The sequence below is a fragment of the Hydrogenophaga borbori genome, from assembly GCF_003417535.1.
GTDB lineage: Bacteria > Pseudomonadota > Gammaproteobacteria > Burkholderiales > Burkholderiaceae_C > Hydrogenophaga > Hydrogenophaga borbori.
Genome location: NZ_QVLS01000001.1, coordinates 445,059 through 555,603, shown reverse-complemented (window position 1 = coordinate 555,603; position 110,545 = coordinate 445,059). Strand labels below are relative to the sequence as shown.

Genomic DNA, 110,545 nt, shown 5'->3' with positions numbered 1-110,545 from the left:
CCATGATCGATCGATTGCCCTTTGCAACGATCGACGATGCATAGATTGATGTTCCCCTGTCGTTGCAAAAGACAAGGCCCTCCATTTCAGCACCCGGTATCGCGTCGACCACAAGCACGAGCGCGATGCCACGAAAGCGCCTCTGCTGATCAGGGCCTTGACCTGCGTCGCTGCCAAACTGAGCGCGCCGTCGCGATAGCGCACTTGCCTGTCTTCCGATCCCGGGGCAGGTGCTCCCGTCTGAATGCTGTTGCTTTTGTCGTGGAGAACCGGGTCGGGATGACGGTCGATGGGGGGCATGCATCGTCACCCCTGCCGCTTGGGCTTGCTCAACCATCCAGACCAGCGCTGCCCTGGCCAACTGGCTGTCGTTCTCCCCGAAGCCACCCCCAATGTCGGCGTGCGCACCGAGGAACCCGCGCTCGATGCGCGTGCGAGCAGCCGCACAAGAGCGAGCACGCCCAGCCGGCGTCTGGCGCGGCGGCACGCGGCCTCGGGCTCTGCGCCCTGGTGGTGTCTGTGCATGCCCCGTCCCCCGATGCGATCCGAAACGCCCGTGCCGTCGGCACGAGCGCGCGATCACATCAGGCGGCGGCACGGGGCGTCGGCGCTGCGGACGGCGTGCCTCGGCCGGTCTTCGTGGTTGGGACAAGGAGCGCCAGGGCGGCTCAGCCGCCGGGCTGGCGTTTTGCCCGCGCGCGGGCCAGCGCGGCCTCGATCACCGCGCGCTTGCGATCGAGCACCTCGGGGTCGGTGATGGCCGAGGCCGCGGGCAGGTCGGCGAGCTTGGCCTCGGCCTTGGCTTCCAGCCGGGCCTCGTGCTCCCGCGTCTCGCGGGCCAGGCGCTCGCGCCGCGCGTCGTAGCGCGCCTTGGCCAGGGTTGCCTGCGCGGCCGACCAGCCGGCCCAGCCGGTGCGCTCGCCGCTCACGTTCTCCAGCGAAATGCAGTCCACCGGGCAGACGGGAATGCACAGCTCGCAGCCGGTGCACCAGGGCTCCACCACGGTGTGCATGCGCTTGTTCGCGCCCGCGATGGCGTCAGTGGGGCAGGCCTTGATGCACAAGGTGCAGCCGATGCACCAGTCTTCGTCGATCACGGCCACGGTCACCGGCCCCTCGATGCCGTGCTGGCGGCTCAGGGGCAGGGCGGGGCGGCCGGTGATGGCGGCGAGGCGATCGACGCCTTCGGCGCCGCCGGGCGGGCACTGGTTGATGCCGGCCTCGCCGTCGGCCACGGCCTGGGCGTAGCTGGCGCAGTCGGGGTAGCCGCAGCGCTGGCACTGCGTCTGCGGCAGGGCATCGTCGATGCGCCGGGCGAGTGGATTCATGCCGTGTCGGGCGGCCGGGGGCCGCCGGGCCTCAGACCGTGGCCGGCTTGCGGCGCGCGGGGGATGTCGGCGCCGCCTTGGCGGCCGGCTTCGCGCGGGCTTTGGCGGCGGGTTTGGCAGCGCCGGTCTTGGCCGCGGCCTTCGGCGCGGCACGCACACCGGCGGCCACCGCCTGGGGCGGCTGGTGCGCCGCGATGAAGGCCTTGACCACCGGGTAGACCATCTCGCGCCAGCGCCGGCCGCTGAAGATGCCGTAGTGGCCAGCGCCCTTGGCCTCGTAGTGCAGGTGGTGCGCTTGGGGGATGCCGGCGCACAGCCCGTGGGCGGCGGCGGTCTGGCCGGCGCCCGAAATGTCGTCGAGCTCGCCCTCGATGGTCAGCAGGCCGCCCTCGCGGATGTCCTGCGGGCGCACGCGCTCCAGCTCGCCCCGTTCGTTGCGCACGTCCCAGGTGCCCTTGACGAGCTCGAAGTCCTGGAACACGGTCCTGATGGTTTCGAGGTAGTAGTCGGCGTCCATGTCGAGCACGGCGTTGTACTCGTCGTAGAACTTGCGGTGCGCCTCGGCGCTGTCGTTGTCGCCTTTCACCAGGTCCTGGAAGTAGTCGTAGTGGCTGGAGGCGTGGCGGTCCGGGTTCATGGCCACGAAGCCGCTGTGCTGCAGGAAGCCCGGGTACACGCGCCGGCCGGCGCCGGGGAACTTCTCCGGCACACGGTAGATGACGTTGTTCTCGAACCACTCGTAGCTGCGCTGCATGGCCAGGTTGTTCACCGCCGTGGGCGATTTGCGGGCGTCGATCGGGCCGCCCATCATGGTCATGGACAGGGGCACCTTTTCACCCCGGCTGGCCATCAGCGACACCGCGGCCAGCACCGGCACCGTGGGCTGGCACACGCTCATCACGTGGCAGTTGCCGTAGATGCCCTGCACGTGACCGATGAACTCCTGCACGTAGTTGATGTAGTCGTCCAGGTGGAACTCGCCCTCGGCCAGCGGTACCAGGCGGGCGTTCTTCCAGTCGGTGATGTAGACCTTGTGGTCCTTGAGCAGGGTGCGAACCGTGTCGCGCAGCAGGGTGGCGTAGTGGCCCGACAGCGGCGCCACCACCAGCACCACCGGCTGCACCTTGAGGGCGGTCAGGGTGTTGGGGTCGTCCGTGAAGCGCTTGAAGCGGCGCAGCTCGCAGAAGGGCTTGTCGATGTCCACCCGCTCATGGATGGCCACGTTCACGCCGTTCACGTCCACCGTCCGGATGCCGAACTCGGGTTTCTCGTAGTCCTTGCCCAGACGGTGCAGCAGGTCGTAGCCGGCCGAGATGCGCTGGGCCAGGGGCAGCTGCGCGAAAGGCAGCTGCGGGTTGCTGAACATCCGCGAGGCGACTTCGGCCAGGTCGGTGAAGGGCTCCATGAATGAGCGCTGGGTTTCGTAGATCTGGTACAGCATGGCTCATGCCTTCGTGAAATGTTGCAGTGCAATGTAGCAGGATGCGGATGGCCTTGTTCTGGGGAGAACACGGGGGCAAAGACCCCAACTGTCGCCTTTGTGCACCAGGCTGGCCGACAATTCCGTCCATGAACGCCCCCCATCGCCTGCCCGTGCTCTTCGTCGGTCACGGCAGCCCCATGAACACCATCGAGGACAACCACTGGCGCCGCACCTGGCAGGCGCTGGGGCCTCAGCTGCGCGAGCGCATCCCCGGCGTTCGCCTGATCCTGTGCGTCTCGGCCCATTGGCTGACCCATGGCTGGTGGCTCACCGGCATGGACCGGCCGCGCACCATCCACGATTTCGGGGGGTTCCCCCAGGCGCTGTTCGACCAGCAGTACCCCGCACCCGGCGCGCCCGGCCTGGCGCGCGAAATCGCACAGTCGCTGCAGCTGCCCGAGGGGCAGGGCACGGTCGGTGTCGACGAAGGGGAGTGGGGGCTGGACCATGGGGCCTGGTCGGTGCTCAAGCCCATGTTTCCGCAGGCCGACATCCCCGTGGTTCAGCTCAGCATGGACTATGGCCGACCGCCGGCCGAGCACCTGGCCATCGGCCGCCAATTGAAGGACTGGCGCTCGCGCGGCGTCTTCGTCGTGGCCAGCGGCAACATCGTGCACAACCTGCGCGTCATGCGCCGCGACGTGCCCGACAACCAGGCCTACGACTGGGCGGTGGACTTTGACACCCACATCGCGGGCCTGATCCAGGCGGGAGACGCCCCCGGCCTGGCGGCGTTCCAGTCGCAGGGCGAGATGGCCCAGCTGTCGCAGCCCACCTGGGACCACTACCTGCCGCTGCTTTACGCGGCCGGCGCGGTCGACCCGGACGAGCCCATTGAGTTCTTCAACGAGGGCTTCCAGGCCGCCGCGATCTCGATGAGATCGGTCATCTGGGGGTAAGCCCCGGCGCGCTTGCCTGACAGGGGCGGCGCCTGCGGCCCGGCGAAGGCGCTTGCGGGGCGCCCCCTGGCCAGGCTGCGCTCAGAGCACCGCGGCGATGGACTGGCAGACGTGCCCGATGTTTTTGCCGTTGAGCGCGGCCACGCACATGCGGCCGGTGTCGGTGCCGTAGACGCCGAACTCGTTGCGCAGGCGCACCATCTGGTCCTTGGTCAGGCCGGAGTAGCTGAACATGCCGATCTGGTCGGTGATGAAGCCCATGTCCTGCTTCACGCCGGCGGCCTTCAGCCCGTCCACCAGTTGCTGGCGCATGGCCTTGATGCGCACGCGCATCTCGCCCAGCTCTTTCTCCCACAGCGCACGCAGCTCGGGGTTGGTGAGTACGGCCGCCACCACCGCGCCGCCATGGATGGGCGGGTTGGAGTAGTTGGTGCGGACCATGATCTTGAGCTGCGAGAGCACGCGGTCGGCTTCGGCCTTGTCCGCGCACAGCACCGACAGGGCGCCCACGCGCTCGCCGTACAGGCTGAAGCTCTTGGAAAACGAGGTGGAGACGAAGAACACCAGGCCGGCGGCCACGAACTTGGCGATCACCGCACCGTCCTCGGCGATGCCGTGGCCAAAGCCCTGGTAGGCCATGTCCAGGAAGGGCGTGAGGCCGCGCGCCTTGACGACCTCGATCACGCGGTCCCATTGCGCGGGCGTGATGTCGTAGCCGGTGGGGTTGTGGCAGCAGGCGTGCAGCACGGCGATGGTGCCGGGCGCGGCGGCCTGCAGGCTGGCCAGCATGCCGTCGAAGTCCACGCCGCGCTTGGCCGCGTCGTAGTAGGTGTACGTGCCGACCTCGAAGCCGGCCTGGGTGAAGAGGGCGCGGTGGTTTTCCCAGCTCGGGTCGCTGATCAGCACCTTGGCCGAGGGGCTCAGGCGCTTGAGGAAGTCGGCGCCGATCTTGAGGCCGCCGGTGCCGCCCAGGGCCTGCACGGTGGCCACGCGGCCGCTTTTGACGGGTTCGCTGTCGGCCCCGAACACCAAGCCCTTGACCGCGTTGTCGTAGGCGGCGATGCCGTCGATGGGCAGGTAGCCGCGCGCCGCAGGCTTGTCCATCATGGCCTTCTCGGCCGCCTGCACGCATTGCAGCAGCGGCAGCTTGCCGTTCTCGTCGAAATACACGCCCACCCCAAGGTTCACCTTGTTGGGGTTGCTGTCGGCGGCGAATTGCTCGTTCAGACCCAGGATCGGGTCGCGGGGGGCCATTTCAACGGCGGAGAAGAGGCTCATGAGGGGGCTGGGGAAGAGGTGGAAGACCCGGAATTCTAGAGCGCAGGCCACCGCACGGCCGGGGGTATCGGAGCTTCGTCAGGTGTCGACCTTTGACTGCGGTTCCGTCGCCATGATGTACTGCGCGTGCAGTACTGCATGGAGTCCCACGTTTGAATGAGCTTCCCGAGGCGTGAAGGTGGTTCACCATAGGGTGCTGGGGTATATTCGCCGACTGTTTACTTTTATTAACACTTGTCCCTTCTTTGGAGGCCGTGAGCATGCAAAAACATACGTCCATCCGCTTCCGCGTGGCCATGTTGGCGGCTGCGGCCATCCTGGCTGGTTGCGCCAGCGGCGGTTCGTATCCGCCCGCGCCGCCCACCGCATCCGCCGCCGCGTCCTACAACTACCTCGTCGGCCCGGGCGACACCCTGTCCATCAGCGTGTGGCGCAACCCGGAGCTGTCGGCCGTGGTGCCCGTGCGGCCGGACGGCAAGGTCTCTGCCCCGCTCGTCGACGAACTCCTTGCCCAGGGCAAGACCTCCCAGGAAATCGCCCGCGACGTCGAGAAGGCGCTCGGCAAGTACGTGCGCGATCCGGTCGTGACCGTGATCGTCACCAACTTCGTGGGCTCGCACAGCGAGCAAGTCCGCGTGGTGGGTGAGGCCGTCAAGCCCCAGGCCCTGCCGTTCCGCCACAAGATGACGGTGATGGACGTGCTGATCGCCTCCGGCGGCCTGACCGAATTCGCCAGCGGCAACAAGGCCACCATCGTGCGCGCCGCCGAGGGCAACAAGCGCTACAGCGTGCGCCTGGACGACCTGGTCAAGCGCGGCGACATCTCGGCCAACGTCGAGATGCTGCCGGGCGATGTGCTGATCATTCCCCAAGGCTGGTTCTGACCAGGCCCTTCCGTTTGATCACCGTCGCCCGACGGTGATCGCGCTTGCCCCGATCGTCCCGCAATCCGCATGCATGAACTGATCCACCAACTCACCAACGCGCTGCGCGGCATGTGGCTGTACCGCCGCACCGGTGTGGCCGTGGCATGGGCCGTGGCCCTCCTGGGCGCCGCCGCCGTGATGTTCATCCCCGACCGCTTCGAGGCATCGGCCCGGGTGTACGTCGACACGCAATCCATCCTGCGTCCGCTGATGGCGGGCCTGACGATCCAGCCCGACGTCGAACAGCAGGTGGCGATGCTGGGCCGCACACTCATCAGCCGGCCCACCATCGAGAAGCTGGTGCAGTCCGAGGACCTGGGCGTGCCCCTGGCCGGCAAGGCCGAGCGGGACGCGCTGGTCGGCCGCATCATGGGCAACATCCAGCTCAAGTCCACCGGCCGCGACAACCTGTACACCATCTCGTACCGCGACCAGAACCCCCAGCTGGCGCTGCGCGTGGTGGACGCGCTGATGAAGACCTTCATCGCCTCGCGCACGGGGGCATACACGGCCGATGCGCAGAACGCGCGCAAGTTCATCGAGGAGCAGATCCGCAACTACGAGTCCAAGCTCACCGACGCCGAGACACGGCTGAAGGACTTTCGTCTGCGCCATATCGACATGCAGACCCAGGGTGGGGTGGACATGGCCGGCCGCATGGCCGAAATCAGCACCACGTTGAGCCAGGCGCGGCTGGAGTTGCGCGAGGCCGAAAGCGCCCGCGAAGCGGCCCGTGCCCAGCTCGAGCAGGCGCGCGCCGCGGCCCGCAACGCCGCCGCCACCTTGCCCGCCCAGACCTTTGCCACGCCCGAGATCGACGCCCGCATCGACGTGCTGCGCCGCAACCTCGACGGCCTGCTGCAGCGCTTCACCGAGCAGCACCCCGACGTGCAGAACACCCGCAAGCTGATCGCCGAGCTCGAGCAGCAAAAGGCGCGCGAGGTCGAGGCCCTGCGCAAGCGCGCCCAGCAGGCCGAGGCCGCCGGCCGGCCCATGCCCGACATGAACCCCGCGATGCAGGAGATGTCGCGCACGGTGGCCGCCACCGAAGTGCAGGTCGCCTCGCTGCGCGCCCGCGTGGCCGAGTACGAAGGCCGCGCCGCCCGCATCCGCGAACAAGCCAAGGTGGCGCCGCAGGTCGAGGCCGAGCTGGCCCAGCTCAACCGCGACTACGACGTGCACCGCAAGAACTACGAGGACCTGGTCGCGCGGCGCGAGACCGTGGCCCTGAGCAACGAGCTGCAAAGCGACGCGCACGTGGCGCAGTTCCGCGTGGTGGAGCCGCCTCAGGTGTCGCGTCGCCCGGTGGCCCCCAACCGCGTGGTGCTGCTGCCGGGCGTGCTGCTGCTTTCGCTGGTGGCTGGGGCGGCGGTGGCGTTCATGGTGAGCAACCTGCGGCCGGTGTACTTCGATGCCGCCGGCCTGCGCAGCGCGGTCGACCTGCCCCTGCTGGGCGTGGTCACCCAGGTGCGAAACGAGGTGATCCGCCACCGCCAGGGGCGCAGCTTGCTGCGGGTGATCGTCGCGATCGTCGCGCTGGTGCTGCTGTTCGCGCTGGGCATGGTGGCGCTGTCCATTCACCAATCATCCGTTTGAATGGGGCCTGAAGCGATGGCAAGTCTGATCGAAAAAGCGGCGCAACGGCTGGAGCAGCTTCGCCAGGCCGGGGCCGACATACCCGACACCCCCGAGGCCCCGCCGGCTGCCGCGGCGCGCCCGCCCGTGGCCATGCCGAGGCCCACGCAGTCCCTGCGTCCGCAGAGCAGCTCCAAGGTCGTGCAGCTCGACCTGGACGCCCTGACGGAAGCGGGCTTCGTCACCCCCAAGGCCCAGCGCTCCCTCACGGCCGAGCAGTTCCGCGTCATCAAGCGCCCGCTGCTGGCCAACGCCATGGGCAAGGGCGCCGCGCCCGTGACCCACGGCAACCGCATCATGATCACCAGTGCGCTGGCGGGCGAGGGAAAGACCTTCACCGCCATCAACCTGGCGGTGAGCATTGCCATGGAGCTTGACCACACGGTGCTGCTGGTCGACGCCGACGTCTCGCGCCCCTCGGTCATGAAGACCCTGGGTCTGCCGTCCGGCCGGGGCCTGATGGACCTGCTGGTGGGCAACGAGACCGAGATGTCCGAGGTGCTGCTGCGCACCAACATCGACAAGCTCACGCTGCTGCCCAGCGGCACGCCGCACGCGCGCGCCACCGAACTGCTGGCCAGCGACGCCATGAGCACGCTGGTGGAGGAGATGGGGCACCGCTACCCCGAGCGCATCATCATTTTCGATTCGCCGCCGCTGCTGATGACCACCGAGTCGCGTGTATTGGCCACGCACATGGGCCAGATCGTGATGGTGGTGCAGGCCGGCCAGACGCAGCGCGCCCAGGTGCGCCACGCGCTGGAGGCGATCGAGAACTGCCCGATCAAGCTCATGGTGCTCAACCAGGTCCGCGAGGAAGAGCGCAACTCCTACGGCTATGGCTACGGCTACGGCACGGAAGCGCCGGCCGAGGCGAACACCACGGCCTGAGGGCCAGCGAGGCAGACCATGCGCCCGATAGCGACCCCCTCGATCCCGCGCCCCCGGTGCCGCCTGCCACTGAGCGCCGTGGCCCTGGCCACCCTGGCGCTGGCGGGAGCGGCGCGCGCGCAGGTGCCGATGGAAGTGCCGGGCGCCGCCACCCAGGTGCAGGAGTCGATCACGCCGCAGGGGCCGCCGCCGCGCGTGTGGATCGAACCGCGCGTGTTCGCCCGCCAGTGGTACACCGACAACTACCTGCTCAGCGGCACCGACCGCCAGTCCGAATGGACCACCGAGCTGGGCGCCTCGGTGCTGGCCGTGTTCAATCTGCCGCGCCTGACCGGCAGCGTGGACTACTCGCTCAGCGGCCTGTACCAGGCGCAAGGCGTGGGGCAGGAGGACCACCTGCAGGGCCTGGACGCCAACCTGCTGCTCGACGCCTGGAACAACACCGCCTTCGTCGAATTCAACGGCAACGTCGGCCGCAGCCGCGTGTCGGCCTTCGATGTGCAGCCGGTGGGCGATTTCGAGCGCCCGAACCTGGCGGAGACCAAGCAGTTCCGCATCTCGCCCTACCTGCGCGGCAGCTTCAACGACGCTGTCGACTACGAGCTGCGCTACAGCCGCTTCACGTCGCGCACCCAGGCCGACAACCGATCCGACATCGACGAGAACACCGTTTCGGGCCGCCTGGCCAGCAGCGAGGGCGTGGCCCGCCTGGGCTGGGCGCTGGACGCCTCGCGCAGCAACCTCGACTACAGCCTGGGTCGCAAGGTCACGCTGCAGCAGGTGATCGGCCAACTGAACTACGCGGTGACCCCGACGCTGCTGGTCTACGTGCAGGGCGGCCGCGAATCCAACAACGTGCTCACGGCCGACACCGAGTCCTACTCCACCTGGGGCGGCGGCTTCAACTGGCGGCCGACGCAGAACGCGCGCATCGCCATGGGCGCGAACAAGCGCTTCTTCGGTCACGACCACAACCTGCAGGCCGAGTACCAGATGCGCCGCGCGGTGGTGCGTTTCACGGACTCGCGCGACATCTCCACCAGCCAGCTGGGACTGGGCGACGGCAGCACCACCCTGTCGGGCCTTCTCGACGCCCTGTACGGCGGCAGCATCCCCGACCCGGTGCAGCGCGCGCAGCGCGTGCAGAGCGAGCTGGAGCGCCTGGGCCTGCCGGGCAACACCACCAACTTCCCCGGCTACCTCACGTCCTTCGTCACCGAGCAGCGCATCCAGGAACTCGCCTTCGTGCTGATGCTCAACCGCGGCGCCCTCACGGCCGCGATCCAGCGCACGCGCTCGAACCAGCTCAACAACAGCCTGGTCACCGGTGACGACTTCAACTTCGCCAGCGAGATCCTGCAAAAGGGCTGGAGCGTGGCCTACGCGCACCGTCTTTCGCCGCGCTCGGCGGCCAGCGTCACCTTCCAGCGCCAGGAAAACGTGGGTGTGGGCACCACGCTGTTCAACCGCCTCGATTCGATCACCCTGGCGCTGACCACGCGCCTGAGCGCCCGCACCACCGGTGTCGTGATGCTGCGCCGCTCGTCTTTCGACGCCACCACCCCTTACCGGGAAACGGCCATCCAGGCCATGGTTTCCCATCGGTTCTGATCCATGTACGAAGCCTTCTACGGGCTCAAGAGCAAGCCTTTCCAGCTCAACCCGGACCCGCGTTTCTATTTTTCGGGCAAGCCGCACCGGCGGGCGCGCTCCTACCTGGTGTACGGCGTCATGCGCGGCGAAGGCTTCATCGTCATCACGGGCGAGGTGGGCGCGGGCAAGACCACCATCGTGCGCGACCTGCTCGACAGCCTGGAGAACGGCTCGGTCGTGGCCGCCCAGCTCGTCAGCACACAGCTGGGCGCCGAGGACGCGCTCAAGCTCGTGTGCGCTGCGTTCGGCGTGTCCGTCAAGGGCAACAGCAAGGCCGACATGCTCATGGCCCTGGAGGCCTACTTCATCACCCAGGTCTCGCAGGGCAAGCGCTGCCTGCTGATCGTCGACGAGGCACAGAACCTGCAGCCCCAGGCGGTGGAAGAGCTGCGCATGCTCTCCAACTTCCAGTTCGGCGACCAGGCGCTGCTGCAGACCTTCCTGATCGGCCAGCCCGAGTTCCGCGACATCCTGCAAAGCCCGCGCATGCTGCAGCTGCGCCAGCGCGTCACGGCGCGCTGCCACCTGGGCCCGCTGGACGAGGAGGACACGCGCGGCTACGTGGAGCACCGCCTCAAGTGCGCCGGCGCCACCGACAAGCCGACCTTCGACGAAGGCATCTTCGCGCTGCTGCACCAGGAGTCGGGAGGCATCCCGCGCCGCATCAACCTGCTGGTGGACCGGCTGCTGCTGCAGGGCTTCCTGGCCGAGACGCCGCACCTCACGCTGGAAGCCTTCCAGGACGTGGTGAACGAGGCCCGGGCCGAGACCGCCGCCTCGCCCACGCGCACCGAGCAAGACGCCAGCCGCTGGGGCCCGCTGGCCGAGATTCCCCCGCGCGGCATGCCGCCCACGCTCACCGACCAGGTCGAACCGCTGGACCTGGACATCGACCCCGGCATGGTCGAGGGCATGTCCGAGCAGCTCACGCAGGTGGCGGCCGAGCAGCTCAGCGCGCGCCTGTTGCGCATCGAGCGCAGCGTGCTGCGCCAGGAGCGCATCAGCCTGGAAATCCTCAGCTCGCTGCGGCGCATCGTCGCGGGCGCCCGCAAGGGTCGCAACGGAAACGGTCCGCAGGGCGGCGCGCCCAGCGACGCGCCGCCGGGCTGACCCCTTTCAGGGAGAGCACCTCATGTTGATGAAAACCGATCGCCTGAATGCCCTCACCATCGACGTCGAGGACTACTTCCAGGTCTCCGCCCTGGCGCCCTACATCCGGCGCAGCGACTGGGACAGCGTCGAGTGCCGCGTCGAACGCAACGTGGACCGCATCCTGCAGATGCTGGCCGACGAGGGCGCGCAGGCCACCTTCTTCACCCTCGGCTGGATCGCCGAGCGCTACCCGGCCATGGTGCGCCGCATCGTCGAGCAGGGCCACGAGCTTGCCAGCCACGGTTATGGCCACCAGCGCGTGAGCGACCTGGACGCCACCGACTTCCGCGAAGACGTGGTGCGCGCGCGGCGCGTGCTGGAAGACACCGGCGGCGTGGAGGTGCTGGGCTACCGTGCGCCGAGCTTCTCCATTGGCGAGGGCAACCTCTGGGCCCTGGACGTGCTGGCCGACACCGGGCACCGCTACAGCTCCAGCATCTACCCGGTGCGCCACGACCACTATGGCTCGCCCGACGCACCGCGCTTCGTGCACCCTGTGCGCGAGGGCCTGATCGAGGTGCCGCCCACCACGCTGCGGGTCTTCAGCCGCAACCTGCCGTCCAGCGGTGGCGGCTACTTCCGCCTGCTGCCCTACAGCCTGTCGCGCTGGATGATCGAATCGGTGAACCGGCGCGACGGCGAGTCCGCCATCTTCTATTTCCACCCCTGGGAGATCGACGCCGAGCAGCCGCGCGTGCCCGGCATCGACCTGAAGACGCGCTTTCGCCACTATGTGAATCTCGAGCGCAACGAGGCCAAGCTGCGCCGGCTCCTGAAGGACCTGCCCTGGGGCCGCATGGACCAGATCTTCCTCGGGCGCCGGCAGGCAGAGGTGGCGCTTGCCTGAGACCACGAACCTGAGCCTGCACCGCCTCGACGGCTCGCGCGCCGCGGATGCCGCGCGCTGGGACGCCTTCGTGACGGCCTGCCCCGAGGCCACCTTCTTCCACCGCGCGGGCTGGGAGCGCATCACGCGTGAGGTGCTGCGCCACGACACCCATTTCCTGTGGGCCGAATCGAACGGCCAGATCCGCGGCGTGCTGCCGCTGGCGCGCGTACATAGCCGCCTGTTCGGCCATTCGCTGAGCAGCCTGCCGTTCGCGGCCTATGGCGGCGTGGCCGCGCTGGACGACGAGGCCCGCGCCGCGCTGGAGGCCGAGGCCCAGGCCATCGCCCAGCGCCTGGGCGTGGACCATTTGGAGCTGCGCCACATGCAGCGCCGCCACCCCGACTGGCCCGCGCAGGACGCGCTGTACGTCACCTTCCGCAAGCCCATCGAACCCACCGAAGAGGCCAACATGCTGGCCATTCCGCGCAAGCAGCGCGCCATGGTGCGCAAGGGCATCAAGAACGGCCTGGTCTCGCACATCGACCCCGGCGTGGACCGCTTCTTCGCGCTCTACGCCAGCAACGTGCACCGCCATGGCACGCCGGCGCTGTCGCGGCGCTACTTCCAGGCCTTGCGCGACACCTTCGGCGACGACTGCGAGGTGCTCACCGTCACCGACGACCAGGGCAAGCCGCTGTCCAGCGTGCTGAGCTTCTATTTCCGCGACGAGGTGCTGCCCACCTTCGCGGGCGACGACACCGCCGCGCGCGACCTGGCCGGCAACGACTTCAAGTACTGGGAACTCATGCGCCGCGCCTGCGCGCGCGGCCTCAAGGTCTTCGACTACGGCCGCAGCAAGGTCGGCACCGGGCCGTTCTCGTTCAAGCGCAATTGGGGCTTCGAGCCCACGCCGCTGCACTACGAGTACCGGCTCTACAAGCGCGACAGCATCCCCCAGAACAACCCGGCCAACCCCAAGTACAAGCTGATGATCGAGACCTGGCGGCGCCTGCCGCTGCCGGTGGCCAACTGGCTGGGCCCGCACATCGTCAGGAATCTGGGATGAGGGCAGGGCGATGACACCGCTGCTCTACCTCGTCCACCGCATGCCTTACCCGCCCGACAAAGGCGACAAGGTGCGCTCGTACCACCTGCTGCGCCACCTGCAGCAGCGCCACCGCGTTTTCCTGGCCACCTTCATCGACGACCCCGCCGACGAGGCCCACCTGGACGCCCTGCGCGCCCTGTGCCCCGACCTGTACGTGGCGCGCCTGAACCCGCGCTGGCGCAAGCTCGCCAGCGCGCGCGCGCTGCTCACGGGCGAGGCCCAGTCGCTGGCCTATTACCGCCACGCCGGCCTGCGCCACTGGGTGCAAAAGGTGGCGGCCGAGCACCGGCCCGTGGCCAGCGTGGTGTTCTCGTCCACCATGGCGCCCTACGCCCAGGCGCTGCTGCCGCGGGTGCCCATGCTGGTGGACCTGGTGGACGTGGACTCGGCCAAGTGGACGCAGTACGCGCCCGCCCACCGCTGGCCCCTGTCCTGGGTGTACCGCCGCGAGGGCCGGCGCCTGCTCGCGCACGAACGCGACATGGCCCTGGCCGCGCGCCGCAGCTTTCTCGTCACGCCGCAGGAGGTGGAGCTTTTCGCCTCGCTCGCGCCCGAGTGCCGCGACCGCGTGGAAGCCGCCGGCAACGGCGTGGACGCCGAGCGCTTCCGGCCCGACCCCGCCCTGCCATCTCCCTTTGCCGCCGATGAGCGCGCCATCGTCTTCACCGGCGCCATGGACTACTGGCCCAACGTGGACGCCGTGGTCTGGTTCGCCAACGAGGTGCTGCCGCGCATCCGCGAGCGCGAGCCCCGGGCCAGCTTCTGGATCGTGGGCCGCAACCCCACGCCGGCCGTGCAGGCCCTCGCCAGCGACGCGGTTCACGTCACCGGCACCGTGCCCCAGGTGGAGCCCTACCTGCAGCACGCGGCCGCCGTGGTGGCGCCCCTGCGCGTGGCGCGCGGCATACAGAACAAGATCCTGGAGGCCATGGCCATGGGGCAGCCCGTGATCACGGTCCCGTCCTGCGCCGAGCCCATCGGCGCCACGGCCGAGCAGGGCCTGTGGCGCTGTGATGAAGCCGACTGCTTCGCGCAAGGCGTGCTCGCCTGGCTGGCCGATCCGGCGCGCCGCGAGCGCCTGGGCGCGGCGGCGCGCGAACACGTCGTCCAGAACTTCAGCTGGCAGGCCAACCTGGACCGCTTGGCGGCCTGGCTGCCCACCACGGAGAGCTCCTGATATGTGCGGCATCGCCGGCCTGTTCGACCCCGTGGGCCTGCGGCCCTTCGACCCGGCGCTGATGCGCCGCATCAACGACGTGCAATCGCACCGCGGCCCCGACAGCGACGGGCTGCACCTGGAGCCCGGCCTGGCCTTGGGCCACCGGCGCCTGTCGGTCATCGACCTGTCCACCGGCGACCAGCCGCTGTTCAGCGAGGACGGCAGCATCGCCATCGTCTTCAACGGCGAGATCTACAACTTCCAGCAGCTCGTGCCCGAGCTGCGCTCGCTCGGCCTGAAGTTCCGCACGCGCAGCGACACCGAGGTCATCGTCAACGCCTGGCGCGCCTGGGGCCCGGCCTGCGTGCAGCGCCTGCGCGGCATGTTCGCCTTCGCGCTGTGGGACCGCCACCAGCAGACCCTGTTCCTGGCGCGCGACCGCCTGGGCGTGAAGCCGCTGCACTACGCCTGGCTGCCCGACGGCAGCTTCGTCTTTGGCTCCGAACTCAAGACCATCACCTCGCACCCTGGCTTCCAGCGCCGCATCGACCCGCTGGCGGTGGAGGAGTACTTCTCGCTCGGCTACGTGGCCGACCCGCGCTGCATCTACCAGGGCGCGCACAAGCTGCCCTCGGCGCACACGCTCACGCTGCGCCGCGGTGGCGCGGCGCGCCCCGAGCCCCAGTCCTACTGGGACGTGCGCTTTACCACCGACAACCCCATCAGCGCCGCCGACGCCCAGGCCGAGCTGCGCGAGCGCCTGCGCGAGTCGGTGCGCCTGCGCATGATCGCCGACGTGCCGCTGGGCGCCTTCCTGTCGGGCGGCGTCGATTCGAGCGCCGTGGTCGCCACCATGGCCGGCCTGTCCGAATCGCCCGTGCACACCTGCGCCATCGGCTTCGACGACCCCCGCTTCAACGAGTCGGACTTCGCCAGGATGGTGGCCGATCGCTACCGCACCAACCACACGCTCGACGTGGTGGGCAGCGACGACTTCGGCCTCATCGACACCCTGGCCTGGCTCTACGACGAGCCCTTTGCCGACAGCTCCGCCATCCCGACCTACCGCGTCTGCCAGATGGCGCGCCGGCACGTGACCGTGGCCCTGTCGGGCGATGGCGGCGACGAGAGCTTCGGCGGCTACCGCCGCTACCGCCTGCACCTGGGCGAGGAGGCCGTGCGACGCCGCCTGCCGCTGGGCCTGCGCCGGCCGGTCTTCGGCCCCCTGGGCCAGATCTACCCCAAGGCCGACTGGGCGCCGCGCCCGCTGCGCGCCAAGACCACCTTCCAGGCCCTGGCCATGGACAGCGTGGAGGCCTACCACCACAGCATGTCCCACCTGCGCGCCGACCAGCGCAGCGCGCTCTTCAGCGAGGGCTTCAAGCGGGGCCTGGGCGGCTACAGCGCGTTGGACGTCTTCACCCAGCACGCCGACCAGGCGCAGACCGACGATCCGCTGGCCCTGATCCAGTACCTGGACTACAAGACCTGGCTGGTCGGCGACATCAACACCAAGGTGGACCGCGCGAGCATGGCGCACTCGCTGGAGGTGCGCGAACCGCTGATGGACCACGAGCTCATCGAGTGGCTGGCCACCTTGCCCAGCCACCTGAAGATCGATGGCAGCGAAGGCAAGGCCCTGCTCAAGCGCGCCATGGAACCCAAGCTGCCGCACGACGTGCTCTACCGGCCCAAGATGGGCTTCTCGGTGCCGCTGGCCGACTGGCTGCGCGGTCCGCTGGCCGGCCGCGTGAAAGAAGCCGTGCTGGGCGATCGCCTGCGCGACTCGGGCTATTTCCAGGAGCGCCAGCTCCAGCGCCTGGTGGACGAGCACCAGCGCGGCACCAGCGACCACGCCACGCCGCTGTGGATGCTGGTGATGTTCGAGGCCTTCCTGCGCCGGCACGAACTGAGCCCGGAGGACAAACCGTGAACGCCGCACGGCCGCCCGAAGGCGTTCGCACCGCAGCGCAAAGCGCGGAGGCGTGCCGATGAGCGCTGGGGCGCGCCGGCTGCGGGTGCTGCACGTGGTCTACCGATTCGACATCGGTGGGCTGGAAAACGTCATCGTGCAGCTCATCAACCGGCTGCCGGCCGAGCGCTTCGAGCACGTGGTGCTCTCGCTCACCACGGTGAGCGACTTCCGCCAGCGCGTGGAGCGCGAGGGCGTGCGCTTCATCGCGCTCGACAAGCCGCCGGGCCACGCGCTCAAGCAGTACCCCGCCATCTGGCGGCTGTTGCGCGAGATCCGCCCCGACGTGCTGCACAGCTGCAACCTGGCCCCGCTCGAGGTGGTGCCGGTGGCCTGGGCCGCGGGCGTGCCCTGGCGTGTGCACGTCGAGCATGGCTGGGACGCGCACGACCCCCAGGGCCTGAGCGCCAAGTACCGCTGGCTGCGCCGCGCCTACGCGCCCTTCGTGAGCCGCTTCGTGTCCGTCTCGGCCGATCTGGACCGCTACCTCGGCGAGGCCGTCGGCGTGCCGGCGGCCAAGCGCCACCTGATCGGTAACGGGGTGGACACGCGCCGCTTTTCGCCCGGCCCCGCGCCGGCCATCGAGGGCTGCCCCTTCGAGCCCGGCCGCCACTGGCTGGTGGGCACCGTGGGCCGGCTCATGACGGTGAAGAACCAGCCGCTGCTGGCGCGCGCCTTCGTGCGCTGGCTGCGCGAGCGGCCAGAGCTGGCCGCTCGCGCTCGGCTGGTCATCGTGGGGGAGGGCGGCCTGCGCGCCGAGGTCGAGCGCGTGCTCGACGAGGCCGGCCTGCGCGCCCTGGCCTGGCTGCCGGGCGCACGCAGCGACGTCGCCGCCATCCTGCGCGCCCTCGACGTGTTCGTGCTGCCCTCGCAGGCCGAAGGCACCTCGTGCACGCTGCAGGAGGCCATGGCCAGCGCCCGCCCCGTGCTCGCCACGGCCGTGGGCGGCACCCCCGACGTGTTCGAGGACGGCGTCAGCGGCCTGCTGGTGCCCTCGGACGACGAGGCCGCCATGGCCCGGGCCCTGAACCGGCTGCACGACGACGCTCCCTTTGCCCAGGGCCTGGCCCGCGCCGCGCGCGAGCGCGCCGAGCTGCACTACTCCATCGACCGCATGGTCGACGCCTACGCCGCGCTGTTCGCGCGCGCCGAGGCGCCGCGCCTGCAGGTCGCCTGAACCCGCCATGCGCATCCTGTACCACCACCGCACCGCCAGCAAAGACGGCCAGGCCGTGCACATCGAGGAAATGATCGAGGCCCTGCGCGGCCTCGGCCACGAGGTGCGCATCGTCGCGCCCGCCAGCGGCGGCGACGAGGGCCGCATGGGCGGTGGTGTGGGCTGGGTGCACCGCCTCAAGGCCGTGCTGCCGCGCGCGCTCTATGAGTTGATGGAAATCAGCTACAGCGCCGTGGCCTACCGCAAACTGGTGGCCGCCGCGCGCGAGTTCCAGCCCGACGTGATCTACGAACGCTACAACCTGTTCCTGCTGGCCGGCGTCATGGCCAAGCGCAAGCTCGGCCTGCCCCTGCTGCTCGAGGTCAACGCCCCGCTGGTGCACGAGCGCGAGCAGCACAGCGGCGGCCTGTCGCTGCGGCGCCTGGCGCGCTGGGCCGAGGGCATGGCCTGGCGCGGCGCCGATGCCGTGCTGCCGGTGACGGCCGTGCTGGCGGACCACGTGAAGGCCTACGGCGTGCCGGCCGAACGCATCCATGTGGTGCCCAATGGCATCAACCGCTCGCACTTCGCGCAGGCGCCGGGCCGCGACGAGGCCAAACGCCAGCTCGGGCTGCAGGGCCGCCTGGTGCTGGGCTTCACCGGCTTCGTGCGCGAGTGGCACGGCGTGGACCGCATCATCGACTGGATGGCCACGCCCGACGCGCCGCCCGAGGCCCACCTGCTGATGGTGGGCGATGGCCCGGTGCGCGGCGCGCTGGAGGCGCAGGCGGCGCGCCTGGGCCTGTCCGACCGGGTCACTTTCACCGGCGTGGTGCACCGCGACGCCGTGCCCGCGCACGTGGCGGCCTTCGACATCGCGCTGCAGCCGGCCGTCACGCCCTACGCCTCGCCGCTCAAGCTCATGGAGTACCTGGCGCTGGGCAAGGCGGTGGTGGCACCCGCCACGCCCAACCTCATGGAGGTGCTCACGCACGGGCTCAACGCACTGCTGTTCGAGGAACAGGGCCGCGGCGCGCTGGAAGCAGCGCTCACCCGCGTGTGCCGCGACGCGGAGCTGCGCGAGCGGCTGGGCGAGGGCTCCGCCAACACCATCGACCGGCTGGAGCTCACCTGGACCGGCAATGCGCGCCGCGCGGTGGCGCTGGCCCAGGCGGCCCAGGCGACACAAACCCGCGGGGCGGCCGCATGAAACCCATGAAGGTGCTGCTCTTCTCCTCGCTGTTCCCGAGCGGCGTGCGGCCCATCCACGGCATCTTCGTGGAGACGCGGTTGCGCGAGCTGGTGAAAAGCGGCGAGGTGCAGGCCAAGGTCGTGGCGCCCGTGCCCTGGTTCCCGTCCACCGCCAAGCGCTTTGGCGAGTACGCCCAGTTCGCTGCGACCCCCCGGCGCGAGGAGCGCAATGGCCTGGAGGTGTTCCACCCGCGCTACCTGCTGTTGCCCAAGGTGGGCATGAACCTCGCGCCCTGGGCCATGGCGCTGGCGGCGCTGCCGCTGCTCAGGCGCCTGCAGCGCGAGGGCTTCGATTTCGACCTCATCGACGCCCACTATTACTACCCCGACGGCGTCGCCGCCGGCCTGTTGGCGAAGTGGCTGGGCAAGCCCTTCGTGGTGACGGCGCGCGGCACCGACCTCAACCTCATCCCGCAATACGCCTACCCGCGCCGCCTGATCCTGGACACGGCGGCGCGCGCCAGCGGCTCCATCGGCGTCTGCCAGGCGCTCATGGACACGCTGCGCGACCTGGGGGGAGAGGCATCCAAGCTGCACACCCTGCGCAACGGCGTGGACCTGGAGCGCTTCGTGCCCGAGCCGCGCGCGGCGGCGCGCGAACGCCTGGGCCTGCCGGTGGACGGGCGCTACCTGCTCTCCGTCGGCCTGCTGATCGAGCGCAAGGGCCACCACATCGCCATCGAGGCGCTCACGCAGCTGCCGGACGTCACCCTGCTGATCGCCGGCTCCGGCCCGGACCGGTCGACGCTGGAGGCCCTGGCCGTGCGCCTGGGCGTGGCCGATCGCGTGCGCTTCGCGGGCGTGGTGCCGCAGGCCGAGCTGAAGTGGTGGTACGCCGCGGCCGACGTGCTCACGCTGTGCAGCAGCCGCGAAGGCTGGGCCAACGTCTTGCTCGAAGCCATGGCCTGCGGCACGCCCGTCATCGCCACCAACATCTGGGGCACGCCCGAGGTGGTGAGCACGCCGGACGCCGGCCGGCTCATGCGCGAGCGCGACGCCGCCTCGCTGGCCGAGGCCTGGCGCGCGCTCATGCTGACGCCGCCCGCGCGCGAGGCCGTGCGACGGCACGCGGAGCGCTTCTCGTGGGAGGACACCACCCGCGGGCAACTCGAGCTGTTCCGGTCGGTGATCGGGCGGGCCCCTCTCGCGGCGCGAGGTCAAGGGCATGAAGCGGCGTAGTTCATGGTGGCTCGTCAGCGCCGTGCTGGTCGCGGTGCTGGCGCTGCTCTACTGGCAGTCGCCGCGTGGCGGTGCCTTCTGGTGGAGCGACGCGGCGCGCCACGCGCTCAACAGTGCCTTCGTGGCCGACCTGCTGCGCGACCGGCCCTGGCAAGACCCGGTGGGCTACGCCTACCACTACTACGCGCAGTACCCGGCGCTCACCATCCTTTTCTATCCGCCACTGCTCTATGCGCTGACCGCGCCGTTCTACCTGCTGTTCGGCGTGTCGCACGAGGTCGCGCTGCTGGTGGTCTTCCTGCATTACTTCGCCTTTGGCCTGGGCTGCTGGCGGCTGGGGCGCAGCTGGCTGGCGCCGCTGCCGGCGCTGGCCTTCGCGCTGCTCATGGTGCTGCTGCCCGAGATCGCGCTCTGGGGCCGGCAGGTGATGACCGAGGTGCCAGCCTACGCCTTCCTGGTCTGGAGCGTGGTGGCATTCGTGGAGCACCGGCGCAGCGGGCGCATCGGCTGGCTCGGCCTGAGCGCGGCACTGCTGGTGCTGGCCATGAACACCAAGCTCACCGTCGGCTTCGTGGGCCTGGTCTACCTCGCCGTGTTGGCGCGCGACCAGGGCCTGGGCCTGTTGCGGCGGGGGCGGCACTGGGCGATCGCCGCGCTGACATTGGCCGCCCTGATGCCGGTGGTCGTGATGACCCTGAAATTCGGCCAGGCCAATCTGCAGTCCGTCGCCGGCGTGGCCGACGCCGTGGCACCGCGCTGGAGCGTGCAGGGCTGGCTGTGGTACCTGCAGCAACTGCCTTCGCAGATGGGCTGGCCTCTGCTGGCCGTGGCGCTGTGGGGCGTGTGGCGTGCCTGGCGCCAGCGTGCCGCGCTGCCCTGGTGGGGTTTGTGGCTGAGCTGGTTCGTGGTGGGCTATGTGTTCTTTTCCCTGATCGACCTCAAGGAAGCGCGCCACAGCGTGTTCCTGCTGCTGCCCCTGGCCTTCGTGGCCGTGTGGGCGGTTCAGGACGCCCTGCCGGTGCTCAGCGGCCAGGCGGCACTGCTGGCCCTGGTGCTGTCCACCGGTGCCATCACCTTCTGGTGGCGGCCCGTGCCGTACGTGGATGGCTATGCGCGCGTGGTCGACCAGATCGCGCGCCTGGCGCCGCGCCACAGCGTGGTGCTGTTCTCCGGCTACCGCGACGGCTCCTTCATCTTCAACCTGCGCGCGCGCGAGGACCGGCGCGACCTGAGCGTGCTGCGCGCCGACAAAATCCTGCTGCGCCTGTCCGTGCGGCGTGAGCTCGGTGTCGAGGAAAAATCCCTGAGCGAAGCGGAACTCGGCCAGCTGCTCAACGATCAAGGCGTGCACTACGTGGTGATGCAACCGGGGTTCTGGACCGACCTGGAGGCCATGCGCCGCTTCGAGCACCTGATGGCCAGCCCCCAGTTCGAGGAGGTCGCGCGCATCCCCACGCCCGCCAATCACCACGCGCACGAGACCGAGCTGGTGATCCTTCGCAACAAGGGGCCCGTCAATCCGAACCCGAGGCCGCTGAACATCGAACTCAAGATGATTGGCCGCACGATCCCCGCGAACTGAAGCGAACCGCCATGGAAGCCCTCATCTTCATGTTCGACGTGGCCTGCATGACCTACGTCTGCTGGCGCATCTACAAGGCCGACCCGAAGCGGCCCACACCCAACGACCTCGGCTACTTCCAGTACCGAGTGCATGAGCTGCATCCGCCGACCGATGCCGGCGATGGCAAGCGCCAGCGCAAGGGAAGCACGAGCGGCCGGCCTGGGGAGCGTCGCGGTGCGTGATCTGCTCTTTGCCCTGGCCATGCTGGCCCTGATCCCGCTGGCCTTCGTGCGCCCGTTCAATGCCTACATGCTGTGGGGCTGGACGTCCGCCATGATCCCCACGGGCTTCCTGTTCGGCTTCATGGCCAGTGCGCGCGTGAACTTCATCTTCGCCGGCATCACCTTGCTGCTGGTGGTGCTGCGCCGCGTGGACTGGAGCCAGTACCGATTCAACTGGGCCGTGGTCCTGTACCTGGTGTTCCTGCTGCATGCCACGGTCTCCTGGCTCACGGGCTACGCCGGCAACGACAACAACTTCAAGTACTTCGACCTGCTGATGAAGGGGCTGGTCTTCAGCATGCTCATGCCGATGTTCGTGCAGACGCGCATGCACTTTCACGCCATCCTGTTGGTGGTGGTGTTCGGCCTGGGCCTGCACGGCGTGATCGAGGGCCTGAAAACCGTGGTCTCGGGCGGCTCGCACAACATGTTCGGCCCGGCCGGCAGCATGCTGTACGACCGCAACCACCTGTCGACCGCGCTGGCGATGGTGCTGCCGATCGCCTATTACCTTTACCTGCACTCGGTGCACCGCTTCGCGCGCTGGGGTTTTCTGAGCGTGTTCGTGCTCATCGTTCTGGCCATCATGGGCGGCGGCTCGCGTGGCGGTTTCGTGGCGCTGGCGGTGGTGGCCTTCTGGCTCATCCTCACCTCGCGCCACCGCTGGCGCACGCTGTTCATTGTGCTGGCCATGGGCCTGCTGCTGTCGCAGTTCGTGCCCGACTCGGTGGTGGCCCGTCTGGAGACCATCGGCGAGGCCAAGGAGGACGACTCCTTCATGGGCCGCGTGCACGCGTGGAAGATCAGCTCGGCCCTGGCGCTGGAGCACCCCTTCTTCGGCGGCGGCTTCCACGCGGTGCAGGTGCAGTACGTGTGGGACCATTTCAAGACCGCCCCCAGCCTGCTCGACTTCCTCAACTTGCCCGAGCCCGAATTCGTGCGGGCCAAGGCCGCGCACAGCGTGTACTTCGAGGTCATGGGCGATCTGGGCTTCCTCGGGCTGTTCCTCTACCTCTTGATCTTCTCCCTGCCGCTGCTGAACCGCTTCTCCGTCAAGCGCATGGCCACGCGGCTGGGGCCCGACTACGTGTGGGCGCGCGACCTGGGCGACATGCTCATGCTGGCCGTCATGGCGTATCTGGTGGGCGGCGCCAGCGTGAGCGTGGCCTATCTGGAAATGGCCTACTTCATGGTCATGCTGATGGCGGTGCTGCAGGTGCATTTGCGCCAGCGCCTGAATGAGCACCAGCGCGAGCAGGCGCGCCTTGCGCGCGCGGCGCCCGACAGGGGGGTGGCGTGAGCGAGCCTGTGCAGCGCGATGCCGCGCCGATGGTCTCGGTGATCATGCCGGCGTGGAACGCCATGCGCTACATCCACGCCGCCATCGACAGCGTGCTCTCGCAGTCCTACCGCGACCTGGAGCTGATCGTCATCAACGACGGTTCCAGCGACGGCGACTACGCCGCGTTGGAACGCATCGACCCCCGCGTGCGCGTGATCGAAGGCCCGCGCGGCGGCGTCTCGCGCGCGCGCAACCTTGGCATGGAACAGGCGCGCGGGCGCTACCTCGCCTTCATCGACGCGGACGACCTCTGGGTGCCCGGCAAGCTGAAGGTGCAGGTGGACTACCTCGAAGCCCACCCCGAGGTCGGCATCGTGTTCGCCGAGATCCACCGCTGGCGGCCCGGCCCCGACGGCACCTGGCCCGACCCGTCCGAGCACTACCCCGACGAACAGGCCCTGGCGCGCACCAACCCCGAGTGGAGCGGCTGGATGTACACGCGCATCCTGATGGGCTGCACCCTGGGCATGATCACGCCGCTCATGCGGCGCGAGGTCTACCGCCAGGCCGGCGGTTTCGACGAAAGCATGGAGCGAGGCGAGGACTACGACTTCTGGTTGCGCTGCTCGCGCCATGCGCACATCCAGGGCTTCTCGTCGGTGATGGCGATCTACCGCATCCACCCGGCCAGCGCCATGCACCGGATGATCGAGCGCAACCACCTTGCGGAGCTGCTCGAGCGCGCCCGCGAGCGCTGGGGCCTGAGCGACCCCGACGGCCATCGCCTGCCAGCGCTGCACTACCGCTACCGCCTGGGCCGCGCGCATTTCGACCACGGTTACACCCACTACTGGTCGGGCGACCCGACCGTGGCGGCGCGCGAGTTCGCGCAATCGCTGCGCCGGGGTTGCCTGGTGGGCCGATCGGCCGCGTTCTGGGTGCTGAGCCAGGTCAAGCGCCTGCGAGGCTGAAACCTCGCCCGCCGCGAACCCGCGCCGCGCTCAGGCCCCGCGCTGGCGCCAGCGCACGAACAGCGTGCGCAGCTCCCCGTACAAGGGCAGGCCAAACAGCCGCAGCAGCACGGCCCAGCCGATCGCCGCCGGCAGGCCCAGCGCCAGCACGGTGGCCCAGGCGGGCAGGGGGGGCAAGGCCCACTTGAGCGCCAGCATGCTGCCGAGCAGCACCAGCGTGAGACCGACCACCCGGGCGGCCATGGCCAGCCAGCGCCCGGGGGCGATGCCCAGGTAGCGGTACTGGATCCACAGGCCCATGGGCACGGTCAGCACCTGCGCGACCACCATGGCCTCGGCGAAGCTCTGCAGCGAGCCGTTGAACAGCAGAAGGATGAACACCGCCTTCAGGCACAGCAGCAACACCATGGGCAGCCCAGCCACATAGGGCTTGCCGATGCCCATGAGCGCCGCCGGCACGAAGGAGAACAGCACGCCCAGGCCCGCCGACACGCACAGCCAGGGCACGGCCACGGCGCTGGGCAGCCACTTGGCGCCATAGAGCAGGAAGATCACCTCGTTGGCCAGCAGCGCCGTCATGGCCATGGCCGGCAGCAGCAGCGTGGCCAGGTAGGAGGTGACGCGGCAGACCTCGGCCGCGATGTCGCCCTGGCCGTGGTGCAGGCGGGCCATGTAGGGCAGGGCGAAGTAGTTCACCGCGGGCATCACGCCGCTGCTGGCGATGTTGATGGTGGAGTTGGCCTTGCTGAAGAAGCCCACGTTGGTGGGCGTGCTGAGCCGGCCCAGGGCGATGTCGGGAATGGCGTTGTCGATCGCCGTCATGGCCGAGGTGATCATGGCGCCGACGCCGAAGTTGGCCACGCGGCCCCAGTGCTTGAGACCGGGGATCCAGGGGGTTTTCGTGGTGGACAGCAGCCGCACCGCCGTGACGTGGGTGGCGATGTTGATCAGGTTGGCCCAGGCCATGGTCATGTGGCCGAAGCCTTGCAGCGCCAAAACCACGGAGACCACGAAGTAGACGCCGAGCGCGATCAGCCCGGCCTTGGCGGTGCGCACGACCTCCATGTTGCGCACCAGGATGGCGCCGGGCAGGGCGCCGAAGGGGATGAGCACGAAACCCATGGCCAGCACCTGCACCACGTGCTCCACCCGCGGTTCGTTGAAGAAGGCCGACCACAGCGGCGCGCTCAGGAACATGACCAGCGCCATCGTCCACGACGTGCACATCACCACGCCCAGGGCGGAGCGCAGGGTGTCTTCGCTCAGTTCCTTCTGCCGCTTGATGAAGGCCGTGACGCCGAAGTCGCGGAACAGGTGGGCCACGGCCACCAGCACGGCGCTCATGGAGTACACGCCGATGTCGTCCGGGTCGAGCAGGCGGGCCAGCACCATGCTCAGGATCAGCTGCCCGGCGACTTCCGCATTGCTGAAGATCAGCTGGAAACCGAATTTCTTGCGCGTGGAGTTCAAGGGCGGCCTTGGATGTGTGCGAAATCCGGCATTCTGAAGGAAGCCGGACGGCTGCCCCTTGGCACGGTCTGGGCCGGCGAGCAGAATGCCGCACAAACACGCGTCGCCAGAGGCGCGGATGCGATGGGGGCATAGCTTGAACGGGAATGCGGCCGGTGCGCCGCAGGAGGATTCGGCATGCTGCGCTGCTTTGATGAGGGCGTCGACGCTTCTTTGCTCGACCGGGGTTCTTTTGCCTGCGGCCACCGCTTGATGGGGCATCCCGCCCTGTCCATGGAAAACCTGGCCAAGGTCATTCCGCGCTTGCCTCAGGGGCAGGTGATGTTCGCCACCCGGCGCCTGGACACCGGGGACAACTTCGAGAAGACCTTCCGCCAGAAGCCGCTGGACCGCTCGATCGAGGAAACCATCGAAACCATCCGCGAGTCCGACGCCTACATCATGGTGAACTCGCCGCAGGCGGACCCCAGCTTCGCCGAGCTCTACCAGGACATGATCCACGACGTCGAGTCCCTCATGTGGGAACGCGGCGTGGGCGACAAGGCGATCTCGCCCAAGCTCTACCTGTTCATCGCCTCGCCCAACAGCGTGACGCCCTTCCACATCGACCGCTACTCCACCTTCCTGCTGCAGTTTCGCGGCAGCAAGTGGGTCACCGTGTCCGATCCCTGGGATGATCGCGTGGTGACCTCGCCCGACCGTGAAAACTACGTTTCCTACGTGAGCACCCAGCTGCCCTGGACGCCCGAGAAGGACGGCATCAGCACACGCTACTGGTTCGAGCCCGGGCAGGCGCTGCACATCCCCTTCGTGGCCGGCCACCACGTGCACAACGGCGCCGACGACGTGTCCATCTCCATGTCCATCATCTTCAACACGCCGCAGACCGTCGACTGGCGCGACGCGCTCAACTTCAACCAGCGCGCGCGCAAGGTGCTGCGGCACGTGGGCCTGGGGCCGGGCCCGGTGGGCGTGAACCCCGGGCGCGACGCCATGAAGGCCAAGGCGTGGCGCACCTGGGCCGGCTGGCGCGGATACTAGCTTTGGCCCCCCTCTCTCCCTCGCTCTCGATCTGGCTCGACCTCTGCCGCGTGGTGGCCGCGCTGGCGGTCTACGTGGGCCATTCGGTGGTGCTGGGGCTGGCGCCCGCGGCGCTCTCGCTGACCTGGCACCGCTCGGCCGACGACGCGGTGATCGCCTTCTTCGTCATCTCGGGCTTCGTCATCGCACACAGCACGCTGTCGCGCCACGGCAGCGCCGGGCACTATGCGCTCGCGCGGGTCTCGCGCATCTACTCGGTGGCCATTCCCGCGGTGCTGCTGGCGCTGCTGCTCGACCGCATCGGCCTGGGTCTGAACCCGGAGGGCTATGCCGGCTATGCCTGGCAGTACCCCAAGGCCGCGCTGGTGCCGCCCTACCACTGGCTGTTCCTGGGCGAGGGCTGGTTCGGCTCCTGGCAGCCCTTCAGCATGGAGCCGTACTGGTCGCTGGCCTACGAGGTCTGGTACTACGCGCTGTTCGGCGTGTTCGTCTACGCGCGCGGCTGGTGGCGCTGGCCCCTGCTGGTGCTGGTGCTGGGTTTCATGGGGCCGGCCGTGCTGATGCTCTTGCCGGTGTGGTGTCTGGGCGTGTTCCTCTGTCGCCACCTGGGCGCCCTGCGCCTGGGGCCCTGGCCGGCGCGCGCCTTGATGCTGGTCTGCGCCCTGGCGTACGCGGTCTTCTTGCTGTCGGGTGCCCGGCAGGCCACGGATGGGGCCTCGCGCGCCCTGTACGCCGCCATCGCGGCTGGGGCGCCGTGGCCCTTCGAGCCGGGCTCCACCGAGCACGTGCTGTCCGACTACGTCACGGGCCTGCTGTTCGCCGGCTTCGTGGTGGGCTGCGCGGGGGCCGGCTGGAACTTCCCAGACCGCGCCGGTCGTCTGATCCGTTGGCTGGCCGACCGCACCTTCAGCTTCTACCTCATCCACTTCAGCCTGTTGGTGCTGGCGCGAGCGGCGGGGGTGTCGGCCTCGGGCTGGGCGGGCTACGCCGCCCTGCTGGCCGGCGTGCTGCTGGCGACCTGGGCGCTGGGGCAGATCGGCGAGCAGCGGCGCGAGGCCTATCGCGCGGTGTTCCGGCGTGTGGCCGACACCCTGCGGCGCGGCCTGGGTGCGCTGCTGCCGCGCGCCCGGCCCTGAGGCCCGGACGGGCAGCGGCGGGGCGCGACAATACGCCCCATGTCCGAGGCGCATTCCGAACAACTGCTGGGTGAGGTCGCGGCGCTGCCCGCGCTGCCGGGGGTCTACCGCTACTTCGACGCCCAGGGCCAGCTGCTCTACGTGGGCAAGGCGCGCAACCTGAAGAAGCGCGTTTCCAGCTACTTCCAGAAGAACCACGACGGCACGCGAATCGGCCACATGGTGAGCCGCATCGTGCGGCTGGAGACCACCGTGGTGCGCAGCGAGGCCGAGGCCCTGCTGCTCGAGAACAACCTCATCAAGACGCTCAACCCGCGGTTCAACATCCTGTTCCGCGACGACAAGAGCTACCCCTACCTCAAGATCACCGGCACGCGCGAGGCGCTGCGCCCGCTCACCGGCCGCGCGCCCAGCGCCTCCACGCTGTTCCCGCGCATGGCCTACTACCGTGGCGCGGTGGACAAGCGCCACAGCTACTACGGCCCTTACCCCAGCGCCTGGGCGGTGAAGGAGTCCATCCAGCTGCTGCAAAAGGTCTTCAAGCTGCGCACCTGCGAAGACACGGTCTTTGCCAACCGCACGCGGCCCTGCCTGCTGTACCAGATCAAGCGCTGCAGCGGCCCCTGCGTGGACCTGATCCACCAGGCCGAGTACCTGAGCGACGTGGCCAACGCCGAGCGTTTCCTGCGCGGCGAAACGCAGCAGGTGCTGCAGACGCTGGAGCGGCGCATGCTGGCGCACAGCGAGAAGCTGGAGTTCGAGCAGGCGGCCGAGATCCGCAACCAGATGACGGCGCTCTCGCGCGTGCTGCACCAGCAGAGCATGGAGGTGGGCGGCGACCAGGACGTGGACATCCTGGCCGTGAAGGTGCTGGGCGGGCGCGCCTGCGTGAACCTGGCCATGGTGCGCGGCGGTCGCCACCTGGGCGACCGGCCGTACTTTCCAGCCCACCTGGACGATGCCAGCGCGATCGAGGAGCAGATGGCGCAGGCCGAAGCCGACGGGGCCGAGGCCGTCGGGCCGTCCGCCGCCGAGGCAGTGGAGCCCGGCGAGCGCGCCGCGCGGCGCGTGCTGGAGGCCTTCATCGCCCAGCACTACCTGGGCGCGCCCATGCCGCCGGTGCTGGTGACCAGCCAGCCCGTGGGCCGGCCGCTGCTGGACGCGCTGAGCGAGCAGACCGGCCAGAAGGTGCACGCGGTGCACCAGCCCCGCGAGCACCGCCGCGCCTGGTTGGAGATGGCGCAGAAGAACGCGGGCATCGCGCTGGCGCGGCTGCTGGCCGAGGAGGGCAGCCAGCAGGCCCGCACCCGCGCCCTGGCCGAGGCCCTGCAACTGCCGGATGACGATCTGGAGGCGCTGCGCATCGAGTGCTTCGACATTTCGCACACGGCGGGCGAATCCACGCAGGCCTCCTGCGTCGTGTTCGAGGGCCACAAGCTGCAGAACAGCCAGTACCGGCGCTACAACATCGATGGCATCACGCCCGGCGACGACTATGCCGCCATGCGCCAGGTGCTGACGCGCCGCTACGGCCGCATCGCGGAGGCGCTGAAGGCCGAGGCGGGCGAGGCGGCGCTGCCGCCGGGCACGGAGGTGGCCGTGGCCGCCGGGCCCGATGGCGAGGCCGAGCCGCTGCCCCCGGCGGTGGAGGACGCGCCGGCCGTCCCCTCAGCCCCCAAGGACTCGGGCAAGGACATGCCGGCCACCGGTCCGCGGCTGCCGGACATCGTGCTCATCGACGGCGGCAAGGGCCAGGTGGGCGTGGCGCGCGAGGTGTTCCAGCAGCTCGGGCTGGACCTGGGCAGCATCGTCGGGGTGGAAAAGGGCGAGGGCCGCAAGGTGGGCCTGGAGGAGCTGGTCTTCGCCGACGGCCGCGCCAAGGTCTACCTGGGGCACGACTCGGCGGCGCTGATGCTGATCGCGCAGATTCGCGACGAGGCGCACCGTTTCGCCATCACCGGCATGCGCGCGCAGCGCGCCAAGGTGCGGGTGGGGGCGAGCCAGCTCGAAGACATCCCGGGCGTGGGCCCCAAGAAGCGCGCGCGGCTGCTGCAGCGCTTCGGAGGGGTGCGCGGCGTCGCCTCGGCCAGCGTGGAGGACCTGGCCACGGTGGAAGGCATCTCGGCCGATCTGGCCGACGCGATCTACCGGGCCCTGCACTGATGAGGGGGCGCGCCGCGCGCCAGGCTCAGTGGTCCTGCGAGGGCGCGGACATCAGCCGGTCGGCCAGCGCGATGGCCAGGGCGCTGAACAGGAAGGCGATGTGGATGAGCGTTTGCCACATCAGCACCTTCACCTCGTAGTTGCCGGCGTTGATGAAGGTCTTGAGCAGGTGGATGGAGCTGATGCCGATGATGGCCGTGGCCAGCTTGACCTTCAGCACGCTGGCGTTCACATGGCTCAGCCACTCCGGCTGGTCGGGGTGGTCTTCCAGGTTCATGCGGCTGACGAAGGTCTCGTAGCCGCCCACGATCACCATGATCAGCAGGTTGGAGATCATCACCACGTCGATCAGCGCCAGCACCACCAGCATGATGATGGTCTCGTTCAGGCTGGTCGGCACCACGTCGCTTTTGTAGCCGATGCTGCTGACCAGCTTCTGCAGGGCGATCTCGCTGCCGAAGGCGGCTTCGATGAGGTGCACCAGTTCCACCCAGAAGTGGTAGACGTAGATGGCCTGCGCGGCGATCAGGCCGATGTACAGCGGCAGCTGCAGCCAGCGGCTGGCGAAGATCAGGTTGGGCAGGGGCCGGATCGGGCGGGCGGCTTTGAGGGGGTCGGTCATGGTGTGTCGGGGCCAAAAAAAGCGGCGCACCGAATGGGCAGCCGCAGGCGTCGGTTATTGTAGAAGCCTCGTCCCGTGTCAGTTGGCCGTAAGTGCCTTTGCGCACAGTGCCGCCGGCCCCGTTTTCCAGCACAACAGTCGAGGAGACACCCGCCATGTCATCGCCTTCGTCGTCGATCGAATCCGTCCTGGTCGAGAACCGGGTGTTCGAACCCAGCGCCGCCACCGTCGCCGCCGCCCGCGTCTCGGGCATGAAGGCCTATGAAGCCCTGTGCGCCGAGGCCGACAAGGACCCCGAGGCCTTCTGGGCCCGCCTGGCCAAGGAACACCTGGCTTGGCACAAGCCCTTCACCCAGACCCTGGACGCCAGCGACAAGCCCTTCTACAAGTGGTTCCAGGACGGAGAGCTCAACGCCTCCCACAACTGCCTGGATCGCCACATGGGCACGCCGGTGGAGAACAAGACGGCGATCGTCTTCGAGGCCGACGACGGCGCGGTGACCCGGGTCACCTACAAGGAGCTGCTGGCCAAGGTCTCGCAGTTCGCCAACGCGCTCAAGGCCCGGGGCGTCAAGACGGGCGACCGCGTCATCATCTACATGCCCATGACCATCGAGGGCGTGGTGGCCATGCAGGCCTGCGCGCGCATCGGCGCCACGCACAGCGTGGTGTTCGGCGGCTTCTCGGCCAAGGCCCTGCAGGAGCGCATCCAGGACGCCGGCGCAGTGGCCGTCGTCACCGCCAACTACCAGATGCGCGGCGGCAAGGAACTGCCGCTCAAGGCCATCGTCGACGAAGGCATCGCCATGGGCGGCTGCGAGTCAATCAAGACCGTCATCACCCTGCAGCGCACCCCCACGGCCTGCCACATGGTGGCGGGCCGCGACATCACCTGGGCCGAGGCCATCGCCGGCCAGGGGACCGACTGCCCGCCGGTGTTCGTCGGCGCCGAGCATCCGCTGTTCGTGCTCTACACCTCCGGCTCCACGGGCAAGCCCAAGGGCGTGCAGCACAGCACCGCGGGCTTCCTGCTGTGGGCGCGGCTTACCATGCTCTGGACCTTCGACCTGCGGCCCGAAGACCTGTTCTGGTGCACGGCCGACATCGGCTGGATCACCGGCCACACCTACGTGGCCTATGGCCCCCTGGCCGCCGGCGCCACGCAGCTGGTGTTCGAGGGCGTGCCCACCTACCCGCACGCGGGGCGCTTCTGGCAGATGATCGAGAAGCACAAGGTCAGCATCTTCTACACCGCGCCCACGGCGATCCGCTCGCTCATCAAGGCGGCCGAAGGCGACGAGAAGGTGCACCCGAAGAACTGGAACCTGGACAGCCTGCGCCTGCTGGGCTCGGTGGGCGAGCCGATCAACCCCGAGGCCTGGATGTGGTACTTCCGGAACGTCGGCCATGAGCGCTGCCCCATCGTGGACACCTTCTGGCAGACCGAGACCGGCGGCCACGTGATCACCCCGCTGCCGGGCGCCACGCCGCTGGTGCCAGGCTCCTGCACGCTGCCGCTGCCGGGCATCGACGCGGCCATCGTGGACGAGGCGGGCCACGACGTGCCCAACGGCGCGGGCGGCATTCTGGTCATCAAGAAGCCCTGGCCCTCGATGATCCGCACCATCTGGGGCGACCCCGAGCGCTTCAAGAAGAGCTACTTCCCGCCGGAGCTCAAGGGCTACTACCTGGCGGGTGACGGCGCGGTGCGCAGCGCCGACCGCGGCTACTTCCGCATCACGGGCCGCATCGACGACGTGCTCAACGTCTCGGGTCACCGCATGGGCACCATGGAGATCGAGTCGGCCCTGGTGGCCAAGACGGACATGGTGGCCGAGGCCGCCGTGGTCGGCCGCCCCGACGACCTGACCGGCGAGGCCATCGTGGCCTTCGTGGTGCTCAAGCGCGCCCGCCCCACGGGCGACGAGGCCAAGGCCATCGCCAAGGAACTGCGCGACTGGGTGGGCAAGGAGATCGGGCCGATCGCCAAGCCCAAGGACATCCGCTTCGGCGACAACCTGCCCAAGACGCGCAGCGGCAAGATCATGCGCCGCCTGCTGCGCGCGGTCGCCAAGGGCGAAGCGATCACGCAGGACATCTCCACGCTGGAGAACCCGGCGATCCTGGAGCAGCTGGCGCAGAACAACTGACACCCCACGCTGCGCCGCTGCGCGGGGCGCGGCCCCCCGAGGGGTGCGTTTCGCCGGCGGCGATACAGCCGGCGGCGTCAAAGCTGGTGGTACACGGCCTCGGCCAGCGCCATCAGCGCCTCGCGCGGCAGCGGGCCGCTGAGCGCGTAACCGAAGCCCTGGTCCACCCAGTAGAAGCCCGGCACCGGGCCGTCCGGCGCGAAGCGGAAGGCGGTTTCGCGGCCGGCGGGCGTGGCCGCCGAGGCCGGGTCCACCGCCCCCAGGTACAGGGTCACGCGCTGGCCCCCGGCGTTCTGGAACATGAACTGGGCGCGCGCGCCGGCCTCGCCGGGCAGCAGCCGTCCGCCCACCAGCGCGTAGCCCTGGGCCTGCAGGTCGGGCACCTTCAAAGGCCGGCCGGTGCGGCGGGAGAGCCACTGCACCAGGTGTTCCTGCTCGGCGGCGGCCACTTCCACGGGGTGGCGCTTCTCGGGCGAATAGACGGCGTGCGCCAGGGCCGCGTCGTGCGCGAAGGCGGGCAGGGCGGCGGCCGGGCCTCGCGCGGCCAGCCGGGTCTCGGCCGGTGCGCGCCACTGGCCGTGCGCCAGCCAGCCCGCGCCAAAGGCCAGCAGCACGCCGGCGGCCATGCCGCCCCAGCGCCACCAGCGCTCGCCGCGCTGGCGGGCCTCGCCCACGCGCTGGGCGGCGTCCAGCAGGGCGGGCGGCAGCGGTTCGTCGAGCAGGGCGCGGTGCAGGCCGCGGATCGCCTCGCGTTGCGCCCGCCAGGCGTCCAGGCGCGCGCGCGCGGCGGCGTCGTGCGCCAGGCGATGGTCGAGGGCGGCGCGCTCGGCCTCGCCGAGCTGGCCGTCGAGCAGGGCGTTGATCTCGGCGTCGCTCAGCGGGGGAGGGAAAGGGGGCTTGTCCATGGCGGCGGGGGCGGCGTCATTTCAGCCGCTTCAGGTGCGGGGAAGGCGGGGCGCTGGCCACGCCCCGGGCCGGCGCGTCCAGCAAGGCCTGCAGGCGCGCGCGGGCGCGCGACAGGCGCGACATGACCGTGCCGATGGGGGTGTCGGTGATGCGGGCCACCTGCTCGTAGCTCATGTCCTCCAGGCTCACCAGCAGCAGCACGGCGCGCTGCTCCTCGGGCAGTTGCAGCAGGCAGCGCTGCAGGTCCAGCGCCAGGTCTTGCGCGGCGTCGGGGGCGGCCAGCTCGTCTGCCGCCGCGTCCACGTCAACCGGCGTGAAGGCGGCGGAGCGCCTCAGCTGCTGTCGCACGCCGCTCACGTGCAGGTTGTGCATGAGCGTGAACAGCCAGGCCCGCAGGTCGGTGCCCACGGCCCACAGCCGCCACTTGCCGCAGGCGCGCTCCAGCGTGTCCTGCACCAGGTCGTCGGCGGCCCAGGCGTCGCCGGTGAGGGCCCGCGCGTAGCGGCGCAGCGCGGGAATCTGTGCGATCAGCTCGGGCGGGTTCATGGGCGACGGCGACCCGTGCTCGGGCGGCCTCAGGGCTTGGCGGCGCGCCAGACGTTGTTGAAACCGTCGCCGGTCTTGTCGCCCGGCTTGGTGTCGCGCACCCAGTAGTACAGGGGCTTGCCCTTGAAGGCCCATTGCTTGGCGCCGTCGTCGCGGGTGACGATGCTGTAGTCGCCCGCGGCCTTGTCGCTGGCGCCGGCCATGAAAGGCGGCCAGTTGGTGGCGCAGGGCCCGTTGCAGACCGATTTGCCGCTGCCCGCCGCGTCGCGGTCGAAGGTGTAGAGCGTCATCTGGTTGGGGCCGACGAGCACGCCGTCGGCCATCTTGGCCGGTGCGGCGGGGGCAAGCATCGAGGCGCAGCCGCCGAGCAGGGCGGTGGCCAGGGCAAGGGACATCAGCGATTTCATGGCGTGTTCTCCGGGTGGATGGTGGCGCAGGACGGGGCGTCCTGCACTGGAGTCAACGCCGGGCGGGGGCGGTTTATTCCCGCGCGCCGAAAAAATCAGCGCTTTTGCTCTTTCATCGCCCGCTCCACCTCACGTTTGCCCTCGCGGTCCTTGATGGTGTTGCGCTTGTCGTGCTCGCCCTTGCCCTTGCCCAGGGCGATCTCGCACTTCACGCGGCCGCCTTTCCAGTGCAGGTTCAGCGGCACCAGGGCGAAGCCCTTTTGTTCGACCTTGCCGATCAGGCGGTGGATCTGCGCCTTGTGCAGCAGCAGCTTCTTGGTGCGCGCGGACTCGGCGCTCACGTGCGTGCTGGCGGTGCGCAGGGGGTTGATCTGGCAGCCGATCAGGAAGAGCTCGCCGTCGCGGATGACCACGTAGCCGTCGGTGAGCTGCACCTTGCCTTCGCGCAGGGCTTTCACTTCCCAGCCCTGCAGCACCATGCCCGCCTCGAAGCGTTCCTCGATGGCGTAGTTGAATAGCGCCTTCTTGTTGTCGGCGATGCGGCTGTCGCTGGGCTGGTGTTGGCTGGTGGTGGACATGGGTGGGAGGTGGGGGCGAAAGCCCGGGCGGCAAGGGCGGGGGCGACACTAGAATCGCCGAGGCCCTGTCGCGGCGCCCGCGGGCGCGGTGCCCGCGCGGGACCGGCGATTGTATGAAAACCATTCACAAGTCCGTGCTGCTGTGGCACAGCGCCCATGAGATGTTCGCGCTGGTCACCGATGTGCAGCACTACCCCCAGTTCCTGCCCTGGTGCGACCGCGCCGACGTGATCGAGCGCACGCCCGAGGGCATGGTGGCCCGCGTGGGCATGTCCATTGGCGGCCTGCAGCAGGGCTTCACCACCCGCAACACCCATGTGCCGGACCGCGAGGTCCACATGGCGCTGGTCGATGGCCCCTTCTCCCAGCTCGACGGGGTCTGGAAGTTCCTGCCCCTGGGCGACGGCTCGCAGCGCGCCTGCAAGGTCGAGTTCACCCTGCGCTACGGCTTCTCCAGCGCCGCCCTGGCCGCGGTGGTGGGGCCGGTGTTCGACCGCATCGCGGGCAACCTGGTGGACGCCTTCGTCAAGCGCGCCGACCAGGTCTACGGCACCGCCTGAGCCATGCGCGTGACCCTGCTGTACGCCAGCGCGCCGCGCACGGTGCACCAGGCCGAGGTGGACCTGCCCGACGGCGCCAGCGCCCGGGACGCCTTGCGCGTGGCGGGCTGGCCCCTGCGGTTCCCCGAAACGGCCTCGCTGGGAGATGGCTTGAGTCTGGCCGTCTGGGGCCGCCGCTGCGAGCCCGACCAGCCCTTGCGCGAGGGCGACCGCCTGGAGCTGCTGCGCGCCTTGCGCGTGGACCCCAAGGTGGCGCGGCGCGAGCGCTTCGCGGGGCAGGGCGCGCGCGGTACCGGTCTGTTCTCGAAACGCCGGCCGAACAGCAAGGCCGGGTACTGAGACCGCTACTGCGGCAGCGGCCCGCAGTCGCTGGCGATGATCTGCTGCAGGCGCTGGGCCTCGCTGGCCCGGCGCGCGTCGTCCATGATCTCGCGCTCGCCCTTGGCGTTGGTGGTGGCCAGGCGCTGGCCCGAATCGAGCGTGGTCTTGGCGGTCTTGGCGCGCTGGCAGTTCTCGGCCCGGGCGCGCGCCAGTTTCTCGGCCTCCTGCTTTTTCTTCGCGGCCTCGGCGGCCTCCGCCTCCTTCTTGCGCGCCTCGAGTTCCTTGTCGACGCCCGGGGCCTGGGGCGCGGGCGGCGCGGCGGCATCGCCCGGGGAGGACGACGAGGCGGCGGCGGGCACCGGCGGGTGGGCCGGTGACGCGGACATGGGCCCGGCGGCGGCGGCGGGGCGCTTGAGGATGTTCTTGTCGGGCGTGCCGGCCGGCGGCGCGGTGTCGCTGTAGACCTTGCGGCCGGCGTTGTCGATCCATTGCCACTGGGCCAGGGCCGGCGCCGCCATCGCGGCGGTGAGTGCCAGGGCGGCCAGCGAGCGCAGGGCGAGGGGAGCGAAGGGGGTGTTCGGCATTCGGCCAGTGTATGTCCGGGGTGCCGCGCCCGGCCCCCCGCGGCCGCCGAAGCGATGCCCTCAGGCAACGGACGGCACCGGCCCGGCGCCGGACGGACGACCAGGGGGCCACGTTTACAATCCGCTTTTTGGAGTCTCCCTCATGCGCCTCCTCGGCAACGCGCTCACCTTCGACGACGTTTTGCTGGTGCCCGCGTACTCCCAGGTCCTGCCCAAGGACACCTCGCTGGCCACCCGTTTCTCCCGCAACATCCAGCTCAACCTGCCGCTCGTGTCCGCCGCCATGGACACCGTCACCGAGGCCCGCCTGGCGATCGCCATCGCCCAGGAAGGCGGCATGGGCATCATCCACAAGAACCTCACGGCCACCGAGCAGGCCGCCCAGGTCGCCAAGGTCAAGCGCTACGAAAGCGGCGTGCTGCGCGATCCGGTGGTGATTGCGCCCGACACCACGGTGCGCCAGGTGATGAAGCTCTCCGACGAACTGGGCGTCTCCGGCTTCCCCGTGGTGGACGCGGGCAAGGTGGTGGGCATCGTCACCGGGCGCGACCTGCGCTTCGAGACCCGCTACGAGCTGCCGGTGCGCGAGATCATGACCCCGCGCGAGCGCCTGATCACCGTGCCCGAGGGCACCACGCCGGAAGAGGCCAAGGCCCTGCTCAACAAGCACAAGCTCGAGCGCCTGCTGGTCGTCAACGAGGCCTTCGAGCTCAAGGGCCTGATCACGGTCAAGGACATCACCAAGCAGCTCAACTTCCCCAACGCCGCGCGCGACGCGGCCGGCCGCCTGCGCGTGGGCGCGGCGGTGGGCGTGGGCGAGGGCACCGAGGAGCGTGTCGAGGCCCTGGTCAGGGCCGGTGTCGACGCCATCGTGGTGGACACCGCGCACGGCCACAGCCGCGGCGTGATCGAGCGCGTGCGCTGGGTCAAACAGAACTACCCGCAGGTGGACGTGGTGGGCGGCAACATCGCCACCGGCGCGGCCGCGCTGGCGCTGGCCGAGGCCGGCGCCGACGCGGTCAAGGTCGGCATCGGCCCGGGCTCCATCTGCACCACCCGCATCGTGGCCGGCGTGGGTGTGCCGCAGATCATGGCCGTGGACAGCGTCGCCACCGCACTGCGCGGCAGCGGCATCCCGCTCATCGCCGACGGCGGCATCCGCTACAGCGGCGACATCGCCAAGGCCATCGCGGCCGGCGCCAGCACCGTGATGATGGGCGGCATGTTCGCCGGCACCGAAGAGGCGCCGGGCGAGGTCATCCTCTACCAGGGCCGCAGCTACAAGAGCTACCGCGGCATGGGCTCGATCGGCGCCATGCAGCAGGGCAGTGCCGACCGCTACTTCCAGGAAAGCAGCACGGGCAACCCCAACGCCGACAAGCTGGTGCCCGAGGGCATCGAAGGCCGCGTGCCCTACAAGGGCTCGGTGGTGTCCATCCTGTTCCAGCTCGCGGGCGGCGTGCGCGCCAGCATGGGCTACTGCGGCTGCGCCACCATCCAGGAGATGAAGGAGCGCGCCGAGTTCGTGCAGATCACGGCCGCCGGCATGCGCGAAAGCCACGTGCACGACGTGCAGATCACCAAGGAAGCGCCCAACTACCGAGCCGATTGATCCCCCGCGCCGCCGCCTGCGGCGTCACCCCCAAGGGGGCGGCACCTGCGGCCTGGCAAGGCCAGTTCCGCGGTGCCCTGGAAGGGGGAGCCTCCTGCTCAACGGGTCGTCTTTCGAGACGGCCCGTCTCTTTTTTTGACGTTCACCGACCACCATGCAGCACGACAAGATCCTCATCCTCGACTTCGGCTCCCAGGTCACCCAGCTCATCGCGCGCCGCATCCGCGAGGCGCACGTCTACTGCGAGGTGCACCCCTGCGACGTCAGCAGCGACTGGGTGCGCGGGTTCGCCGCCGACGGGCGCCTGAAGGGCGTGGTGCTCTCGGGCAGCCACGCCAGCGTGTACGAGGTGGACGACAAGGCGCCCGAGGCCGTCTACGAACTGGGTGTCCCGGTGCTGGGCATCTGCTACGGCATGCAGACCATGGCGCAGCAGCTGGGCGGCAAGGTCGAGGGCTCCCACACCCGCGAGTTCGGCTACGCCGAGGTGCGCGCGCGCGGCCACACCGCGCTGCTGAAGGACATCGCCGACTTCACCACGCCCGAAGGCCACGGCATGCTCAAGGTGTGGATGAGCCACGGCGACAAGGTGACCGAGCTGCCGCCCGGCTTCAAGCTCATGGCCAGCACGCCCAGCTGCCCCATCGCCGGCATGGCCGACGAGGCGCGCCGCTTCTATGGCGTGCAGTTCCACCCCGAGGTCACGCACACCGTGCAGGGCCGCGCCCTGCTCGAGCGCTTCGTGCTGGAGATCTGCGGCACCAGCCCCGACTGGGTGATGCGCGACCACATCGCCGAGGCGGTGGAGAAAATCCGCGAGCAGGTGGGCGACGAGGAGGTGATCCTGGGCCTGTCCGGCGGGGTGGATTCCTCCGTGGCGGCCGCGCTCATCCACCGCGCCATCGGCGACCAGCTCACCTGCGTCTTCGTCGACCACGGCCTGCTGCGCCTGAACGAGGGCGACATGGTGATGGAGATGTTCGCCGGCAAGCTGCACGCCAAGGTGGTGCGCGTGGACGCCAGCGAGCTTTTCCTCGGCGAACTGGCCGGCGTGAGCGACCCCGAGCAAAAGCGCAAGATCATCGGCCGCCTGTTCGTTGACGTCTTCAAGGCCGAGGCCGCCAAGCTCACCTCAAGCGGTGCTTCAACAAAAGGCGCCAAGTGGTTGGCACAAGGCACCATTTACCCGGATGTGATCGAGTCTGGTGGCGCCAAGAGCAAGAAGGCCGTCACCATCAAGAGCCACCACAACGTGGGCGGCCTGCCCGAACAGCTGGGCCTCAAACTGCTCGAGCCGCTGCGCGATTTGTTCAAGGACGAGGTGCGCGAACTCGGCGTGGCCCTGGGACTGCCGCACGACATGGTCTACCGCCACCCCTTCCCGGGGCCGGGCCTGGGCGTGCGCATCCTTGGTGAGGTGAAGAAGGACTACGCCGACCTGCTGCGACGCGCCGACGCCATCTTCATCGAGGAGCTGCGCTCCACGATCGAGCCGCATTCCGGCAAGAGCTGGTACGACCTGACCAGCCAGGCCTTCACGGTGTTCCTGCCGGTCAAGAGCGTGGGTGTCATGGGCGACGGCCGCACCTACGACTATGTGGTGGCCCTGCGCGCGGTGCAGACCAGCGACTTCATGACCGCCGACTGGGCCGAGCTGCCCTACAGCCTGCTCAAGCGCGTGTCGGGCCGCATCATCAACGAGGTGCGCGGCATCAACCGCGTGACCTACGACGTGAGCTCCAAGCCGCCGGCGACGATCGAGTGGGAGTGATCCGTCGCCAGTTGGTTTCTCATGAAAAACATGAGAAACCAAGGAAAGTCATTTGATTTCATTCAAATAACTTCCCTCGGACAACCGTCCCGCCACCCGGCGCCCTTCAGGCCTGGGTCCAGGCGTGGCGCACCAGCATCAGCCCGCTGATCACCAGCAGGCCGCAGATGAGCTGGCGAAGCCTCGGCGCCGGTACGTGGCGGGCCAGGCGGTTGCCCATCAGCACGCCGAGCAGGGCCAGGCCGATCAGGCCGGCCCAGCGCCACCACAGTGCACCGCTCGACAGGCGACCGACCCAGGCCATGCCCAGCAGAACCGTGGCGGCGCCGGCCACGATGATCACCGGGGTGCTGGCGCGCAGGGCGTGCACGTCCCGCAGCCGGCGGCTGAGCCAGGCCACGGCCAGGGGGCCCGCCGTGCCGAACAGCATTTCCACCAGCCCGATGCCGAAGCCCATGCCATGGGCCCAGGGTGCGGCCAGGGGCCGCGGCGCGGCCAGGCGCGGGCGCAGCGCGTTGATGCCCACGGTGGCCACGTAGAGGCCCAGCGCAAGCAAAGGCCAGCGGGCGTCCAGTACCCCGCTCAGCCACAGGCCGGCCAGGGTGCCGGCGGCCATGCCGGGCAGCAAACGGCGCAGTTCGCCGAAATCGACCTGGCGCAGGTTCAGGCCGCTGTGCAGCAGCGACGCGGGCACGTCCATCAGCAGCGTGAGCGCCACCACCTCGGGCAGGGGCCAGCGCCAGGCCAGCAGCGGCACGACGATCAGCGCCGAGCCGAAGCCCGTGATGCCCAGCACCACGTAGCCCAGCAAGACCACGGCGGCGGGGTAGACCAGTTCTGTCATGCGCGCCAGCTTAGCGCCAGCGTGGGTGGACGCGGTCGTCGGCGGCGGTGCGCCCCTCGCGCCAGGCCCGCCCGGTGGCCCAGGCCCGCGCGCGCCCGGGGGACTGGCCCGTGCGGCCTCACTCCGCCTTCAGCCCCAGCCGCTTGACCACCGGCTCCCAGCGCTTCATTTCGGCGGTCAGCACCTGTTGGGCCTGCGCGCTGGTGCTGCCCACGGCGGTCAGGTCGTAGTTCTTCAGGCGTTCGCGCACATCCGCCTGTTTCATGATCTCGGCCGCGTGCTTCTCGATCTCGGCCACCACCGCCGGCGGCGTGGCCTTGGCGGCCTGCAGCACCAGGCGGAAGCTCACGTCCAGGCCGGGCTGGTTGAGCGCCTTGGCCAGCGTGGGCACGTCCGGCGCCAGCGAGGAGGGCGCTTCGGACGACACCGCCAGCGCCACCAGGCGACCGCTCTTGACGTGCGGCAGCACCGTGGGCGTGGCCAGGAAGCCGCAGGCCACCTCGCCGCCCAACACGGCCTGCGTGGCCGGCGCCGGGCCCCGGTAGGGCACGTGTTCCATGCGCACCTTGGTCTGCTCCAGCAGCATTTCGCTGGCCAGGTGGCCGGGCACGCCGGGGCCGCCCGAGGCGTACATCAGGGAGGTGCCGCCCTTGGCCTTGGCGACCAGCTCGGCCACGCTGCGCACGCCCGCGGCGGTGTTGCAGACCAGCATCTGCGAGAAGCTGGCGACGACCGAAATGTTCACCAGGTCGCGCGCGGCGTTGAAGTCGCCGCTGGTGTAGACGAGCGGGTTGACCGTGAGCACCGTGTCCGGGCTCAGCACCAGGGTGGTCCCGTCGGGCTCGGCGCGCGCGGCGGCCGCGGCGGCGAGGTTGTTGCCGGCGCCAGGCCGGTTCTCCACCACCACCGGCTGGCCGATGCGCTTGCCCAGCTGGTCGGCGAAGGTGCGTGCCGTGATGTCGGACGGGCCGCCGGGCGGCGAGCCCACCAGCAGGCGGACCGGCTTGCCTGGCCAGCTTTGCGCATGGACGGCGCCAGCGGCCAGGGCAAAGAGCCCGGCATGGGCGAGCGCGCGAAGCAGGCGGGAAAAAGTCATCGGTCTGTCTCCTGATAGGGGTGGTTGGCATTGCCCCGGGCGTGCCTCACCATGGCACGCCTCGATGGGGCCTCTGCGGAGCTTAGGGGCGGCGATCGCATCCGTAAAATTGAAAATTGCTCGCCAAATATAAAAATTCCTATGGACCCAAGGCACCTGGTGCAGCTCGCCGCGATCCTGGAGAAGGGGTCCATCACCCAAGCCAGCCGCCACCTGCACCTGACCCAGCCCACGCTGACGCACAACATGCAGACGCTGGAGATGCAGGCCGGCGGGCGCTTGTTCGAGCGCAGCCGCTACGGGGTGCGCAGCACGCCGCTGGGCGAGATGCTGGCGCGCGAGGGCCGTGCCATCGCGCGCCGTTTGAAGGACGCGGCCGAGGTCACCGCCCGCCACCGGGGCGGCATCCGCCACCAGGTGCGCCTGGGCATCGGCCCGGTGATCGGCGCGGCGGTGATGGGCGAGCTGGCGCCGGTGCTGCTGCGGCAGTTCCCCGATCTGGCACTGGCGCTGCAGAACGACCGGCCCCATCTGTTGCTGGAGCAGCTCATCGACGGCGGGCACGACTTCGTGATCGCGCCGTCCTGGCTGGAGCACCCGCCGCCGGGCATCGTGCGCCAGCTGCTGGCCGACGACGAACTGGGCGTGTTCTGCGCGCGCCGGCACCCGCTGGCGGGCAAGGCCGAACTGGGCGCCGAGGACGTGGACGACCGCGCCTGGATCAGCCTGGGCACGGCCTCGCCCTTCGACCAGGACGTGCGCGGCAAGCTGGAGGCCGTGGGCGTGCAGCGCCTGCGCGTCGAGATCACCGTGCTGGGCGACGCCGCCATGCTGCTGGACATGCTGGCCCAGGGCCAGCACCTGGCGGTGTTGCCGCGCTTTCCGCTGCGCCGCCTGGCGGCGCGCTTCGGCCTGGTGGAACTGCCCATGTCCGGCCCGCCCACGCCGCGCCCCATCTACCTGTGGTGCCGCGCCGGCCTGCTGGAGGACGCGGTGATGGGCGAGGTCTCGGAGTTGATCGTGGAGACCGTGCGGGCGTGGGCGCGGTGAGCGCGGTCCGCCTCAGGCCGCCGATACCTGGGTGAAGATGCCGTGGGCCGCCTTTCGCAGAATCACCAGCAGGGCGTCCTTGCGGGCGTCGAATTCCCTGGAAGGCACCGCCAGCCCCAAGGAGGCGGTCATCCGCCAGTGGGCACTCAGGATCGGCACCGAGACGCCGACGATGCCGTTGGTGAACTCGTCCTTGGAATAGGCAACGCCTTCTTCGCGCGCCAGCCGGATCTGGCGCCGCAGTTCCTTGCTGGAGTGCAGTGACCGGCTGGTGATGGGCCGCAGTTGCACCCGCGCCAGATAGGACTCCACGTCCTCGCTGGCCATGTGCGCCAGAAACAGCTTGCCGGACGAGCTGGCGTACAGCGGCGCGCGCACCCCCTCGTGCATGGCATAGCCCTGGGCATCGGCGGCCGTGACCCCCAGCACCCGCTCGACGATGTCGCCGCGCAGGATGTTCAGCCCACACGAGTACCGGGCCTCGAGCGCCAGCGTCTCCATGTGCGGCCGGGCCTGCGCCACCAGGCGTTGGATGTGCAGCCCATGGCGGATCAGGTTCACCGCCGAGGCGCCCAGGCGGTAGGGGCCATTGGGGCCGAGCGATTGAACGTAGTCGCGGCTTTGCAGTGTCCTGAGCAGTTGGCTCAGGCTGCTCTTGGGGATCGCCGCGCGCGACGCCAGTTCGGCGTGGGTCAGCGAGCGGTCCGAATTGGCCAGGATCTCCAGCAGGTCCAGGGTCCTGTGCGCCGACTTCACCGCACCGCTGCCTGTCGGGGAACTCGGCGGATGGCGCGGCACGGCAACTCCCTAACTGGCGGAAAACCCATTCTGCCCGATGGTGCTGGCCAGGTGGTATGCCATCGTCATGTGCGGGCCGTGGTTGATGCCTGGGCCAGGGTAGGCGCCACCCATCATGTTCACGCGGTCTGCCCCGACCACATACAGACCGTTCACGGCGGTGCCATCCCGCGCGAGCACTCGGCCCTTCAGGTCGGCCCGCAATCCGTCAAACGTGCTCAGGTCGCCCACCAGCACCTTCAGGCCAAAGAAGGGCGGGCGTTCCAGGGGGGCGACGCAGGGATTGGGCTTCCAATCCGGGTCGCCCAGAAAGCGGTTGAAGGCGGTCGAACCACGCCCGAACTGGGGGTCCCTTCCGGCCGCCGCCTCTCGGTTGAAATGCTCGACGGTCTTGCCCAGCTCACCGCCGTCAATGCCGAGTCTCTCGCCCAGCTCCAACAAGGTGTTGGCCATGCACAGGTAGCCACTTCTCAGGTGCTGGCGAAACGGCAGCGGCGCCGGCTTGACGAAACCGAGGCCATAGCGCGCCAGCGCGCGGCTGTCACAGATGAGCCACATCGCGGGCTCGGAGCCGTCGGATGCCTCGCGCAGGGCCGCCGTGCACACGTCGTGGTAGGCGTTGGCCTCGTTGGTGAAGCGCCGGCCGCTGCGCAGCACCGCGATGACCCCGGGCTTGTAGCGATCGAGCAAATGGGGAAAGACCGCGGGTCCAGAGCGCCCCCAGGGCACGATGGACAGGGGCATCCAGGCGGCCGGTTGCGGCAGAGGCGCTGCCAGGCATCCCCCGGCGGACAAGGCCAGGCGGATACCGTCTCCCGTGACGGACGGTGGGGTGGCGGACAGGGGCTTTCGAGCGGCCAGCGCTTTCGGGAACCGCGAGGCCGTGAGCGCCTGGTCGTGCGAAAACCCGCCGCAGGCCAGCACCACCCCGCGCGGTGCCATCAGTCGAAAGGGTTTGCCTCGGAACGTTCCTGACACGCCTGTGATGCCGTGCCCGTCCCGGACCAGGTCCGTCACCTCGGCCTGGGTGAGCACCGGGATCCCGAGGTCGATGGCCGCCGCCTTGAACAAGGCGCCAGCCAAGGCGTTGCCACCGGTGACCTGCACCGCGCTGCCGTACCGCAGCAGATCGACGCCATGCGACACCAGGCGTCTGGCGACATACAAGAACGAGGCGAGCGATCGGGTGGCCTTGAAAAAGTGCTTCAGGTCGGCGTTCGATGAGTTGAACATCATTCCCATGAAGGTGATCGTCTTCAAGGGTGGACGCAAGCGGCGGCGCTCGTGTCGCAGCCGCCGGGTGTCGAACGGAGCGGCCACGAGGGCGCGCCCGAGCAGGCTGCCTCCCGGCGCCTCGGGGTGGTAGTCGGGGTACAGCGTCGAACAGAACCTCACATCGGTCTCGCGCTCGAGGAAGTCGACCATTTCCGGCCCCTTCTCCAGGAACAGCTCCACCGCGTCCGACGCATAACGATCGGCCATTTCGTGGCGAAGGTACTCGCGCACGGCCGCCGGCGAATCCTGCGGGTTCTGCTGGCGCCCCCTGGCCGTGAGCGGCACCCACAGCACACCGCCGGAAACCGCCGTGGTGCCGCCGACCAGGGCGTCCTTTTCCAGCACCACCACGCGCATTCCCCGGCGCTTGGCGACGATGGCCGCCGTGAGCCCCGCGGCGCCCGAGCCGACGACGACCAGATCGGCCACGGGGAGGTCCATGTTGTCGTTGCGCCGGGCCCCGCCGGCGCCGTCACGGCCTGGCGACATGTCATTCCAGCCGGATGTTCTTTTCCCGGATGACCTGGCCCCACAGGGCCGTGTCCCTTTCGATGACCGCTTGGAACGCCTCGGCCGAACCGCCCACCGAGGTCGCGCCCAGCTCCACGGCGCGGGCCGAAAACCGGCGGTCCTGAACGATCTGGTTCAGCGCCTCATTCAAGCGCTGGACGATCGGCCCGGGCGTGCCGGCCTTGGCCACCACCCCGAACCATGAGTAGAGCTCCAGGCCCGCGATGCCTTGTTCTGCGAATGTCGCCACGGCCGGAAACTGCGCCAGGCGTTCGGCGCGCGATACCGCCAGCGACTTCAGGCGGCCACTGGCGAGCAAGCCCTTGGATGACATCAGAATGTCGAAGTAGACAGACACCTCGCCGCTCAGCACGGCGGCAAGGGCGGGCGCCGATCCCTTGTAGGGCACGCCCACCATGGAGGTCCCCGTCTGGCGCTGGAAGATCTCGCCGAACAGGTGCGGGCCGGTGCCACTGCCGGCGGTGGCGTAGTTGATCGAGCCGGGCCGCTCGTTGACCCATCGCACCAGGTCCTGGATGCCATGGCCCCGGAAGCTGTCGGCGACAACCGCCATGTAGGGGCTTTTCAAGGCCATGCCGATGCCACGAAAGTCCTTCAGCACGTCAAAGGAAATGCGGGGGTACAGCCATTTGCCCGTGGTGACGGAATTCGACGCGAGCAACAGGGTATGCCCGTCGGCGGGCCGCGCCAGCACGGCTTCCGCGCCGATGATCCCGCTGGCGCCAGGCTTGTTGTCCACGACCACCGGCTGACCGAGCACCTCGGCCAGCCCCGTGGAAATCGCCCGGGCGGTGATGTCCGCCGCACCGCCCGGCGAAAAGGGCACGATCATCGTGATGGGCCTGGACGGATAGGTTTGCGCCCGGCCAACGCCGGTGGCGGCGAGGGCGGTGGCGGATATCAACAATTCGCGTCGGCTGAGCATGGTGGTCTCCTGTGGGGTAGGCAAATTCATTGGCTGGCGAATGTCTCGGTGGCGTGCGTGGCGCTGGCAAAGCCGCCGCGGGCCTGGATGACGCCGCGCACGGCGTCCGCGTTCGGGTCGGCGCCGCTCGCCGCTTCCAGGGCGGCCATGACGCCCGCCGCTTCGCCCAATGCCATGGCCGTGGCCATATGCCGCGCGCCACCGTTGGCCTGCCGGGTCGCGGAAATCGCCCTGCCCGTGACCACCAGGCCGGACATCGACGCCGGCATGAGGCAACGCATGGGAATTTCGAAGGGGCGGGCCGGCACATGGAGCGATATCCCGGTGCCGCCGGCTTCGTGGATATCCATCGGCCCGGCGCCCAGCGCGATCGAATCCGGGAAGTGCCTGAACGACAGGATGTCCTCCTGAGTGAGCGTGTAGCGGCCGGCCATCCGGCGCGTTTCGCGCACGCCGACGTGCCCGGCGATGGCGGCCAGCGTCGCCTGCTGGAAACCCGCCACATGCTCTTTGAGAAACGACAGGATGGAGCCGATCTGCTGCCGCCCTTCGACTTCGGCGCGGCTGAGATCGCCCGCCTGGGTCGCATCGATCCCGGAGACCCGGCTCATCAGGCAAATGGCGTCCGTGTTGCCCGGGGTGCTGCAAAAGGACAGGCTTTCCCAGAAGATCCGTCCTTCGCGAATGCCTTGCAGGGCCAATTCCCGTTTGCGTGCGCGTGGAATGGCGCGAAAGCTGGCCACATCGACATTCGACAGGCGAAACATCAACGTGCACGGCTGGACATTCGCGGCATCGGAGCATTCGGACGGCGCCATGGCCACGCCCGCGCCGAAGGCGACGGCGGCGTCGCCGGTGGCGTCAATCACCATGCGCGCGCGGATGGCGCTGCGCCCGGAAATGTCTTCGACTACCACGCCCGTGACGCGCCGATTCGCCACGATCGGGGCGACGACCCGGGTATGGAAACGCACCTGCAACGGCGTCGATGCCGCGAGGGCATCGGCGGCGATTTTCACGACTTCCGGGTTGAACGCGAAATGCACGATGGGGATCGGATGCTCGCTGGCTTCCGCCATGAGGTATTGCTTGAATCCCTCGCTGCCGCCGAGCGCCACCACCCGGTCGGCCAGTTCTTTGGCTATACCGCCCACCACGCGGGTATCGCGGTTGTAGAAGCCGATCCACTGGGCCACCATGCCGTAGGTCGCGGTGCCGCCGAGGCAATTGGCGTGTTCAAGCAACAGCGTGCGCGCGCCCAGGCGGCTGGCCGATACCGCGGCGATCAATCCGGAGGCCCCGCCGCCGGCCACGACCACATCGAATTCGTCGGTATAGGGCGTTGTCAATACTTCGTTCAAAACTGGCCGTTGCATGGTGGTCGCTGATCCAATGGCTTGCAATCGGTCCATGCTATGGGTGCCCTCGAAGGCCGGCCAGGCCTTGTTCACATCCATGAACAGTATTTGCCGGGGGGCGCGGTGATCCGTGGGGCCGCTGGCTGCGTACATCCGACAACTGCCCGCCGAACGCCATCCCCACCACCATGGACAAGAACCCCACCCATCCGCGCTGGCGCCTGCGGGCCGCCCTCGCGTGCGCGGCCGCCGCCCTGGCCGCCTGCGCCAGCCGCGGCGGCCCGCCCGCTGCGCGCATGCCCTCGATCCCGACCGCGGGCCAGGTCGATCTGGCCCGCTTCATGGGCGATTGGTACGTCATCGCGCACGTGCCCACCTGGCCCGAACGCGCGGCCTTCAACGCGGTGGAAACTTACGCCTTGCGCGAGGACGGCAGGATCGCCACCCGGTTTCGCTACCGCCACGGCGGTTTTGACGCACCCGTGAGCACCATGCACCCCGTGGGTACGGTGCGCCCCGGCACCGGCAACGCGGTGTGGGACATGCAGTTCCTGTGGCCGTTCCAGGCCGAATACGTCATCGCCGAGCTGTCCCCGGACGGGCAGCGCACGCTGATCGCCCGGTCCGATCGCGACTACGCCTGGTTGATGGCGCGCACGCCGCAGATCGCGCCGCAGGACCATGAACAGGCCATGGCCCGCCTGCAGGCGCTGGGCTATGACCTCAAGAAGGTGCGGCGCGTGCCGCAGCGCTGGCCGGAGTCGGGGCCCGACGCGGCGCCGCAGCCGCCCGCCCACGAAGCCCCAGCCAGGGAGCCGGCGCGCTAAGGCGTGCGGGTTGTGCCGGCCGACGGGGCGGGGGCCGCCACCCCGTCAAGCCGGCGCGCGCACAGGGCCAGCACGGGCAGCACCAGCGCCCACTGCAGCGACAGCAGGGCCATGGCGACCCCGGGCTCGAGCAACTGGGCCGCCCCCAGGCGCGCGCCCGACAGAAAGGCCAGTGGCCCGGCCACGGCGCCCAGCGCAGCGGCCAGCAGGGGGCGGCCATGCAGCCAACGCAAGGTCACATTGAGCGAGGTGGCGAAGACGGCCCAGAGCGCGCTCATCCAAGGGGGCGGCAGGGCGGCGCTCCACTGGCCGCTGGCGAAGGCCAGCACGCCCTGGTGCAGCACCAGGGTGTCGGCGAAGGTGCCCAGCCCGGCGGCCAGCAGCATGAGCACGGCCTCGGACCGCGGCCGCGGGGCCCGCCGCAGGTGCCACAGCAGCACGGCCAGCGCGGGCAGTGTCCCCCACGCGGGCACGCCATGGGCCGCCCCGAGCACGGCGGCGAACCAGGCGAGCTGCGTCCACAGGACATTGCTCCATTGCCAGCGGCGGTCGGGCGTGGGCTGTGGGGCGGACATGCCCTTTATACGGAGCAGGCCGCGGCTTGGATGGCCCGGCCGGCACCACGCGCTGGCGCCCCCCGGCCGATGCCGGCCCCAGAATGCCGCCCCATGCAAGCCCTGCTCGACGCCATCGCGACGATGGCCCTTCCCCTCGACGCCCAGCGCGTCTTCCATGGCCGGGGCGGCCTCCACCCCGGCTGCGAACACCTGGCGCTGGACGCCTTCCCGCCCGCGCTGCTGCTCACGTCCTTCCAAGCGCTCGACGAGGCCGCGCTGGCCGCCGTGGGCGAGGCCCTGGCCGCGCGCTGGCGCGAACTCACCGACGCCCCCCTGAGCTGGGTGTATCAGTGCCGCGGCCACGGCGCCACCACGCGCCTCATGGCCGGGTCCCTGCCCGAGCCGCACGTGGTCACCGAGGCCGGCGCGCGCTACCTCGTGCACCTGCTGCGCGGCCAGAACCACGGCCTGTTCCTGGACATGGCCGAGGGCCGGCGCTGGGTGCGCGAGCGCGTGCAAGGCGGCGACCGCGTGCTAAACCTGTTCGCCTACACCTGCGCCTTCTCGGTGGTCGCGCTGCAGGCCGGGGCCAGCGAGGTGGTCAACGTGGACATGGCCGCCGGCGCGCTGGCCACGGGCCGCGCCAACCACGGGCTGAACGGCTTGCAGGCCGGCGCCCGGTTCCTGGCCCACGACATCTTCAGCTCCTGGGGCAAGCTCACGCGCGGCGGGCCATACGACCTCGTCATCTGCGACCCGCCCAGTTTTCAGAAGGGCAGCTTCGTCGCCACCAAGGACTACGCCCGACTGGCCCGGCGCCTGCCGTCGCTGCTGGCTCCGGGCGGGCAAGCGCTGCTGTGCCTGAACGCGCCGGAGCTGGGCGTGGCGTTCCTGCGCGAGGCGGTGGAGTTGAATGCGCCGGGGCTGGCCTTCGTGGAGCGCGTGGCCAACCCGGCGGCGTTCCAGGACGTGTCGGCGCAGCGCAGCCTCAAGGTGCTGGCCTATCGGCGCGACGGAGTGGACGCCCGCCCATGAACTGGCCCGCCACCCTCGGCCTGCTGCGCTCCCTGCTGATCTACCGCGCCATTCCCTGGCGTGGCGCGCAGCTGCGGCGCTTCTACCGCCGCTTCGTGCCGGCGGGCGGCCTGGCCTTCGACGTCGGCGCGCACCTGGGCAACCGCGTGGCGGCGTTCCGCTCGCTGGGCGCGCGCGTGGTGGCGCTGGAGCCGCAGCCGGATTTCGCGCGGCGGCTGCGCCGGCGTTTCGCCGGCGACGGATCGGTGGCCGTGCTCGAACAGGCCCTGGGTCGCGCGGCGGGCCAGGCGCGGCTGATGGCCAGCCCGCGCACGCCCACGGTGGCCACGCTCTCGCCTCACTTCGTCGCACGGGCCGGCGCGGCGCCGTCGTTCCGGGGCGTGCGCTGGACGCCCGGGCCGCGGGTCGAGGTGGGCACCCTGGACGCGCTCATCGCGCGCTACGGCCTGCCGGACTTCGTGAAGATCGACGTGGAAGGCTTCGAACTGGAGGTGCTGCTGGGCCTGAGCCAGCCGCTGCCGGCCCTGTCCTTCGAGTTCGTGCCGGCGGTGCGCGAGGTGGCGCTGGGCTGCATCGATCGGCTGGAGGCCTTGGCCGGGGAGGGGGGCTACCGCTACGCGGTCTCCCTGGGCGAACGGCAGCGCCTGCTGCGGCCGGCAGGGGATGGGGCCGAGGCGATGCGCGACTGGCTGCGCAGGCTGCCGGCGAACGCCCGCTCGGGTGACGTGTACGCCTGGCGGGTGCGGTAGCGGGGCCGTCGCCCGCGGCCGGGGCGACGGGTGGCGGACCGGGGTCTCGACTAGGATGGCCGCCCTCGGCCAGAACTTACGGGCCCTGTTTGGCCAGGCCCGGCACCCCCGCATGAACCAACTCACCACCCGCCAAACCACGGTCACGCTCGACGACGGCTCGCGCCACGCGGCGCTGGAGCTGCTGATCGACGGCGAAAGCCTGATCGAGGCCGTGCGCCGGTACGAGCAGCCCATGGCCCAGGCCGAAGGGCACCCGGGCCTGGCGGCGGCCTACGTGTGGCCGGTGCCGCCCGCGCGGCAATGGGCCGCGCTGCGGCAAGGGGCGGCCGACGCCGACGACAAGCGGGCCCTGCTCGAATGCGCCTGTGGCGAACCGGGCTGCTGGCCGCTGCTGGCCACCGTCACCGTGGGGCCCGTCCGGGTCATCTGGTCGGGGTTCGAGCAACCGCACCGGCGCGCGGGCTCGGCCGCCGGGCACTGGGACTACGGCGGCTTCGGGCCGTTCGTGTTCGAGCGGGCGGCGTACGACGCGGCGCTGCAGGCGGCGGCGGGGGCCTGAGGCCCGGCTCAGCGCTTCGGCTCCCTCACCAGGCGAATCCCCACCAGCGTGTACCGCGTCTGCACGGTGTTCCAGTTGCGGAACCCGCAGCGCGCGTACAGCGGCCAGGTGTGCCAGGAGCCACCGCGCCGCACCTTGACGCTGCCATCGGCCGGGCCCTGGGGGTCGTCGGTGGGGGAGCGCGCGTAGTAGTCCTCGCCGTACCAGTCCGACACCCATTCCCACACATTGCCGTGCAGGTCGTACAGGCCGAAGGCGTTGGGGGCGTAGCGGCCCACGGGGGCGGTGAAGGCGTGGCCGTCGTGGCCGGGCAGGGCGCGCGCGCGCCAGGCGGGCCAGTTCGCGGCGGCGTCTGCGTCGAAGGTGTTGCCCACGCGGACCAGGCCCGCCGGGTCGTCGCCGTGCTGGTAGCGGCCCGTGCCGCCGGCGCGGCAGGCGTATTCCCATTCGGCCTCGGTGGGCAGGCGGTAGGTCCGGCCCTCCTGTTGCGTCAGCCAGCGGGCCAGGGCGGTGGCGTCGTTCCAGGTGACGTTGACCACGGGGTGGTCGTCGCCTTGCGCGAAGCCGGGGTTCTGCCAGGAGTAGCGCGGCGAACGGCCCTCGAAGGCGTCGCGCCGGGGGGTGGTGGCGGGGTCGTAGGCGGGGTTGTAGCCATACCCCCCGGTGCCGTCGGCGATGGATTCGGGCACATGGCCCGAGCGCTGGAGGAAGGCGCGGAACTGGCCCACCGTGACTTCGTGGCGGGCCATCTCGAAAGGCCGGGTGATGCGCACGCGGTGCACCGGCGCTTCGTCGGACAGGCCCTCGAAGCGGGACGGCTCCAGGCCGGGGTAGCTGGCCGCGAGCCTGGACGCCGGCTCGTCGCTGCCCATTGAGAACTCGCCCGCCGGCACCCGCACGAAGGCGATGCCCAGGGTGTCGCTGGCGGGCGGCGGCGCGGCGCAGGCGGCCAGCAGCAAGGGCAGGGCCGGCAAGGCCAGAGGGGGCATGCATCGGTGCGGCATGGCTTGTCCGTTTGGGTGGATTCAGTGGGGCTCGGCCCGGCCATCGAAGGCCAGCAGCAGCCAGCGCGTCAGGTCGTGCATCGCGCCCAGCGCCGGTCCCTGCGGCTGCAGGCCGGGCGTGAAGCCCAGGGCCTGGAACCGCCGGGCCAGCGTGGCGTCGCTGGTGATGAGGTGCACCGGCACGTCCCAAGGGGCGTCCCGCCCCGCCACGCCACCGGGCGGCTGGTGGTCGCCGACGACGATCAGCACCAGTCGCTGGCCGGCCGTGCGCTCGAGGTGGCGCGCCAGCCACCGGAACTGGTAGCGCAGGCCCTCGGGATAGCCCGCGCCGGCCGACACGCCCGCGGGGCCCGTGGGCGGGCCGCGCAGCGGATCGTCCAGCAGCGCCGGCAGCGGCTGGAACGGCGCGTGCGTGCTGACCGTGGGGAACACCGCGAACACCGGCCGGCGCGTGGCCGGCGGCGCGCTCAGCTCCTGTGCGTGCAGCAGCGCCATGGCCACCTGGTCGGGGATGCGCCAGTAGCCGATGTCCGGGCCGCGGTAGCCCAGGTGGGCGTCGTCGGCGAAGCGCTCGAAGCCGTAGAAGGCGCCCTCGGGCCAGGGGCGCTTGATGCCGGGCATCCAGCCCACCGTTCGGTAGCCGTGCCGCGCGAAGTGGCTCACCAGCGTCGGCCGCTGGCTGGTCATCAGCAGGTTGTGGCGTGCCGGGTCGGTGATGGCCAGGCCCGACAGCAGGCTGGCGTGCGACAGCCACGAGGCGCCGCCGAAGGTGGCCGCGCGCACGCGGGCCGACAGCACGCGCCGCCCGCTGGCGTCGATGGCGGCCTGCAGTCGCTCGCGCGCCGGCGCCAGCGCGCGCGACAGGGCCGCGTCGTCCAGTGCGACGGCGCCGTAGGACTCCGCGAACAGCAGCAGCACGTCGGCCGGGCCGCCCACGCCTTGCAGCGATTGCAGGTCGGTGTCGAAGGCCGGACCGGTGCCCAGCGCGGCCTCGCCGCCCCCAGGCCCCAGCACCTGGGCGAACAGCGTGGCCTGGTTCCACAGCGTGGGCGCGAGCGGCAGCGAGAAGAACCAGCGCGTGTCGCGCTGGCCGGGCGCATAGGCGGCGAAGCACAGGCTCAGCGCGGTGACCGACAGCAGGCTGCCGCGCCGCAGCGCCGGCCAGGCGCTCAGCGCCTGCGACAGCGCGCCGATGGCCCAGCGCGCCAGCGCCAGCAGCAGGGCCGCGCCCAGCGCCACGGCCAGCGCCGCGACGGCCAGCTGCCACGCCGGCCAGGACCGCGCCGCCAGCTCCACCAGATCGAGCGCGAACCGGCCGTCCCAGTAGAGGTTGACCGGCCGGCCCAACATGGCGGGCGCGGTCACGTCGGCGTAGCGCGCCGCCGCCAGGGCCATGGCGCCCAGCGCCAGCGCTTGGGTCGCGCGCGCCGTGGGGGCGCCGCGCCAGGCCACCCAGGCCGCCAGCAGCGCCAGGCCCAGGCAGAGCTCGAAGGACAGGCGCGGCATGAAACGCACGCCCAGGCCGGGCCAGCGGTTCTCGAAGGTCAGCAAGGTATTGAGCAGCACAAACGCCAGTGCGGCTCGGCCCGCGGTGGCGACCGTCATGGGGCTGCCTTCCCGCTTGCTTCACAATGGCCGGTTTTTTTTCCCGCCCCCAGACAGCAGAAAGGACCTGGATGCTTCAATTCAAGAACAAGACGATCGATACCGCCATTTTCGATATGGATGGGACCATGTTCGACACAGAGCGACTGAGGTTCCGCACCCTGTCGCAGGCCGCCGAAGAACTGTTCGGCAAGCCTTTCACCGAGGAGGTGCTCGTGGGCTCGCTGGGCCTGAGCGCCACCAAGGCTGAAGAACTTGCCAAACAGCACTATGGAGCGGCGTTTCCGTACGCCGACATCCGCCGCCGCGCCGACGAGCTGGAACTGCAGCATGTGCGCACGCACGGCGTGCCGGTCAAGCCCGGGCTGCTGCCGGTGCTGGAGCGCCTGCGCAAGTCGGGGCTGAAGATGGCGGTGGCCACCTCCAGCCGGCGCGCCATCGCCGAGGAATACCTCATCAACGCGAACATCTTCAAGTACTTCGACCTCTGCGTCTGCGGCGACGAGGTGAAGCAGGGCAAGCCGCACCCGGAGATCTTCCTGCGCGCCGCCGAGGCCCTGAACAGCCCGCCCGAGCGTTGCCTGATGTTGGAGGACTCCGAGAACGGCCTGCGCTCCGCGGCCGACGCCGGCGGCCTGGCCATCCTGGTCGAGGACATCAAGCCGCCGCGGCCGGAGGTGGCCGAGCGGGCCTTCGCGCGCTACGCCAGCCTGCGCGGCTTCCTGCAGGAGCTGGCGGCCTGCACGCCCAGGCTGCCCATGCCGGCCCTCACCGAGCCCTTCCCTCAGGCGGTCAACCAGCTCAAGGCCGGCATCCACGGCTTCGGCGCCATGGGCGGCGGCTACCTGGCGCAGGTGTTCTCGCACTGGGACGGCTACACCCGGCCGGGCGAGATCATCGCCTCCACCGGCAACGCGCTGCTGCGCGACGCCGTCAACGCCTTCGGCAAGTACAGCGTGCGCTACGGCAGCCTGGCCTTTGACCAGACCATCCAGCGCATGCGCCTGGTGGACGCGGCCGACGACGCCGCCGTCGCCGGCATGTACCGCGACTGCGAGATCGTGGCCCTGTGCCTGCCCGAACAGGCCATGGCGGCGCAGGCCCCGGTGATCGCCCGGGGCCTGGCGGAGCGCTTCGCCGCGCACGGCCGCTCGCTGACGGTGCTGGTGGTGCTGAACAAGGTGGGCGGTGCGCGCTTCGTGCAGGAGCAGGTGGCCGGCGCCCTGCGCGAGCGGCTGCCGGCGCGCCAGGCCGAGCAGGCGCTGGAACGCACGCACTTCTGCGAAACGGTGGTCACGCGCATCGTCTCCAAGCTGTCCGAGGAGGCGCTGCTGCGCCAGCTGCGCATCAAGCACGACCTGTACGAGAAGAACGTCGCCGCCGTGCGCGAGGCCGCGCTGGAGACGGCGGCGCCGGACTATGGCATCGGCGACGACCAGGCCGAGGCGATCTCGCCCATCGTCAGCACCCTGCGCGACGCCGGCGCCCCGGCCAGCGCCCTGGCGCCGCTGCACCTGATTCTGTTCAACAGCGAAACCGACATGCCGCTGTACGCGCAGCGGGGGGGCGAGCTGCTGGAGCACCTGCGCCAGATCGACACCGTGGACGACATCGGCGAGGTCCAGGCGCTCAAGAACCGGCTGTGGAACGGCACGCACGCCATCATTGCCTGGTACGCGGCCCTGCTGGGCTACCCCACCATCGGCCACGCCATGGGCGATGTGCGGGTGCAGGCCCTGATGGACCACCTGCTGGACGTGGAGCTCGCCCCCGCGCTCAGGGCCGCGTTTCCCGCGCTGGGGCCGCACCTGCCGGAATTCGTGCACACCTTCCGCCGCCGCTGCGCCCACGCCTTCAAGGACCCCTGCGCGCGCGTGGGCCGCGACCCGCTGCGCAAGCTGCAGCGCGACGAGCGGGTCTTCGGCAGCCTGGCCATGGCCCTGGCCCACGGCGTGCCGGCGTCGGGCCTGGCCTTCGGCGCGGCGCTGGCCGTGTGGTACGCGCTGCACCACCCCAATGCCCTGGAGGACGGCGAGTGCCGCACGATCCGCGAGATCCATGCGCGGGAAGGTTCGCTGCGCGGGGTGCTGTGCTGGCGGGGCGAGTACCACGGCCAGGCCTTCGCCGGGCTGGACGCCGGCCGCGACGCGGCCCTGCTGGACGCGGTGCAGGCCCACTTCAACCGCCTGCTGGCCGAGGGTGAGGCCTATCTCTCGGCGCCCGCCCTGGCCTGATCGCCCGGCGCGCGCGAACGCCCGACCGGCCGGTGGCGCGCGCCGCCGACCGGGCCGGGCCTTCACTGGCGCACCGCCTCGAACTCGATGATCAGCGGCACCTCGTCGCCCACCCAGCCGTTGGCCACCGCGTAGTTCATGCCGTAGGCGCTGCGCTTGAAGCTGCCGCGCGCCGACACGCCCATGGTGTAGGGCTTGCGGCCCGGCCCGCCCAGGGGCGACTCGGCGCTCTTGTTCCAGGTGGCCTGCAGGGTGAGCGGCAGGGCCTTGCCCAACAGCTCCAGTTGGCCGGCGATCTCGAACTGGCGCTCGCCGGTGCGCCTGGCGCCACTGGCGGTGAAGACCATGCGCGGGAATTCGCCGCTGTTGAGGAAGTCCGGGCCCTTGAGGTGCTCGTCGCGCTTGCGCTGGTTGGTGAACACGCTGGCGGTCTCCACCTCGATGCGCACGTCCGTCAGTGCCCCGCTGGCCTCGTCGAAGCGGTAGCTGCCGCGCGCGGAGCGGAACAGGCCCAGCACCTTGGCATAGCCGATGTGCTCGACCAGGAAGGCGATGGTGATGTGGTCGGGGTCGAGCTCGTAGCGGGCGGCCTGGGCCATTGCGGCGGTGGGCGGGAGCAGCAGCGCAGCGGCCAGGGCGGCGCCGGCGGCCAGCAGGCGGCGGCGCGGGCGGGGGACCAGAGGGGCGAGGGGGGCGGGGTTCATGCGCGGGTCTCCGGGGCGGCGGCGCGCTGGCGCGCCAGGTCGACGATGTCGGTGCTGAACGAGGCCGCGAGCAGCAGCAGGGCCGCCGCCGCCAGCGCCGAGGCCAGTGGCGCCGGCACGCTGGGCCCCAGGCAGACGATGAGCGCGGTGATCTGCGCCACGCACACCGCCTGGCGGCGCACGCTGGGCCGCAGCGGTCCGCCCAGCCAAGGCCAGCACGCGGCGGCGGCCACGAAGGCGTAGCGCATCAGGCCCGAGGCCAGCACCCAGGGCCCCGCCTGGCCGGCCTGCCAGACCAGGGCGCTGAGCGCCAGCAGGAAGGCCGCGTCGGTCTCCATGTCGAAGCGCGCGCCGAAGGGGCTGGCCAGGCCCTGGCGGCGGGCGAGGGCGCCGTCCAGCGCGTCCAGCAGCGCGACCGTGGTCGCCAGGGCGATCAGCGCCCAGCCACCGACCGGCTGGGCCGAGGGCGGGGCGGCGGGCACGGCCTCGCCCAGCAGCGCGGCCACCAGCGCCATGCCGGCCAGGCGGCCCAGCGTGACGCGGTTGGCCGCACCGAAGCGGCGGTGCGGGTGGCCGCCCAGGGCCAGGCCGCGCCACACCAGCGCGGCGCCCAGGGCGTAGGCCAGCAGGGCCTTGAGCGGGTAGTCCAGGCCCAGGCCACCCCACAGGCCCAGGCCACCGGCCGCCAGCAGCAACGCCAGCCCCGCGCCGGCCAGGGCGCGGGCGGCCTGCTGCCGCAGGGCCGGGTCCGGGGCCGGCGGGGCGAGGGTCGCGGCGGCGGGGTTCATGGCGTTGGCGCGAGGGGGCCTCTAAGATGGCTGGCGAACCCTGAGGTTCCTCGTCTTGGCCTGCGCGCGCAAGCCCTGTTTCCCCGCCCCCTGGCTCGATCCGGCCGAACCCGTCCGCCCGACCCCTTGAACCCCACCACCGTCCACACCGCCACAGCCCAGGCCTGCTGGATCACCGGGCCCTCGCGCGCCGAGATCCGCGCGCAGGCCCTGCCCGCCCTGAGCGAAGGCGAGGTGCGCGTGCGCGCCCTGCACAGCGGCGTGAGCCGGGGCACCGAGACCCTGGTGTTCCGCGGCGAGGTGCCCGCCAGCGAGGCCCGGCGCATGCGCGCGCCTTTCCAGGTCGGCGAGTTTCCGGCGCCGGTGAAGTACGGCTACGTGAGCGTGGGCGTGGTCGAGGCCGGCCCGGCGCACCTGCGGGGCCGCGCCGTGTTCTGCCTGCACCCTCACCAGACGCTCTACCAGGTGCCCGCCAGCGCCGTGGCGCCGCTGCCCGAGGGCGTGCCGCCCGCGCGCGCGGTGCTCGCGGCCAACCTGGAGACCGCCATCAACGCCCTGTGGGACGCCGCGCCGCGCGTGGGCGATCGCATCAGCGTGGTGGGTGGCGGCACCCTCGGCCTGCTGGTGGCCTGGCTGGCGGCGCGCCTGCCAGGCTGCGAGGTGCAGGTGGTGGACACCGCGCCCGCGCGCGCCGAGGTGGCGCGCGCGCTCGGCGCCGGCTTCGCCCTGCCCGGGGCCGCTCGGCCCGAGGCCGATCTGGTCATCCACGCCAGCGGCCAGCCCGACGGCCTGGCCACCGCCCTGGGCCTGGCCGGCTTCGAGGCCACGGTGCTGGAGCTGAGCTGGTACGGCACCCGCGCGGTGCCGCTGCCGCTGGGCCAGGGGTTTCACGCGCAGCGGCTCACGCTGCGCAGCTCCCAGGTGGGGCAGGTGGCCACCGCGCAGCGCGCGCGCTGGAACCACGCGCGCCGGCTGGGGCTGGCGCTGTCCCTGCTGACCGACCCGGTGCTGGACCGACTCATCACCCACCGGGCGCGCTTCGACGAGCTGCCCCAGGTGCTGACGCGCCTGGCCGGCGGCGACAGCGAGACCCTGTGCCAGCGCATCGACTACCCCGACTGACCCCCACCCCCGACCCCACCGCATGTTCACGCTCACCGTCCGAGACCATTTCATGATCGCGCACAGCTTCCGCGGCGCGGTCTTTGGCCCCGCGCAGGCCTTGCATGGCGCCACCTACGTGGTGGACCTGGCCCTGCGCCGCCCGGCGCTGGACCCGGATGGCCTGGTGGTCGACATCGGCCTGGCCACGCAGCTGCTGCGCGAAGAGCTGGCGCGGCTGAACTTCCGCAACCTCGACGAGGCGCCCGAGTTCGCCGGCCGCAACACCACCACCGAGTTCCTGGCGCACGCCCTGTTCGAGCGGCTGGCGGCGCGCATTGCCGCAGGCGCGCTGGGCCCGCACGCGGTGCCGGGCAGCGCCACGGGCGGGCTGACGGCGATGCGCGTGACGCTGAACGAATCGCATGTGGCCAGGGCCTCGTACGAGGCGGCGCTGCCCGCCGCCTGAGGGCCTCCGCGCATGCCCGCCGCGCGCCACTGCCGGCTGCTGATCCCGGGCGACTGGCGCACGCTCACCGGTGGCTACCGGTACGACCGGCGGCTGGTCGAGTCGCTGCGCGCGCGCGGCGCATCGGTCGAGTGGCTGCGCCTCGACGGCGCCTGGCCCCGGCCCGACGAGGCCAGCCTGGCCGAAGCGCGCCGCGCCATCGCCGCTCTGCCCGATGGCGAGTGCGTGGTGGCCGATGGCCTGGCCTTCGGCGCCCTGGGCGAGGTGGTGGCGCCGCACGCGCGGCGGCTGCGCTGGCTGGCGCTGGTGCACCACCCGCTGCACCTGGAAACCGGCCTGGACGCGGCCGCCGCCCAGGCGCTGCGCGAGCGCGAAAGCGCGGCCCTGCGGCACGCCCGCTGGGTGGTGGCGGTGAGCGGGCAGACCGCGCGGGACGTGGCCGAGCTGGGCGTGCCGCCGGACCGCATCACGGTGGTGGAACCGGGCAACGATGCCGTGGCCGTCCCGGGCGAGTCGGGCCATGCCGGCGCGCAAGGCGGCGGGCTGCAGTTGCTCTGCGTCGCCACGCTCACCCCGCGCAAGGCGCATGCCGTGCTGCTGGACGCGCTGTCCGGCCTGCTGGCGCTCGACTGGACCCTGCACTGCGTGGGCAGCGCCGCGCGCGACCCGGCGCTGGCCGCCGCGCTGCACGCGCGCACCGCGGGCGGCCCGCTGGCGGGGCGGGTGCACTGGCACGGCGAGCTGAGCGCCGAGGCGCTGCAGGCGCGCTACGCCAGCGCCGACCTGTTCGTGCTGGCCTCGCTGCACGAGGGCTTCGGCATGGTCGTCAACGAGGCCCTGGCGCACGGCCTGCCCATCGTGGCCAGCCGCGCGGGCGCGCTCGCGCACACCGTGCCGGCGGGGGCGGGCCTGCTGGTGCCGCCCGGCGACGCGGGCGCCTGGCGGGCCGCGCTGGCCACGGCCATGGCCGATCGGGCCCTGCGCCAACGCTGGGCCGAGGCCGCGCGACAGGCCGCGCGGGCCTTGCCGTCCTGGGACCAGCAGGCCGCGCGCTTCGAGTCCGTGCTCGACCGCGTGCAGGGGCTGGCGCCGTGAAAACCCGCGGCGCGCGTTTCGATGCCGGCTGGCTCGCGCTGCGCGAACCCTTCGACGCTGCCGCGCGCGACACGGCCGCCGCGCGGCTGCTGCCGCCCCTGCTCGCGCGCCGGCCCGCCACCGGCCCCTGGCGCGTGATCGACCTCGGCTGCGGCACGGGCGCCAACCTGCGCTGGCTGGCGCCGCGCCTGGGTGGGGCGCAGCAGTGGCTGGTGGTCGACCACGACGCCGCGCTGCTGCGGCAATGGGCGTCGTGGCCCGGTTTCGACACGATCGCCGGCGAGCGGCTGCGATGGCGGGGTGGCGGCGTGGAGGTCGTGCGCCGGCGTGCCGACCTCGCGCGCGATCTGCCCACGCTGCCCTGGCGCGCGGCCCACCTGGTCACGGCTTCGGCCCTGCTCGATCTGGTGGGGGCCGACTGGCTGGAGCAACTGGCCGCGCTGGCGTCGGCGGCCCGCGTGCCGCTGCTGCTGTCGCTCAGCGTGGACGGCCACCACCACTGGGGTCCGGCGGACGCGGACGATGGCGCCATCCAGCGCCTCTTCGCCGCCCACCAACAAGGCGACAAGGGCTTCGGCCCCGCGCTGGGCGCGCGGGCGGTGCCGCGGCTGGCCGCGTGCCTGCGCCAGAAGGGCTACCGCGTGCGGCTCGCACGCAGCGACTGGCGCATCGGGCGCGACGGCCTGGCCCTGCAGCGCGCGCTGATCGACGGCATGGCGCAAGCCGCCGCCGAGCAGGCCCCCTCGCAGGCGGCGCGGGTGGCGGCGTGGCGGCAGCGCCGCCTGGCGCTGGCGGCCACGGGACGCGTGCGCGTGGGGCACCTGGAGCTGCTGGCGGTGCCGGCGTAGCGCTCAGCCCAGCGCGGCGAGGTCCAGATCCCAGAGCATGTCGTCGCCCAGCACCACCAGGCGCGCGGGCGGGCGGGGGCATTCCGCCATCACCTCGCGCGCGGGCACGCGCAGGCCGCGTCGGCCGTCGCCCACCAGCACGGGCGCCACCGACAGGTGCAGCCGTTGCAGGGCGCCGGCCGCGAAGAAGCGCGACACCGTGACGCCGCCACCTTCCACGAAGAGCACGCGCAGGCCGCGTTCGGCCAGGGCGGCGAGCAGGCGCTGCGCGTCGTGGCCGCGCGCTTCGTCGGACCCCGTGCTCAGTCCGGCCACGGGCAGCACCTCGGCGCCGGGCGCGCCGCGGCCCAGGCGCTCGTGCGCCCGGGCCGCGTGGCGCGCGTCGCACAGCCACAGCGTGGGGGACTGGCCATCGCGCAGCGCGCGCGACGTGCCGTCGAGCCGGGCCTCGGGGTCCAGCAGCACGCGCACCGGGTTCGGACCGGGCACGCGGCGCGTGGTGAGCTGGGGGTTGTCGATGGCCACGGTGCCGGCGCCCACCAGCACCGCGTCGCAGAGCGCGCGCAGGCGGTGCAGGTGCACCAGGCTGTGCGCCCCGTTCACGTAGTAGGAGTCGCCCGTCGCCGTGGCCACGAAGCCGTCCAGGCTCTGGCCCATCTGGGCCACCACCCAGGGCGAGCCCCGGGCGGCGCGCGCGTCGAGCAAGGGTTTGTAAAGATCGAAAAGGGCGGCGGCGCGGGCGCTCACCGGGCCCCGGATGCACCAGCCGCCGTCCGCCCGCCAGGCCAGCGTGGCGCGCCGGGACGCCGGCACCGCGCGGCCCTCGCGCGCCGCCAGCACCTGCTCCCACAGGGCTGGCCAGTCGGCCGGCACGTCCGACAGCGCGGCCGAGCCGGGATCGTTGGGGGCTGGGGCGGGGCGCGCGGACCGGGGGCTGGACGGCATGCGGCCATCATCTCATCGGGATCGCCGAACGCCTACCCAGGGCCGGCCCCGATGGCGGCGCGGGCACCGTTCACCAGCGCGGCGTGTAGTAGGGGTCCTCGCCGGCCGCGCCGGCGCCCGCATCGCCCGGCCACATGGTCTGCCAGCCCAGCGCGGCCAGCACGGGAATGGCCGCCAGCAGCGCCACCACCAGCGGCCGCCAGCGCCAGTGCCGCGCGGCCCCGGCCCGGCGGGCCAGCCACCAGGGCGCCGTGAGCGCGAGCAGCAGCAGGGCCGGTACGCCCGCCGGCACCTGCCCGCTGAGCAGGTTGAGGCAGAGCAGGACCAGGGCGGAGCTGGCCAGGGGCATCAGTGCGGCGGCGCCCACGCGCACCCCCGCGCGTGGCCCGATCCAGGCCCACAGGCCCAGCACGGCGGTGGCGACGGCCGCCATCAGCGCCAGCTGCGCGAGCAACAGCGAGCCCGCCACGACCGCCATGCCCACCAGGCCCAGCAGCAGCACCGCCAAGGCCCCGGCCGAGCCGGCCGCCGCCGTGGGCTCAGCGCCCGGCGCTTCGGTGGACCAGGCCGACACGCCCAGCGCCAGCGCGCCGCCGCCGGCCGCCAGCAGCAGGCGCAGCGGCGCGCCCATTCCCAGCAGCCAGGCCGAGGCGGCCCCCCACACCAGCGCCGCCAGCAGCCAGGGCCGCAGCGGATGGTGGCGGGCGGCGGCGCGCGCGCTGGCCAGGGCCGGCACCATGGCCAGCAAGCTCGCCAGCACCACCCAGGGGAGCTTGTGCGCCTGGGTGGTGGCCGGCCAGTTCAGGCCGGGCCAGGCCGCCAGGGCCAGCACCAGGCCCAGCGCTGCGCCCAGCGAGACCCAGGGCCCGCGCGCCTGGCCCCACCCCGCGCGCAACGCGCCCAGGCAGGCCAGGCTCAGGAGGGCCGGCAGCAGCAGGCTCTGGAAGGCGGGGTGGTAAACGAAGCTGGCCATCGCGGTTGGGCGGGACCGGGGGTCGCCATCATCCCACCGGCCCGCGCAGGCGCAAGGCCGGGCCGATCGCCGCGAGCTTGGAAGCGGCTGAGGCATGGGGTGTGGACAATCTCCCCGGGCGTTTGGCTGAAGGCCGTTCTGTTTGTCAATTCTGATTGACAAATGAAGCGGCTCTGCCAAGCTCACCCGCCGAGCCCCGAGGAGCCCCATGCCCAAGACCCCGCCCACCACCCCGCACAAGCAGTTGCTGCGCCACCTGCTGATGGCCCGGTCCGACTGGATGGAAGCGCGCGTGGTGCAGGGGGCGCACCTGGAGGGCTACCCGCAGCTGACCACCGCCATGAACCGCCTGTTCGCGCAGTTGGGCGGGCGCCCGCTGGGGCTGTCGGAACTGGCGCGGCGACTGGGCGTGTCGCGCCAGGCGGTGCACAAGCTTGCGCTGGAGGCCGAGCGTCTGGGGCTGGTGGAGTTCGTGCCAAGCGAGGAGGACGGTCGCGTCAAGCTGCTGCGCTTCTCGCAGAAGGGCTGGCGCATGTCCGAGGAGGCGGCCGCCGCCTTCGTGCGCATGGAAGAAGAACTGGCCCGCCACATCGGCCAGGACAACGTGGAGGAGCTGCGCCGCATCCTGGCCTTGCCCTGGCCGGAACGGGCCGCGCCTGAAAGCGATTGACGGGCGACTAGGGAAAGCCCTGGCGCCGAAGCGACCAGGGCGGGTTGACGCGTCCGGTTGACGGTTTGAGAATCCATTACGTCAACCTAGGTTGACAAAATAAGCCCATCCAACCGGAGACAAACCCATGCCCCTTCACCGCCGCCACCTCCTCGGTGCCGCCGGCGCCGGCCTGCTGCTGGGCGCCACCCCCCTGGCCCGCGCGCAGGCCGCCGACACCGTGCGCATCTTCGTTGGCTTCCCCGCCGGCACCACGCCCGACACCCTGGCCCGCAAGGTGGGCGAGAAGCTGGTGCAGGCCGGCCATGCCAAGGCCGTGGTGGTGGAAAACCGCGCCGGCGCGGGCGGTCAGCTCGGCGTGACCGCGCTCAAGGGCGCGCCGGCCGACGGCAGCCAGCTGCTGCTCACGCCCATGTCCATGCTGGGTGTCTACCCCTTCACCTACAAGAAGCTGCCCTACGACCCGGCGGCCGACGTGACGCCGGTGAGCCTGGGCGCCCGCTTCGACTACGGCATCGCCGTGGGCCCTGGCGTGCCGGACAGCGTGAAGGACATCCCCGGCCTCATGGCCTGGTTCAAGGCGAACCCGGGCAAGGCCAACATCGGCTCGCCGGCCACCGGCTCCACGCTGCACTTCACCGCCGTGACGCTGGGTCGCGCGGCGGGCGTGGAGGTCACGCACGTGGGTTACCGGGGCTCCACGCCGGCGCTGCAGGACCTCATCGGCGGCAGCCTGCCCGCGCTGTGCTCGCCGCTGGGCACCTTCCTCAGCCACATGACGCCCAACAGCAAGCTGCGCCTGCTGGCCAGCTCGGGCGCCAGGCGCAGCCGCTTTTCGCCGCAGGTGCCCACGCTGGCGGAGCAGGGCTTCAAGGACCTGGTCTTCGACGAGTGGTATGGCTTCTACCTGCCCGCCAAGGCGCCCGACGAGGCGGTGCGCCGCCTCAACGCGGCACTGCACGAGGCGCTCAAGGCGCCCGAGGTGATCGAGACCCTGCACAGCGCGGGCATGGAGTCCAGCCCTTCGACGCCCTCGGAATTGGCCGCCGCGCTGCAACGCGACATCAAAATCTGGGGGCCGATCGTCAAGTCCATCGGGTTCACGGCGGACAGCTGAGCGGCACCACCCCTCACCACCCGGGCGCACCGCACGCCCGGGGCCAGCCTACGGAGACAAGACCCCCATGCTCAAACCCGGCCTGATGATGGACCGCCCGCTGCTGATCTCGGGCCTGTTGGAACACGCCGCCGCCCAGCACGCCACCCAAGAGGTGGTGTCGCGCGAGACGCACGGCCCCACGGTGCGCTTCGGCATCGCCCAGACCGCGCGGCGCGCGCGCCAGCTCGCCAACGCCTTGCGCGGGCTGGGCCTGCAGCCGGGGGACGCGGTCGCCTCCATCGCCTGGAACAACCACCGCCACCTGGAGGCCTACTTCGCCGTCTCGGGCAGCGGCATGGTGATGCACACCTGCAATCCGCGCCTGCACCCCGAGCAGCTGGTCTACATCCTCAACCACGCCGAGGACCGCGTGGTGCTGTTCGACAGCACCTTCGCGCCGCTGGTGCAGGCCATCGCGGCGAAGTGCCCGCGGGTGCTGGCCTGGGTCTGCCTGAGCGAGCGCGAGCGCTTGCCTGACACGCCGAGCCCGGCGGCGGCGACGCCGCTGGCCTACGAGGACCTGATCGCCGGCCAGCCCGACACCTTCGACTGGCCGGAGTTCGATGAAAAGACCGGCGCGGTGCTTTGCTATACCTCGGGCACCACCGGCAACCCCAAGGGCGTGCTGTATTCGCACCGCTCCATCGTGCTCAACGCCACCACGGCCTGCCTGCCCGACGTGCTGGGCCTGTCCACGCGCGAGAGTGTCCTGCCGGTGGTGCCCATGTTCCACATCAACGCCTGGTGCATTCCGTACGCTGCCATGGTGGCGGGCGCGCGCATCGTGCTGCCTGGCCCGCGCCTGGACGGCGCCAGCCTGTACGAACTGATGGAGGCCGAGAAGGTGACCATCAGCGCCGGCGTGCCCACCATCTGGATGGGCCTGCTGCAGCACGTGGAGCAGGGCGGCCTGCGCTTTTCCACCATGCGACGCACCTGCGTGGGCGGCTCGGCCATGCCGCGCGCGCTGATCGAGAAGTTCAACGATGTCTATGGCGTGGAAGTGCGCCACGGCTGGGGCATGACGGAAACGGCCGCCATCGCCACGCTCAGCAACCTGAGCGCCGCCGACTGGGAGCGCCCAGCCGAGGAGCGCCACGCCATCGTGGCGCGCCAGGGCAAGGTGGTCTCGGGCATCGAGATCAAGGTGGTGGACGAGCAGGGCGCGACGCTGCCGCGCGACGGCGCCTCCCAGGGTGAGCTGATGGTGCGCGGGCAGTGGATCGTGGAGCGCTACCACAAGGCCGATCGCACGGCCCTGGTGGACGGCTGGTTCCCCACCGGCGACATCGCCACCATCGCGCCCGACGGCGTGATGACCATCCGCGACCGCACCAAGGATGTGATCAAGAGCGGCGGCGAGTGGATCAGCTCCATCGACCTGGAAAACGCCGCCGCCGGCCACCCGGCGGTGGCGCAGGCCGCGGTCATCGGCATCAAGCACCCCAAGTGGGACGAACGCCCCCTGCTGCTGCTGGTGCGCAAGCCCGGCGCCGCGCTGGAGAAGCCCGAGATCCTGGCGTTCCTGGCCGAGCGCGTGGCCAAGTGGTGGGTGCCGGAGGACGTGGTTTTCCTCGACGCGCTGCCCGTGGGTGGCACGGGCAAGGTGCAGAAGAATGAGCTGCGCAAGCGCTACGGCGGCGTGTTCAGCGGCACCTGAACACGCTGATCACCGCCGCCAACTGGCCGTCTGCACCCGCAGGTTCTCGGCGGCGGCCTCCGCTCAGAAGCTGGCCCAGCGCTCCGGGTCCACGCGACGGGAGCGGCGGCGCAAGCGCAAGGCGCCGACCAGCGCCACCACGGCCAGGCCTTCGGCGCCCCACCAGGCCAGCCGGCCCGTGCGCCAGGCGGCGACGGCGAAGGCCAGGCACAGAAGCACACCGGCGAACAGGGTCAGCGACAGGGACTTGAACGGGTTCGGCATGGCGGGCTCCGGCAGCGGCGGGTGTTTGCGCCGATCATGGTTTCCCCCCGTGACAGCGGCAACACACCGGGCGGCGGTGCCGATTGCATATGAAACAATCCGCGGATGGACCGGGCCTGGGCCCGCCCCCCGCCCACCCACCCCATGTACCTTCCGCCCCAATTCGCCGCCAAGGACCCCGCGATCGCGCTCGAGCTGATGCGAGCGCACCCCTTCGCGCAGCTCATCTCCACCGACGACGAGGGCTTTCCCTTCGTCACGCCGCTGCCGCTGCACGTGGTGGAAGAGGGCGGCGGCCTCACCCTGCTCGGTCATGTGGCGAAGCCCAATCCGCAGGCCGAGCACCTGCGCGCCCGACCCCAGGCGCTGGTGGTGTTCAATGGCCCGCAGGCGTACCTCACGCCGCGCGTCTACCCCGACCTTCAGCGCGTGCCGACCTGGAATTACCTGACGGTGCAGGCGCGCGTGCAGGTGGGTTTCATCGAGTCCTTCGAGGACAAAGACCGCCTGCTCAAGCACCTCATCCACGACCACGACCCGGCCTACGCCGAGCAGTGGCGCGGCCTGCCCGAGGACTTCCAGCAAAACATGATGAAGGGCATCCACGCCATGGAACTGCGGGTGCTGGAACTTCGCTGCAAGGTCAAGCTCAACCAGCACCGCCGCGAATCCCACGCGGCGATGCTGCGCCTGTACGAGCAGGGCGGCGAGCAGGCGCAGGCCCTGGCGGGCTGGATGCGCCGGCTCAAGCTCGGCACCCCCGACACATGAACGACCGCTCCGCGATGTTTCGTCGGCTGGCCGTGTGCGCGCTCGGCGCCGCGCTGGCCCCGCTGGCCTGGGCACAAGGCGCCACGCCCGCCTCGCCAGCCGCCACGCCCGCCGGCTTCGCCACCACCAGCGCCGTCGAGCGGCTGGTGAACCTGCCGCCGCCGGCCAGTGCCGTGCCGGCCCCACGGGCCACGCCCAACCCCACCCCGTTCGACGTCACGGCAGCCGAGCTGCGCTGGCGCAGCAGCCTGCAGGCCTTTGCCGAACAGGACCGGCTGGCCCGCCCCCCGCCCGGTGGCGTGCTGTTCGTCGGCAGTTCCTCCATCCGCCTGTGGGACAAGCTGGAAGCGGCCTTTCAACAGCAGCCGGTGGTGATCAAGCGCGGCTTCGGCGGCTCGCGCCTGGCCGACTGCGTGGCCTTCGTCGACCGGCTGGTGCTGCCCTACCAGGCGCGCCAGGTGGTGCTCTACGCCGGCGAGAACGACCTGGACGAAGGCGCCACACCGGCCGAGGTGCTGCTGCGCTACGAGCGTTTCGTGCAGCAGGTGCTGCAGGCGGCGCCGAACACGCGCATCGCCTTCGTCTCGATCAAGCCCAGCCCGGCGCGCGAGGCGCTGCTGCCCGCGATCCAGACCACCAACCGGCTCGTCAAGGCCTACACCGAAGGCCACCCGCAGCTCGATTTCATCGACGTGTACAGCGCCATGCTGGACGAGACCGGGCGGCCGCGACCCGACCTGTTCGGCGCCGACCGACTGCACCTCAACGCCACGGGTTACGGCATCTGGCGCGAGCTCATCGCGGCGCGCCTGAAGCTCTGACACCGACCCGCGCCGGCGCACGCCGGTGGCGCGCCCGCTCCAAGGCGCGGCTCAACCCGGCCACCGCCCACAGGCGGGACCGGCTGGCGCGCGTCGGGTTCCCGGCCGCTCAGCGCAGCGCGCTGGCCAGGCGCGGGCGCAGGCGGCCGCCCTGGTCGCGCCACTGCGCCGCCAGGGCCACCGCGAACAGGCCGGCGAAGGCGGCGGCCAGCAGCAGGGCGTCGGTGCGCCAGGGGCGCAGGGTCTCGACCGAGCCGAAGAAGGCCAGGGTGAACAGCACGATCACCAGGTGGGCGCAGAACACCGGCAGCGACTGACGGCCCAGCAGCTCCAGCGGGCGCGGGCGGGGCAGCGCCCGCCACAGGGGTGCGCTGGCCAGCAGCAGGGCGACCAAGGCCGCGCCATTGAGCAGGCGCAGCGGACCCAGGGACCACTTGTCGAACAGCGCGGCCACCGCCGGCACGCCGGGCATCGGGTCCTGACCCACCATGTGGCGCCAGAGCAGGGTGCTGCCGGCCAGCAGCAGCGCCGGCCCCCACAGCCACCAGCGCATGCGCGGCCAGGGCCGGCGGCGCGAGCCCAGGCACAGGCCGCCCACCCACAGCAGCTGCCAGGCGAAGAGATGGAAGGCCCCCATGTCCTTGTAGGGCACGGGCCAGCCGGCCGACGCGGCCAGACCGTGCAGGGCCGCGCCCAGGCCCCATTGCTCGGCCAGCCACAGCAGCAGGCTGGCGCACAGCAGGCCGCGCCAACCGTGGCGCCGGCCATGCGCCAGCAGCCAGGGCGTGATCAGCATGAACAGGATGTAGAGCGGCAGCACGTCCAGCAGCGGCGGGTTGTGCAGCAGCACCAGGGCCGCGCCCACGGCGCTGGCGGGGGCGATGAAGAAGTACTCCAGCAGGCCGGTGACGCCACCCTGGTGGCGCACCACCCCCAGCCAGGCGATCAGGGTGAAGGCCAGCAGCAACAGGGCCAGCTGGCACAGGTACAGGCGACCCGCGCGCCGCCACAGGCCGGCGCGCAGTTCGGCGAAGCTCTGCCGCTCGGCGCGCGCCCCGTACACGCGCCCGGCCAGCAGCGCCGACAGAAAGACGAAGCCCTCCGCCGCCGAGACGAAGCCGAACGGCTGGCTCAGCACCGGCGAGAAACCGGTCGGCATGTGGGTGAGGGTCATGAGGACCAGCATGAGGCCGCGCAGCGCGTCGAGCTCCCACTGCCGGCCGCTCGCGCGGGGGGCGGTCATTTATTGGGGGTTTTCCCTGGGCAACCCAGGATCATGCCAGAGCGCGGGAGGCTCCAAGGAGCAGTCGGCGCGCTCGCCTACACTCGCCCGCATGACGCCGAGCCCGGACCGCGACGAAGCCTTCATGCGCCTGGCGCTCGACGAAGCCCGCGCCGCCGCCCAGGCCGGCGAGGTGCCGGTGGGCGCGGTCCTGGTGAAAGAGGGCCAGGTGATCGCCACCGGCCGCAATGCCCCCATCGCCACGCACGACCCGAGCGCGCACGCCGAGATGCTCGCCCTGCGCGAGGGCGCGCGGCGCCTGGCCAACTACCGGCTCGATGGCTGCACGCTCTACGTGACGCTGGAGCCCTGCGCCATGTGCAGCGGGGCCATGCTGCACGCGCGGCTGGACCGCGTGGTCTTTGGCGCGAGCGACCCCAAGACCGGCGCGGCCGGCTCCGTGATCGACCTGTTCGCCCAGACGCCACTGAACCACCAGACCCAGGTGCGGGGTGGCGTGCTGGCCGAGCAGGGCGCCGAGTTGCTGCGCACTTTCTTCAAGGAGCGGCGGATGAACCCCCACCCCCTGCGCGAGGACGCGCTGCGCACGCCCGATGCCGCGTTCGAGGACCTGCCCGGCTACCCCTGGGCGCCCCGGTACCTGAGCGACCTGCCCGCGCTGGAGGGGCTGCGCCTGCACTACCTCGACGAAGGCCCGCGCGATGCCCCGCTGACCTGGCTGTGCCTGCACGGCAACCCGGCCTGGAGCTACCTCTACCGCCACATGCTGCCGGTGTTCCTGGCGGCCGGCCACCGCGTGGTGGCGCCCGACCTCATCGGCTTCGGCAAGAGCGACAAGCCCAAGAAGGACGCGGCCCACCGCTTCACCTGGCACCGCCAGGTGCTGCTGGAATTCGTCGAGCGGCTGGACCTGCGCGACGTGGTGCTGGTCGTGCAGGACTGGGGCGGTCTGCTGGGCCTGACCCTGCCGCCGGCCGCACCGGGGCGCTACGGCGGCCTGCTGGTGATGAACACCACCCTGGCCACGGGCGACACGCCGCTGTCGCCCGGCTTCCTGGCCTGGCGCGAGATGTGCGCCAGCAAGCCCGATTTCTCGGTGAGCCGCCTGTTCGCGCGCGGCAACCCGCAGATGAGCGAAGCCGAGTGCGCCGCTTACGACGCGCCGTTCCCCGACAAGGGCCACCGCGCGGCGCTGCGCGCCTTCCCGCCCATGGTCCCCGAGTTCCCCGACAGCGACGGCGCCGCCGTCAGCCGCGAGGCGCGCCGCTTCTGGCGCGAGCAGTGGCAGGGGCGCAGCCTCATGGCCATCGGCCAGCAAGACCCGGTGCTCGGCGAGCCCGTCATGCGCGCGCTGCGCGAGCAGATCCGAGGCTGCCCCGAGCCCCTGCTGCTGCCCCAGGCCGGCCACTTCGTGCAAGAACACGGCGGGCCCATCGCGCGCGCGGCGCTCGCCCATTTCTCATCCCCGAACCCATGAGCCACATCTACATCTACTCTCCCGCCAGCGCCGTGCGCGACAAGGCCGCCTTCCGCCGTGGCGTGCAGCGCCTCAAGGCCCTGGGCCACGAGGTCGAGATCGACGCCGACGCCCTGCGCGCCCACATGCGTTTCGCGGGCGACGACGCCACGCGGCTGGCCGCCATCGGCCGCGCGGCGGCCAGCGGTGCCGACGTGGCCCTGATCTCGCGCGGGGGCTATGGGCTCACCCGCCTCCTGCCCGATCTGCCCTACAAGGCCCTCGCCAAGGCGATCGACAAGGGCACGCGCTTCGTCGGCCTGAGCGACTTCACCGCGCTGCAGCTGGCGCTGCTGGCCAAGACCGGTGCCACCACCTGGGCCGGCCCGGCGCTGGGCGAGGACTTCGGCCCGGAGGTCGAGCCCGACGAGATCATGCTGGCCTGTTTCGGCGACCTGCTCGATGGTTCGGCCGAGGGCTCGGGCTGGACGCTGCCGGCGGCCGACGCCCCGGCCCACGCCGCCAGGCCGAAGCGGCACGTGCGCGAGGCCACGCTGTGGGGCGGCAACCTGAGCGTGCTCTGTTCGCTGGTCGGCACGCCCTACCTGCCGGCCGTGAAAGGCGGGGTGCTGTTCCTGGAAGACGTGGGCGAGCACCCGTACCGCCTGGAGCGCCAGCTCACCCAACTGCTGCTGGCGGGCGTGCTGGACGCGCAGAAGGCCGTGCTGCTGGGGGCGTTCAACCGCTTCAAGCCGGTGCCGGGCTACGACCGGGGCTTCTCGCTCAAGACCGTGACGCAATGGCTGCGCTCGAAGACCAAGACGCCCATCTACACCGGGCTGCCGTTCGGCCACGTCCCCACCAAGGTGCTGCTGCCCGTGGGCCGCACGGTCGATCTGGTGGTGGAGGGACGCGACGCGCTGATCTTCTGGGGACATGAGCCGCACGACCATCACGGTCACGGGCATTGAACCCCGTGGGCACCACGGCACCGGCCTCACCGGGCCGTCGGTGCCGCTCCCTTGAGGGGGACACGCGGAACGCGGCGAGGGGGCTTACACCCGCCGGATGCGCGAGGCGTCGATCAGGGCCTTGGGCACCAGGCCCTGGAACACCGGCGAGAGGCTTTGCACGCGGTGCACCGCCAGCGCCTCGCCGTGCACGCGGCTGAGCACCGCCACCAGTTCGCCGCGCGCGTACCACAGGCTGTGCGCGTCGTGCATGAACTTCAGCCGGCGCTTGAGCGAAGGGTTCAGGCGAGCGCCTTCCTCACCCAGCACGGCCAGCATGGCCTCACGCACCGGCTCCAGCTCGTCTTCGTCGTCCGCGCGCGCGCTCGGCCCTAGCAGGGCCGAGATGCTGTTGCGGAGACTGGGCTTGAACCAACGCATGACCGTGAGAGTTCCATCACATGGGAGGGCTGGCCAGAATACGACCTGACGCATGTCGATGCAATCGTGCAAGTCTTGATACGGCAAAAAAAACAACAGCAAATCATGTGCTTAGCGCGGGAGTTTCATGAATTACCTCAATTTAGTAATTCTTTTGCACTCATTGTTGGCTGGCGGCCACAGGCCGGTCGGCCTTTCGGGGCGCACAAACGCCACTTGCATCGGTTGAGGATGTAACGGTCTGCGAGAACCGCCATGCTCTAATCGCCCGCAGGTTTTCCCAGCCCCATGCCCGAACTCACGATTGCCTTCGTCGACCTCACCGGTAGCACGTCCGTGTTCGAGACACTGGGCAACGACCGGGCCACCAAGGCGGTCACCAAGCTGACGCAGTGGATTGGCGCACGCGGCCAGGCGAACGGCGGCACCGTGGTCAAGATGCTGGGCGACGGGGTGCTGATGGCCTTCGCCGACAACCGCGCCGCGGTGGATTCCATGGTGCAGATCCAGCAGGAGCACGCCAAACGTGTGCAGCAGTGGCCGGCCCACCTCAAGCTGCTGATGCAGATCGGCCTGGCGCGCGGCTCGGTGGTGTGGGTGGACGGCGACTGCTTCGGCGACGCGGTGAACCTGGCCTCGCGCCTGAGCGACCTGGCCGGCCCGGAACAGATCTTCGCCAGCGACACCGTCATCCAGTCGCTCGGGCCGCGCTCGCTGGTGCGCAACCGCAGCCTGGGCGCCATGCGCATCAAGGGCAAGGTCGATACCTGCGAGGTGTTCCGCATCGAGTGGCAGGCGGACATGCAGTCCGAGTTCCTCACGGTGCCGGCCGACCTGCACGCCATCACGCCCAAGGACGACTCCGATTTCGCGGGCATCGAGCTCGCCTGGCTGGACGCCACGCGCACCTTCAATTCCAGCGACCTGCCGCTGCGCATCGGCCGCGTGCCCGAGGCCAGCTTCGTCGTGAGCGACCCGCGCGTCTCGCGCATGCACGCCACCATCGGCATGGTCTCCGGCAACTACGTGCTGGAAGACGTGAGCAGCTATGGCACCTGGGTGCGCTTCGCGGGCAGCGAATCGGTGGTGCAGCTGCGCCGCCAGGACTGCGTGCTGTACAGCGACGGCGAGATCTCCCTGGGCGCGCCCTTCTCCGATTTCAGCGCCCCCACCGTGAGCTTCAAGCTCATGGACGGCAGCATGGCGCTCGCCCGCAGCGCCGCCGCCAGCGCGCGCTGAGGGCGCTCAGCCCGCTGGGCCGAGTTCCCGGCATCACTTCTCACTCAGCGATCGTCGACCGGCGCTTCTCAACCCAATCCCGCAGTTCGCGGCTGGTGAGCTGCGTGAGATTCCATAGCTTGGCCAGCCAGTCAGCGTCCTGAGGCCATTGCTGGCGCTCCAGAAGGGGAATGTAGATGCCACGGCTGAACAGGTGCAGCGCTTTCGCGCCAGCCTCTCCGCTCATGCCCATCAGCGAATGCAACACATCCGTCGACTGTTGCAGATCACGCTCTTTCGCAGCGGCAGTCAGGCGTTCGACCAGCAAATCGATTCGAGGCAAGTAGTCCTTCAACAACTCTTCAACCATGCCAATGCGCTGGAAGCCCTCCAGCCGACGTGCGTCTAGCAGGGTAGAGGCGGACAGGGCCGCGTCGGCAACAGCAACGACCTCTGGCGAAGCGGTGCGCTCGGTCATCAGCGTACGCAGATGTTGGCAGAGTTGTGGTGCCTCCACTGGCTTGATCAGAAAGCCCCCGACTCCGACAGCCCGCCCTTCGGCAACGATGTCGTCGGACGCATACGCAGTAGTCGCCAGAATAGGAAGCGTCTTCAAGTGGCTGTCCAAGGCTCGAATGGCGCGCGCCAGTTCTATCCCGCTCATACCCGGCATCTGAATGTCCAGAATGACGGCATGCCATTCGTTGTGGTGATTAAGTTCAGACAATGCGGCAGGCCCACTGTCAACCTCGATCACTAGGGCGCCGGCATGCCGGAGATACTCCGCAACAGCCGCTCGATTCCAGGAGCTGTCGTCGACCAGCAGCACGCGATGTCCACTGAGCCAAGCAGTTACGCTCCAGTGCTTGTGCTTGCTTGTTCGCACGGCCTGGGTTATCGCGGATAGCAGCACGACATCGTCCACAGGCTTGCTCACAAGGCCGTCAAAACCCGCGTTCTCTGCCTTCAATCGCGTGAGAAAGCCGGGCTCGCTCGTGCATGCGATGAGGCAGCTATGTTGATTGACCGGCACTTCCCCGCGACGCACACGTTCGGCAAGTTCATAGCCGTTCATGCCCGGCATGTTTAGGTCCATCACTATGCCGTCGTAGCGCTGCGCCTTCAGCGCGTCTAGCGCTTGCAGGCCGTCGGCTGCGTCGTCTACGGTCAGATCCAATGACTGCAAGAGCAAGCCAGTGGATGTGCGCAAAAGGCCGTCATCGTCTACCACCAGGAAACGCCAGCCCGCCCATTGCTCGCGAGCCTGATCCATTAGCGCCGTGCGTCTCATCCCGATCGCTGTGGGACTCAATGGCGGAAACATGAGCGTGAACTCCGTATGGCTGCCGACAACTGACTCACAACGTATGTCGCCACCGAACGCACGCATCGCACGTCTGCAGTAGGCCAAGCCCAGCCCGGTCCCCCCGATCTTGCCCACGGATCGGAACGGTTCGAACAGGCTTTTCAGGACATCGGACGTCATGCCAGGGCCATCGTCGCGCACGCCGATCTGGCAGTCGGTCACTGTGATCTGCAGCCGTGCATCTGGACAAATCGGCAGGTAATACAACGCGTTCTTCATCAGGTTGAAGAGCACGAACAATAGGGTGGTCTCACTTCCCAGAAAGAAGAAATCGTTATGCAGTTGCAAATTGACTTTCGCACGCTGCTGGTCGTTGTCATAGCCGTACTCCTCCACAGCCTTGACGCACACCTGCGCGGCTGAGAGGAGGGCGAACTGTTGCGGGTCGAGTGGCTTGTCATTCACCTCGTCAAGCGTCATTGCAATGACCTGCAATCCCCGCTGAACCGCCAGTTCACCCATGGCGACATGCCGATGCAGCCGTTCGACGTCGAGACGCGAGACGATTTGGACTTTCTCCTGAAGTCGTGAAACGGGTAGCACTTGTCCAATCCTTTCCAGGCTGTGTCGCACCTGCGCCATGGGGTTGCGCATTTCATGCGCGATAGAACCCGCCAGTGAGGCGTACGCCTGACGCACGCGCTCTGCAGTGGCTTGCTCCAGGGCGAACTTGAAGAGGTTGCCGCCCACTACGCTCACCAAGAGCACAGGGAGCCGGAACACGTAGTCGAGTGGGACTTGGGGGTTCGGGTCTGTCAGCGCATACAAGCCTGCGGCGGCGCCGGATCCCGTGACCAGCATGATGATGAAGTTGCGCCAGTCGGCCAACAGCATCAGTAGAAACACGGCCATGAACGTGTTGCCTATGGCCGCTGTCCCGCCGCCATTCTTGAGCGAAGTGAAGACCAGGGCGAAAGGCAACGCGATTGTCATCGTCACATAACAGGCATGGAGGTAGCAGGCCCGCAATCGTTCGGGCCAGTGGTTCCGGATGGCAAGCAGCAGCAGCAGGGACATGACAAGCGCTCGCAGCGCGAAATCGTCAAAACCAGACGACGGACGTACGAAGCGCACCAGATACATGAGCGGAAACCCAACAAGCCCGAAAACGATCATGTACCGCAGCAAGAGCGGGCTGGGCTGGTGATATGTCCTGAAATGACCAAACAACCGCTCGAACCAAGAAGCCATGTCGGGCACCGTGTCGCTCTTTCAAACCATGTCGACGTCGTGCTGTTGGACTCAGCTGGACCCTCTCAGCGTCGTCTCTACGTCACCCGCCGTCCCGCGTATGATCGTATAAACTTTTTTCGTACATGGTAAGGAGATATCTCTTGCCATTGGCGACAGGCCGAACCGGCGGTACAGGCGACTCAGCGAATGCGTACAGGCCGCCCAAAGCGCATCAATGCGGGCTCCGGAAGAAGCATGCAGCAGCGCCAACCGCATGCAATGGCGCAAGGCATCGACATCGCTGCGGAACTCGGGTGCCAACACCAAGCGCCCTACCTCCCAATCGGCAGGCGTAACCACTGCTGCGCTTGAACCCAGTGGCTGCAGCAGCTGTTCAGTCAGGGTCAGCCCATAGCCCATCGGAACCATTCGGATAGTCCCGATGCGCCGATCGCCGAGATCGAATGCGACGACGACCCCGCACTCATCCCTTTTTTTTCGAGTGAATAGAAGCCCCCATCCGGGGTGACATAGGCCGACAAATCGATCTCCTGGCGCAGCGCCATTACTGAGGCGATGTCCTTGTCTCCGCGCAGTTGGCAAAGAGTGACGTCCTCCGTGCGGAAGCGCGCCCTTGGGTGGGACATCTCACCAGACGCAGGGGCAGTGTTGATTTGAAGCGCCATAACGATTGGTTGCTTTCTCAAGTAGGGCGGAAGTTCAGTTCGGCAGATTGTCCGGACCAAATGGCGTTTGTTTGAGCGATCTGTCCGAAGGTTCATCGACACCAGCGCGCACCCCTCCATCTTGAATACCCCGTAGGGGTATATCCTCGCGGCTCCTCATAAGAAGTCCGTGAGACAAACACCATGCGCTGGATCCGCCGCCTCGCCACCCTCATCGGTCTGCTGCTCGTGCTGGCCGCCGCCCTGGGCCTGTGGTACGCCCGCCAGACCCTGCCGCGCACCGACGGGCAGCTGCAGGTCAGCGGCCTGGGCGCACCGGTGCAGGTCAACCGCGACGGCAGCGACGTCACCCACATCCTGGCCCAGAACCCGCGCGACGCCTGGATGGCGCTGGGCTACGTGCACGCCCAGGAGCGCGGCTGGCAGCTGGCCTTCAACCGCGCGGTCATGCGCGGCACGCTGTCCGAGTTCCTGGGCCCGGCCACACTGGAGACCGACAAGCTCATGCGCACCCTCGGCATTCGCCAGGTGGCGCAGCGCCAGCTGGCCAAGCTGCCGCCGGACGTCAAGGCCGCGGTGGAGGCCTACAGCGCCGGCATCAACGCCTTTTTTGCCAGCAGCGAACAGGCGCTCACGCCCGAGTTCCTGCTGCTGGGCGTGAACCCGCGCGAGGAGGCCCTGCGCGGCGCCTGGTGGGACCCGGCCGACAGCGTGGGCTGGTCGATCATGATGGCGCTGGACCTGGGCGGGAACTGGGGCAACGAGTTCGCCCGGCTGACGGCGCTGCAGGTGCTGGACACGCCCGCGCTGTGGGAGCTGTTCCCGCCGTACCCGGGCGAGGCGCCCGCCGCGAGCGCCGACCTGGGCCGGCTGTACCGCGAACTGGGCGTGTTCAACAAGGCCAATGGCACCGCCACTTCACAGGCCCCGGCGGCCCCGCAGGCTGGCTGGCGCGAGCGCGTCGCGCTGGACCTGCGCGACTGGACCGATGGCTTCGGCTTCAACGAAAACAAGGGCTCGAACAACTGGGTGGTGGCCGGCTCGCGCACCCAGAGCGGCCAGCCGCTGCTGGCGAACGACCCGCACCTGGGCCTGAGCGCGCCCGCCATCTGGTACTTCGCGCGGCTGCAGGCGCCCGACGCGGGCGGCCTCAAGGGCATGGACGTGATCGGCGCCACCCTGCCGGGCACGCCCTTCGTGGTGCTGGGCCGCACGGCCGGCGTGGCCTGGGGTTTCACCAACACCGGGCCCGACGTGCAGGACCTCTACCTGGAACAGATCAACCCGGCCAACCCCGGCGAGTACCGCGTGCCCTCGGCCAGCGCCGAACCCGCCTGGGAGCGGTTCACAGTGCGCGCCGAGACCATCCGCGTGAAAGGGCAGGCCGACGTCACGCACCTGGTGCGCGCCACGCGCCACGGCCCGGTGCTGAGCGACGCCCAGGCCCAGCACGGCAAGGTGCTCGACACCACGCGCTTCGTGCTGGCGCTGCGCTGGACCGGGCTCGACGACGAAGACAACGTGTCCGCCACGCTGGCCTCCAACCGCGCGCAGAGCGTGGAGCAACTGCTGGCCGCGTTCTCCACCTTCCGCGCGCCCATGCAGAACATCGTGATGGCCGACCGCACCGGGCGCATCGCCTACAAGGCGGCCGGGCGCGTGCCGCTGCGCGCGGCCGACAACGACATCCGCGGCGTGGCCCCGGCACCCGGCTGGGAGCCGCGCTACGACTGGACCGGCTGGCTGCCGTACGCCGACACGCCGCAGGACGATGGCGCGCGCGGCTGGATCGCCACCGCCAACCAGCGCATCCACGCGCCGGACTACCCGCATTTCCTTACCCAGGACTGGGCGCCGCCGTACCGCCAACAGCGCATCGAGACGCTGCTGGAGGCCACGCCCAAGCACGACGTGGCGAGCATGCGCGCCATCCAGGGCGACCAGCGCGCCGAGGCCACGCTGCGCCTGCTGCCGCACCTGCTGAAGGCGCCGTCCACCCACCCCCTGGCCGAGGCCGCGCGCGCCGCGCTGCAGGGCTTCGACGGTGTGATGCGGGCCGACTCGCCCGCACCGCTGATCTACAGCGCCTGGGTCGACGAGTTCACGCGCGGCGTGATCGGCCAGCGCCTGGGCAAGGAGCGCTTCGAGTCCCTGTACGGCAAGCGCCTGTTCCGCCAGGCGGTGGAGGGCTTTCTGGAGAGCGACAACCGCGCCTGGTGCGGCGTGCAGGGTTGTCCGCACGCGGCGGGCGAGGCGCTGTCGCGCGCGCTGGACAGGCTGTCGGCCCAGTATGGCGCCGACGTGGCCGCCTGGCGCTGGGGCGAGGCGCACCCGGCGCTCTCGGTGCACCGGCCCCTGTCCAACGTGAAGCCGCTGGCCCGCTTCTTCGAGGTGCGCGAGCCCACCGGCGGCGACCCCTTCACGGTGAACGTGGGCCAGTACCACCTGGACAAGGCCGACGCGCCCTTCGCCAACCGCCACGCGGCCAGCCTGCGCGCCATCTACGACCTGGCCGACCTCGACCGCTCGCTCTTCATCTACCAGACGGGGCAGAGCGGCAACGTGTTCTCCAGCCGCTACCGCGACATGAGCGCGACCTGGCTGGCCAACAAGCACCGCACCCTGAGCCTGAAGCCACCCAAGTGGGCGAGCGAGCTGTCGCTGACGCCCTGATTACTTCAGGTTGCCCTTGAGGAACTGGGCGAGCCGTTCGCTCTTCGGGCTCGCGAGCACCTCGCGCGGCACGCCCTGTTCCTCGATGCAGCCCTTGTGCAGGAAGATGAGGTGCGAGGACACCTCGCGCGCGAAGCCCATCTCGTGGGTGACCACGAGCATGGTGCGGCCTTCCTCGGCCAGCAGGCGCATCACGCGCAGCACCTCACCCACCAGCTCCGGGTCGAGCGCGGAGGTGGGCTCGTCGAACAGCATCACCGCCGGCTCCACCGCCAGCGCGCGCGCGATCGCCACGCGCTGCTGCTGGCCGCCGCTCATGTGCGCGGGGTAGCGGTCTTCCACACCGCTCAGGCCCACGCGCTCCAGGTACTTGCGCGCCGTCTGCACCGCCTGGTCGCGCGGCACGCCCAGCACGTGCACCGGCGCCTCGATGATGTTCTGCAGCACCGTCATGTGCGCCCACAGGTTGAAGTGCTGGAACACCATGGCCAGGCGCGTGCGCAGGCGCTGCAGCTGCTTCGGGTCGGTGGCGTGCAGCTCGCCGTGGCGGTCGGGCGCGAGCTTGAGTTCCTCGCCGCCGAGCACGATGCGCCCCGCGTTGGGCTTTTCGAGCAGGTTGATGCAGCGCAGCAGCGTGCTCTTGCCCGAGCCCGAACTGCCGATCAGGCTGATGACGTCGCCCGCGCGCGCCTCGAGCGACACGCCCTTGAGCACCTCGTTGGCGCCGAAGCGCTTGTGGATGTCATGCACGGCCAGCAGCGGCGTGGAAGAGGGGGTGGGGGCATTCATGGGAACGGGGCAGGGTCAGGCACCGAGCAGGTGGCCGGTGCGGAACGGGGTGGCGCCGGCGATCTTGCCGATCTCGCCGCCGGCGACGACGTAGCGCTCGCCGATGGCCGCGTAGAGCACGCCCGCCACACCAGCGGTGATTCTGTGCACGCGCGAGGCGCCAGGCGCGGTGGGGTCGATGACCTCGGCCACCACCTCGCCGACGGCCAGGGCATCGCCCGGGCGCACGCAGAAGGCCACCACGCCGGCCACCGGGCTGTGCAGGGTCTCGGAGCCGGCCAGCGGCGTGGCCTCGCAACTGGGCCGGGGGATGGTGGGGGCGGGCCCGTCGATCACGCGCAGGTGCAGCAGGTAGTCCATCAGGGCCTTGGCGTCGATCCGCGCGTTGTCGTGCGAGACGTCGGCCTCGCCGCGCAGCTCCACCGTGGCGCTGGCGCAGGCCTGGGGCAGCGGATGGTGGATGCCCTGCGCGCGCAGGCGCTCGGCCAGGCGCCACCACAGGCCCGAGAGGGTTTCGTCGAAGGGCTCGCCGCCCGAATCGCGCGCCAGCAGCACGGCGCGGCAGCCCAGCAGCCAGGCCAGCGGCGCCAGCGGGGCCCAGCAGGCCTCCTCGGCGTACAGGTGCAGCGCGGCTTCCCAGTCGCAGTGCAGGTCCAGCACCACGTCGGCGTCGTGCGCCAGCAGGAAGAGCTGGCGGCGCAGGCTGTCCAGCTCGGTGGCGGGCCGCCAGTCGCGCAGCCAGCGGGTGGCGGCGGCGCGCACCAGGGCCACGTTGGCCTGCGGGTCGGGGCCCAGGCGGTCGCGCAACTCGTCGAACAGCGCGTCCGCCAGGTTCGGGTAGTGGCGGTTGAAGTTCTGCGCCGTGCCGAATTCGAAACGGCCCATGGCGCGGTGGTTGAGCCGCTGCGTCAGGCCGATGGGGTTGGCCGCCGGCACCAGCACCACCTGGCCGCGCAGGCGGCCCTCGCGTTCGGCGGCCTCCAGCTGGGGGCGCAGGTGGTGCGCCACCAGCATGCCGGGCAGCTCCTCGGCGTGCAGGCTGGCCTGCAGATAGACCTTGGGCCGGGCGTCTTCGGCGCCATAGCGGAACGACACCAGGTGCTTCTGGTGGCCCAGGCTGGGACTCAGCAGGGGGTGTTCGGTCCGTTCCATGCGTTCCCCGTCAGTGCGTGCGCGGCGCCAGGTGCGCGAGGAAATGCCGCTCGCCGAGCTTGAACAGGCCCACCAGGGTGAAGGTGATGGTGAGGTAGATGCCGGCGGCGAAGATGTAGGCCTCGAAAGGCAGGTAGTAGTCGGAGTAGATGCGGCTGGCGGCGGCGGTCACGTCCAGCATGGCCGGCACCGCACTGGCCAGGCTGGTGCCGTGCAGCATCATCACCACCTCGTTGCTGTAGGCCGGCAGGGTGCGCCGCATGGCGCTGGGCAGCACGATGCGGCGCAGCGCCTGCCAGCGGCCCATGCCCATGGCCTGCGCGGCCTCGATCTCGCCCGGCGCCGTCTCGCGGATGGAACCTGCGAGCATTTCGGCCGTGTAGCCGGCGGTGTTGAGGGCGAAGGCGAGCAGGGCGCAGAAGAACGCGTCCTTGAACATCGTCCAGGGCCAGATGTCGTCCCAGCGCGCCTGGATCCACTCGAGCTGGGCCAGGCCGTAATAGATCATGTACATCTGGATCAGCAGTGGCGTGCCGCGGATCACGTAGGTGTACGCGCCGACCAGCCAGCGCAGCGGCGCCGGCCCGTGGGTGAGCGCCAGGGCAAACACCACGGCCAGCACGCCGCCGATGGCCAGGCAGGACAGCAGCAGGCTCAACGTGGTCAGCACGCCCTGGCCATACATGGCGAGGTGGGCCGGTTCGAAGATGACTTCCCAGCGCATGGTGTCAGTGGGTCAGCCGCTTGACGCCCAGGCTGAAGCGCCGGTTCACCCAGCGCAGCGCCCACAGCGAGACCGTGGTGTAGATGAGGAACAGCGCCGCCGCGAACAGGAAGAAGGTGAAGGGCTCGCGCGTGGCCGCGCTGGCCTGCTTGGCCAGGTAGGTCATCTCGTGCAGGCCGATCAGGCTGACCAGGGCCGTGGCCTTGATGAGCACCAGCCAGTTGTTGGTGAAGCCCGGGATGGCGTAGCGCACCATCTGCGGCGCGGTGATGCGCACGAAGGTGCGCACGCGGCCCATGCCGAAGGCCCAGGCCGCTTCCATCTGCCCGCGCGGGATGGCCAGGATGGCGCCGCGGAAGGTCTCCGTCATGTAGGCGCCGTAGATGAAGCCGATGGTCAGCACGCCCGCCGCGAAGGGGTTGATGTCCACCGAGCGGCGGCTGCCCAGGGCCTCGAGCAGGTGGTTCAGGCCGATGGTGCCGCCATAGAAGATGAGCAGCATCAGCACGAGTTCGGGCACGCCGCGCACCAGGGTGGTGTAGGCGGTGGCCAGCCACACGAGCGCGCGGCGGCCCGACAGCTTGGCCGCCGCGCCCGCCAGGCCCAAGAAAATGGCCACCACGAGGGCGGCCAGTGAGACGCCCACCGTGAGCAGGGCGCCTTGCAGGATGGACTGGTAGTAGCCGGACAAACCGCGCTCGGTGGGCTGACCGCTTACTTGCCGTAGACGTCGAAGTCGAAGTACTTCTTGGCGATCGTCTCGTAGACGCCGTTGGAGCGGATCGTCTTGATGGCGGCGTTCAACTCATCCTTGAGCGCGGTGTCGTCCTTGCGCAGGGCCACGCCCACGCCGGTGCCGTAGTACTTGGGATCGTCCAGCACGGGGCCCACGAAGCCGTAGTCCTTGCCCTCGGGCTTGCGCAGGAAGCCGCCGTTGACCTCCACCTGATCGGCCACGGTGCCGTCGAGGCGGCCGGACTTGATGTCCAGGTAGACCTGGTCCTGGGCCTCGTAGGGAACGATGCTCACGCCCGCGGGCTTGAGCTCGCCCAGGGCGTACTTCTCTTGCGTGCTGCCCTTGAGCACGCCCAGCTTCTTGCCCTTGAGCGAGGCGGGCTCGGTGTAGGCGGTGCCGTTCTTGACGACGATGCGGCTGGGGGTGAAGTAGTACTTGTCGGTGAAGTCCACGACCTTCAGGCGCTCCTCGGTGATGGACATGGAGCTGATGATCGCGTCGTACTTCTTGGCCTGCAGGCCGGGGATCATGCTGTCCCAGACCTGTTCGACGTAGACGCACTGGCGCTTGATTTCCTTGCACAGGGCGTCAGCGATGTCGACGTCGAAGCCGGTGGGCTTGCCGTCGGCGGTCTTGAAGGTGAAGGGTTCGTAGGTCGGGTCGATGGCGACCTTGAGCTCGGGCAGGGCGGCCGGAGCGGGCGCTGCAGCCGGCGCGGCGGCGGGCGCGGGAGCGGCTGCCGGGGCGGGGGCCTCTTCCTTCTTGCCGCAGGCCGACAGGGCCAGGGCGCCGGCGAGGGCGGAATACAGGGCAAGGTGCTTCATGAGACATCTCTCGGTTGCCGCCCGCCCGGGCCATCCGGGCGGTGCGAAGTAGGCGGGATTGTAGGTCTGAGCTTCTGGGGGGCTGGCTCCAAAGAGGGCGTGGTTTCCCGGGGCCGGTGGCGCCTGCGGGACGTCAGCAAGATGCAAGCCAGACGGCGGTTTCCCCGCCATGAACGGAACCCGCCGCCCGCGCCATCGGCGATACATTCGTTCATTCCAATATGCTGAACCGGCCAGGGTATCTGGCCGCCGCGCCGCCACCATGCCACTGCATACCCGACTCATCGCCCTTGTGCTTCCCCTGTTGATGGCCGGCGCGGCGCGGGCCGCGGAACCGGAGTACACGCTGGCGGTCAGCGAAGGCACCTCGGGCGGGCTGGACCACGCGCGCGCCACCGCCAAGTACGCCGGCCTGGCCGAGGCCCTGGGCCGGGCGCTGAAGGGCAAGGTGACGGTGGTGTTCGCGCGCGAATTCGCGCTGCTCGCAGATGGCCTGAAGGCCAAGCGTTTCGACCTGGCGCTGGCCCGGCCCAGCGACTACCCGGCGCGCGCCATGCGCGACAACGGATACCGTTTCGTCGCCAGCGCCAAGCCCGAAGGCCAGTGCCTGATCGTCACCCGCAAGGATTCGCCCCTGCAAAACCTTGAGGAAGCCAAAGGCAAGCGCTGGGTGCTGCCGGAGCAGGTGTCGTATATGTCGCGCTTTTGCAATGCCGAGCTGCGCGACCGGGGCATCCCGCTCAAGGCTGAGAAGGTGCAGTTCGTGCGCGAGCAGGGCGCGGTGCAGTTCTACCTGGAGCACAAGCTGGCCGACGTGGGCGGCGTGGCTTCCTATTCGGGCGTGGCGCGCTCGCTGGACAAGGCCGGCCTGCGCGTGCTGCACCGCAGCGTGATGCAGCCGTACTCCCCCATGGTCGCCGGCCCGCGCCTGACGGCCGAGCAGCTGCAGGCCGTGCAGGCCGAACTGCGCGCCATGGACCAGGCCGACGCCGGCCGCGGCGTGCTCAAGACCCTGGGCATCCAGGGCTTCGACACCGGCACCGGGCCGCGCGTGCTGAGCCTGCTGGAGTGGCTCGGGTCCTGAGGGCCATCCCTTTCAAGGTCTTGATCCGGCCCACGCCCGAGGGCATCGGGCACCCTCACGGTTTCAGCGCCGCCAGCCGCGCAGCAGCAGGGCGTTGCTCACCACGCTCACGCTGCTCAGGGCCATGGCGGCGCCCGCCACCATCGGGTTGAGCAGGCCGGCCGCCGCCAGCGGGATGCCGATCACGTTGTAGGCGAAGGCCCAGAACAGGTTCTGGCGGATCTTGCGGTAGGTGCGGCGCGAGATGTCGATGGCGTCGGCCACCAGGGCCGGGTCGCCGCGCATCAGCGTGATGCCGGCCGCGTGCATGGCCACGTCGGTGCCGGTGGACATGGCGATGCCCACGTCGGCCGAGGCCAGCGCCGGGGCGTCGTTGATGCCGTCGCCCACCATGGCCACCGCATGCCCGCCCTGCTTGAGCTGGCCGACGATGCCGGCCTTGTCGGCGGGCAGCACCTCGGCCTCGATGCGGCCGATGCCCAGGCGCTGGCCCACGGCCGCCGCGCTGCCGCGGTTGTCGCCGGTGAGCATGACCGTGCGCACGCCCATGCCGTGCAGGCGTTCCACGGCGCGGGCGGCGCTGGCCTTGGGCGCGTCGCCGAAGGCCAGCAGGCCGACCAGGCGCGGCGCCTGCGTCACATCAGCCAGCCAGGACACGGTGCGGCCCTCGTCCTGCAGGCGCTGCGCCTGCGCGGCCAGGGCCGAGGTGTCCACGCCCAGCTCCTGCATGAAGCGCGGGCTGCCCAGGCGCAGCGCGTGGCCATCGACCTCGGCCGACATGCCACGGCCGGGCACCGCGCTCACCTGGCTGGCCGGCCGCGGCGTCAGGCCGGCGGCCTGGGGCGACTCCAGCACGGCCCGCGCCAGCGGGTGTTCGCTGCCGGCCTGCAGCGCCAGGCTCCAGGGGATCAGGCGGTCTTCCTGGCCCGGCGCGGCCAGGGCGGACACCAGCTGGGGCCGGCCCTCGGTCAGGGTGCCGGTCTTGTCGAAGGCCACGGTGTCCACGCGGTGCGCCACCTCCAGCGCCTCGGCGTCCTTGATCAGGATGCCCTGGCGCGCGGCCACCCCGGTGCCGGCCATGATGGCCGTGGGCGTGGCCAGGCCCAACGCGCAGGGGCAGGCAATCACCAGCACCGCCACCGCGTTGAGGATGGCGCGCTCCCAGTCGCCCGCGAGCACGCCCCAGCCGACCAGCGTGATCAGCGACAGCAACAGCACCACCGGCACGAACACCGCGCTCACGCGGTCCACGATGCGCTGGATGGGCGCCTTCTTCGCCTGGGCCGACTCCACCATGCGCACGATGCGCGACAGCGTGGATTCGGCGCCGACGGCGGTGGTCTGGACCTCCAGCAGGCCTTCGGCGTTGACCGCGCCGCCGGTCACCTTGTCACCGGGGTGCTTGGCGATCGGCAGGCTCTCGCCCGTGATGAGGGACTCGTCCACCTGGCTCGCGCCGCTGAGCACGGTGCCGTCCACCGGCACCCGCTCGCCGGGGCGCACGATCACCACGTCGCCCACCTTCACGCGGGCCAGCGGCAGGTCCACGTCGCCCTGGGGCGTGCGCACGCGCGCGATCTCGGGCTTGAGCGCGTTGAGCGCCGCGATGGCGGCCGTGGTCTGGCGCTTGGCGCGCGCTTCCAGCCATTTGCCCAGCAGCACCAGGGTGATGACCACCGCCGAGGCCTCGAAATACAGGTGCGGCGCGCCATGCCCCTGGTGGCGCAGCAGCAGGTAGACGCTCAGGCCATAGCCCGCGCTGGTGCCCAGGGCCACCAGCAGGTCCATATTGCCGGTGCCCGCGCGCACGGCCTTCCAGCCGGCGCGGTAGAAGCGCGCGCCCAACCAGAACTGCACCGGCGTGGCCAGGGCCAGCTGCAGCCAGCCATTGAGCGTCCAGTCGCTGCCGGACAGCATGGCCACCATGGGCAGCACCAGCGGCAGCGACAGCAGGGCGGCCAGGGCCACGGGCCACCAGGGTTCGCCACCGCCCTTGTGGGCGCCGGGCGCGGCCGACGCCTGATCGTCGTGGGGCAGGGCGGCGTAGCCGGCCTTTTCGACGGCCGCCATCAACTGCGCCGCCGTGGCGCCGGTGGCGCGCACGCTGGCGCGCTCGGTCGCCAGGTTGACCTCGGCCTCGCTCACGCCGGGCACGGCCTTCAGGGCCTTTTCGACCCGGCCCACGCAGGAGGCACAGGTCATGCCCTCGATCTCGAATTCAAACTGTTGCGCGGCCACCTGGTAGCCGGCCTTCTCGACGGCCGCGACCAGCTGGCTGGCGGCCGCCGGTGCGGCGGCACTGACCGAGGCGGTCTCGGTGGCGAGGTTGACGCTGACCTCGCTCACGCCGGGCACGGCTTTCAGGGCCTTCTCGACCCGGCCCACGCAGGAGGCGCAGGTCATGCCCTCGATGGGCAGGCGGTACTCGGTCAGGGGCGGCGCAAGGGAGTTCATGGCGGTCTTCCAGATGAATTGACGTGGAAACCCAATGCTCAGGCCTGACATGGTGTCAAGGTCAAGCCTGTGCACGACGGGCCGCGCCGCTTGACCTTGCCACGGTGGCAAGGCCTACCGTGAAACCTCCATCCACTTTCACGGAGATTGTCGTGCACGAATTCCAACTGCCCTCCATGACCTGCGGCCACTGCGCGGCCCGCGTCAACCGGGCGCTGAAACAAGCCGACCCCGCCTGCGCCGTCGAGGTCGACATGGCGCAGCGCAGGGTCGTGGTCAAGAGCCATGAGGACCGCGCGGTGCTGGCCGAGGCCCTGGCCGACGCCGGCTACGCCCCGGCCTGAGCGGTGGCCGCCGAGGCCCGTGGTGGCGACGGGCCTCGGCGCGGCTTCAAGGCTTGAGTGGCTTGATGGACTCGACCACCATCTGGCCCTTGTCCTGCACGGCGGTGAACTGCACCTTGTCGCCCACGGCGATGCCGTCCAGCATGGCCTTGTCGCGCACGACGAAGACCATGGTCATGGGCGGCATGTCCATGTTCTTGATCTCGCCGTGGCGCAGGGTGATCTTGCCGTTCTCCTTGTCGACGCGGCGAACCTCGCCCTCCACCAGCGGGTGGTTCTGCTGCATGCCCATCGTGGCGCCCGAGCCCATCCTGCCGTGGTCCATGCCCTGCGCGAACGCGGGCGGGGCGAGCGAGAGCAGGGCGGCGAGGGCGCCCGACGCGAGGGCAGGGACGATCTTCTTCATGGGGGTGCTCCTGAAAGGGGAATCGGACAGCCGCCGGCTCACTGGGCCACGACCTTGATCTTGCCGACCATGCCGGCCTCGTAGTGGCCGGGCAGCAGGCAGGCGAAGTCGAATTCGCCGGCGCGGTTGAACCGCCAGACGATCTCGCCGCGCTGGCCGGGGGCCACGTGCGACATGTAGGGCTCGTCGTGCTCCATGCCGGGGAACTTCTTCATCAGGGCCGCGTGCTCGTCGAGGTCCTTCTTGGTGCCCAGCACGAACTCGTGCATCACCTTGCCGGCGTTGTTGTGCACGAAACGGATGGTCTCCCCTTGGCGCACCTCGAGCCTGTCGGGCGTGAAGCGCATGGCATCGGTCATGCCGATCTCGATGGTGCGGGTCACGGCCTTGGCCTCGCCGGCGATGCCCCAGGGCTTCTGCTCCATCCTGACCGGCCCGGCGGGCTTGTGGTCTTCGTTGCCATGGGCAAACGCCAGGCCGGTGGTCGAGGCCAGGGAAAGCAGCAGGGCCGCGGTGCGAAACGTCATGAAAGGCTCCAGTGGTGTTGAACGGCAAACAGGGGACAAGAGGGCAGATCCGCCCAAGGGCTCAGTGGTGCTGGCCGTGCCCCGGCTTCACCACCGTGGCGTCGGCCTGACCCGGGGGCGTGGCCGCGCGCGGGGCCGCGGGCGTGGCGCCGGTCCATTCATGAGCGACGGTGCCCTGCGGAAACGGGTAGGGACCGGGGTCCTTGTAGTCGCCGGGCTTCTGGTCCTTGCGGACCTTGAACACGCTGAACATGCCGCCCATCTCGATGGGGCCGAACTGACCGGTGCCGGTCATCATGGGCGCGGTGTTGTCCGGGAGGGGCATCTGCATCTCGCCCATGTCGGCCATGCCGCGCTCGCCCATCACCATGTAGTCGGGCACCACGCGCTGCAGCTTGTTCACCAGGCCGCGGTGGTCCACGCCGATCATGGTGGGCACCGCGTGGCCCATGGCGTTCATGGTGTGGTGGCTCTTGTGGCAGTGGAAGGCCCAATCGCCTTCCTCGTCGGCGATCAGCTCGATCTGGCGCATCTGGCCCACGGCCACGTCGGTGGTCACCTCGTACCAGCGGGTGGCGGTCGGGGTGGGGCCGCCGTCGGTGCCGGTCACCTGGAACTCATGGCCGTGCAGGTGGATGGGGTGGTTGGTCATGGTGAGGTTGCCCACGCGGATGCGCACGCGGTCGTTCAAGCGCACGTTGAGCGTGTCGATGCCCGGGAAGATGCGGCTGTTCCAGCCCCAGATGTTGAAGTCGGTCATGGTGTTGACCTTGGGCGTTCGGCTGCCGGGCTCGACGTCGAAGGCGTTGAGCAGGAAGCAGAAGTCGCGGTCGACCTCGCTGATGTGCGGGTGCCTGGCCTTGGGGTGAGTGACCCAGAAGCCCATCATGCCCATGGCCATCTGCACCATCTCGTCGGCGTGCGGGTGGTACATGAAGGTGCCGGGCCGGCGGGCCTCGAACTCGTAGACGAAGGTCTTGCCCGCCGGAATGTGGGGCTGCGTGAGGCCACCCACACCATCCATGCCATTGGGCAGGCGCTGGCCGTGCCAGTGGATGGTGGTGTGCTCGGGCAGCTTGTTGGTGACGAAAATGCGCACGCGGTCGCCCTCGACGACTTCGATGGTCGGCCCCGGGCTCTGGCCGTTGTAGCCCCACATGTTGACCTTGAAGCCGGGCGACATCTCGCGCACCACGGGCTCGGCGACCAGGTGGAACTCCTTGACGCCGTTGTTCATGCGCCAGGGCAGGCTCCAGCCGTTGAGCGTGACCACGGGGTTGTAGGGGCGGCCGGTGTTGGGCACCAGCGGCGGTGCGGTGTCGACGGAGGTCTGGATGATGGGCTCGGGCAACGCGGCGAGCGCCGAGCGGGCAACGCCCAGGCCGGCCATGGTGGCGGCGGCGCCGGCGAAGAATTGACGACGGTTGTTCATGTTGCGCTTCAAGGGGGGGTCAATGACCGGCCGCGGAGGCATCGCCGGCGGCGGCGCCACCGGGCACGACGAAGGCCGTGGGTTCGCCGCCCTGCAGCACCCACATCAGGTCGGTGTCGGCGAGCCAGTAGTCGCGTACGGCGGCGATGGTCTCGCGCTGCGATTGCGCATGGGCCTGCACCTCGGTGAGCAGCTCCCACACGCTTTTGAGCATGCCGTTGTACTGCAGCACGCTTTCGTCCACGATCAGCTGGCGCTGGGCCATGACGTCGTCGCGCAGTCCGCGCGCCACGGCCAGGGTGGCGTCGCGCGAGGCGAGCGCCTGCCCGAAGTTGGCCTCGGCCTTCCACTGCTCCACGCGGGGCAACTGGGCTCTGAGGTCGGCCAGTCGGGCGCTCAGTTCAGCGGGGGACGGCGTTTGTCGGGGCAGGTCCGGCAGGGTGTCGGGCAGCGCCAGGCGTTCGTGCACGCCGTTGAGCTGGAGGGTGTGGAGCAAGGCGCGCTCCGACTGCCGCGCGGCCACGGCGGCCTGCTGCAGCGCGCGCCGTTCGGTGGCCAGGCCCAGCTCGACGCGGCTTTGCTGGTAGGCGCTCCAATTGCCCACCTTCACCATGCGCCGGCCCAGCTCGGCGGCGGCCTCTGCCGCCTCCAGCGAGGCGCGCTGCAGTCGCGCGGCCTGCCGGTCCGCCACCGCGCGCAGCCAGGCGCGGCGCGCCTCGGCGGCCACCTCGAAGACCTCGCCCACGCCGTCGATGCGGCGCTGGTGGCGCGCGTCCACCTCGTGCCAGCGGCCCTGGGCGATGCGCGCCACGTTGTCCTCGCCCAGCCGGGGCAGCAGCTTCTGCAGTTCCAGGTGCGGTCGCCAGGCCAGGCGCGTGGCCGCTTCCAGGGAGGGCACGGGGAAGCCAGCGGCGGCGGGGTCCGGGGCGTCTGTCGCCCCATGGGTCGCCTCCCACTTGAGCAGGTCCGCGTGCCCGCGCTGGAATTGCCCGACGGCCTCGTTGGCCGCCTTCCAGTCCGAAGACTGCTCGACCGCCGGCTGGGCGCTGGCCACGGCCGCCGTGGCCAGGACCACCACGGACACCAGAGCCCTGGGCCCGCGCTGGCTGAATGGATGCTTCACTCAACGACTCCTTTGATGGATGGGATCGGCGGGTGGATTCTTTGGCCCGGGCGGGAACAGCGGTCTGTCGACCCCATTACAGATTTGTCATGTTGGGGAATTTCGCGACCCGCATGGCACACTCGTTTCAACCCTGTCGACCATGAAGATTCTGATCGTTGAAGACGAGGCCCACACGGGCGAATACCTGCGCCAGGGCCTGCGCGAGGCGGGCTACTTCGTCGAACTCGCGCGCAACGGCGTCGACGGCCTGCACGAAGCCACCGAAGGCGGCTACGACCTGCTCATCCTGGATGTGATGCTGCCCGGCATCGATGGCTGGTCGCTGCTGCAATCGCTGCGCCGCAAGAACCCGCGCGTGCCGGTGCTCTTCCTCACGGCACGCGACAGCGTGGAAGACCGGGTCAAGGGCCTCGAGCTCGGCGCGGACGACTACCTCGTCAAGCCGTTCTCGTTCTCCGAGCTGCTGGCGCGCGTGAAGTCCATCCTGCGGCGCGGCGCGGCGGTGCAGGACGCCACCTCGCTGCAGGTGGCCGACCTCCACCTCGACCTGGTGCGCCGGCGCGTCACGCGCAAGGGCCAGCGCGTGGACCTCACCGCCAAGGAATTCGGCCTGCTGGAGCTGTTCATGCGCCGGCACGGCGAGGTGCTGCCGCGCACGCTCATCGCCTCCATGGTCTGGGACATCAACTTCGACAGCGACAGCAACGTGATCGACGTGGCCGTGCGCCGCCTGCGCGCCAAGATCGACGACGGCTTCGACCTGAAGCTGCTGCGGACCGTGCGCGGCATGGGCTACGTGCTCGAAGACCCCCATGAAGCGGCCTGAGGCGTCGGCGGTGTCGCTCACGTTTCGCCTGACGGCGCTGTTCGCGCTGGTGGTCGGCGCGGTGTTCTCGGGATTGGGCTATGTGGTCCACCGCGAAACGGCGGCGCACTTCGTCGAGCTGGACCAGGCGCTGCTGCGCGACAAGCTGACCCTGATCCGGGGCATCGCCGAGCGCAGCGCGGACCTGCCCGACCTGGCGGCCCGCCTCAACGCCGCCCTGCGTGGGCACGAAGGCCTGCTGCTGCGGATCGTCGCGGCCGACAACGAGATGGTTCGCCTCGGCGACGTCGAGCCGCCCGCGGCCTTGCGCGACGCGAGCGAGGGCCTGTCCTGGTCGGACGGCGACATGAGCTACTACGGCGAGTTCTTCACCCTGCCGCTGAGCTGGAGCAGGGACACCGACCTCCAGGTCTTCGCCGCCGTCGACACCCACCACCACCGCCACTTCCTGGCGCTGCTGCAGCGCAAGCTGCTGATCTGCATCCTGCTGGCCATCGCAGCGGGCACGCTGCTGGGTGCGGTGGCCGTGCGGCGCGGCCTCAAGCCCCTGCTGGCCATGAAGCACCGGGCCGAGCGCGTGAACGCCCAGGATTTCACCGAGCGCATGCCGGTGGCCAGCCTGCCGATCGAGATGCGCGGCCTGGCCGGCTCCATCAACGACATGCTCGACCGCCTGCAGCGCGACTTCGATCGCCTGAGCGCCTTCTCCACCGACCTGGCGCACGAGTTGAGGACACCGCTGAGCAACCTGCTGACCAATGCCCAGGTGACGCTGGCGGTGCCGCGCGGCGGCGACGAGTACCGCGCCAGCCTGGAAGTCATTTCGGAAGAGCTGCAGCGGCTGGCCAAGACCGTGTCCGACATGCTCTACCTGGCCAAGACGGAGAACGTGGCCAGCCTGCCGAGCGTGGAAGACGTGGACCTGTGCGCCGAAGCGCGTTCGCTGATCGATTTCTACGAGGCCGTGGCCGACGAGAAGGGCGTGCGCTTCAGCCTGAGCGGCGAGGCGAGGGTGCGCGGCGACCGGCTGATGGTGCGCCGCGCGATCGGCAACCTGCTGTCCAACGCCGTGCGCCACGCGCCGCCCGGGGACCAGGTTGACCTGCGGATGGTGCTCACCGAGCGCTGGGCGCAGCTGCGGGTGAGCAACACGGGCGAGCCGCTGTCGGCCGATCAGCGGCGGGCGATGTTCGACCGCTTCTTCCGCCTGAGCCAGGGGCGCCAGCGGCTGGAAGGCGAGGGCGTGGGGCTGGGCCTGCCCATCACCCGGGCCATCATGTCCAGCCACCGGGGCGAAGTGGATGTGCAGTGCGAGCACGGCCGCATCCACGTCACCCTGAGCTTTCCCCGGCAGGCCTGAGGGATGCCGATGCGGCGCTGGACCTCAGTTGGTGTGCCCCTTCTGCAGCAGGTGGTTCAGGCGAGCGACCTCGTTGCTGTTGGCCGTGATCGTGCGGCCGTCGGCCGTCTGCAGGGTTTCGCCCGCCTTCAGGTACACGGCGCGCCCGTACTGGTTTTCTCGGGCCATGCGGCCGTCTTCGAAAACGTAGAGGACTTCGCCGTTCTTCAGCGGGACCATTTCCTTGGCGGTGGCCCGGGCGGCATCACCCGCGAAGGCCGAAGCGGCGCTGAGGGACAGGGCGAGCACGAGGAAACGAGCGTTCATGGGGACTCCTTGGAGATTCCCGGTGCGCGGAGGCGGACCAGGGCACGGGGGTGCGCGGTGGAAGGTAAGCCCCGGGGCATGACGCGAGGGCGTCCGCGCCATGACGTTTGTGTCAGACGGATTGACCAGGAGAGGCCATGAACCACGACCACCACGGGCATGCGCATGGGCAGGCCGCGGCGCCGCAGGCGCCCGCGCCGGCCGGCACCGTCTACACCTGCCCCATGCACCCCGAGGTGCGCCAGGACCACCCCGGCACCTGCCCCATCTGCGGCATGACGCTGGAGCCGCTGATGCCCAGCCTGGAGGAGGGCAACCCCGAGCTGGACGACTTCCAGCGCCGCTTCTGGTGGACCCTGCCGCTCACGGTGGTCGTCACCGCGCTGGCCATGCTGGGCCACCGCTGGCTGGGCCTGGATATGGCGCTGCAGAGCTGGGTCGAACTGGTGCTCTCGCTGCCGGTAGTGCTGTGGGCGGGCGCGCCCTTTTTCCGGCGGGGCTGGTCGTCCATCGTCCAGCGCAGCCCCAACATGTGGACCCTGATCTCCCTGGGCACCGGTGCGGCCTTCGTCTACAGCCTGGTGGCCACCGTGGCGCCGGGGCTGTTCCCGGATTCGTTCCGGGCCATGGGCCGCGTCGGCGTGTACTACGAAGCGGCGGTGGTCATCATCTCGCTGACGCTGCTGGGCCAGGTGCTGGAGCTCAAGGCCCGCTCGCAGACCTCGGCAGCGATCAAGTCGCTGCTGGGGCTCAGCCCCAAGACCGCCCGCCGCATCCGGGCCGATGGGTCGGAGGAGGACATCCCCATCGAACACGTGCACGTGGGCGACCGGCTGCGCGTGCGTCCCGGCGAGAAGGTGCCGGTGGATGGTGTGGTGGTCGAAGGCCGCAGCGGCGTGGACGAGTCCATGCTCACTGGCGAGCCACTGCCCGTGACCAAGGGCGTGGGCGCGGCCCTGATCGGCGCCACCCTCAATACCAGCGGCGCGCTGGTGATGCGCGCCGAGAAGGTGGGCGCATCCACCGTGCTGTCGCAGATCGTGCAGATGGTGGCCCAGGCCCAGCGCTCCAAAGCACCGATGCAGAGCCTGGCCGACCACGTGGCGGGCCGCTTCGTGGTTGCGGTGGCCGCCATCGCCGTGCTGACCCTGCTGGCCTGGGGCGTCTTCGGTCCGGAGCCGCGCTGGACCTATGGCTTCATCAACGCCGTGGCTGTGCTCATCATCGCCTGCCCGTGTGCGCTGGGCCTGGCCACACCCATGTCCATCATGGTGGCCACGGGGCAGGGCGCCAAGCGCGGCGTGCTGTTCCGTGACGCCGCGGCCATCGAGAACCTGCGCAGGGTCGACACCCTCATCATCGACAAGACCGGCACGCTGACCGAAGGGAGGCCGGCCTTCGAGCAGGCCGTGCCGACCCCGGGGTACACGCCAGACGAGGTGCTGCAGCTGGCCGCCAGCCTGGACCAGGGCAGCGAACACCCGCTGGCCGACGCCATCGTCTCGGCGGCCCGCGCGCGCGGCCTGGCGCTGGACGCGCCGGAGCGCTTTGACTCAGGCTCCGGCATCGGTGTGACGGGGCGGGTGGGTGGGCGGGCGCTGGCGCTGGGCAACACGGCCTGGATGCAGGCGCAGGGCGTGGCCGTCGACGACCTGCTGCCGCACGCCGAGCCCTTGCGCGCGCAGGGCGCCAGCGTCATGTACCTGGGCGTGGACGGCCGCGCGGCGGGCCTGCTGGCCGTGTCCGATCCGGTGAAGGCGAGCACGCCGCAGGCCCTGGCCTCGCTGAAGGCCGCGGGGCTGCGCATCGTCATGGCCACGGGCGACGGACTGACCACGGCGCGCGCGGTGGGCGAGAAGCTGGGCATCGCCGAGGTGCACGGCGAGGTCACGCCGCAGGACAAACTGTCGTTGGTGGAGCGCCTGCAGCGCGAGGGACGGATCGTGGCCATGGCCGGCGACGGCATCAACGATGCGCCGGCCCTGGCGCGGGCCGACGTCGGCGTGGCCATGGGCACCGGCACGGACGTGGCGATGAACAGCGCCCAGCTCACCCTGGTGAAGGGCGACCTGCGCGGCATTGCCATCGCCACCGGTCTGTCGCACGCGACCGTGACCAACATGCGGCAGAACCTGATGTTCGCCTTCCTCTACAACGCCATCGGCATCCCGATCGCCGCCGGCCTGCTGTACCCCTTCACCGGCTGGCTGCTGTCGCCCATGATCGCGGCGCTGGCCATGAGCCTGAGCTCGGCCTCGGTGATTGCCAATGCGCTGCGGTTGGGCCGGGCGCGGTAGTTTCGTCAGCCCCACCTGGCTTGTGCGGCCTGCGCAGCTATTATTAACATAATATACATCGTGGAATCTAACGACGGAACCACGCTCATGGCTTCATCACAGAACGCCCAACGGTTCACCCGCCCCAGGGTTGGCCGCCGAACCTTGGAAAGGACACCGAATGGACGCCGACATCATCGAAGACTGTCTTCAGCGGGCCGCCGAGCTGTCCACGGTCTGGGCCGTGGTCCGCGAACAGAATGAGGATGGGGACGCCTGGATCGTCGTACTGGAAGACGAATCCCTGCTGGACGTTGAGCACGACCCCGAGAGTGGCCGCTTGGTGTTGCGCACGAAGCTGGGCCAGATCACCCAGGCCGACACCCGGGCCGTCTTCAACGACTTGCTCGTCCGCTGTGCCTCGGCTTTTGAGCTGCCACGGATCGGCATGGGCCCGGAGCACCGCTACGAATTGCTGGCGTCTTGGCCGATCGATCCGATGCAGATTGATGGGCTGACGGCGCTGCTCAATCGCGTCACCACACAGGCCCGGGCTTGGCGAGACATCGTGGCTCGGCCTTTGAACCTGGACGGCTCACCGCTGACCTGCGCTCAACCCCTGGATACGCTGGCCCTGAAGGCCTGAGTCCTTGCCATCGATTGGACCGATACATCATGTCCTGGAACAAAACATCCGTTGCGTCGACGGCGCCGCTTAACCAAATCGCGCAGACATTCAGCCTGAAGCAAAATTTCGCCGGCTCTCATCACCTGCGAGCAAAAACGAATAGCGAAGGCCAGACCGTTATTTATCAGAAGCATTTTTCCACCACCAAATTTCTGGCGATCTTGGGCAGCGCGGGCGCCAAAGCAACCATTCGCAAACAACGGCAATTGGCCAACCACCTTCTTTCGGAGACGGTGGGCAAAGAGTACGGCAGCGGCACGGTGGACAACATTCAACTGAGGGGCCACGCACCTCTGCGCGGCTATCAGGTGGAGGCCATGCAAGCGCATGCGGCCGTGGCGGCTGCTGTCGATCAGATGGGACTGCAGCAGAGCAATGCCGACAGGGACTTCATCGATCGCGTGAGCAAAATGGCGCGAGACCATGTCTATCAGCTGCCGCCTGAGGCAATGGCCGGACGGCGCCTCTATGAAGCCAAGCTATTCATCATTCGGACCATCGTCGACGATGGATTGAGTTTTCACTTCCGACATCAACCTGAGACGCTCAAGAAAAAGCTGTCCGAACTGAACAGTCTTTGCGGCTCATTGCAGTACTCGCCGTTTGCCAAAAGCCTGGATCTGACCGTGGCGGCGGGACTGTCGTCCCTCCTCAAGAGCGATGAAAACCCGGTCATTCACCAACTCGAGACGCATATCGCGATGGCCAGGCAGCGGCGTGGCGAAAGGGCTTGATTGAGCGACCGCCCCTCCCCCATCGCCATAAAAAAACCCAGTCCGCGGACTGGGTTTTTTCTGGGAGGGAGGGGATCACTCCTCCACGAAGGCCTCTTCCCTCTTCTTCTTCACCGCCGGCAGCAGCACGATCACCAGCAGCAGCAAGGCGGCGACCAGCAGCGAGGCGGAGATGGGCCGCGTGACGAACACGCCCCAGTCGCCACGGGAAATGAGCAGCGCGCGGCGCAGGTACTCCTCCATCATCGGGCCCAGGATCAGGCCCAGCAGCAGCGGCGCGGCCTCGCAACCGAGCTTGATGAAGATGTAGCCGATCAGGCCGAACAGCGCGACCATCCAGATGTCGAAGCTGTTGTTGTTGGTCGAGTACACACCCACGGCGCAGAACAGCACGATGGCCGGGTACAGCCAGCGGTAGGGCACGGTCAGCAGCTTGATCCACATGCCGATCAGGGGCAGGTTCAGGATGATCAGCATGGCGTTGCCGATCCACATCGAAGCGATCAGGCCCCAGAACAGGTCCGGGTTGCTGGTCATCACCTGCGGGCCAGGCTGGATGTTGTGGATGGTCATGGCACCCACCATCAGCGCCATCACGGCGTTGGGCGGAATGCCCAGGGTCAGCAGCGGGATGAAGGAGGTCTGCGAGCCGGCGTTGTTGGCCGATTCGGGCGCGGCCACGCCGCGGATGTTGCCCTGGCCGAAAGGCACTTCACCGGGCTTGAGCTTGGTCTTCTTCTCGATGGTATAGGCCGCGAAGGAGGACAGCAGCGCGCCGCCGCCCGGCAGGATGCCCAGCGCCGAACCCAGGGCCGTGCCCCGGACCATGGCCGGGAACATGCGCTTGAAGTCCTCGGCCGTGGGCATGATGCCCTTGACCTTGCCGACGAAGACCTCGCGCTCGGATTCGTCCTGCGACAGGTTGGAGATGATCTCGCCGTAGCCGAAGATGCCCATCGCGATCACCACGAAGCTCACACCGTCGGTGAGCTCGGGCACGTCGAACGAGAAGCGCGCCACGCCGGAGTTGATGTCGGTGCCGATCAGGCCGATCAGCAGGCCCAGCACGATCATGGCCAGCGCCTTGACCAGCGAGCCCGAGGCCAGCACCACCGCGCCGATCAGGCCCAGCACCATGAGCGAGAAGTACTCGGCCGGGCCGAAGCTCAGGGCGATTTCGGTGAGCGGCGGCGCGAAGCCCGCCAGCACCAGGGTGCCCACGCAACCGGCGAAGAACGAGCCGATGCCGGCGGCCGCCAGGGCGGGCCCTGCCCTGCCCTTGCGCGCCATCTGGTAGCCATCCAGCACGGTCACCACCGAGGATGACTCACCCGGCAGGTTGACCAGGATGGCGGTGGTGGAGCCGCCGTACTGCGCGCCGTAGTAGATGCCGGCCAGCATGATCAGCGCCGACACCGGCTCCAGGCCGTAGGTGACGGGCAGCAGCATGGCGATGGTGGCCACCGGGCCCAGGCCCGGCAGCACGCCGATGAGCGTGCCCAGCAGGCAGCCGACGAAGGCGTACAGCAGGTTCTGCCCGGTGAAGGCAACGCTGAAGCCCAGTGAGAGGTGTTCGAACAGTTCCATGGTGTTGTTGTCTCCGTGATCAGTGGCCCAGGAACCACGGCAGAACCGGGAACTGCAGATTGAGGGCGTAGACGAAAGCGCCGTAGCTGCCCACCGCAAGCACGGTGGCCAGCACGATCGATTCCTTGACCTTGTGGTTGGGGCGCGCGTAACCCGCGACGATGACCAGCGCGTAGATCGCCACGATCAGGCCGAAGGGCGGCAGGCCGATCGAGGGCAGGCCCACCAGCAGCACGCCGAAGACCAGGTTGGCCAGCAGGATGAACACCAGCGGCCGCCAGGCGAAGGAGCCGATCGCGCCGTCGTCGCCGCCCTTGGGACGGCCAAACGACTGCACGGTCACCAGAAGCCCCAGCAGGGCCAGCACGATGCCCAGCAACAGGGGGAAGTAGCCCGGCCCCATGCGGGCCGCGCTGCCGATATCGAAGTTGGTGGCGCCCACCGCGAAGGCAATGCCCACGGCGGTGAACATGAGGCCGGACACGAAGTCCTTCTGGCTCGTTGGTTTCACGACGTCTGTCTCCTCGGGATGCAAAAAAAAGCTTGCGCATTGTCTGCGCATGGCCGCCCCATAGGCATGTGGGATACACCTATGGCTGACGCCAGCCTGACTGGCCGGCGGTTTTACCAGCGACCGGTCGGCTGTTTGGCGCGGATGGCCGCAGCGATGGCCTCGGCGGTGTCGCCCCGCCCCGCCCGACGGGCGAAGTCGATGGCGCTCAGGCCCTGCTCGTTCTTCAACAGGGGATCGGCGCCCGAATCCAGCAACAAGCGCACCACCTGAGGGTGGCCATAGAGCGCGGCCATCATCAACGGCGTGCTGCCATTGGGCGACTGGGCGTCGATGTAGGCGTGGTGCTCCAGCAGCAGGTGCACCATGGGCACGGCGCGCTCGCTGGGGTGGGTAGCGGCGTAGTGCAAGGGCGCCCAGCCGGGCTTGTTCACCTCGGCCTGGCGCTCGATGAGGCGGCGCGCCAGGTCCAGCTTGCCCTTGAGCGCGGCCATCATCAGCGGCGACTCGTCCTTGGCGTTGCGGACCTCCACCTTCAGTTCGGGCCGGCTGAGCAGGTACGCCGCGGCGCGGTCGGACTCGTCCCGCAGCGCCAGGTACAGCGGGTGCTGGCCGTTGGGGTCCAGCGTATTGAGGTCGAAGCCGCGCGCAGCGAGGCTGGCCAGGGTGTCCGGGTCGTTGCGCTTGATCGCGGTGAAGAAGTCGTCGTACGAACTGGCCCAGGCAGCGGGACTGAGAACAAGCAAGGCCATTAGACCTTTTAAAACAAAGCGCTTTTTCATTTTTCTCAAGTAATTTCTGGGATTCAGGGCGCCGTGACGCGGTCGAACAGGCGCTCGAAATTGCGGCCGGTGGCCTCGGCCACGGCCTCCACGGGCAGGCCTTTGAGCTCAGCCACCTGCGCCGCCACGTGCGGCACCAGGGCCGGCGTGTTCACCTTGCCGCGGTGCGGCACGGGGGCCAGGTAGGGGCTGTCGGTTTCGATCAGCAGGCGCTCCAGCGGCACCAGGCGCGCGGTCTCGCGCAGGTCGGCGGCGTTGCGGAAGGTCAGGATGCCCGAGAAGGAGATGTAGAAATCCAGGTCCAGCGCGGCGCGGGCGACCTCGGCGGTTTCCGTGAAGCAGTGGAACACGCCCCGGGCCGGGGCGCGCCCGTCGCCAGGGCCAAAACCGCCCTCCTCGCGCAGGATGTCCAGCGTGTCGTCTGACGCGCTGCGGGTGTGGATCACCAGCGGCAGCCCGGTCTGGCGCGCGGCGCGGATGTGCACGCGAAAGCGCTCGCGCTGCCACTCCATGTCGGCCAGGGTCCGCTGCCCCAGGCGGTAGTAGTCCAGGCCGGTCTCGCCGATGCCCACCACCTTGGGCCGCGCCGCGCCATCCAGCAGGTCCTGCAGGGAGGGTTCGCGCACGCCTTCGTTGTCGGGGTGCACGCCCACCGTGGCCCAGAGGTGGGCGTGGTCGCGCGCCAGGGCATGGACCTCGTCGAACTCTTCCATCGTGGTGCAGATGCACAGGGCGCGACCGACCTGGGCGGCCGCCATGGCGTCCAGGATGGCGGGGAGCTGCTCGCGCAGCTCAGGGAAATTCAGGTGGCAATGCGAGTCGGTGAACATCTGCCAATGATCCCCCAAAAACACAGCGCCTCACGGCCGGTGGCGGCGAGGCGCTGGGGGAGCGGGCCCGGCTCAGAGCGTCTGCGTCTGACGATCGGAGTTCACATTGGCGCCCAGCACCTCCTCGATCTTGAGCTTGAGCTGCTTCGATTTTTCATCCGCCGGGAAGCGGATGCCCACGCCTTGGGTGCGCCCGCCCTGGGCCTTGGCCGGCGTGACCCAGGCCACCTTGCCGGCCACCGGGTAGCGCTGCGGGTCGTCGGGCAGGCTCAGCAGGACGTAGACGTCATCGCCCAACCGGTACTCGCGCGACGAAGGAATGAAGATGCCGCCATCGGCGAACAAGGGAATGTAGGCGGCGTACAGCGCGGCCTTCTCCTTGATCGAGAGCTGGATCACGCTGGGCCGCGCTGCGGCGCCGGCGGTGGCTGGGTTGGTGCTCATGCGGTGGAGTTTACGGGCAAGGGCCGGGTCGAAAGGTCGATAACAGAGCGCGGCGGTCGTGCAGTTTTCAGCGCGGCGCCATGGCCGGTCGCCGCTCAGCGACGAGCGGTCGCCAGGGCCTGACGCGCCCGCGCGGCCCAGGCCTCCTGCAGCAAGCCGGCCTGATAAGGGTGCTCCACGCTGCGGGCCGCCTGCGCGAGTTCGTCGGACCAGCGCGCCAGCACGCGCCAGGGCGGCGGCGGCGGCAGTTGCTCGGCCGGGAAGAAGCGCGGCGCGGCGCCGGCCGCGCGCGCCATGAGGTCGTGGCAGAGCTTTTGCAGCACGTCGAGCTGGGCCGCGGGCGTCTGCTCGCCCAGCACCTTCCAGTCGCCGCGCGCCAGGGCCTGCGGCAGGCCGGCCCATTGCTCGGGCGTGAAACCACGCCGCGACAGCGCCAAGGCCTCGTCGGGCCGGCCACCGGACGCGCGCCACCACGCCTCGGCGGCGGTCGGCGTCACCTCGCCGGTGGCCTGCAGCCAGGGCAAGGCCTCCGCCTCGGCGGGCCATTGCAGGGTGTGCGTCTGGCAGCGGCTGCGGATGGTGGGCAGCAGCAGGTGCGCGGCCTCGGTGGCCAGCACGAAGCGCACGCTGGGGCTGGGCTCTTCCAGGGTCTTGAGCAGGGTGTTGGCGGCCTCGACGTTGAGCCGCTCGGCCGGGTAGACCAGCACCACCTGGGTGCCGCCGCGCGCACTGGTGGTCTGGGTGAAGGCCACGGCCTGGCGCGCGGCCTCCACGCGAATGGCTTTGCTGGGCTTGCGTTTCTTGTCGTCGAGCTCGCGCTGGGTGGACTCGTCCAGCGGCCAGCCCAGCTCCAGGCTCAGGGTTTCGGGCAGCAGCGCGCACAGGTCGGCGTGGGTGCGCACGTCGATGGCGTGGCAGCTCGGACACTGTCCGCAGGCGCCGTGCGGCTGGGGCCGCTCGCATAACCAGGCGCGGGCCAGGGCCAGGCCCAGCTCGTACTGGCCCAGGCCGGACGGCCCGGACAGCAGCACCGCGTGGGCGCGCCAGCCCAGCAGGGTGCGCAGCTGGCGTTGCAGCCAGGGGGCCAGGGCGGTATCGCTCATGCGGTCCGGCGCAGGGCCGCCCCAGGCGGGATCAGCCCCCTCGGGGGGCAGCGACCTGCGCAGCGATGGAGCGTGGAGGTCTTCATGCGGGGGGCAGCCAACCGCGCCGCTGGAAGGCATCGCGCACGATCGCCGCCACACGCTCGCGCGGCTGGTTGGCGTCGATGCGCACGAAACGCGCGGGCTCGGCCTGGGCGCGCGCGGCATAGCCCGCGCTGACGCGCTCGAAGAAGGCCTGGGGCTGGGACTCGAAGCGATCGGGCAGGCGGGCACCGGCCAGGCGCTCGGCCGCCACGGCGGCCGGCAGGTCGAACCACAGGGTGAGGTCGGGCTGGCGCAGGCCGCCCTGCTCGCGCGCCTGCACCCAGCGTTCCAGCTGGCCCAACACGGCCAGGTCGAAGCCGCGCCCATGGCCCTGGTAGGCGAAGGTGGCGTCGGTGAAACGGTCGCACAGCACCACCTCGCCGCGCGCCAGGGCGGGTTCGATGACCTGGCGCAGGTGGTCGCGCCGCGCGGCGAACATCAGCAGCGACTCGCTCAGCGGGTCCATGGCGTCGTTTAGCACCAGGGTGCGCAGCTTCTCGGCCAAGGGTGTGCCGCCCGGCTCGCGCGTGAGCACGACGCGCCGGCCGGCGGCGTCGAAGGCCTTGGCGAGCATGTCGATGTGCGTGGACTTGCCGGCACCGTCGATGCCCTCGAAGCTGATGAAAAGACCGGTGGAAGCGTGGGACATCAGCGGCGCAGGATGAAGCGCCGCACGGCGGCGTTGTGCTCGTCCAGCGTGGCGCTGAACTGGCTGGAGCCGTCGCCGCGCGAGACGAAGTACATGGCGTTGGTGCGCGCGGGCCGCACCGCGGCCATCAGCGAGGCCTCTCCCGGCAGCGCGATGGGCGTGGGCGGCAGGCCGGCGCGCGTGTAGGTGTTGTAGGGTGAATCGGTGTCCAGGTGCTGGCGGCGCAGGTTGCCGTTGAACGCATTGCCCAGGCCGTAGATGACGCTCGGATCGGTCTGCAGGCGCATGCCGATGCGCAGCCGGTTGCTGAACACGCCGGCGATGCGGTCCCGATCGGCTGGCATGCCGGTTTCCTTCTCGATGATGCTGGCCAGGATCAGCGCCTGCTCGGGCGACTGCAGCGGCCCGTTCGGATCGCGCTGGGCCCAGGCCTGGGCCAGTCGCTCGTCCATGGCGCGCGCGGCCTGGCGCAGCACGGCGGACACCGGCGTGTGCTTGGCGACGCGGTAGGTGTCGGGGAAGAAGCGGCCCTCGGGGTGCACCCCGGGCCGGCCGATGCGCTCCATCACCTGGGCCAGGTTCAGGCCTTCCAGGTCCTGGCGCAGATCGGGCGAACGGCGCAGGGCATCGATGGCCTGGCTGGAGGTCCAGCCCTCGACGATCAGCGCATGGGTCATGGCCTGCTCGCCGCGCACCAGCTTGCCCAGCAGGCTGCGCGGCGTGGTGCCGGGAGCGATCTCGTACACGCCGGCCTTGATGTCGCGCGACTCGCCCGAGAGGCGGAACCAGGCGTACAGCAGCTCGGCCGACGCGTTTACCCCGGCGGCTTCGATGCGGTTGGCCGCCGCGCGCGCGGAACTGCCCGCCGGGATCTCGAACTCGAGCGGCGCACTGTCGCTGACCGTGGCCGGCAGGCTCAGGGGATGGTGGACCCACCAGTGGGCCGCCATGGTGGCCAGGCCCAGGAGCAACAGGGGGTAAACCACCAAATACTTGAACAGGCGCATGAAGGCGTGCTGGAGACAGGGAGAACGCGCCGGGCGGCGACGGCGCGACAGACGGGCCATGATAATTCAGCGCGCATGTCCCAGCCCTCCCCCCTCATCCCCCTGAACGGCGTGGCCCCGCTCGGCTCGCTCGGCGTCATCGCCGCCGAGGGCGACGAAGCCGCCGCCTTCCTCCACAGCCAGCTCACGCAGGATTTCGCCCTGCTCGGCGTCAGCGAGGCCCGCCTGGCGGCCCTGTGCACCGCCAAGGGCCGCATGCTGGCCAGCTTCATCGCCTTCAAGCGCGCGCACGACCGCATCCTGCTGGTCTGCCGCCGCGACCTGCTGCCACCCACGCTCAAGCGCCTGCAGATGTTCGTGCTGCGCGCCAAAGTGAAGCTGCGCGATGCCAGCGACGGGTTCGCGCTGCACGGCCTGGCCGGCCAGGCCGTGCCCGCCGGACTCGGCGCCGCGCCCTGGACCCATCTGGCCGACGGCGACACCAGCGCGGTCCGCCTGTACCCCGGCGCCGGCGCGCCGCGCGCCCTGTGGGTGGGGCCGGCCGGGACCGCGCCAGCCGGCGCGGCGCTCAGCGAGGCCCAATGGGACTGGCTGGAAGTGATGAGCGGCGTGGCCACCCTCGGCCAAGCCGTGGTCGAGGCCTTCGTGCCGCAAATGCTCAACTACGAATCCGTTGGCGGCGTGAACTTCAAGAAGGGCTGCTACCCGGGCCAGGAGGTCGTGGCGCGCAGCCAGTTCCGCGGCACGCTCAAGCGCCGCGCCTACCTGGTGCAGGCCGACGCGCCGCTGCAGTCGGGCCAGGACGTCTTCCACGCCAGCGACGCCGAACAGCCCACGGGCACCGTCGTGCAGGCCGCGCCGAACCCACAAGGTGGCTGGAACGCCATCGTGTCCATGCAGACGGGCTCCGCCGACGGCGCACCGCTGCGCGCGGGCGAGGCCAAGCTGCAGCTCCTGCCCCTGCCCTACCCCCTGCTGGAAGACATCTAGGCATGTGCCTGATCGCCTTCGCGATCGATGCCGCGCCCGGCGTGCCCCTGCTGGTGGCGGCCAACCGCGACGAGTACTGGGCACGGCCCACGGCCGCCCTGCACCGCTGGGCCCTGGACGACGGCACCCCGGTCATCGGCGGACGCGACCTGCGAGAGGGTGGCACCTGGCTCGGCCTGAGCCCGGCAGGGCGCATCGCCTGGCTCACCAACGTGCGCCAGCCCGGCGCCGAGCGGCGCGGCCGCAGCCGCGGCGAACTGGTGGCGCGCTGGCTGCAGAGCGGTGCCGACAGCACCGGCTTCATCGACACCCTGGACCCCGCCGCCTACGCCGGCTTCAACCTCGTGGTGGGTGATCTGCGGCGCGGCGAGTGGGCCTGGATCGGCAACCGCCACCCCGACGCGCCCCACGCCGAGCAAGCGCCCGAGCGCCACTGGCGGGCCATCGGCCCGGGCGTGCACACCTTGTCCAACGCCACCTTGAACACCCCCTGGCCCAAGGCGCGCCGGCTCGCCCAGGCCCTGGGCGAGGCCCTGCACGCCGGCGACGAAACGCCCCCACCGCTGGGTGGTGCGCTCATCGACACCACGCTCGCGTCCGACGCTGAACTGCCGCGCACCGGCGTGCCCGACGCCGTGGAGCGCGTGCTGTCCAGCCCCTTCGTCCATTGGCCGGACCACGCCTATGGCACGCGTTGCTCCACCGTCCTGCGCTGGGGTGCCGACGGCGAACTGCGCATCGACGAATGGACCCACGACGGCGCCTCGGCCACGCCCGCGCTGAGCGAGCGGGCGCACCGGCGCGAGCGGATCAGAGTGTCTTGACCATGGTCTGGTGCGGGATGCCGGCTTCCTCGAACGCCTCGCCCAAGGGCGCAAAGCCCAGTCGCGCGTAGAAGCCCACGGCGCTGCGCTGCGCGTGCAGCTGCACCTCGCGGTCGCCCCGCGCGCGCGCCGCGTCCATCAGCGCGAAGAGCACGCGCCGGCCCAGGCTGCCGCCGCGCAGCACGCGGTGCACGGCCATGCGGCCGATCTTCGACACACCGGGTGCATCGCCGCGCAGCAGCCGGCCCGTGGCCACCACGCGGCCCAGGCGGTTGCGCGCCACGGCGTGCACCGCGTCCGCGTCGGCCGCGTCCATTTCCAGCTCGAGCGGAATGCCCTGCTCGCGCACGAAGACCTCGGCTCGCAGCTGGCTCGCGCCGTCGCCGAGCTCGGCCCAACCGCCCACGCGCAGGTCCACCATGTCCTCGCCCGCCTCGTGGCCCAGCAGGATGGCGCGCAGCGAATCGGGCACGGGCCGCGAACGCTGCGTGGCCGGGTCGGCGAAGACGTAGACGATCTCGCCCGTGATGAGGTGTTCGTCGCCGCGGAAGATCGCGCCCGTGAAGGCCATGGAACTGGTGCCCACGCGGCCGCATTTCATGGCCACGTCGATCTGCTCGTCCGCGCGCGCCGAGGCGTGGTACTCCACCGTGGCCTTCACCACATACAGATCGCCCGCCAGCGAGTGCATCGACTCTTCGTACGGCAGCGCCAGCGCGCGCCAGTAGTCGCTGATGGCAGTGTCGAAGTACATCAGGTAATGCGCGTTGAACACGATCTTCTGCATGTCCACCTCGGCCCAGCGCACGCGCAGGCGGTGGAAAAAGCGGAAATCGTCCCGTGTCAGTCGGCCCATGTCAGTCGTCTCCAAAAGCGGTTTTCAAAGCGTTCGCGGCGTGCCGGTGGGCGGTGCGCGCCTCGGGAATGGCGCGGCCGAACTGCACGAAGTTGTGCACCACGCCCGCGTAGATGTCCAAGTCGACCGGCACACCAGCCAGGCGCAGCCGGTCGCAGAAGGCCAGTCCCTCGTCGACCAGCGGATCGCACTCGGCCAGGCCCATCCACACCGGGGCCACGCCGTCCAGGTCCTTCGGCTCGCCATGCCCGTCACGTCCGTCCAGCGGGGCGAAGCGCCAATCGTCGCGGTCGGCCGGGGTGCGCAGGTAGTGGCCAAAGAAATAGCGGATGGTCGGCTCGTCCAGGATGAAGCCTTGCGCGTAGGTGTGGTGCGAGGGCGTGTCCTGGTGGCCCGCGCAGCCCGGATAGAAGAGCAGTTGCAGCGCCAATGGCCAGCCCGCATCGCGCGCCTGCAGCGCGGTCACGATGGCCAGGGTGCCGCCCGCGCTGTCGCCTCCCACGGCGATGCGCCCGGCGTCCAGCCCCAGGGCGCCCGCCCGGCCGCGCAGCCAGGCCAGGCTGTCCCAGGCGTCGTTCACCGCGACGGGGAACTTGTGCTCGGGCGCGAGCCGGTAGTCCACCGACAACACCGCGCAGCCCGCCTGGTGCGCCAACGCGCGGCACAAGGGCTCGTGCGTGGCCACGCTGCCGATGGTGAAACCGCCGCCATGGAAATACAGCAGCACCGGCAGGCCATCCGCCTCGCTCGGTGCGAACAGCCGCGCGGGCAGCTCGGCGCCGTCGCGCGTGGGAATGCGCAGGTCCTGCACGCGGGCGATCGCCGGTGGTGACATCTCGAGCACGCCGGCGCCAGCGGCATAGGCCTGGCGCGCCTGCTCGGGCGTGAGCGCGTGGAACGGCGGATGGCCGGCGCGCGCGATGCGGTCGATCACGCCGCGCATCGCCGGCGTCAAGCGCGAGCGCGGGTTCGAAGGGTGGGACATGGGTGGGCTTGTCGGCTCGGCGACCGCGCTGGCGCATCGCGTCCGTATAGTTTTCGCTTCCCCGAACCATAACCGGAGACAGACGTGGCCCAGATCCTCTACGTGACAAACATCCTCATCGACTACGGGGCCTTGTCGCAGTTGCCCGCCGAGTGCGAGCGCGTGGGCATGCGCCGTCCGCTGGTCGTCACCGACGCCGGCGTGCGCGCCGCCGGCCTGCTCGACAGACTGCAGGCCGCGCTGCAGGGCACGCCCGCCGCGGTGTTCGACCAGACCCCTTCCAATCCCACCGAGGCCGCGGTCCGGGCCGCGGTCGAGATCTACCGCCGCGAACGCTGCGATGGCCTGATCGCGCTCGGCGGCGGCAGCGCCATCGACTGCGCGAAAGGCGTGGCCATTGCCGCCGCGCACGAAGGGCCGCTCAAAACCTACGCCACCATCGAAGGCGGCTCGCCCAAGATCGGCGCCGCCGTGCCCCCCCTGATCGCCGTGCCCACCACCGCCGGCACCGGCAGCGAGGTCGCGCGCGGTGCCATCCTCATCGTCGACGACGGCCGCAAGCTGGGTTTTCACAGCTGGCACCTCGTCCCCCGCACCGCGCTGCTCGACCCCGAACTCACCCTGGGTCTGCCGCCCCTGCTCACCGCCGCCACCGGCATGGACGCCATCGCGCATTGCATGGAAACCTTCATGAGCGCGGCCTTCAACCCGCCGGCCGACGGCATTGCGCTCGATGGCCTGCGCCGCGGCTGGGCCCACATCGAACGCGCCACCCGCGACGGCAGTGACCGCGAAGCCCGCCTGCACATGATGAGCGCCAGCATGCAAGGCGCCATGGCCTTCCAGAAGGGCCTGGGCTGCGTGCACAGCCTCAGCCACAGCCTGGGCGGCATCAACCCGCGCCTGCACCACGGCACACTCAACGCCGTCTTTCTGCCCGCCGTGATCCGCTTCAATGCCGAGGCCGACAGCATGCGGCGCGAGCAGCGCCTGGACCGCATGGCCCAGGCCATGGGCCTGGCCGCCGGCGCCGAAGTGCCCCAGGCCGTGGCCGGCATGAGCGCGCGGCTGGGCCTGCCCAATGGCCTCGCCGCCATGGGCGTGGACCGCTCGCTGTTCGATCGGGTGATCGAAGGCGCCCTGGCCGACCATTGCCACAAGACCAATCCCCGGCTGGCCTCGCCGCAGGACTACCGCGCCATGCTCGAAGCGTCGCTAACGGTCTGATTGGCAGGATGGTCGGTCGACTTATTTCCTAGCCCTTTTGTATTCTCAATTACGGAAAAATGACGACTTTTGGAGTGCTGTAATCGGCTTTTCAGGTGAGGAAAAGCCAAAATGCGAAAGCACAGCGCAGTGGGGCGCGTCAGGGCTGCCCCGGTTTCGCTTGTCCAGTTCACAGGCGCCCCGGCCGCCCCTCCGCCGGTCGGCCACCCCTCCGGAGGCGACGAATTCACCTTCGGACCGTTCGTGCTGCGTTCCGACCACCGGGAACTGACCTGCGACGGCGTGCTGCGCCCCCTTGAGCGGCGTGCCTTCGACCTGTTGCTCTACTTGCTCAAGAACCATGGCCGGGTGGTCGCCAAGGAAGAGCTGTTGGAACAGGTCTGGCAGCGCCGCTGTGTGACCGACTCCGTCATCGCCCAGGCCGTGCTCAAGGTGCGCAAAGCCCTGAGCGACGCGCCTGGTTTCGAGTGCCCTGTGCACACCGTGCATCGGGTGGGCTACCGCGTGGTGGGCGAAGTGCGGCACCGCCGCGTGGCCCCCGGTCACACTTCGCGGGGCGCCGCCCTGCTGGCGGTGCGCTGGCCACTCACCCGCCTGGACGATGAACTGGATCTGCCCACCTGGATGCCCGTCGCCCTGGCGGGCTTCGGCGTGTTGTCGCTGCAAGCGCATGGGGTGCAGCCGCTGGACACCGACCAAACCACCACCGTGGTCGACGACGCCGTGCGCGCGCAAAGCCGCCTGCGGTTGACGGACGCCCGGGACAAGGACGCAGCGCCGGCGACCGAGGCGGAGACGGTTCGTCCGGCGTTCACCATGGACATCGAGATTTCGGCCCCCGACTGGCGCACGCGCGTCAGCGCAAGCGCCGATTCGCCATTCAAAGCGGCCTGGCAAGCCGCCGGGTCAGCCGCCCTGGCCATGCGCCTGCGCCAGATCCTGCTGTCCACCTCGCCGGGCGAGGTGGAGCGCCGCTGGGAGCGGCTGGCCGCCTTGGTTGGCCACCCACCACCGCTGATGGGGCCCGCCAGCCTCCACCTGCCCGCGCTGTGGTGCCGGTCGCTGGTCGAGCGCGGCCTGGACGCCGAGG

The 110,545-nt window shown here is 70.1% G+C and carries 104 protein-coding genes (1 of these 104 running past the window's edge); 55 read left to right on the top strand and 49 right to left on the bottom strand.

Features of this window, described 5'->3' with window-relative positions:
- Positions 1 to 668: 668 nt before the first annotated feature.
- Positions 669 to 1,328: an electron transport complex subunit RsxB gene (rsxB, locus tag DY262_RS02625; RefSeq protein ID WP_116957407.1), complete on the bottom strand. Its 660-nt coding sequence runs from the start codon at positions 1,326 to 1,328 to the stop codon at positions 669 to 671.
- A gap of 31 nt (positions 1,329 to 1,359) precedes the next feature.
- Positions 1,360 to 2,769: a polyhydroxyalkanoate depolymerase gene (locus DY262_RS02620; RefSeq protein WP_116957406.1), complete on the bottom strand. Its 1,410-nt coding sequence runs from the start codon at positions 2,767 to 2,769 to the stop codon at positions 1,360 to 1,362.
- A 128-nt stretch (positions 2,770 to 2,897) separates the two neighbouring features.
- Between DY262_RS02620 and ygiD the strand changes: the two genes are divergently transcribed.
- The gene (ygiD, locus tag DY262_RS02615; RefSeq protein WP_116957405.1) at positions 2,898 to 3,710 is read left to right on the top strand and encodes a 4,5-DOPA-extradiol-dioxygenase; all 813 of its coding nucleotides are present in this window, start codon (positions 2,898 to 2,900) and stop codon (positions 3,708 to 3,710) included.
- An 81-nt stretch (positions 3,711 to 3,791) separates the two neighbouring features.
- Here ygiD and DY262_RS02610 read toward each other — a convergent pair whose 3' ends face one another.
- Complete coding sequence (locus DY262_RS02610) at positions 3,792 to 4,988, bottom strand: amino acid aminotransferase (protein WP_116957404.1); 1,197 nt, start codon at positions 4,986 to 4,988, stop codon at positions 3,792 to 3,794.
- 260 nt (positions 4,989 to 5,248) lie between these two features.
- On the opposite strand from DY262_RS02610, the gene DY262_RS02605 reads away from it, so the two are divergent.
- The 16 genes from DY262_RS02605 to DY262_RS02530 all read left to right on the top strand — a co-directional run bounded on the left by DY262_RS02605 (position 5,249) and on the right by DY262_RS02530 (position 23,997).
- Positions 5,249 to 5,872, top strand: coding sequence for an XrtA/PEP-CTERM system exopolysaccharide export protein (locus tag DY262_RS02605; RefSeq protein WP_181936393.1), 624 nt, complete (start codon positions 5,249 to 5,251; stop codon positions 5,870 to 5,872).
- Positions 5,873 to 5,941: 69 nt separating this feature from the next.
- The gene (locus DY262_RS02600; protein ID WP_116957403.1) at positions 5,942 to 7,510 is read left to right on the top strand and encodes an XrtA system polysaccharide chain length determinant; all 1,569 of its coding nucleotides are present in this window, start codon (positions 5,942 to 5,944) and stop codon (positions 7,508 to 7,510) included.
- Positions 7,511 to 7,525: 15 nt separating this feature from the next.
- On the top strand, positions 7,526 to 8,440 hold the full coding sequence (locus DY262_RS02595) for an XrtA-associated tyrosine autokinase (protein ID WP_116957402.1): 915 nt from the start codon (positions 7,526 to 7,528) through the stop codon (positions 8,438 to 8,440).
- An 18-nt stretch (positions 8,441 to 8,458) separates the two neighbouring features.
- Positions 8,459 to 10,051: a TIGR03016 family PEP-CTERM system-associated outer membrane protein gene (locus DY262_RS02590; protein ID WP_147326160.1), complete on the top strand. Its 1,593-nt coding sequence runs from the start codon at positions 8,459 to 8,461 to the stop codon at positions 10,049 to 10,051.
- A gap of 3 nt (positions 10,052 to 10,054) precedes the next feature.
- A complete protein-coding gene (locus tag DY262_RS02585) occupies positions 10,055 to 11,203 on the top strand; it encodes an XrtA/PEP-CTERM system-associated ATPase (RefSeq protein WP_116957400.1) in 1,149 nt (382 codons plus the stop codon).
- A 22-nt stretch (positions 11,204 to 11,225) separates the two neighbouring features.
- The gene (locus DY262_RS02580) at positions 11,226 to 12,092 is read left to right on the top strand and encodes an XrtA system polysaccharide deacetylase (protein WP_116957399.1); all 867 of its coding nucleotides are present in this window, start codon (positions 11,226 to 11,228) and stop codon (positions 12,090 to 12,092) included.
- Complete coding sequence (locus DY262_RS02575) at positions 12,085 to 13,140, top strand: FemAB family XrtA/PEP-CTERM system-associated protein (RefSeq protein WP_181936392.1); 1,056 nt, start codon at positions 12,085 to 12,087, stop codon at positions 13,138 to 13,140. Before DY262_RS02580 ends, DY262_RS02575 begins: the two co-directional genes overlap by 8 nt.
- Before the next feature lie 10 nt (positions 13,141 to 13,150).
- A complete protein-coding gene (locus tag DY262_RS02570; protein WP_116957398.1) occupies positions 13,151 to 14,359 on the top strand; it encodes a TIGR03087 family PEP-CTERM/XrtA system glycosyltransferase in 1,209 nt (402 codons plus the stop codon).
- Between the two features lies 1 nt (position 14,360).
- Positions 14,361 to 16,274, top strand: a complete 1,914-nt coding sequence (locus tag DY262_RS02565) for an XrtA/PEP-CTERM system amidotransferase (RefSeq protein ID WP_116957397.1) — start codon at positions 14,361 to 14,363, stop codon at positions 16,272 to 16,274.
- A gap of 58 nt (positions 16,275 to 16,332) precedes the next feature.
- A complete protein-coding gene (locus tag DY262_RS02560) occupies positions 16,333 to 17,490 on the top strand; it encodes a TIGR03088 family PEP-CTERM/XrtA system glycosyltransferase (protein ID WP_116957396.1) in 1,158 nt (385 codons plus the stop codon).
- 7 nt (positions 17,491 to 17,497) lie between these two features.
- Positions 17,498 to 18,679, top strand: a complete 1,182-nt coding sequence (locus DY262_RS02555; RefSeq protein WP_116957395.1) for a glycosyltransferase family 4 protein — start codon at positions 17,498 to 17,500, stop codon at positions 18,677 to 18,679.
- Entirely contained in the window at positions 18,676 to 19,899 is a 1,224-nt protein-coding gene (locus tag DY262_RS02550) for a glycosyltransferase family 4 protein (protein ID WP_116957394.1), read from the top strand. The genes DY262_RS02555 and DY262_RS02550 overlap by 4 nt, the downstream gene beginning before the upstream one ends.
- Positions 19,886 to 21,481 (top strand): ArnT family glycosyltransferase, encoded by a 1,596-nt coding sequence (locus tag DY262_RS02545; RefSeq protein ID WP_116957393.1) that lies wholly within the window; start codon positions 19,886 to 19,888, stop codon positions 21,479 to 21,481. Before DY262_RS02550 ends, DY262_RS02545 begins: the two co-directional genes overlap by 14 nt.
- Positions 21,482 to 21,492: 11 nt before the next feature.
- The gene (locus tag DY262_RS02540) at positions 21,493 to 21,705 is read left to right on the top strand and encodes a hypothetical protein (protein WP_116957392.1); all 213 of its coding nucleotides are present in this window, start codon (positions 21,493 to 21,495) and stop codon (positions 21,703 to 21,705) included.
- Positions 21,698 to 23,044: a putative O-glycosylation ligase, exosortase A system-associated gene (locus DY262_RS02535; RefSeq protein ID WP_116957391.1), complete on the top strand. Its 1,347-nt coding sequence runs from the start codon at positions 21,698 to 21,700 to the stop codon at positions 23,042 to 23,044. The genes DY262_RS02540 and DY262_RS02535 overlap by 8 nt, the downstream gene beginning before the upstream one ends.
- The gene (locus DY262_RS02530; protein ID WP_116957390.1) at positions 23,041 to 23,997 is read left to right on the top strand and encodes a glycosyltransferase family 2 protein; all 957 of its coding nucleotides are present in this window, start codon (positions 23,041 to 23,043) and stop codon (positions 23,995 to 23,997) included. Before DY262_RS02535 ends, DY262_RS02530 begins: the two co-directional genes overlap by 4 nt.
- Positions 23,998 to 24,027: 30 nt before the next feature.
- Here DY262_RS02530 and DY262_RS02525 read toward each other — a convergent pair whose 3' ends face one another.
- On the bottom strand, positions 24,028 to 25,467 hold the full coding sequence (locus tag DY262_RS02525) for an oligosaccharide flippase family protein (protein ID WP_181936391.1): 1,440 nt from the start codon (positions 25,465 to 25,467) through the stop codon (positions 24,028 to 24,030).
- 177 nt (positions 25,468 to 25,644) lie between these two features.
- On the opposite strand from DY262_RS02525, the gene DY262_RS02520 reads away from it, so the two are divergent.
- Genes DY262_RS02520 through uvrC form a run of 3 tightly spaced genes read left to right on the top strand, consistent with a single transcriptional unit; the run spans position 25,645 to position 29,807 of the window.
- The gene (locus DY262_RS02520) at positions 25,645 to 26,508 is read left to right on the top strand and encodes a cupin-like domain-containing protein (protein WP_116957388.1); all 864 of its coding nucleotides are present in this window, start codon (positions 25,645 to 25,647) and stop codon (positions 26,506 to 26,508) included.
- A gap of 2 nt (positions 26,509 to 26,510) precedes the next feature.
- Positions 26,511 to 27,644 carry an acyltransferase family protein gene (locus DY262_RS02515; protein ID WP_181936390.1) on the top strand — a complete coding sequence of 378 codons (1,134 nt, stop codon included), beginning with the start codon at positions 26,511 to 26,513 and terminating at the stop codon, positions 27,642 to 27,644.
- A 39-nt stretch (positions 27,645 to 27,683) separates the two neighbouring features.
- On the top strand, positions 27,684 to 29,807 hold the full coding sequence (uvrC, locus tag DY262_RS02510) for an excinuclease ABC subunit UvrC (protein ID WP_116957386.1): 2,124 nt from the start codon (positions 27,684 to 27,686) through the stop codon (positions 29,805 to 29,807).
- 25 nt (positions 29,808 to 29,832) lie between these two features.
- Here uvrC and DY262_RS02505 read toward each other — a convergent pair whose 3' ends face one another.
- Entirely contained in the window at positions 29,833 to 30,429 is a 597-nt protein-coding gene (locus DY262_RS02505; RefSeq protein ID WP_070398511.1) for a YqhA family protein, read from the bottom strand.
- A 155-nt stretch (positions 30,430 to 30,584) separates the two neighbouring features.
- Here DY262_RS02505 and acs point away from each other — a divergent pair, with 155 nt between their 5' ends.
- Positions 30,585 to 32,579: an acetate--CoA ligase gene (acs, locus tag DY262_RS02500; RefSeq protein WP_116957385.1), complete on the top strand. Its 1,995-nt coding sequence runs from the start codon at positions 30,585 to 30,587 to the stop codon at positions 32,577 to 32,579.
- 77 nt (positions 32,580 to 32,656) lie between these two features.
- Here acs and DY262_RS02495 read toward each other — a convergent pair whose 3' ends face one another.
- The 4 genes from DY262_RS02495 to smpB all read right to left on the bottom strand — a co-directional run bounded on the left by DY262_RS02495 (position 32,657) and on the right by smpB (position 35,016).
- Complete coding sequence (locus DY262_RS02495) at positions 32,657 to 33,484, bottom strand: anti-sigma factor family protein (protein WP_116957384.1); 828 nt, start codon at positions 33,482 to 33,484, stop codon at positions 32,657 to 32,659.
- A gap of 16 nt (positions 33,485 to 33,500) precedes the next feature.
- On the bottom strand, positions 33,501 to 34,031 hold the full coding sequence (locus tag DY262_RS02490) for an RNA polymerase sigma factor (RefSeq protein ID WP_116957383.1): 531 nt from the start codon (positions 34,029 to 34,031) through the stop codon (positions 33,501 to 33,503).
- 29 nt (positions 34,032 to 34,060) lie between these two features.
- Positions 34,061 to 34,438 carry a COG4315 family predicted lipoprotein gene (locus DY262_RS02485; protein ID WP_116957382.1) on the bottom strand — a complete coding sequence of 126 codons (378 nt, stop codon included), beginning with the start codon at positions 34,436 to 34,438 and terminating at the stop codon, positions 34,061 to 34,063.
- A gap of 95 nt (positions 34,439 to 34,533) precedes the next feature.
- Positions 34,534 to 35,016, bottom strand: a complete 483-nt coding sequence (smpB, locus tag DY262_RS02480) for an SsrA-binding protein SmpB (RefSeq protein ID WP_116957381.1) — start codon at positions 35,014 to 35,016, stop codon at positions 34,534 to 34,536.
- A 113-nt stretch (positions 35,017 to 35,129) separates the two neighbouring features.
- On the opposite strand from smpB, the gene DY262_RS02475 reads away from it, so the two are divergent.
- Positions 35,130 to 35,576, top strand: a complete 447-nt coding sequence (locus DY262_RS02475; protein ID WP_116957380.1) for a type II toxin-antitoxin system RatA family toxin — start codon at positions 35,130 to 35,132, stop codon at positions 35,574 to 35,576.
- Positions 35,577 to 35,579: 3 nt separating this feature from the next.
- Positions 35,580 to 35,915, top strand: a complete 336-nt coding sequence (locus tag DY262_RS02470; RefSeq protein WP_116957379.1) for an RnfH family protein — start codon at positions 35,580 to 35,582, stop codon at positions 35,913 to 35,915.
- 5 nt (positions 35,916 to 35,920) lie between these two features.
- On the opposite strand, the gene DY262_RS02465 is transcribed toward DY262_RS02470, so the two are convergent.
- Positions 35,921 to 36,481: a DUF4124 domain-containing protein gene (locus tag DY262_RS02465; protein WP_181936389.1), complete on the bottom strand. Its 561-nt coding sequence runs from the start codon at positions 36,479 to 36,481 to the stop codon at positions 35,921 to 35,923.
- A 142-nt stretch (positions 36,482 to 36,623) separates the two neighbouring features.
- Between DY262_RS02465 and guaB the strand changes: the two genes are divergently transcribed.
- On the top strand, positions 36,624 to 38,093 hold the full coding sequence (gene guaB, locus DY262_RS02460; RefSeq protein WP_116957378.1) for an IMP dehydrogenase: 1,470 nt from the start codon (positions 36,624 to 36,626) through the stop codon (positions 38,091 to 38,093).
- A gap of 154 nt (positions 38,094 to 38,247) precedes the next feature.
- Entirely contained in the window at positions 38,248 to 39,864 is a 1,617-nt protein-coding gene (gene guaA / locus DY262_RS02455; RefSeq protein ID WP_116957377.1) for a glutamine-hydrolyzing GMP synthase, read from the top strand.
- A gap of 106 nt (positions 39,865 to 39,970) precedes the next feature.
- On the opposite strand, the gene DY262_RS02450 is transcribed toward guaA, so the two are convergent.
- Positions 39,971 to 40,708, bottom strand: coding sequence for a sulfite exporter TauE/SafE family protein (locus tag DY262_RS02450; protein ID WP_116957376.1), 738 nt, complete (start codon positions 40,706 to 40,708; stop codon positions 39,971 to 39,973).
- Positions 40,709 to 40,826: 118 nt separating this feature from the next.
- Complete coding sequence (locus DY262_RS02445) at positions 40,827 to 41,804, bottom strand: Bug family tripartite tricarboxylate transporter substrate binding protein (protein WP_116957375.1); 978 nt, start codon at positions 41,802 to 41,804, stop codon at positions 40,827 to 40,829.
- Between the two features lie 141 nt (positions 41,805 to 41,945).
- Between DY262_RS02445 and DY262_RS02440 the strand changes: the two genes are divergently transcribed.
- Positions 41,946 to 42,854 (top strand): LysR family transcriptional regulator, encoded by a 909-nt coding sequence (locus DY262_RS02440; RefSeq protein ID WP_181936388.1) that lies wholly within the window; start codon positions 41,946 to 41,948, stop codon positions 42,852 to 42,854.
- A 12-nt stretch (positions 42,855 to 42,866) separates the two neighbouring features.
- Here DY262_RS02440 and DY262_RS02435 read toward each other — a convergent pair whose 3' ends face one another.
- Genes DY262_RS02435 through DY262_RS02420 form a run of 4 tightly spaced genes read right to left on the bottom strand, consistent with a single transcriptional unit; the run spans position 42,867 to position 47,840 of the window.
- Positions 42,867 to 43,610, bottom strand: coding sequence for an IclR family transcriptional regulator (locus DY262_RS02435; protein WP_181936387.1), 744 nt, complete (start codon positions 43,608 to 43,610; stop codon positions 42,867 to 42,869).
- Positions 43,611 to 43,661: 51 nt separating this feature from the next.
- A complete protein-coding gene (locus DY262_RS02430) occupies positions 43,662 to 45,368 on the bottom strand; it encodes an FAD-dependent oxidoreductase (RefSeq protein WP_116957548.1) in 1,707 nt (568 codons plus the stop codon).
- Positions 45,369 to 45,417: 49 nt separating this feature from the next.
- Positions 45,418 to 46,383 carry a Bug family tripartite tricarboxylate transporter substrate binding protein gene (locus tag DY262_RS02425; protein WP_181936386.1) on the bottom strand — a complete coding sequence of 322 codons (966 nt, stop codon included), beginning with the start codon at positions 46,381 to 46,383 and terminating at the stop codon, positions 45,418 to 45,420.
- A 26-nt stretch (positions 46,384 to 46,409) separates the two neighbouring features.
- On the bottom strand, positions 46,410 to 47,840 hold the full coding sequence (locus DY262_RS02420; protein WP_181936385.1) for an FAD-dependent oxidoreductase: 1,431 nt from the start codon (positions 47,838 to 47,840) through the stop codon (positions 46,410 to 46,412).
- Between the two features lie 89 nt (positions 47,841 to 47,929).
- On the opposite strand from DY262_RS02420, the gene DY262_RS02415 reads away from it, so the two are divergent.
- A complete protein-coding gene (locus DY262_RS02415; RefSeq protein WP_116957370.1) occupies positions 47,930 to 48,568 on the top strand; it encodes a lipocalin family protein in 639 nt (212 codons plus the stop codon).
- On the opposite strand, the gene DY262_RS02410 is transcribed toward DY262_RS02415, so the two are convergent.
- Positions 48,565 to 49,143 (bottom strand): DUF2878 domain-containing protein, encoded by a 579-nt coding sequence (locus DY262_RS02410; RefSeq protein WP_181936384.1) that lies wholly within the window; start codon positions 49,141 to 49,143, stop codon positions 48,565 to 48,567. The two genes, DY262_RS02415 and DY262_RS02410, sit on opposite strands and share 4 nt — an antisense overlap.
- Before the next feature lie 93 nt (positions 49,144 to 49,236).
- Between DY262_RS02410 and DY262_RS02405 the strand changes: the two genes are divergently transcribed.
- From DY262_RS02405 to DY262_RS02395, 3 genes are all read left to right on the top strand, one after another.
- Positions 49,237 to 50,160: a class I SAM-dependent methyltransferase gene (locus DY262_RS02405; RefSeq protein WP_116957368.1), complete on the top strand. Its 924-nt coding sequence runs from the start codon at positions 49,237 to 49,239 to the stop codon at positions 50,158 to 50,160.
- On the top strand, positions 50,157 to 50,909 hold the full coding sequence (locus DY262_RS02400; protein ID WP_116957367.1) for an FkbM family methyltransferase: 753 nt from the start codon (positions 50,157 to 50,159) through the stop codon (positions 50,907 to 50,909). Before DY262_RS02405 ends, DY262_RS02400 begins: the two co-directional genes overlap by 4 nt.
- Before the next feature lie 112 nt (positions 50,910 to 51,021).
- Positions 51,022 to 51,471 carry a hypothetical protein gene (locus DY262_RS02395; protein ID WP_220377546.1) on the top strand — a complete coding sequence of 150 codons (450 nt, stop codon included), beginning with the start codon at positions 51,022 to 51,024 and terminating at the stop codon, positions 51,469 to 51,471.
- A gap of 8 nt (positions 51,472 to 51,479) precedes the next feature.
- Here DY262_RS02395 and DY262_RS02390 read toward each other — a convergent pair whose 3' ends face one another.
- Positions 51,480 to 52,475: a formylglycine-generating enzyme family protein gene (locus DY262_RS02390; RefSeq protein WP_116957366.1), complete on the bottom strand. Its 996-nt coding sequence runs from the start codon at positions 52,473 to 52,475 to the stop codon at positions 51,480 to 51,482.
- A gap of 21 nt (positions 52,476 to 52,496) precedes the next feature.
- Entirely contained in the window at positions 52,497 to 54,080 is a 1,584-nt protein-coding gene (locus DY262_RS02385) for an alkaline phosphatase family protein (protein WP_116957365.1), read from the bottom strand.
- 26 nt (positions 54,081 to 54,106) lie between these two features.
- Between DY262_RS02385 and mtlD the strand changes: the two genes are divergently transcribed.
- The gene (mtlD, locus tag DY262_RS22120) at positions 54,107 to 56,314 is read left to right on the top strand and encodes a bifunctional mannitol-1-phosphate dehydrogenase/phosphatase (RefSeq protein WP_322469225.1); all 2,208 of its coding nucleotides are present in this window, start codon (positions 54,107 to 54,109) and stop codon (positions 56,312 to 56,314) included.
- Positions 56,315 to 56,376: 62 nt separating this feature from the next.
- Here mtlD and DY262_RS02375 read toward each other — a convergent pair whose 3' ends face one another.
- The gene (locus tag DY262_RS02375; RefSeq protein WP_116957363.1) at positions 56,377 to 57,018 is read right to left on the bottom strand and encodes a YceI family protein; all 642 of its coding nucleotides are present in this window, start codon (positions 57,016 to 57,018) and stop codon (positions 56,377 to 56,379) included.
- Complete coding sequence (locus DY262_RS02370) at positions 57,015 to 57,806, bottom strand: CDP-alcohol phosphatidyltransferase family protein (RefSeq protein ID WP_116957362.1); 792 nt, start codon at positions 57,804 to 57,806, stop codon at positions 57,015 to 57,017. Before DY262_RS02370 ends, DY262_RS02375 begins: the two co-directional genes overlap by 4 nt.
- A gap of 126 nt (positions 57,807 to 57,932) precedes the next feature.
- On the opposite strand from DY262_RS02370, the gene DY262_RS02365 reads away from it, so the two are divergent.
- The 4 genes from DY262_RS02365 to DY262_RS02350 are packed head-to-tail and all read left to right on the top strand — an operon-like array spanning position 57,933 to position 61,319.
- Positions 57,933 to 58,928, top strand: coding sequence for a zinc-dependent alcohol dehydrogenase (locus tag DY262_RS02365; protein ID WP_245980767.1), 996 nt, complete (start codon positions 57,933 to 57,935; stop codon positions 58,926 to 58,928).
- A gap of 22 nt (positions 58,929 to 58,950) precedes the next feature.
- The gene (locus DY262_RS02360) at positions 58,951 to 59,376 is read left to right on the top strand and encodes a 6-pyruvoyl trahydropterin synthase family protein (protein ID WP_116957361.1); all 426 of its coding nucleotides are present in this window, start codon (positions 58,951 to 58,953) and stop codon (positions 59,374 to 59,376) included.
- Positions 59,377 to 59,388: 12 nt separating this feature from the next.
- Entirely contained in the window at positions 59,389 to 60,471 is a 1,083-nt protein-coding gene (locus DY262_RS02355; RefSeq protein WP_116957360.1) for a glycosyltransferase family 4 protein, read from the top strand.
- Positions 60,468 to 61,319: a class I SAM-dependent methyltransferase gene (locus tag DY262_RS02350; protein WP_116957359.1), complete on the top strand. Its 852-nt coding sequence runs from the start codon at positions 60,468 to 60,470 to the stop codon at positions 61,317 to 61,319. The genes DY262_RS02355 and DY262_RS02350 overlap by 4 nt, the downstream gene beginning before the upstream one ends.
- Positions 61,320 to 61,322: 3 nt before the next feature.
- On the opposite strand, the gene DY262_RS02345 is transcribed toward DY262_RS02350, so the two are convergent.
- Positions 61,323 to 62,264 (bottom strand): RibD family protein, encoded by a 942-nt coding sequence (locus tag DY262_RS02345; protein WP_116957358.1) that lies wholly within the window; start codon positions 62,262 to 62,264, stop codon positions 61,323 to 61,325.
- Between the two features lie 70 nt (positions 62,265 to 62,334).
- Positions 62,335 to 63,237 carry a hypothetical protein gene (locus DY262_RS02340; protein ID WP_116957357.1) on the bottom strand — a complete coding sequence of 301 codons (903 nt, stop codon included), beginning with the start codon at positions 63,235 to 63,237 and terminating at the stop codon, positions 62,335 to 62,337.
- A gap of 208 nt (positions 63,238 to 63,445) precedes the next feature.
- On the opposite strand from DY262_RS02340, the gene DY262_RS02335 reads away from it, so the two are divergent.
- From DY262_RS02335 to DY262_RS02325, 3 genes are all read left to right on the top strand, one after another.
- Positions 63,446 to 63,907, top strand: a complete 462-nt coding sequence (locus DY262_RS02335; protein WP_116957356.1) for a MarR family winged helix-turn-helix transcriptional regulator — start codon at positions 63,446 to 63,448, stop codon at positions 63,905 to 63,907.
- Between the two features lie 127 nt (positions 63,908 to 64,034).
- Positions 64,035 to 65,024, top strand: coding sequence for a Bug family tripartite tricarboxylate transporter substrate binding protein (locus DY262_RS02330; protein WP_116957355.1), 990 nt, complete (start codon positions 64,035 to 64,037; stop codon positions 65,022 to 65,024).
- 67 nt (positions 65,025 to 65,091) lie between these two features.
- Positions 65,092 to 66,726 (top strand): long-chain-fatty-acid--CoA ligase, encoded by a 1,635-nt coding sequence (locus DY262_RS02325; RefSeq protein WP_116957354.1) that lies wholly within the window; start codon positions 65,092 to 65,094, stop codon positions 66,724 to 66,726.
- Between the two features lie 63 nt (positions 66,727 to 66,789).
- Here DY262_RS02325 and DY262_RS02320 read toward each other — a convergent pair whose 3' ends face one another.
- The gene (locus DY262_RS02320) at positions 66,790 to 66,990 is read right to left on the bottom strand and encodes a hypothetical protein (RefSeq protein ID WP_070398472.1); all 201 of its coding nucleotides are present in this window, start codon (positions 66,988 to 66,990) and stop codon (positions 66,790 to 66,792) included.
- 144 nt (positions 66,991 to 67,134) lie between these two features.
- On the opposite strand from DY262_RS02320, the gene DY262_RS02315 reads away from it, so the two are divergent.
- Positions 67,135 to 67,761: an FMN-binding negative transcriptional regulator gene (locus tag DY262_RS02315; RefSeq protein ID WP_116957545.1), complete on the top strand. Its 627-nt coding sequence runs from the start codon at positions 67,135 to 67,137 to the stop codon at positions 67,759 to 67,761.
- Positions 67,758 to 68,582, top strand: coding sequence for an SGNH/GDSL hydrolase family protein (locus DY262_RS02310; protein ID WP_116957353.1), 825 nt, complete (start codon positions 67,758 to 67,760; stop codon positions 68,580 to 68,582). Before DY262_RS02315 ends, DY262_RS02310 begins: the two co-directional genes overlap by 4 nt.
- A gap of 109 nt (positions 68,583 to 68,691) precedes the next feature.
- Here the strand turns inward: DY262_RS02310 and opgC are convergent, their stop codons facing one another.
- Positions 68,692 to 69,825, bottom strand: a complete 1,134-nt coding sequence (opgC, locus tag DY262_RS02305) for an OpgC domain-containing protein (protein ID WP_116957352.1) — start codon at positions 69,823 to 69,825, stop codon at positions 68,692 to 68,694.
- 91 nt (positions 69,826 to 69,916) lie between these two features.
- Between opgC and tadA the strand changes: the two genes are divergently transcribed.
- Together tadA and DY262_RS02295 are read left to right on the top strand one after the other, a co-directional pair.
- Complete coding sequence (gene tadA, locus DY262_RS02300; RefSeq protein ID WP_116957351.1) at positions 69,917 to 71,302, top strand: tRNA adenosine(34) deaminase TadA; 1,386 nt, start codon at positions 69,917 to 69,919, stop codon at positions 71,300 to 71,302.
- Positions 71,299 to 72,252: an LD-carboxypeptidase gene (locus DY262_RS02295; RefSeq protein ID WP_116957350.1), complete on the top strand. Its 954-nt coding sequence runs from the start codon at positions 71,299 to 71,301 to the stop codon at positions 72,250 to 72,252. The genes tadA and DY262_RS02295 overlap by 4 nt, the downstream gene beginning before the upstream one ends.
- Before the next feature lie 84 nt (positions 72,253 to 72,336).
- Here the strand turns inward: DY262_RS02295 and DY262_RS02290 are convergent, their stop codons facing one another.
- Entirely contained in the window at positions 72,337 to 72,672 is a 336-nt protein-coding gene (locus DY262_RS02290; RefSeq protein ID WP_070398467.1) for a hypothetical protein, read from the bottom strand.
- 288 nt (positions 72,673 to 72,960) lie between these two features.
- On the opposite strand from DY262_RS02290, the gene DY262_RS02285 reads away from it, so the two are divergent.
- The gene (locus DY262_RS02285) at positions 72,961 to 73,911 is read left to right on the top strand and encodes an adenylate/guanylate cyclase domain-containing protein (RefSeq protein ID WP_116957349.1); all 951 of its coding nucleotides are present in this window, start codon (positions 72,961 to 72,963) and stop codon (positions 73,909 to 73,911) included.
- A 40-nt stretch (positions 73,912 to 73,951) separates the two neighbouring features.
- Here DY262_RS02285 and DY262_RS02280 read toward each other — a convergent pair whose 3' ends face one another.
- Both DY262_RS02280 and DY262_RS21530 read right to left on the bottom strand, forming a co-directional pair.
- Positions 73,952 to 76,447, bottom strand: a complete 2,496-nt coding sequence (locus DY262_RS02280; RefSeq protein WP_116957348.1) for a hybrid sensor histidine kinase/response regulator — start codon at positions 76,445 to 76,447, stop codon at positions 73,952 to 73,954.
- A 386-nt stretch (positions 76,448 to 76,833) separates the two neighbouring features.
- Positions 76,834 to 77,115 carry a hypothetical protein gene (locus tag DY262_RS21530; RefSeq protein WP_147326158.1) on the bottom strand — a complete coding sequence of 94 codons (282 nt, stop codon included), beginning with the start codon at positions 77,113 to 77,115 and terminating at the stop codon, positions 76,834 to 76,836.
- A gap of 183 nt (positions 77,116 to 77,298) precedes the next feature.
- On the opposite strand from DY262_RS21530, the gene DY262_RS02270 reads away from it, so the two are divergent.
- Positions 77,299 to 79,788 (top strand): penicillin acylase family protein, encoded by a 2,490-nt coding sequence (locus tag DY262_RS02270; protein ID WP_116957347.1) that lies wholly within the window; start codon positions 77,299 to 77,301, stop codon positions 79,786 to 79,788.
- Here the strand turns inward: DY262_RS02270 and DY262_RS02265 are convergent, their stop codons facing one another.
- Genes DY262_RS02265 through DY262_RS02245 form a run of 5 tightly spaced genes read right to left on the bottom strand, consistent with a single transcriptional unit; the run spans position 79,789 to position 84,013 of the window.
- Positions 79,789 to 80,577: an ABC transporter ATP-binding protein gene (locus DY262_RS02265; RefSeq protein ID WP_116957346.1), complete on the bottom strand. Its 789-nt coding sequence runs from the start codon at positions 80,575 to 80,577 to the stop codon at positions 79,789 to 79,791.
- Positions 80,578 to 80,592: 15 nt separating this feature from the next.
- A complete protein-coding gene (locus tag DY262_RS02260) occupies positions 80,593 to 81,729 on the bottom strand; it encodes a succinylglutamate desuccinylase/aspartoacylase family protein (protein WP_116957345.1) in 1,137 nt (378 codons plus the stop codon).
- 10 nt (positions 81,730 to 81,739) lie between these two features.
- A complete protein-coding gene (locus DY262_RS02255) occupies positions 81,740 to 82,453 on the bottom strand; it encodes an ABC transporter permease (RefSeq protein WP_116957344.1) in 714 nt (237 codons plus the stop codon).
- A 4-nt stretch (positions 82,454 to 82,457) separates the two neighbouring features.
- The gene (locus tag DY262_RS02250) at positions 82,458 to 83,144 is read right to left on the bottom strand and encodes an ABC transporter permease (RefSeq protein WP_116957343.1); all 687 of its coding nucleotides are present in this window, start codon (positions 83,142 to 83,144) and stop codon (positions 82,458 to 82,460) included.
- 23 nt (positions 83,145 to 83,167) lie between these two features.
- Complete coding sequence (locus DY262_RS02245) at positions 83,168 to 84,013, bottom strand: ABC transporter substrate-binding protein (RefSeq protein WP_116957342.1); 846 nt, start codon at positions 84,011 to 84,013, stop codon at positions 83,168 to 83,170.
- A 262-nt stretch (positions 84,014 to 84,275) separates the two neighbouring features.
- Here DY262_RS02245 and DY262_RS02240 point away from each other — a divergent pair, with 262 nt between their 5' ends.
- Positions 84,276 to 85,097 carry a phosphate/phosphite/phosphonate ABC transporter substrate-binding protein gene (locus DY262_RS02240; protein ID WP_116957341.1) on the top strand — a complete coding sequence of 274 codons (822 nt, stop codon included), beginning with the start codon at positions 84,276 to 84,278 and terminating at the stop codon, positions 85,095 to 85,097.
- Positions 85,098 to 85,160: 63 nt separating this feature from the next.
- On the opposite strand, the gene DY262_RS02235 is transcribed toward DY262_RS02240, so the two are convergent.
- Entirely contained in the window at positions 85,161 to 87,551 is a 2,391-nt protein-coding gene (locus DY262_RS02235; RefSeq protein WP_116957340.1) for a heavy metal translocating P-type ATPase, read from the bottom strand.
- Between the two features lie 152 nt (positions 87,552 to 87,703).
- Here DY262_RS02235 and DY262_RS02230 point away from each other — a divergent pair, with 152 nt between their 5' ends.
- Entirely contained in the window at positions 87,704 to 87,895 is a 192-nt protein-coding gene (locus DY262_RS02230) for a heavy-metal-associated domain-containing protein (RefSeq protein ID WP_116957339.1), read from the top strand.
- Positions 87,896 to 87,941: 46 nt separating this feature from the next.
- Here DY262_RS02230 and DY262_RS02225 read toward each other — a convergent pair whose 3' ends face one another.
- The 4 genes from DY262_RS02225 to DY262_RS02210 all read right to left on the bottom strand — a co-directional run bounded on the left by DY262_RS02225 (position 87,942) and on the right by DY262_RS02210 (position 91,383).
- A complete protein-coding gene (locus DY262_RS02225) occupies positions 87,942 to 88,301 on the bottom strand; it encodes a copper-binding protein (RefSeq protein ID WP_116957338.1) in 360 nt (119 codons plus the stop codon).
- 38 nt (positions 88,302 to 88,339) lie between these two features.
- A complete protein-coding gene (locus tag DY262_RS02220; RefSeq protein WP_116957337.1) occupies positions 88,340 to 88,828 on the bottom strand; it encodes a cupredoxin domain-containing protein in 489 nt (162 codons plus the stop codon).
- Between the two features lie 61 nt (positions 88,829 to 88,889).
- On the bottom strand, positions 88,890 to 90,260 hold the full coding sequence (locus tag DY262_RS02215; RefSeq protein WP_116957543.1) for a multicopper oxidase family protein: 1,371 nt from the start codon (positions 90,258 to 90,260) through the stop codon (positions 88,890 to 88,892).
- 19 nt (positions 90,261 to 90,279) lie between these two features.
- Positions 90,280 to 91,383 (bottom strand): TolC family protein, encoded by a 1,104-nt coding sequence (locus DY262_RS02210; RefSeq protein WP_147326157.1) that lies wholly within the window; start codon positions 91,381 to 91,383, stop codon positions 90,280 to 90,282.
- Between the two features lie 142 nt (positions 91,384 to 91,525).
- Between DY262_RS02210 and DY262_RS02205 the strand changes: the two genes are divergently transcribed.
- Positions 91,526 to 92,212 (top strand): heavy metal response regulator transcription factor, encoded by a 687-nt coding sequence (locus DY262_RS02205; RefSeq protein ID WP_116957335.1) that lies wholly within the window; start codon positions 91,526 to 91,528, stop codon positions 92,210 to 92,212.
- Positions 92,199 to 93,572, top strand: coding sequence for a heavy metal sensor histidine kinase (locus DY262_RS02200; protein ID WP_116957334.1), 1,374 nt, complete (start codon positions 92,199 to 92,201; stop codon positions 93,570 to 93,572). The genes DY262_RS02205 and DY262_RS02200 overlap by 14 nt, the downstream gene beginning before the upstream one ends.
- 24 nt (positions 93,573 to 93,596) lie before the next feature.
- Here the strand turns inward: DY262_RS02200 and DY262_RS02195 are convergent, their stop codons facing one another.
- Positions 93,597 to 93,878 carry a CopK family periplasmic copper-binding protein gene (locus DY262_RS02195; RefSeq protein WP_116957333.1) on the bottom strand — a complete coding sequence of 94 codons (282 nt, stop codon included), beginning with the start codon at positions 93,876 to 93,878 and terminating at the stop codon, positions 93,597 to 93,599.
- Between the two features lie 137 nt (positions 93,879 to 94,015).
- On the opposite strand from DY262_RS02195, the gene DY262_RS02190 reads away from it, so the two are divergent.
- The 3 genes from DY262_RS02190 to DY262_RS02180 all read left to right on the top strand — a co-directional run bounded on the left by DY262_RS02190 (position 94,016) and on the right by DY262_RS02180 (position 97,576).
- Positions 94,016 to 96,175 carry a copper-transporting P-type ATPase gene (locus tag DY262_RS02190; protein WP_116957332.1) on the top strand — a complete coding sequence of 720 codons (2,160 nt, stop codon included), beginning with the start codon at positions 94,016 to 94,018 and terminating at the stop codon, positions 96,173 to 96,175.
- Between the two features lie 160 nt (positions 96,176 to 96,335).
- Complete coding sequence (locus tag DY262_RS02185) at positions 96,336 to 96,800, top strand: type III secretion system chaperone (protein WP_116957331.1); 465 nt, start codon at positions 96,336 to 96,338, stop codon at positions 96,798 to 96,800.
- Between the two features lie 29 nt (positions 96,801 to 96,829).
- On the top strand, positions 96,830 to 97,576 hold the full coding sequence (locus DY262_RS02180; RefSeq protein ID WP_147326156.1) for a hypothetical protein: 747 nt from the start codon (positions 96,830 to 96,832) through the stop codon (positions 97,574 to 97,576).
- A 75-nt stretch (positions 97,577 to 97,651) separates the two neighbouring features.
- Here the strand turns inward: DY262_RS02180 and DY262_RS02175 are convergent, their stop codons facing one another.
- From DY262_RS02175 to mltG, 8 genes are all read right to left on the bottom strand, one after another.
- Positions 97,652 to 99,163: a tripartite tricarboxylate transporter permease gene (locus tag DY262_RS02175; RefSeq protein ID WP_070398415.1), complete on the bottom strand. Its 1,512-nt coding sequence runs from the start codon at positions 99,161 to 99,163 to the stop codon at positions 97,652 to 97,654.
- Positions 99,164 to 99,182: 19 nt separating this feature from the next.
- Positions 99,183 to 99,674, bottom strand: coding sequence for a tripartite tricarboxylate transporter TctB family protein (locus tag DY262_RS02170; RefSeq protein WP_116957329.1), 492 nt, complete (start codon positions 99,672 to 99,674; stop codon positions 99,183 to 99,185).
- A 113-nt stretch (positions 99,675 to 99,787) separates the two neighbouring features.
- Positions 99,788 to 100,426: an ankyrin repeat domain-containing protein gene (locus tag DY262_RS02165; RefSeq protein ID WP_245980766.1), complete on the bottom strand. Its 639-nt coding sequence runs from the start codon at positions 100,424 to 100,426 to the stop codon at positions 99,788 to 99,790.
- A 53-nt stretch (positions 100,427 to 100,479) separates the two neighbouring features.
- Positions 100,480 to 101,286: a TatD family hydrolase gene (locus tag DY262_RS02160; protein ID WP_116957327.1), complete on the bottom strand. Its 807-nt coding sequence runs from the start codon at positions 101,284 to 101,286 to the stop codon at positions 100,480 to 100,482.
- Positions 101,287 to 101,358: 72 nt separating this feature from the next.
- Positions 101,359 to 101,730 carry a PilZ domain-containing protein gene (locus DY262_RS02155; protein ID WP_070398411.1) on the bottom strand — a complete coding sequence of 124 codons (372 nt, stop codon included), beginning with the start codon at positions 101,728 to 101,730 and terminating at the stop codon, positions 101,359 to 101,361.
- Between the two features lie 95 nt (positions 101,731 to 101,825).
- On the bottom strand, positions 101,826 to 102,833 hold the full coding sequence (locus DY262_RS02150) for a DNA polymerase III subunit delta' (protein WP_116957326.1): 1,008 nt from the start codon (positions 102,831 to 102,833) through the stop codon (positions 101,826 to 101,828).
- A gap of 82 nt (positions 102,834 to 102,915) precedes the next feature.
- Positions 102,916 to 103,566, bottom strand: coding sequence for a dTMP kinase (gene tmk / locus DY262_RS02145; RefSeq protein WP_116957325.1), 651 nt, complete (start codon positions 103,564 to 103,566; stop codon positions 102,916 to 102,918).
- A complete protein-coding gene (gene mltG, locus DY262_RS02140) occupies positions 103,566 to 104,573 on the bottom strand; it encodes an endolytic transglycosylase MltG (protein ID WP_181936383.1) in 1,008 nt (335 codons plus the stop codon). The genes tmk and mltG overlap by 1 nt, the downstream gene beginning before the upstream one ends.
- A gap of 75 nt (positions 104,574 to 104,648) precedes the next feature.
- Here mltG and ygfZ point away from each other — a divergent pair, with 75 nt between their 5' ends.
- Positions 104,649 to 105,563 (top strand): CAF17-like 4Fe-4S cluster assembly/insertion protein YgfZ, encoded by a 915-nt coding sequence (gene ygfZ / locus DY262_RS02135; RefSeq protein WP_116957324.1) that lies wholly within the window; start codon positions 104,649 to 104,651, stop codon positions 105,561 to 105,563.
- A gap of 2 nt (positions 105,564 to 105,565) precedes the next feature.
- Positions 105,566 to 106,387, top strand: coding sequence for an NRDE family protein (locus tag DY262_RS02130; RefSeq protein WP_116957323.1), 822 nt, complete (start codon positions 105,566 to 105,568; stop codon positions 106,385 to 106,387).
- Here the strand turns inward: DY262_RS02130 and DY262_RS02125 are convergent.
- Both DY262_RS02125 and DY262_RS02120 read right to left on the bottom strand, forming a co-directional pair.
- Positions 106,374 to 107,243 carry a YbgC/FadM family acyl-CoA thioesterase gene (locus DY262_RS02125; protein ID WP_116957322.1) on the bottom strand — a complete coding sequence of 290 codons (870 nt, stop codon included), beginning with the start codon at positions 107,241 to 107,243 and terminating at the stop codon, positions 106,374 to 106,376. The genes DY262_RS02130 and DY262_RS02125 overlap by 14 nt on opposite strands.
- Position 107,244: 1 nt before the next feature.
- Positions 107,245 to 108,228, bottom strand: a complete 984-nt coding sequence (locus tag DY262_RS02120; protein WP_116957321.1) for an alpha/beta hydrolase — start codon at positions 108,226 to 108,228, stop codon at positions 107,245 to 107,247.
- Positions 108,229 to 108,312: 84 nt separating this feature from the next.
- Here DY262_RS02120 and DY262_RS02115 point away from each other — a divergent pair, with 84 nt between their 5' ends.
- Together DY262_RS02115 and DY262_RS02110 are read left to right on the top strand one after the other, a co-directional pair.
- A complete protein-coding gene (locus DY262_RS02115) occupies positions 108,313 to 109,455 on the top strand; it encodes an iron-containing alcohol dehydrogenase (protein WP_116957320.1) in 1,143 nt (380 codons plus the stop codon).
- A gap of 243 nt (positions 109,456 to 109,698) precedes the next feature.
- Positions 109,699 to 110,545: the start of a winged helix-turn-helix domain-containing protein gene (locus DY262_RS02110; protein ID WP_181936382.1), read on the top strand. The gene runs 1,283 nt beyond the window's last position; 847 of the gene's 2,130 nt are visible here — the first part of the coding sequence; its start codon is at positions 109,699 to 109,701; its stop codon lies beyond the right edge, outside the window.

What these genes read in the sequence shown, in the direction of transcription:
- rsxB (WP_116957407.1), bottom strand. Translation starts at nt 1,328, where the DNA reads ATGAATCCACTCGCCCGGCGCATCGACGATGCCCTGCCGCAGACGCAG.
- DY262_RS02310 (WP_116957353.1), top strand. Translation starts at nt 67,758, where the DNA reads ATGAACGACCGCTCCGCGATGTTTCGTCGGCTGGCCGTGTGCGCGCTC.
- DY262_RS02590 (WP_147326160.1), top strand. Translation starts at nt 8,459, where the DNA reads ATGCGCCCGATAGCGACCCCCTCGATCCCGCGCCCCCGGTGCCGCCTG.
- DY262_RS02445 (WP_116957375.1), bottom strand. Translation starts at nt 41,804, where the DNA reads ATGACTTTTTCCCGCCTGCTTCGCGCGCTCGCCCATGCCGGGCTCTTT.
- DY262_RS02620 (WP_116957406.1), bottom strand. Translation starts at nt 2,769, where the DNA reads ATGCTGTACCAGATCTACGAAACCCAGCGCTCATTCATGGAGCCCTTC.
- DY262_RS02595 (WP_116957402.1), top strand. Translation starts at nt 7,526, where the DNA reads ATGGCAAGTCTGATCGAAAAAGCGGCGCAACGGCTGGAGCAGCTTCGC.
- DY262_RS02405 (WP_116957368.1), top strand. Translation starts at nt 49,237, where the DNA reads ATGCAAGCCCTGCTCGACGCCATCGCGACGATGGCCCTTCCCCTCGAC.
- mltG (WP_181936383.1), bottom strand. Translation starts at nt 104,573, where the DNA reads ATGCGCCTGTTCAAGTATTTGGTGGTTTACCCCCTGTTGCTCCTGGGC.
- DY262_RS02545 (WP_116957393.1), top strand. Translation starts at nt 19,886, where the DNA reads ATGAAGCGGCGTAGTTCATGGTGGCTCGTCAGCGCCGTGCTGGTCGCG.
- DY262_RS02385 (WP_116957365.1), bottom strand. Translation starts at nt 54,080, where the DNA reads ATGACGGTCGCCACCGCGGGCCGAGCCGCACTGGCGTTTGTGCTGCTC.
- DY262_RS02335 (WP_116957356.1), top strand. Translation starts at nt 63,446, where the DNA reads ATGCCCAAGACCCCGCCCACCACCCCGCACAAGCAGTTGCTGCGCCAC.
- ygfZ (WP_116957324.1), top strand. Translation starts at nt 104,649, where the DNA reads ATGTCCCAGCCCTCCCCCCTCATCCCCCTGAACGGCGTGGCCCCGCTC.
- DY262_RS02400 (WP_116957367.1), top strand. Translation starts at nt 50,157, where the DNA reads ATGAACTGGCCCGCCACCCTCGGCCTGCTGCGCTCCCTGCTGATCTAC.
- DY262_RS02600 (WP_116957403.1), top strand. Translation starts at nt 5,942, where the DNA reads ATGCATGAACTGATCCACCAACTCACCAACGCGCTGCGCGGCATGTGG.
- DY262_RS02410 (WP_181936384.1), bottom strand. Translation starts at nt 49,143, where the DNA reads ATGTCCGCCCCACAGCCCACGCCCGACCGCCGCTGGCAATGGAGCAAT.
- DY262_RS02225 (WP_116957338.1), bottom strand. Translation starts at nt 88,301, where the DNA reads ATGAAGAAGATCGTCCCTGCCCTCGCGTCGGGCGCCCTCGCCGCCCTG.
- DY262_RS02200 (WP_116957334.1), top strand. Translation starts at nt 92,199, where the DNA reads ATGAAGCGGCCTGAGGCGTCGGCGGTGTCGCTCACGTTTCGCCTGACG.
- DY262_RS02245 (WP_116957342.1), bottom strand. Translation starts at nt 84,013, where the DNA reads ATGAAGCACCTTGCCCTGTATTCCGCCCTCGCCGGCGCCCTGGCCCTG.
- DY262_RS02440 (WP_181936388.1), top strand. Translation starts at nt 41,946, where the DNA reads ATGGACCCAAGGCACCTGGTGCAGCTCGCCGCGATCCTGGAGAAGGGG.
- DY262_RS02235 (WP_116957340.1), bottom strand. Translation starts at nt 87,551, where the DNA reads ATGAACTCCCTTGCGCCGCCCCTGACCGAGTACCGCCTGCCCATCGAG.
- DY262_RS02260 (WP_116957345.1), bottom strand. Translation starts at nt 81,729, where the DNA reads ATGGAACGGACCGAACACCCCCTGCTGAGTCCCAGCCTGGGCCACCAG.
- DY262_RS02215 (WP_116957543.1), bottom strand. Translation starts at nt 90,260, where the DNA reads ATGAACAACCGTCGTCAATTCTTCGCCGGCGCCGCCGCCACCATGGCC.
- DY262_RS02125 (WP_116957322.1), bottom strand. Translation starts at nt 107,243, where the DNA reads ATGGGCCGACTGACACGGGACGATTTCCGCTTTTTCCACCGCCTGCGC.
- DY262_RS02205 (WP_116957335.1), top strand. Translation starts at nt 91,526, where the DNA reads ATGAAGATTCTGATCGTTGAAGACGAGGCCCACACGGGCGAATACCTG.
- DY262_RS02270 (WP_116957347.1), top strand. Translation starts at nt 77,299, where the DNA reads ATGCGCTGGATCCGCCGCCTCGCCACCCTCATCGGTCTGCTGCTCGTG.
- DY262_RS02290 (WP_070398467.1), bottom strand. Translation starts at nt 72,672, where the DNA reads ATGCGTTGGTTCAAGCCCAGTCTCCGCAACAGCATCTCGGCCCTGCTA.
- DY262_RS02555 (WP_116957395.1), top strand. Translation starts at nt 17,498, where the DNA reads ATGCGCATCCTGTACCACCACCGCACCGCCAGCAAAGACGGCCAGGCC.
- DY262_RS02465 (WP_181936389.1), bottom strand. Translation starts at nt 36,481, where the DNA reads ATGCCGAACACCCCCTTCGCTCCCCTCGCCCTGCGCTCGCTGGCCGCC.
- DY262_RS02605 (WP_181936393.1), top strand. Translation starts at nt 5,249, where the DNA reads ATGCAAAAACATACGTCCATCCGCTTCCGCGTGGCCATGTTGGCGGCT.
- DY262_RS02315 (WP_116957545.1), top strand. Translation starts at nt 67,135, where the DNA reads ATGTACCTTCCGCCCCAATTCGCCGCCAAGGACCCCGCGATCGCGCTC.
- DY262_RS02190 (WP_116957332.1), top strand. Translation starts at nt 94,016, where the DNA reads ATGAACCACGACCACCACGGGCATGCGCATGGGCAGGCCGCGGCGCCG.
- DY262_RS02265 (WP_116957346.1), bottom strand. Translation starts at nt 80,577, where the DNA reads ATGAATGCCCCCACCCCCTCTTCCACGCCGCTGCTGGCCGTGCATGAC.
- DY262_RS02255 (WP_116957344.1), bottom strand. Translation starts at nt 82,453, where the DNA reads ATGCGCTGGGAAGTCATCTTCGAACCGGCCCACCTCGCCATGTATGGC.
- DY262_RS21530 (WP_147326158.1), bottom strand. Translation starts at nt 77,115, where the DNA reads ATGGCGCTTCAAATCAACACTGCCCCTGCGTCTGGTGAGATGTCCCAC.
- DY262_RS02485 (WP_116957382.1), bottom strand. Translation starts at nt 34,438, where the DNA reads ATGAAATCGCTGATGTCCCTTGCCCTGGCCACCGCCCTGCTCGGCGGC.
- DY262_RS02330 (WP_116957355.1), top strand. Translation starts at nt 64,035, where the DNA reads ATGCCCCTTCACCGCCGCCACCTCCTCGGTGCCGCCGGCGCCGGCCTG.
- DY262_RS02585 (WP_116957400.1), top strand. Translation starts at nt 10,055, where the DNA reads ATGTACGAAGCCTTCTACGGGCTCAAGAGCAAGCCTTTCCAGCTCAAC.
- DY262_RS02430 (WP_116957548.1), bottom strand. Translation starts at nt 45,368, where the DNA reads ATGGACCTCCCCGTGGCCGATCTGGTCGTCGTCGGCTCGGGCGCCGCG.
- DY262_RS02505 (WP_070398511.1), bottom strand. Translation starts at nt 30,429, where the DNA reads ATGACCGACCCCCTCAAAGCCGCCCGCCCGATCCGGCCCCTGCCCAAC.
- DY262_RS02610 (WP_116957404.1), bottom strand. Translation starts at nt 4,988, where the DNA reads ATGAGCCTCTTCTCCGCCGTTGAAATGGCCCCCCGCGACCCGATCCTG.
- DY262_RS02285 (WP_116957349.1), top strand. Translation starts at nt 72,961, where the DNA reads ATGCCCGAACTCACGATTGCCTTCGTCGACCTCACCGGTAGCACGTCC.
- DY262_RS02355 (WP_116957360.1), top strand. Translation starts at nt 59,389, where the DNA reads ATGCCCGCCGCGCGCCACTGCCGGCTGCTGATCCCGGGCGACTGGCGC.
- DY262_RS02560 (WP_116957396.1), top strand. Translation starts at nt 16,333, where the DNA reads ATGAGCGCTGGGGCGCGCCGGCTGCGGGTGCTGCACGTGGTCTACCGA.
- DY262_RS02240 (WP_116957341.1), top strand. Translation starts at nt 84,276, where the DNA reads ATGCCACTGCATACCCGACTCATCGCCCTTGTGCTTCCCCTGTTGATG.
- DY262_RS02580 (WP_116957399.1), top strand. Translation starts at nt 11,226, where the DNA reads ATGTTGATGAAAACCGATCGCCTGAATGCCCTCACCATCGACGTCGAG.
- acs (WP_116957385.1), top strand. Translation starts at nt 30,585, where the DNA reads ATGTCATCGCCTTCGTCGTCGATCGAATCCGTCCTGGTCGAGAACCGG.
- DY262_RS02160 (WP_116957327.1), bottom strand. Translation starts at nt 101,286, where the DNA reads ATGTTCACCGACTCGCATTGCCACCTGAATTTCCCTGAGCTGCGCGAG.
- DY262_RS02550 (WP_116957394.1), top strand. Translation starts at nt 18,676, where the DNA reads ATGAAACCCATGAAGGTGCTGCTCTTCTCCTCGCTGTTCCCGAGCGGC.
- guaB (WP_116957378.1), top strand. Translation starts at nt 36,624, where the DNA reads ATGCGCCTCCTCGGCAACGCGCTCACCTTCGACGACGTTTTGCTGGTG.
- DY262_RS02570 (WP_116957398.1), top strand. Translation starts at nt 13,151, where the DNA reads ATGACACCGCTGCTCTACCTCGTCCACCGCATGCCTTACCCGCCCGAC.
- smpB (WP_116957381.1), bottom strand. Translation starts at nt 35,016, where the DNA reads ATGTCCACCACCAGCCAACACCAGCCCAGCGACAGCCGCATCGCCGAC.
- DY262_RS02495 (WP_116957384.1), bottom strand. Translation starts at nt 33,484, where the DNA reads ATGGACAAGCCCCCTTTCCCTCCCCCGCTGAGCGACGCCGAGATCAAC.
- tadA (WP_116957351.1), top strand. Translation starts at nt 69,917, where the DNA reads ATGACGCCGAGCCCGGACCGCGACGAAGCCTTCATGCGCCTGGCGCTC.
- DY262_RS02295 (WP_116957350.1), top strand. Translation starts at nt 71,299, where the DNA reads ATGAGCCACATCTACATCTACTCTCCCGCCAGCGCCGTGCGCGACAAG.
- DY262_RS02185 (WP_116957331.1), top strand. Translation starts at nt 96,336, where the DNA reads ATGGACGCCGACATCATCGAAGACTGTCTTCAGCGGGCCGCCGAGCTG.
- opgC (WP_116957352.1), bottom strand. Translation starts at nt 69,825, where the DNA reads ATGACCGCCCCCCGCGCGAGCGGCCGGCAGTGGGAGCTCGACGCGCTG.
- DY262_RS02390 (WP_116957366.1), bottom strand. Translation starts at nt 52,475, where the DNA reads ATGCCGCACCGATGCATGCCCCCTCTGGCCTTGCCGGCCCTGCCCTTG.
- DY262_RS02195 (WP_116957333.1), bottom strand. Translation starts at nt 93,878, where the DNA reads ATGAACGCTCGTTTCCTCGTGCTCGCCCTGTCCCTCAGCGCCGCTTCG.
- DY262_RS02470 (WP_116957379.1), top strand. Translation starts at nt 35,580, where the DNA reads ATGCGCGTGACCCTGCTGTACGCCAGCGCGCCGCGCACGGTGCACCAG.
- mtlD (WP_322469225.1), top strand. Translation starts at nt 54,107, where the DNA reads ATGGCCGGTTTTTTTTCCCGCCCCCAGACAGCAGAAAGGACCTGGATG.
- DY262_RS02130 (WP_116957323.1), top strand. Translation starts at nt 105,566, where the DNA reads ATGTGCCTGATCGCCTTCGCGATCGATGCCGCGCCCGGCGTGCCCCTG.
- DY262_RS02150 (WP_116957326.1), bottom strand. Translation starts at nt 102,833, where the DNA reads ATGAGCGATACCGCCCTGGCCCCCTGGCTGCAACGCCAGCTGCGCACC.
- tmk (WP_116957325.1), bottom strand. Translation starts at nt 103,566, where the DNA reads ATGTCCCACGCTTCCACCGGTCTTTTCATCAGCTTCGAGGGCATCGAC.
- DY262_RS02220 (WP_116957337.1), bottom strand. Translation starts at nt 88,828, where the DNA reads ATGACGTTTCGCACCGCGGCCCTGCTGCTTTCCCTGGCCTCGACCACC.
- DY262_RS02155 (WP_070398411.1), bottom strand. Translation starts at nt 101,730, where the DNA reads ATGAGCACCAACCCAGCCACCGCCGGCGCCGCAGCGCGGCCCAGCGTG.
- DY262_RS02320 (WP_070398472.1), bottom strand. Translation starts at nt 66,990, where the DNA reads ATGCCGAACCCGTTCAAGTCCCTGTCGCTGACCCTGTTCGCCGGTGTG.
- DY262_RS02565 (WP_116957397.1), top strand. Translation starts at nt 14,361, where the DNA reads ATGTGCGGCATCGCCGGCCTGTTCGACCCCGTGGGCCTGCGGCCCTTC.
- DY262_RS02165 (WP_245980766.1), bottom strand. Translation starts at nt 100,426, where the DNA reads ATGGCCTTGCTTGTTCTCAGTCCCGCTGCCTGGGCCAGTTCGTACGAC.
- DY262_RS02475 (WP_116957380.1), top strand. Translation starts at nt 35,130, where the DNA reads ATGAAAACCATTCACAAGTCCGTGCTGCTGTGGCACAGCGCCCATGAG.
- DY262_RS02375 (WP_116957363.1), bottom strand. Translation starts at nt 57,018, where the DNA reads ATGAACCCCGCCCCCCTCGCCCCTCTGGTCCCCCGCCCGCGCCGCCGC.
- uvrC (WP_116957386.1), top strand. Translation starts at nt 27,684, where the DNA reads ATGTCCGAGGCGCATTCCGAACAACTGCTGGGTGAGGTCGCGGCGCTG.
- DY262_RS02520 (WP_116957388.1), top strand. Translation starts at nt 25,645, where the DNA reads ATGCTGCGCTGCTTTGATGAGGGCGTCGACGCTTCTTTGCTCGACCGG.
- DY262_RS02450 (WP_116957376.1), bottom strand. Translation starts at nt 40,708, where the DNA reads ATGACAGAACTGGTCTACCCCGCCGCCGTGGTCTTGCTGGGCTACGTG.
- DY262_RS02280 (WP_116957348.1), bottom strand. Translation starts at nt 76,447, where the DNA reads ATGGCTTCTTGGTTCGAGCGGTTGTTTGGTCATTTCAGGACATATCAC.
- DY262_RS02345 (WP_116957358.1), bottom strand. Translation starts at nt 62,264, where the DNA reads ATGCCGTCCAGCCCCCGGTCCGCGCGCCCCGCCCCAGCCCCCAACGAT.
- DY262_RS02340 (WP_116957357.1), bottom strand. Translation starts at nt 63,237, where the DNA reads ATGGCCAGCTTCGTTTACCACCCCGCCTTCCAGAGCCTGCTGCTGCCG.
- guaA (WP_116957377.1), top strand. Translation starts at nt 38,248, where the DNA reads ATGCAGCACGACAAGATCCTCATCCTCGACTTCGGCTCCCAGGTCACC.
- DY262_RS02395 (WP_220377546.1), top strand. Translation starts at nt 51,022, where the DNA reads ATGAACCAACTCACCACCCGCCAAACCACGGTCACGCTCGACGACGGC.
- DY262_RS02325 (WP_116957354.1), top strand. Translation starts at nt 65,092, where the DNA reads ATGCTCAAACCCGGCCTGATGATGGACCGCCCGCTGCTGATCTCGGGC.
- DY262_RS02540 (WP_116957392.1), top strand. Translation starts at nt 21,493, where the DNA reads ATGGAAGCCCTCATCTTCATGTTCGACGTGGCCTGCATGACCTACGTC.
- DY262_RS02120 (WP_116957321.1), bottom strand. Translation starts at nt 108,228, where the DNA reads ATGTCCCACCCTTCGAACCCGCGCTCGCGCTTGACGCCGGCGATGCGC.
- DY262_RS02415 (WP_116957370.1), top strand. Translation starts at nt 47,930, where the DNA reads ATGGACAAGAACCCCACCCATCCGCGCTGGCGCCTGCGGGCCGCCCTC.
- DY262_RS02360 (WP_116957361.1), top strand. Translation starts at nt 58,951, where the DNA reads ATGTTCACGCTCACCGTCCGAGACCATTTCATGATCGCGCACAGCTTC.
- DY262_RS02420 (WP_181936385.1), bottom strand. Translation starts at nt 47,840, where the DNA reads ATGGATGTGAACAAGGCCTGGCCGGCCTTCGAGGGCACCCATAGCATG.
- DY262_RS02180 (WP_147326156.1), top strand. Translation starts at nt 96,830, where the DNA reads ATGTCCTGGAACAAAACATCCGTTGCGTCGACGGCGCCGCTTAACCAA.
- DY262_RS02425 (WP_181936386.1), bottom strand. Translation starts at nt 46,383, where the DNA reads ATGCTCAGCCGACGCGAATTGTTGATATCCGCCACCGCCCTCGCCGCC.
- ygiD (WP_116957405.1), top strand. Translation starts at nt 2,898, where the DNA reads ATGAACGCCCCCCATCGCCTGCCCGTGCTCTTCGTCGGTCACGGCAGC.
- DY262_RS02490 (WP_116957383.1), bottom strand. Translation starts at nt 34,031, where the DNA reads ATGAACCCGCCCGAGCTGATCGCACAGATTCCCGCGCTGCGCCGCTAC.
- DY262_RS02175 (WP_070398415.1), bottom strand. Translation starts at nt 99,163, where the DNA reads ATGGAACTGTTCGAACACCTCTCACTGGGCTTCAGCGTTGCCTTCACC.
- DY262_RS02370 (WP_116957362.1), bottom strand. Translation starts at nt 57,806, where the DNA reads ATGAACCCCGCCGCCGCGACCCTCGCCCCGCCGGCCCCGGACCCGGCC.